The sequence below is a fragment of the Mycobacterium mantenii genome (genome assembly GCF_010731775.1).
GTDB classification, from domain to species: domain Bacteria; phylum Actinomycetota; class Actinomycetes; order Mycobacteriales; family Mycobacteriaceae; genus Mycobacterium; species Mycobacterium mantenii.
In genome coordinates this window covers 1,255,664-1,368,974 of the sequence record NZ_AP022590.1, presented here as the reverse complement: position 1 = coordinate 1,368,974, position 113,311 = coordinate 1,255,664, and the positions used below count along the sequence as shown (strand labels likewise).

Here is a 113,311-nt window from a genome sequence, read left to right as displayed (position 1 = left end):
GCCGAGCCGCTGGTGGCGGAGTTCGCCGATGCGCTGCAGCGCCTGGGTGCCGAGGTGCAGACCGGGGTGTTCGGCGCGAACATGCAGGTCGAGTTGGTGAACGACGGGCCGGTCACGGTGTTTTTGGAACTCTGATGCCGCCCCGCAGGTACCGTGGAAATGTCGGCCGTTCACGGCCGATGTCTACGGGAGGGGCAACCATGAGCACCACACCGGAATTCGGGTCGCTCCGCTCCGACGACGACCACTGGGACATCGTCAGCAGCGTGGGGTATACCGCGTTGCTCGTGGCGGGATGGCGGGCGCTGCATGCAGTGAGCCCGCAGCCATTGGTGCGTGACGAATACGCGAAGGTGTTCATCGCCGCCTCGCAGGACCCGTATCTGGCGGGGGTCCTTGCCAATCCGGGTACCTCCGACGACGAGCTGGCCTTCCCGCGCTTGTACGGGGTCCAGACCCGGTTCTTCGACGACTTCTTCGACGCCGCCGGCGCGGCGGGCATCCGTCAGGCGGTAATCGTTGCCGCCGGCCTGGACTCCCGGGCGTATCGGCTCGAATGGCCGGAAGGCACAAGGGTCTTCGAAGTCGATCTGCCCAAGGTCCTCGAATTCAAGGCCCGGGTTCTCGACGACCACGGCGCGACCCCGAAGGCCCGCCGCATCGCGGTCGCCGCCGACCTGCGCACCGACTGGTCGCGGCCGTTGGAAGCGGCCGGCTTTGACGTGGAGAGTCCGAGCGCCTGGTCGGTGGAGGGACTACTGCCCTACCTGACCGACGAGGCGCAACACGCGCTGTTCACCCGGATCAGCGGGCTCAGTGCACCGGGCAGCCGGATCGCCATCGGCGCACTGGGCTCCCGGCTGGACCACGACCAGCTCAACGCGTTGGAGACGAACCACCCGGGGGTCAATGTGTCCGGCAATGTGGACTTCTCGGCCCTGACCTACGAACCCCAGTCGGACCCCGCGGAGTGGCTGACGGCCCACGGATGGACCGTCGAACCCGTCCGCAACACCCTCGATCTGCAGGCCGGTTACGGCATGACCCCGCCGGAGGTTGACGTGAAGATCGACAGTTTCATGCGGTCCCAATACATCACGGCGACGCGGTGAGGCGGTGGTCGGCATGGCTACGTCCGCGTCGAAGCCCACCCCGAAGGCCACGAGGGTCACCAACCTCTCCCCCGCCGAGGCCATCGCGGAATCCGTGCCAGTACTCCCGGGCCGCGAATCGGCGCATTCTTTGATCTAGACGGCACGCTGGTCGACGGCTTTACCGCGGTCGTGCACGTCGGCGATCGAATCAGGCGTCGGCAAGCCGGAATTGGCGAACTGCTCGGGGTGTTCGATGCGGCGCTGCGATGTCGGTTCGGGCGCTTGGAGTTTGAGCGCCTCATCGTGCGGGCGGCGGGCTATCTGCGCGGCCAGTCGATCAATGACCTCGACGAACTGGGTGAGCGGTTGTTCGTCGAGCGGGTCGCCTCACGGCTCTACGCCCACATGCACGAGATCGTGCAGGCCCATCAACAGTGCGGACACACCGTCGTGCTGAGTTCCTCGGCGCTGTCCATCCAGACCCTGCCCGTGGCCCGCTTTCTCGGCATCGCCAGTGAACCCGCGTTCCGGGCTCGCGGCCGTGGCGGCCGTGCACGGCTGGCCGGTGATGTGCCTGGTGTCGGGACGCCGCCGGCCGGTGCGGACGCTGCGCCATCTGGCCAGGCATGTCCGCCGCGAGAAGGACTAGGGCTTCAGCAGGATCTTCACGTCGTCGCCCGAGCGTGACTCCGCGGTGGCGTAGCCCTTGGCCGCTTCGTCCAACGGCATTGTGGTGGTGAAGATGCCGTCGACGTCGAGTCGGCCCGACTGTAGCAGCGGTATCAATTCCGGCCAGGTGCGCTGCACCGGTGCCGTCGTCATGCGCAACGTGATGCTGCGAATCAGGCAGCCCAGGGCGTTGAGGGGAAACGGATTCATGTCGTGCACACCCACAACCGAGACGGTGCCGCCGCGCCGGACGGCGTTGAGCGCATCGGTCAGGGAGGCGTCCGTGGCAACGGCGTCGATCACCGCGTCGGCGCCGCGGCCACCGGTAGCGGCGAGGATGGCATCGAGCGCCGGGGCTTTAAGCGGCGTCGCGCCCCACCGGGCGGCGCGCTCCAGCCGGCCATCGACCTGGTCGACCGCGAAAACCGTTGCCGCGCCCTGAAAAAACGCGCTGCGCAGCGAGCACAGGCCAACCGCGCCCAGGCCGATCACCGCCACCGTGCCGCCGAAGGGGATATCGGCCCGCTGCGCCGCAGCCCAGCCGGTGGCGAGGTTGTCGGTGAGGAGCAGTGCCTGCTCGGTGCTGATCCCCTCGGGCATCTTCAGCAGCTGAAAATTCGCGGCGGGCACCGCGAGCAGATCGGCCTGCGCACCGCCGAGCACACCGCCACCGAAGATCTGAAAGCCGGAGTGACACATGACCGGATCGCGGGTGGCGCAGCCCGCGCACGCGCCGCATCCGGTTACCGACGACACCATGACCTGGTCGCCGACCTTGACGTCGCGCACCTCTGGCCCGGCCTCCACGACCGTGCCGATTGCTTCGTGGCCGAGCGCAATCGGGTCGGGCATCGGAAAATCGGCCTCGTAGAAGTGCAGGTCGGATCCGCAGATACCGGCGGCGGTCACCTCCACGATCGCTCCGTCGGGCCCGGGCAGGGCTGGATCCGGGCGGGTGTCGACCCTGATGCTGCGGGGGCCATCGACGACTACGGTGCGCATATCGGCGGGCTCACTTTCTTTATTGCGCTCAATTTGTCTGTCGCGCTCACTCTTTCGTCCGCACTAGAAATTGTGACCAATCGGGCTCGCGCACCGCCGACCAGTATTCGTTGAGACGCCATGGGCTCACGGTGTGGATCTCGCCGTCGGCATTCTTGAAGTACGAGTGCTTGACGGCCGGATGCGACCACACCATCTTCTTGATTTGCGTCTGCGTTCGCCGGTGCCAGTCGGTGGCGGCTTGGGGTTTCGGTTCGATGGAATGCACGGTGGGTTCGGCCAGTCGAGCCAGACACTGGTCGACGTAGCGCATCTGCAGTTCGGACTGGAAGATCAGGCTGCCGCCGTGGGCCAGGTGGGTTCCCGGCCCGTAGACGATGAAGAAGTTCGGGAATTCCGGGACGGTGATCCCGAGGTAGGCATACGGCCGGCTCCCCCACATCTCATGCAGGTCAGTGCCGTTGCGGCCGGTGACTTTCAACGGCCACAGCACGTCGATGTGTCGAAAGCCGGTGGCGTACACGATGACATCGACTTCATGAGTCAGGCCGTCAGCGGTGACGATGCCGTGCGGGGTGATCTTGGCGATCGCCGTGCGCACCAATTCGACGTTGTCGCGCTGCAGCGTTCGCAGCCAGCTGCCGTTGTCCTGCAGGGTGCGTTTGCCGCACGCGGGATAGTCCGGCAGCACCTTGGCCAACAACTCGGGGTCTTCGCTGACCTGGCTGGTGATCCATTGCGAAAACATCATGTGCGCGGCGGCGTTGATGTCACTGACGGCGTGATCTTGGTCGGCGTAACCCGGGTCGCCTTCGGCCGCGTCCAAGCCCTTGTCCGAGCCGGGCCAGAGCACCAGGAAGCGGTACCATCTGCCGTAGAACGGGAGATGGCGCATCGCCCAGCGCACGCCGTCGCCGACCTCGTCGTGATACATGGGGTTGGGGAACATCCACTGCGCTGTGCGCTGGAACACGGTGAGGTGCTCGACGTCTTCGGCGATCGCCGGAGCGATCTGGAAGCCGCTGGCTCCGGCGCCGACGAGCGCGACCCGCTTGCCCTTCAAGTCGACCGAGTGATCCCAGGCCGCAGAGTGAAACGACGGTCCCTCGAAGGTGTCCGCTCCGTCGAAGGCGGGAATGTTGGGACGGTTCAGCTGTCCCACCGCGGTGATGAGCGCACGTGCGCGCGCGGTTGTCGTCTGTCCGTCGGCCGAGCGCAGCGAAACGCTCCACGTGCCGTCGTCGTCGTCGTTCCATTCGGCCGCGAGAACCTCGGTCCGCCAGCGCACATGCTCGGCCAGCCCGTGGTTGTCGATGACCTTGGTGAAATAGTCCTGCAGCTCGTATTGCTCGGCGAAGAAATGGGTCCAGTCGTTGTTGGGTTCGAAGCTGTAGCAATAGAAGTGGTTCGCCACATCCACCCGTGCACCGGGATAGCTGTTCTCCCACCATGTTCCGCCGGGTCCTGCGTTCTTCTCGACGATGGTGAACGGGATGTTGGCCTGCTTGAGGCGAACGCCGGCGAGGATGCCGGACTCGCCGCATCCGACGACCAAAACCGGAAGCTCGGCGGTGTGCTCGGCCGGCAGCGGGGCGGGGCGCCGGGGGTCGGTGCCGTCGAGGTCGAGCTCCTCGGAAACCAGCGACAGATAGTCGTCGGGAACGTGCTCGCAAGCCGCCCAATCCAGCATTTCCCTGATGAGTTCGGCGCTCAGTGGCTGCGGTTCAGGGCAACCGCGGTCCCGATACTCGGCGATCACCGACACGCCCTCGGCGCGGGCCCGGGCCTTGTCCTCTTCCGACATGAACCCCTGGACCTCGTTGAGGAAGATTCCCATCTGCTTGTAGTCGCGGATGAAGCGGGGGTCGCCGGTGATATGGACGAGCGAGAGCAACAGCGTGGGGACGCTGACATCCTCTAGCGCGGCGGCGATCTCGGGCGTGGACGTGGTGAAGGGATCGCCGGCGTAGCGGCTGCGCATCAAGCCGATCCTCTCGATGGTTTGGAAGCCAATTACGCTACGCATAGTTTCGTAATTGGCAGCACTACGCTACCCGGTGGCTCGGCACGGGATCAAGGGATCCAGCGCTATGGCTCGTCGTCTTCGCCCTCGTCGTCTTCGTCGCGAAGAATCTTCTCGGGGTGGTGGAAGGTGTTGGTGCGGGGTTGGCCGCGGTCTAGGTGTGGCGGTGGGATCCATTCGGTGTCGCCGTTGGCGCGTTTTCGGGTGGTCCAGCCCTTGTCGAGGAGCCGGTGGTGGGGTCCGCAGGCCAGGGTGAGTTGGTCGATGTCGGTGCGGTACGTCGTGGCCCACTCTTGGACGTGGTGGACCTCGCAGTAGTAGCCGGCGACGTCGCAGCCCGGTGCGGTGCATCCGCGGTCCTTGGCGTACAGGACAATTCGTTGCCCGGGTGAGGCCAGGCGTTTGGTGTGGTAGAGCGCCAGCGGCTTGCCCTTGTCGAAGATCGCCAGATAGTGATGCGCGTGGCGGGCCAGCCGGATGACGTCGGACATCGGTAGCAGGGTGCCCCCGCCGGTCAACCCGGTGCCGGTGGTGCGTTCGAGGTCGGCGAGCGTGGTGGTCACGACGATCGACGCCGGTAGCCCGTTGTGCTGCCCCAACTGTTTGCTGGCCAGCATCGCGCGCAGCGCGGCGTTGAGCCCGTCGTGATGGCGTTGGGCGGCACTGCGGGTGTCGCGGCGCACCGCCTCCTCGGACGGGGCGCCGTCCACGGCCGGGGTGTCGTCGTCGGGGTTGCACATGCCCGGGGCGGCCAGCTTGGCCAGCACCGCCTCCCAACTGGCCCTGGCTTCCGGCGTCAGCCATCCACTCAGCCGCGACATGCCGTCGGCCTGCTGGGTGCCCAGCACCAGCCCGCGCACCCGCGCGCGATCTTCGTCGGTGTAGCTGCCATCGGGATGGAGACAATCCATCAGGCGCCGGGCCAGCTTGGCGAACTGCTCGGGCCCAAACTCGCCGGCCTTGGCCGCCAGATGCTGCTCGGCGTGCACGCAGGTCTCGACGTCGACCGACTCGGGGGGCAGCTGGTGAAAAAACCGCCGGATCACCGCCACATGATCGGCCCCGATCGCCCCGTCACGCTGGGCCGCCGCCGTCGCCGGCAATACCGGCGCCAACGGCGCACCGCTCAACGCCCGCCGCGGCCCCAGATCGGCCGCCTCAGCGATGCGCCGGCCGGCCTCGGCCCGGCTGATATGCAGCCGATCGGCCAACACCCAGGACAACTTGCCACCCAACTCCGTCGAATCCGACTGCTCGCCAACCTGATTGATCAGTTGGTGGCTGGGCACTTGAAGGCGACGCGCCAGCGTTTCGAGGCGTTCTAATTTCCGCAACCGCTCGGGGGTGGTCAATGCGTCGAACGACAATGCGCAGACCCGGTCCATGGCGGCTTCGAGGGCATCGAACACCGCATCGACCTCTTCACGGGTGCTCGAACGCATGTTCGAATGCTATCGCGGGCCACCGACAAGGCACGCTCCAGTGAAACCACTGAAACGAAAGTGGTACAGGTGGTTTCGGCCGACATGTCGGGTCGGCGCTCGCCGGCGCCAGGCCGCCTCTTGCGTCACCGAGAACCCTCTTGCGTCACCGAGAACAATGGGTCCAAGCGGCGGCGCGCTGCGGCACGGCGTCCGGGACGGATCAGAGGTGGGTGAGTGCCATGGTCTCGTTGCTCACGGCCTGCGGTGGGTTCTTGTTCGCCGTCTTGTGGATGGACTTGATCTTCGACATCCAAGTCTTTCGCCACCGAAAGGCCACGACCGAACTGCCCGAGGCCGTGCTCGCGTCCATCGCGGCCTACTACCACCGCGCCACCACCACATCGCGGCCGATGAACCGCCTGATCGCGCTCGTCATGCTCACGTTGCTGGGAACGCTTGTGCTGCAGGCCGCGCGCGGACACGACCCCGGCTGGCTGCTGGTGACCTCGGCCCCGATCGCCGGCGTCCCGACCATGCTGGCGTTGACACACACCGTCCCAGATGCGATCCAACTCGGGCGCCGCACGGACAGCCCATCCGAGCAGACGCGCCTGGCGCGATCGATCTGCCGCGACCATTTGCTGTGCGCCGCCTGCATACTCGCGTTTCTCATCCTGTGGGTGGCGAACAGCACCGCGATCTGACGTGCACGACGGGCCGTAGTCCTAAGGCGCAGGTGAGGGCCCGGTAGCCACGTCAGTGAGCTACGTACTAAACTAGAACACGTTCCAATTCGGCGAGCTCCCAGGAGTTGTAATGCACACCCCTATCTGCGACGAACTCGGAATCGAGTTCCCGATTTTCGCCTTTACCCACTGCCGCGACGTGGTCGTGGCGGTCAGCAAGGCCGGGGGGTTCGGCGTGCTCGGGGCGGTCGGCTTCACGCCCGAGCAGCTGGAGATCGAACTGAAGTGGATTGACGAGAACATCGGCGACCACTCCTACGGCGTCGACATCGTCATCCCGAACAAGTACGAGGGCATGGACTCCCACCTGTCGGCGGAGGAGCTGGCCGAGACGCTGCGCAAAATGGTGCCGCAGGAGCACCTCGACTTCGGCAAGAAGATCCTCGCCGACCACGGTGTGCCGGTCGAGGACAGCGACGGCGACACCCTGCAGCTCCTCGGTTGGACCGAGGCGACGGCCACGCCGCAGGTCGAGGTGGCGCTCAAGCACCCGAAGGTGAAGATGATCGCGAACGCGCTGGGCACCCCGCCGGCCGAGATGATCAAGCACATCCACGAGGCCGGGCTCAAAGTGGCGGCGCTGTGTGGCTCGCCTTCGCAGGCTCGCAAGCACGCCGACGCGGGCGTGGACATCATCATCGCCCAGGGTGGTGAAGCCGGCGGGCACTGCGGCGAGGTGGGCTCGATCGTGCTGTGGCCGCAGGTCGTCAAGGAGGTCGCCCCGGTTCCGGTGCTCGCCGCCGGTGGCATCGGCAGTGGTGAGCAGATCGCGGCCGCGCTGGCGCTCGGCGCGCAGGGCGCGTGGACCGGATCGCAGTGGTTGATGGTCGAGGAGTCCTCGAACACCCCGGTCCAGCAAGAGGCCTACGTCAAGGCCGGCAGCCGCGACACCGTCCGCAGCCGCTCGTTCACCGGCAAGCCCGCCCGGATGCTGCGCAACGACTGGACCGAGGCATGGGAGGCGCCCGACAACCCGAAGCCGCTCGGAATGCCGTTGCAGTACATGGTGTCCGGGATGGCCGTGCGGGCCACCAACAGGTACCCGAACGAATCCGTCGACGTGGCGTTCAACCCGGTCGGTCAGGTGGTCGGACAGTTCACCAAGGTAGAGAAGACGTCAACGGTCATCGAGCGCTGGGTGCAGGAGTACCTGGAAGCCACCAATCGGCTGGACGAGCTCAACGAGGCTGCCTCCGCCTGACGCGGAGGCGTCGCGCCTAGACGTCGTCGACTTCGTCGCGGCCGGTGAACACTTCCTTCGTCCGGTCCACCGCGTAGGTGCCGATGTCGATCGAATTCTCGACGATGCCGCTGACCCCGCCCTTGAGGTCGCCGCGGATGATGTCGCTGGCGTGTTCGACGATGTCCGAAGCCTTTTCGACGGCGTTGCTCGCGATGTCCTTGACTGCGTCCACGGCGTCTTTGGGGTTGACCGCCACCGGAGTCTCCTAACGTTTGCGGGACCTGAAAAAGAACTTGGATATGACTCTAGAGGGTCAGTAGTTGACCAGGGAGCGCCAGTAGTCTTCGGGAATCTCGGCCCCGGAGCGCATTATTCGTGCCAGCCCGATGGCCATGGCGATGCCCAGCAGTCCCAGCCACAACCCGGCCAGGGCGATGGCGCCCCACAGCACGGCGGTGACCGCGGGCCAAGGCGAGAGCACGGCGAGCACCGGCGCGAAGAAAAATCCGGTCCCGATATACCAGGCCGACCCGGCGCGATCGGAGGCCAGCACGAAGCGCAGCCATCGTGGAATCGGATTCTGGACCTGCCGGTGTTCGCGCATCACCGTTACCCCGAGGGCGGGAAGAACCCTGCGCCGGTGAACCATCCTTCTTGCCAGCCTTGAGCTCCCAGGCAGAGCATCGGCAGTCCGCGATCCGACTGTGCCGCGGACTGCGGGCCGGGGCATTTCGCGCCGGCCTGCTGGACCCCATACAGCGGATACGACATCACCCAGTAGCCGGTGGTCGCCGCCGGGAACTGGTTGGGCGGCGGGAAATGACAGGCCTCGGCCTGGCCGCTTGGCCCCCGTCCGAAGATGAAGCTTTCGTAGTTGTCGCACGGCGCGCCCAGCGAAGCCTGATAGTTCATCCCCGGTACGTCGCCGTCGTAGCCCGCCGACGCGCACGGCGCCAAGCCGATCGTGATGCCCGCTATCGAAGCGGCGCTGAGCAGTTCCCGAATCATGTTCTACCCCGCCTTTCGTCGCCGGTGACCTGCACCAAAGCATATCGGTCGGACCGTCAGCCACAAGACTGTTCCGCCGGGCGACCACGATCGCCGGCGCAGACCCGCCGCGCGGTGAAAAACCCCCGGTGAGGAACACGTTCCAATTCGCATCCGGTGATCTTGCGTCAATGCTTCCCAACCATGGTGCAGCAGTGGTTTCCTTGCACAAGGACGACTAGACCACTTCGTCATCGAGGAGCGGGCCATGCCAACCGTCGAGCCAACCGTGAAGTCGGTCCCCAATCTGCCTCCCGGATTCGACTTCACCGATCCGGACATCCACGCCGAGCGACTCCCGGTGGAAGAGCTGGCCGAGCTGCGCCGGACCGCGCCGATCTGGTGGAACGAACAGCCGAACGGGGTGGGCGGATTCGACGACGGTGGTTTCTGGGTGGTGTCCAAGCACAAGGACGTCAAAGAGATTTCGCGGCGCAGTGATGTGTTCTCCAGCCTGCAGAACACCGCCCTGCCCCGCTACAAAGAGGGCACGGTGGCCGAGCAGCGCGAGACGGGCAAGTTCGTGCTGCTAAACATGGACGCCCCGCAGCACACCCATCTGCGCAAGATCATTTCCCGCGGTTTCACCCCCCGCGCCGTCGAGCGGTTGCGTGACGACCTGAACGAGCGCGCCCGACAGATCGTCGCGGCCGCGGCGGCCGAGGGCTCCGGCGACTTCGTCCAGCAGGTGTCGTGCGAACTCCCGCTACAGGCCATCGCCGGATTGCTGGGTGTGCCTCAGGAAGACCGGATGAAGCTCTTCCACTGGTCGAACGAAATGGTGGGCGACCAGGATCCCGAATTCGCGCGCAACGACGCGATGGGCGCCTCGGTCGAACTAATCACCTACGCCATGCAGATGGCCGGCGACCGGGCGCAGAATCCCGGGGAAGACATCGTCACCAAGTTGATCGAGGCCGACGTCGACGGGCACAAGCTCTCCGACGACGAATTCGGATTCTTTGTCATCCTGCTGGCCGTGGCCGGCAACGAGACAACCCGCAACTCCATCACGCAGGGCATGATGGCCTTCACCGAGTTCCCCGATCAGTGGGAGCTGTACAAGCGGGAGCGTCCCGTCACCACGGCCGACGAGATCGTCCGGTGGGCCACCCCGGTCACCTCGTTCCAGCGGACCGCCCTGGTGGACTACGAACTGTCCGGCGTTCAAATCAAAAAGGGCCAACGCGTCGTAATGGTCTACCGCTCAGCCAATTTCGACGAGGACGTGTTCGACGATCCGTTTACCTTCAACATTCTGCGTGATCCCAACCCCCACGTGGGGTTTGGTGGCACCGGCGCACACTATTGCATCGGAGCCAACCTGGCGCGGATGACCATCGACCTGATGTTCAATGCGATCGCCGACGCCATGCCCGGTCTGGAATCGGTCAGCAAGCCCGAACGGCTCCGGTCGGGCTGGCTCAACGGGATCAAGCACTGGCAGGTCGACTACCACACCGACGGTGCCCAGGAATGTCCTGTCGCGCATCAGGCACAGGGGTGACAAGCTAGGGACATGCCCACTCATCGAGCCGTCCATGTCCCGTCCGCAGGTGCAGCTTTGGAGCTGGTCGACACCGAAACCACCCCACCGGGTCGCGATGAGGTACGACTGACGGTCGCCGCGTGCGGCATCTGCGGCACTGACGCGCACTTCGTCACCGGCGGATTCCCCGGCATGTCGTGGCCACTGACCCCGGGGCACGAAATCGCCGGCACGATCGCCGAAATCGGGGACGTACAGGATTTCGCCATCGGTGATCGCGTAGCGGTCGGATGGTTCGGCGGATGCTGCTACCGCTGCGACCAATGCCGCAAGGGCCTGTTCATTCACTGCGAGAACGGCAAGGTGCCCAGTTGGCAGTATCCCGGCGGATACGCGGAGTCGGTGACCGTGCCGGTCAGCGCGCTGGCTCGCATACCGGCCGAGCTTTCCGACGCCGAGGCTGCTCCGATGGGCTGCGCGGGCGTGACCACCTACAACGCCTTGCGGCACACCAAAGCGGTGCCCGGCGATCGGGTGGCGATCCTCGGTGTCGGCGGCCTCGGCCACCTCGGGGTGCAGTTCGCACGGGCAATGGGCTTTGAGACCATCGCCATCAACCGCGGTACCGGCAAAGCCGACGATGCCCAAAAATTGGGCGCCCACCATTACATCGACTCCACAGCCAACGACCCGGCAGAAGCGTTGCAGGCCTTGGGTGGTGCGGCGGTCGTCCTGGCCACCGCGGGCAATTCGAAGGCCATGGCTGCCACGGTCGGCGGCATCCTCCCCCAAGGTGAATTGGTCACCATCGGGGTCACACCCGAGCCGTTGCCGATCAGCCCGTTACAGCTGATAACGCCGGGCATCAGCATCGTCGGCCATCCCTCCGGGACTGCGAAGGATGTCGAGGACGCAATGCATTTCGCGGTCTTGTCCGGTGTGCGGGCGTGGATCGAGGAGATGCCGCTGTCGCAAGCCGCGGAGGGCTATGCGGCGCTGGAAGAGGGACGGGCGCATTACCGCACCGTTTTGACCATGTGACACAGGGCGATCCGTGACTTCCGACAAAGGTTCGCTGTGGACCATCGATCCGGCCGACGGTGAATTGTTGCTGCGCACCGGTGTTACCGGCAGGGCCGCGCGGATGGGCCATCGTCTCACCATCGCGATGACGCGCTGGCGCGCCACCGTCAGGTGGGCCGACTCCCAACCGGTCAGCGCCGAGCTTGCGGTCGAGACCGATTCGTTGGAAGTGCTGCGCGGTGACGGCGGCGTCAAAGGGCTGTCCGGGACCGAGAAGACATTGGCTCGTTCCAACGCCCTGAAGTCATTGGATGCCAGCCGGTTTCCCGAGATTCGTTACACCGCAGACGTCATCGAGAAGACCAAGGACGGATACCGCTTGACCGGCACGCTGGAGATCCGGGGAGCGTCGCACAACCACGTGATCGACTTGCGCACTGAAGATCTCGGGGACTCATGGCGGATGTCCGTCGAATGCACCGTCCGCCAATCCGATTACGGCATCAAACCGTATTCGCTACTGATGGGCTCGGTCCAGGTCACCGACGACGTGTCATTGTCTTTCTCCGCGGTCCACCCAAAGGACAACTGAGCGCAAATCAGGGCTGCGGGTCAGTCGCAGCCCGCGGGGCTGAATCGACGGCCGGATCGCCGGTGTCACCCGGGATGTGCTCCAGCACCCGGGTCAGGTAAGGCTGTCGGCCATCGACGACGGACTGCCGTTCGCCATCGGCGCCCGGTTGCTCCTCCGGAGCGCTCGGCTCCGAAATCGGTTCCCCGGCGGGCGGTTTGGCCTGCGGGGCAGGCGGCTTGATCTGGGGGGCCGCCGGAACCGGCGCGACGGCCGCGACCTCGACGATCTGGGGCGCCGGCGGCCGCGTGGCGTGCCTCGGCGCGGCGTGCGCGCTGGCCGGACCGACGTGGATGCCCACCGCGAGCGACACCGAGCCGACGAAGGTGACGGCACCGGCCGCCAACGCGGTCATCGCTCCGGCGTAGGACAGCTGCCGCTTCTGAGTGCGCGCCGGAATGGGCTCGCTGATGTGCTCCACCAGCCGCTCGTCGGTGAATTCGGTGCTGCGAGCCGCGGACAACGCCGCGCCACGCGCGATCGTCACCTGGGCCATCGATTGCACGAACACCGGCACCGGCAAAGTCTTTTCGAGCTCCCAGGAGAGACCGTCGATATCGCTGTGTCCGCCTACCACGACGACCCCGCCCGGCTGCCATCCGTTGCGCTCGAACATACCGGTGAGCCAGCGGGTGAGGCCGTCGAAGCCGCCCCGCACGTGCTTGGTCGCCGTCTGGGTCTCACCGTCGTGCGTGTCGACCATGACGACGGTCGTCCAGTCCTGGTCGAGAATGCAGACCGCGGTCTGCTCGTAACCGATGACGGGCGCGATGGCCTGAGCCAACGTCTCGATGGCCTTTAGATACCGGACCGGCACGACGTTGTCGAATCCTGCGTCGGTCAACGCCTCCAGCACCAGCGCAGCCTGTGCGGATGCCCCGTCGTTCCAGGTCACTCCGATGACGCGCAGACGTTGATCGCTCGCGGCCGCCGTCGTGTCGACCCGCAACACCTCGTCTACTACTTGCTCGGCGGTATTCACGGCGCGCACGCCGTGGCCTGCGCGCAGCGCCAGCTCCTGGTGATCCAGGATGGTGCCGTCCGCGCCGTGTCCTTCAGCGAGGACCCAACCAACAGTGGTCGGTGTCACGGATAGGCCAAGAACCGTATCCAAATCTATGCCCCAATCGGTCCCGCGCTTCCGACACCCTCAGCCGCACCGACGCGCACCATGAAGCCGCAGGCGCGGTGATTCGTGAGAGCCGGAACAGACCCGGGATAGCGTGGTCTTCATCGGCTTGCTCCGAGAGAGCCTACGCGCTCGGTGCAAGTCCGGCTGCCCCGGTCACGTATCACCCTGGAATCGCCAGATGAGAAGGGCGGCGCGGGGAAACCGCGGCGAGGCTGGCGGCGGGTTCGCCTCTTGAGCCCGGCCCGGTGCCAGTCGCAGTGGCGACCGAAGCGGCCCACGGCGCGGAGCGATTTAGGCGCCGGCTCTTCGGCAACAAAACCCACATTATTAATCGGCCCCGAAAATAATTGGCGGCGTCGCGGGGCGGCGATGACGCCGCCAAACGGTCAAACACGCGACACGCGCCTGGCCGGTGGCGATCTCGCCGAATCCGGTACGGACCTCTTTTTCGGGACGGCTTCTTTTTCGGGACGGCTTCTGCAACGCGGTGTATCGCGAGCCCTCGGGGCTCGGCCCTGAAAGGCCCTGCTGCTGGCCTTTTCCAGCCCGAGGGGTTGGGCTGCCGTGCAGCGGGTACCGGACCTGTCGCCGCCTGGTTGTGCCGGGTGGCGAATTTACAAAGTCCAAAAGCGATGCCAAACCGAGACGCGTTCGCGTCCCAATCGACATTTGCCGGACTCACACGGTAAATTCCTATGAGACCACGATCACACTGACCACAGCGACAAGGGGCAGGTATGACAGATCTGAGCGAGAAGGTCCGGGCCTGGGGGCGCCGGCTTTTGGTCGGCACAGCGGCGGCAGCCACACTGCCAGGCCTGATCGGTCTTGCCGGAGGCGCGCCAACCGCGAATGCATTTTCGCGTCCGGGCCTGCCCGTCGAGTACCTGCAGGTGCCGTCCGCGGGAATGGGCCGCAACATCAAGATCCAGTTCCAGAGCGGCGGCAACGGTTCTCCCGCGGTGTATCTGCTGGACGGTTTGCGGGCCCAAGACGACTACAACGGCTGGGACATCAACACCCCGGCGTTCGAGTGGTACTACCAGTCGGGCCTGTCGATCGTCATGCCGGTCGGTGGGCAATCCAGCTTCTACAGCGACTGGTACAACCAGGCCTGCGGCAAGGCCGGCTGCTCGACCTACAAGTGGGAGACCTTCCTGACCAGCGAGCTGCCGCAGTACCTGCAGTCCAACAAGAATGTGAAGCCCAACGGAAGCGCGGCGGTCGGCATCTCGATGGCCGGTTCCTCCGCCTTGATCCTGGCCGCCTACCACCCGGGCCAGTTCATCTACGCCGGCTCGCTGTCGGCCTTGATGGACCCGTCCCAGGGCATGGGGCCGAGCCTGATCGGTCTGGCCATGGGCGACGCGGGTGGTTACAAGGCCAACGACATGTGGGGGCCGTCGAGCGACCCGGCGTGGGCGCGGAACGACCCGACCATCCAGATCCCGAAGCTGGTCGGCAACAACACCCGGCTGTGGGTGTACTGCGGTAACGGCACGCCCTCCGAGCTTGGTGGGGCCAACATGCCGGCCGAATTCCTGGAGAACTTCGTGCGCAGTAGCAACCTGAAGTTCCAAGACGCCTACAACGCGGCCGGCGGCCACAACGCGGTGTGGAACTTCAACGCCAACGGAACACACAGCTGGGAGTACTGGGGAGCCCAGCTCAACGCCATGAAGCCCGACCTGCAGGGCACGCTGGGTGCTTCCCCGGGCGGCGGCGGATAACCCCTCAACCGCTCGCGGTCACTACTGCGCCTGACGACTCCGTCAGGCGCAGTAGTGCGTCAAGGGGTCGATGGCCCGGCGTTTCGACCGTCGGCCACAATCACGCCAGAATCGTCGTCATGCACCGAAAGGTCCACTTGCCCCGCCCAGCCGTGGCCGTGCGCTGTGGCGTCCTGATCGGCAGCCTGGCGATGCTCGTGGCGCCGGCTCGAGCCGACACCGCGAGCCCGCTGACCCCCTTGGTCGACGCGGCCGCGCAGCGGCTGCAGATCGCCGAGCCGGTCGCCGCCTACAAGTGGAACACGCACGGCGCCATCGAAGACCCGGCCCGCGTCCAGCAAGAGCTGACCAGACTGGGCGACGACGCCGTAGCCGAACACATCGACCGCGATTACGTGACCCGGGTTTTCGGTGACCAGATCGCTGCCACCGAGGCGATCGAATACAGCCGATTCGCCGGCTGGAAGCTGAACCGGGCAAGCGCTCCAGCGGACTCGCCGGACCTGTCGGCGTCGCGATCAGCGATCGACGCGCTCAACCAGATGATGCTGACTCAAATCTTGGCCGACTGGGACCTGTTGCACTCGCCGGAATGTGCCGCGCAGCTCCAGGCCGCCACGGGCAGCGTCATCCAGGGCCGTCAGCTCGACAACCTGTACCAACAGGCCCTGTCATCGGCGACGCAGTCATATTGCCAGCGATAATTTAATTTTTCCTCACCAATTTCTAACCGTCTCATTCGACTTGCCAATAAGGCGATTTCCGCAGATAGATGGCATATCTCGCGCCATTTTCGAATAGGTAACGCTTTGGCTACGCGAGCCGAAATGCTGGACATGAAATATCTCTGCAAGCTTCTCGTCAAGTCCGTAGTGGTCGGCGGGTTCGTTGCAGCGTCGATGGCTTGGTCCGCAGGTGTGGTGAGCGCAGACGTCGCTCCCAACTGGGACGCGATTGCTCAATGCGAATCCGGTGGCAACTGGCACGCCAACACCGGGAACGGCGAATACGGTGGGCTCCAATTCAAACCGGGCACCTGGGCCCGCTACGGCGGTGTCGGCAACCCGGCGGCAGCATCGAGGGAACAGCAAATCGCCGTGGCCAACCGGGTTTTCGCCGAACAGGGTGTGGAGGCCTGGCCGAAGTGCGGCGCGCAATCGGGCCTTCCGATCGGTTGGTACTCGCACCCGGCGCAGGGCATCAAGCAGATCATCAACGGCTTGATCCAGGCGGCCGTCCCGCACTGATGAAACGCACCTGCGGTCTATGACCCGGCGCCCGGCTGTGTTTGGATCAGCCCATGGAAGGTTCGGCGACTGTTCATATGGCGGCGCCTGCGGCCAAGATCTGGGATCTGATCGCAGACGTCCGCAACACCGGAAAGTTTTCCCCTGAAGTTTTTGAAGCCGAGTGGCTTGGCGACGCGACCGGCCCGGCTCTCGGTGCGAAATTCCGCGGTCATGTCCGGCGCAACGAGATGGGCCCGGTGTATTGGACGACGTGCAAGGTCACCGCGTGCGAACCGGGCCGCGAATTCGGCTTTACGGTGCTGCTCGGGGACCGGGCGGTCAACAACTGGCATTACCGCCTGGCGCCCAGCGGCAGCGGGACCGACGTCACCGAGTCGTTCCGGCTCAACCCCGCCCCATGGCTCGGCGTCTACTGGTTGTTCGGCGGCTTTCTGCGCAAGCGCCGCAACATCCGGGACATGACCAAGACGCTCAACCGCATCAAAGACGTGGTCGAGGCGGGCTGACGCAAGTGAAATCCGTCTTCATCACCGGTGCGGGCAGCGGCATGGGCCGCGAGGGAGCAAAGCTGTTCCACACCAAGGGTTGGCGGGTGGGGGCGGTTGATCGCAACCCGGACGGCCTGGCGGCGCTGAGCGAAGAACTCGGTGCTGATCGGCTGTGGACCCGCGCCGTCGATGTGACGGACAAGGCGGAGCTGGACAGCGCGCTCGCCGATTTCTGCGCGGGCAACAGCGGTGGCGGACTCGACATGATGTGGAACAACGCCGGCATCGGCGAATCCGGCTGGTTCGAGGACGTGCCCTATGACGCCGCGATGCGCGTCGTCGACGTGAACTTCAAAGCGGTACTGACCGGCGCATACGCTTCGCTGCCCTATCTCAGGAAGACCCCGGGCAGTCTGATGTTCTCGACGTCGTCGTCGTCCGGGACCTATGGCATGCCCCGCCTGGCCGTCTACTCCTCGACCAAGCACGCGGTCAAAGGTCTGACCGAGGCGCTGAGTGTGGAATGGCAGCGACACGGTGTGCGCGTCGCCGACGTGCTGCCGGGTCTGATCGACACCGCCATCCTCACGACGACGACCAATCACTCCGACGACGGCGGCGCGCCCATGACGGCTGAGCAACTGCGGGCCACCGCACCCAAGAAGGGCTTGTTCCGTTTGATGCCGGCAAGCAGCGTGGCCGACACCGCGTGGCAGGCCTACCACAATCAGAAGCGGTTGCATTGGTATGTGCCCAAGAGCATTCGCTTGATTGATCTGTTCAAAGGGCTGAGTCCGGAATTCGTGCGACGCAGCATCGTCAAGTCCCTACCCGCGCTAGCGCCGAAGCGGCAGTAAGGAGGTCGGCTGGTGCAAAATCGCTTACTCACAGTCGCTTTGGTCCTGGCGGCGGTTGTCGTCAGCGTCGCGGGGTGTAGCGCGGCGCAGACGACTCCTCGTCGAGCCGCCCGTCTGACCATCGACGGCACCACTCACACGACGAGTCCCCCGGCGTGCCGGCAGGACCAGATGTATAGGACCATCGACGTCCCGGACCGCGACGGCGGGGTCGAAGCCGTGGTGCTGCTCAGCGGTTACCGGGTGATGCCGCAGTGGGTGAAGATTCGCAATGTCGACGGATTCACCGGCAGCTTCTGGCAGGGCGGGGTCGGAGACGCGCACGTCGATCTCACCAACGACGCGTACACGATCACGGGCAGCGCGTACGGCATCAACAGCAGCAACCCCAACAAAGTGGTGACCACCGACTTCAAGATCGTCGCCGAGTGCTGACTCTGCAGGTGGTCGGGGCCTAGGCTCGACACGACATCTGAGCGAGGGAGGGGCCGGTGAAGGAGCGATTGCACTGGTTCGCGATGCACGGCTTCATCCGCGGCGCCGCGGCGCTCGGAGTCCGGCGGGGCGAGGTCCAGGCCAGGCTGATCGCCGATCCGGCGGTCGCCGCCGACCCGGTGGGCTATTACGACGAAGTCCGCGCCCAGGGCAGGCTGGTGAAAGGCCGGGTCGCCTACCTGACGGCGGACCACGCGCTCGCCCATGAGCTGCTGCGGTCCGACGACTTCCGGGTGTTGGTCTTCGGATCGAATCTGCCGGCGCCGTTGCGATGGCTGGAACGCCGTACCCGTGACGACCTTCTGCATCCGTTGCGTGCTCCGTCGTTATTGGCCGTCGAGCCGCCCGACCACACCCGCTACCGCAAGACGGTGTCGGCGGTGTTCACCCCCAGGGCCGTGGCCGCGCTGCGAGATCGCGTCGAACAGACCGCGGCCGAGCTGTTGGATCGGCTGGCCGCCGAATCGGGTGTGGTGGACATCGTTGGGAGGTATTGCTCCCAACTTCCGGTCTCGATCATCAGCGACATCCTCGGTGTGCCTGAGTCGGAACGGCGCCGTGTCCTGGAATTCGGTGAACTGGCCGCACCGAGTCTGGACATCGGATTGCCGTGGCGGCAATACCGCAGCGTGCAGGACGGGATCGCCGGCTTCAGCTCCTGGCTTGGCGAGCATTTGCAGCAGTTGCGGCGCTCCCCCAGCGACAATTTGATGAGCCAGCTCATTCAGACCGCCGAAAGCGGCTCTGCCGAAACGTATCTCAACGAGAAAGAGCTTCAGGCGATCGCCGGACTGGTGCTGGCCGCCGGGTTCGAGACCACCGTGAACCTGCTCGGCAATGGGATCCGCATGCTGCTGGACGCACCCCAGCACCTCGACACTTTGCGACGACGTCCCGAGTTGTGGCCCAACGCCGTCGAAGAGATCCTGCGGGTGGAGTCGCCGGTGCAGCTAACCGCGCGGCTAGCGCTCAACGATGTCGAGCTCGCCGGCCGGAGGCTGCAGCGTGGCGACTTGGTGCTGGTGTATCTGGCCGCCGCGAACCGGGATCCGGCCGTGTTCCCCGACCCGCATCGCTTCGACATCGAAAGAGAAAACGCCGGAAGGCATCTCGCGTTCTCGGGTGGCCGGCACTTCTGCCTGGGCGCGGCCCTTGCCCGCGCCGAGGGCGAAGTCGGATTGCGCACGTTTTTCGATCGCTTCCCCGAGGTCCGCGCGGCGGGCGCCGGAAGCAGGCGCGAAACCCGGGTGCTGCGCGGATGGTCGTCCTTGCCGGTGGCGCTGGGGCCGGCCTGGTCGATGGCAGCCGTCGAAAGCTAGCGGTTCACGTCCGCGAGTATTGCCCAACTTATTGACACCTGAGCGGCAACAGGGTTTATTTGCCGCTATGACAGAGGTGTCTATGATTGCGGTCGACGACGTCGTGCGTGGGTTGTGGCAGGCCCTTTCGCAGCGGGATTGGGAAGCGATCAAGACCTTCCTGTCCGATGACTGCCTCTATGTCGACATGCCCGTTCCGGCCTTGTCGGCGCGCGGCCCGGAGGACATCGTCAAACGCCTGAAGATGGGCCTCGAACAGTTGGCCGGTTACGAGAACCACACCGGCGTGCTGGTGTCCAACGGCTCCGAGGTGCTCTACGAGCACTCCGAGACATGGACATTCGCCACGGGCGAGCAGGGGGTGCTGCGGTTCGTGACGGTCCACAAAGTCGTCGACGGCAAGATCACGGTCTGGAAGGACTACTGGGACATGAACAGCCTGGTGGCCTTCGCTCCCCCGAACCACTTCGAGGGCTTGGCAAATGGGGACACTAGCTGGGTGTTCGACGCCTCAGCGCTGGTCTGACAGGGCTTTTTGAAGCATCCCGGGTTTCATGCACCCTCGGGGTTCTGTGAGCCGGCCGGTTGGTCGGTCACGTGTTGGGAATAGTACTGGGCTTCGGCTTCGGCGGGTGGGACTCGGCCGAGGCGGTGCATGAGGCGCTGCTGGTTGTACTTATGCGGGTGATCGTGTCAAGGGCGGCGGTCACGACGCGGTGGTGTCGAGGCGGTTGAGGAGGCCATCGAAGACCTTCTGACGGCCGACCTGGCCCTTGCGAGCGGCATCGTCACGCTGGCGTTGCAGGGTGGGCCGGAACTCGATGGTGGTGACGAAGAAGCTGCAGGATTCGCAGATCGATTCGAAGTGGCAGTCCATCTCGACTGGGCGTGCGCAGTAGCCGTTGCCCAGCATGCGGCGGTGCATCTCGGTGCGGAGCTTGCGCATTTCGCAGCCTTCGTCATCGCTGGCGAGCTGGTGGGGTTGGCCGTAGAGTGCTTCTACCTTCTCGGTGACGGCGAAGTACTCCTCGGCGACGGTCTTGTCGGCGATTCGCGCGTAAATCATTGTCATGGCTAAGGTTTTGTGTCCGAGCAGAGCTGCGATCGCGTCGAGGCTCATGCCACGGTTCACCGCTTGGGTAGCCAAGGTGTGACGCAGCTGATGGGCGGTGACGTTGTCGATGCCGGCTGTTTCGGAAGCGCGACGCAACGCGGCGGTGATGCGGTGGGAGCTGATCGGTCGATTGTGTTCGAGCAAAAGGCGATCGGTGCGCAGACCGCTGGGTCGGTGATGGCTGATCCAGTCGTCGAGCAGGTCCTTCAGCTGTGGGTGCAAGGGGATATAGCGGTCGTTGTGCAGCTTGCCGATCGGGATCCGTAGCCAGTAGGCGGATCCGATCTGCACGACCGCGTCCACAGTCAGGGCGAGCAGTTCGCTGCGGCGGATTCCGGTGCGGGCCAACAATTCGATGATCAACCGGGACAACGGGTCCGGGTCCGCACGCGCGGAGCGCAACAGCTTCGTCGCGGCGGCGTCGTCGAGGAAGCGTGGCAGCGGCTTGTCGATGATGGGCAAGTCCCCGGGAAACATCAGCGGCCGGATCGGCGAGTTCGGGTAGCCCCACTCGGCGGTACGGGTGAGAAAGCAGTGCAGGTTGATCAGGGCGTTCTTGATGCTGACCCGGTTAAGCGGTTTGCCCGTGCTCGGTGTGGGATGCGTCGACAACCATCGTTTGAACGCCTCGATGTGCGTGCGCTCAAGATCAGCACAGGACGCCACATCGGGATAGGTGTGCGCGAGCCAGGTGCCGAACTGGCGCAGGTCGTGTTCGATGCTCTTGACGGTGCTCGGGCGCAGACTCAACGTGACTTGCTCCACATAGCGGCGGGCGGTAGCCGCGAAACCCGGTGTGACGGCTGCCCATCCGGTCACCGAGACGGGTTGCCGCGCTGGCGGCGGGCGCAGCGTGGGGATCCGGCCGGCATGGAAGAGCGTCAGCCGCAAACGGTGAAAGACCGCGGCCACGTTCTGGCCCGCGGTGGGCTTGCCCCGGCGGGCGTAGGCGGTGGTCATCGCGACGCGGGCGGCGTCGAAATGTTCGCCGGTGATCGCGCCCGGTGACACACCGGTGATCGCGGTGATCTTCGCCAAGATGTTCCACTGCGCCGCAGAGTCCCTTGCCGAGACACCGATCCGGGAACAACTTTCGCTGAACCAGTGATAGTCGGTGGCGCAGAACTGGCGTGCCGGGAGTCCTGGCCGCAGATCGGTTTGGCTAAGCAGTTCGGCATCCACAGTGATGCGGCTGGTGACCATCAACCACGAGGTGAACGAGGGTGCTTTGGCGACCGCGTCAATCTGCTGCTCGGCGGTGAGGCCACCCCATCCGCCGGCCCGGCGGATCTTGGCCTGGCACGTTTGCGCAGCCTGAACTGTAGATCGGCCGGTCTTGCGCCCGGCAGCCCGCATCGCGGCCAGGTAGTCCTCGATGAGCGAGGCGTCATCTGCGGCCACCGACTGTTGTGGTGCGGGTATCACGGTGCCTGCATCGCTTGTGCGTCGATCGCCTCGACCGCGCGCCGGTATTCGCCGGCGAGCCAGTCGTTGGCCAAATGCAGGTAGATGCGGGTGGATTCGATCGAGCGGTGCCCGGCCTGGGCCTGGATCGCCTCCAGCGCCATCCCGGCCTCACGCAGCCGGGTGAAACAGGTGTGCCGCAGTTGATGACAGGTCAGATGCTCGATGCCGGCGCGACCTCGGGCACCGGCGACGATCTCGTCCAAGCCGGCCGCGCTGAGCGCCCGACCCCGACGTTGGCCCTTCAGCACGACGAACACATGATCGGTCGACGCGGTGGCCGGGCGCTCCAGATCCAGGTAGCTGGCCAGGGTAGCGAAAAAGCGCGGTGACACCGGCACGATCCGCTGATGTCCGCCCTTACCGTCGGCGATGAACAACCGCTTCTCGCCAGGATGCACATCGCGCAGCCGCAGCCCGAGCACCTCGCACCGACGCAAGCCGCCGAGCAGCATCGCCTGTACCATCGCCCGATCCCGGTGGGTGCGCAGCGCCCGCATCAAGGCGTCGGCCTCATCCGGGTCGATCACCCGCGGCAGGGTGCGCGGAGTGCGGATCAACGGCACCCCACGCACCGCGCGGCTCGGAGTCCGCGTCGACAACCCTTGCGGCACCGGATTTCTCGCGACAACACCACGAACGATCAGATACTCAAACAGCCCGGTGACCGAGGCCAGCCGCCGCTTGATCGTGCGCGCCGACAGCCCCGCCTCACCGTCCTCAATCCGCACCACCTCCGCGCCACGGCGGGGCTGACGCTGCTCCCGGATGAATGACAACACGTCCTCGCCGACGACGTCTTCGGGCGACTTGCCCACTACCGAGAAGAACACCTTCAGGTCGAACGCTGAGGCCAGCACCGTGTTCGGTCGCGCCCGGGCGGCAACCATCTGGAGGTACTCGTCGAGCAGCCGATGCCCCAACTGCGGAACCCCCCCGTCGGGCGGTCGAACCAGGCACGGCATGAACATGGCAACCTCCCGCCCACAGCATCCGCGCCAGCCCCGCAGCACCACGAAAGACACGCCGAGGATTACCCGCATATCCAAACCAGGCGACGTAGTCGGCGGTGATGTACTCGACGTCACCGACCGTGGTGAGCGGCCCGCGACGGAACGGGGAATCAGGCCGGATGCACTCAGTCTTGTAGAGTCCGATCGTGGTCTCGGCCAGAGCATTGTCATAGGCATCGCCGACACTGCCGACCGAGGGTCGGATGCCCGAAAGGGCAAGTGTTTCACCGAATCTCACGCTGGTGTACTGCGATCCTGCGTCGCTGTGGTGGATGGCGTCCTCGATCGGGTGACCCTGACGCGACCGCAATGCGACGGCCTGACGGATCGCCGATTCGACGAACTGGGTCTGCTTGGAGGCGCAGGCCTCCCATCCCACGATCGCCCCGGCGTAGGCGTCGATGACGAATGCGACGTAGACGAACACCCCCGTGACGAGCTTGACGTAGGTGAAGTCCGCAACGAGCAGCTGGTTGGGTGCGCCCACCCCGAACTGGCGATCCACCAGATCCGGTGGCCTCACCGCCGCCGGGTCGGCGATCGTGGTGCGCACGGCCTTCTGGCGGCGTACGCCCTGCCACCCGTTTCGGCGCATCAGGCGTTCCACCGTGGACTTCGCCACCGGGATGCCTTTGCGCTGCAGATGTGCCCACATCTTCACCGACCCGTACAGCGACTCGGGCTTGCGCCGGCCGTGCTCATCGGGTTCGTAGTAGCCGGCCAAGACCTCGCTGATGGTGGCGTCCCACAGGGCTCGCTTCGACGGTGCCCGCTTGACCCAGGCGTAGAAGGTGCGTGGGGCGATCGGCACACCGTGCTCGGTGAGCACGCGGCAGATCGGAGCGACCCCGAAGCGGTGCCTGTGTTTGGCGATGAACTCGCAGACCGAACTGGTCAGCGGCGGTTGCGCGGGTCGCTCTCCCGCACGAAGAAAGACGTTGCCGCCTTGAGGATTTCGATCGTCTGCTCGAGCTCGGCGTTGCGCCGCTTGAGGGCGCGGATCTCAGCGGCCGCCGCCGAGGAGACACCGTCACGATCACCGTCGTCGACCTGCTGCTGACGGATCCAACTACGCAGCGTCTCGGCCGTCATCCCCAACCGCTTGGACACCGCCGTGATCGCCGCCCACTCACTTGGGTAGTCAGCACGGTGCTCCAACACCAGACGGACCGCCTTGGCCCGCGTCTGCGGGTCGTACTTGCTCGGCATGACATGCACCTTCCCAAGGAAGGAGGTGCGCATCAAACGCGGGATGGTTCATTTCGCGGGAGGGCGCAGGCCCTGATCGGCAACGGAAGGCGTCCGTTCGATGCGCGGTGCCGTGGAACGCCGGCATGATCACCCCTCATAGACCATTTCGGCGATTCCTCGGCACAGACCGCGAAAAGGCTTAGCTACATCTGCTGCGGATACGGCACGCAGTCACCAGAACTGGCGGTGTAGCAACCGCCACTGGGTGACGCGTAGGTCGATGGCGCCATGGCGGCGCCGGCAATGACGACGGCTGCGGCGAACAACGCAGCACGGGACAACACCTGCCCAAACCTCCCTTTTCCATCATCAATTTGGTGACGTTGCCCGATTCGTCGATCGAAGCTTAGGCGCCCGACCGATTAACTACATGCGAAATCGTGAAATTCTTCGGGTGGTGAGTTCACCCGAGGTCGTAGATGCGGGCGGCGTTCTCCCGGGCGATCAGGTCGACCACCCGGATAGCGTCTGGCTCGCTCCAGTCGTCACGGTCCACAAATTCGCGCAGCAACCGCTCGACGCCCCTGCGCCACAAGACCGTACCGAGGAAGTGCAATTCCGCCGGACCGAAACCGTCCGACGAATAGAGGATTTTGGAAAAGGGCGCCATCTCCAGCAATCGGGCAAGGAACGCCCGTGACCGGGCCCCCAAATGGTTGACGCTCAATCCGCCGTCGACGTAGACGTTGTTGAACGCCTGGGCAAGATAACCCGCCTCGCGCTCATAGGGATAACAGTGCAACAGCACGATCGGGATGTCCGCAGTACCCCGCAGAAAGTCAAGCAGGAGAAGCGGATTGGCTTTGTGCAGATCGCAGTCACGGTCGCCGAACCCGACGTGGAATTGCAGCGGTTTGCCCAGCCGCAGCGCCTGGTGCAACCCGAACCGCAACAGGACCCTGTCCTGCAACCGCGTCCCGCCGCCCTCACGCCAGCGGGCCGCCGCTTCGGCGACCTCCGTCGTCGACGGTTCGCTCAGGTCGCCGTCGAACCCGCCACGGTAGGCCAGAATCGATTTGGTGCCGACCGCGCCGGCCGCGCGCCGGCGCAGCAAGTCCCCGAACGCCGTCGCATAGTCACCCGGCAGCTGCGCGGCCTGCTCGGCCACCTCCTCGAGGCGAACGACCTCGTGCACTCGGTTGCCGGACAGCCGAGCCATATCCGCGACTCCGGCGACACCAGTGCCGCCGATCCCGGTGTCCACCAACCAGTCGCTCACCCCGGCGGCCGTCAAGAACAGCCGGTTCAGGTCGTTTTCGTCAAACTGGCGGCGACGCTCCCAGTAGGCCTGCGGATCGGCGTGTTTCGGCAGCCCCAGGACGGGGGCGCAATGCGCGCGGACCGCGAACCCCAGTTGTGAGTCGAAACCCGAATGGGTGATGGGTTCGCTGTTGGCCTCGTTGAGCGCGTTCTCGAATCGCTGCCGGTCTCCGGGCGCCGACCAGCAGCCGTGGACATGCTGATCGATCAGCGCCACTTCGCCGATGTGTTGGGCCAGGTCGCGGGTGTCGGAGACCATAGAGTGCCGTCACAGGCTCCAGGCCATGCGGAATTTGTCCGCCATTCCGCCGGGGTCCAGGTTGCCGTAGCGCTCCTGTTCCAGGCGGCGAACCGCGACCACCATGTCGACCGCCGGATCGCCCAGAATGCGGCGCATCGTCTCTGAACCATCAAGCGCCGCAATCGCTTCGGCCTGGTCGTCGGTCAGCAACACGATACCGTCGCGCTCGCGGTCGGAATCGGACAGCGCCGACGGGTCGATCGTGATCTCCGGCGGCAGCGTCGCCTGGCACTTGATTCCGTCCAGCGCCAGGCCGAGGATGGCCGCCGAGGCCAGGTATGGGTTCGCCGACGGATCGACGATTTTCACCTCGACGTTGCCGCCGCGCGGACTCCCGGGCCCGCCGGTGACGAAACGCACCGCAGCCTCCCGATTTTCGGTGCCCCAGCACGCATAGGCGCCGGCCCAGTTGCCGGGCCGCATCCGCAAGCCGGAGACGATCGACCCGCACAGTACGCCTTGGGCTTCCGGGAGACCGCGAACCACGCCCGCTATCGCGCTCTCCCCCGCCGCCGTCATGCCCCGGGCTCCGGCACCGTCGGAGAACAAGGGACCTTCCGGTGTCGTCAGCGAAAAGTGTTGGTGAGCACCGGATCCCACGCCGTCGGCGAAGGGTGCGGGCGACAAGCTGATGCGCAGCCCGTAGCGGCGCGCCGCGCGGCCGATGACGAGCCGCATCAGCATCAGCTGATCGGCCGCGGCCACCGGGGGCTGGGGTGACAGTGAGATTTCGAACTGGTTGGCGCCATACTCGGAGTGGAACTGTTCGATCGCGATGCCGGCCGTCGTCGCCGAGCCGATCACGTCGCGCACGAAAGCTTCGTGCTCCAGCACGCCGGCCAGGCCGTACTGCGCCCACAACGTCGACGGCAGCCGCCCGCCGTCGGGGCCGACCAGAAGGAATTCGATCTCGTGCCCGATCGAAGCCTCGATGCCGGCTTCGGTGAGCGTGTCCTCGATCCGCCCCAACGTTCCCCGGCTGCAGGCGGGAACCGGCGTGCCGTCCTGGTCGAAAAACGAGGCGGGCGCCCACGCGAGACCGTCAGCGACGATGCGCAACGCGGACAGATCGATGCGAAGGCGTTGATCCCCCACTACGCCCACATCCGGGGTGAAGGCGATGCCGGTCTGGTCGATGGCGAACGCGTGCCAGGACGGGCTGGCCCCCAGGCCGGGATCCGCGAATGTGTTGGTCCGCCGGATCGGAACGGTCTTGGCCAGGGTGAGCCCGGCGGGATTGACGACGGTGCCGATGACCGTGTCGACGCCCTCGGCCTCCAGCTGGGCAATCGTCGCGGCGGCAAGCGGTGTGCCGGTCATGGCAGCCATTCTGCAGGCTCGAGCTGCCCCGGTACGGCAAACGGCCTCAGCGGCACCGTCAGTTCTGCCGGCCGACGAGTTCGGTGACGAACCGGTCGAGGAAGCCATCCACTGGCGCTTGACCCACCGGCCGGATGACGAATTTCGTCAATCCCGCCTCGATGTAGGCATCGAGTTGTCGGTGCAGCTGATCCCACCCGGCGGCGATCAGCTCGCCGGGGTCACGGTCGGGGCGGCGCCGCCGTACCGCCACGGCCAACTCGGTGGGCAACTCCCCCTCGGCCCCGTCCAGCACCGCCAACGAGATGCCGAAGTGGTCGGGCTCGATGCTGCGGCCGGCCTGCGCGGCGGCCCGTTCGATCGCTTCGCGCCCGGCCCGCGCCTCCGCCGGGGTGAGGAAGCTACCCAGCCAGCCGTCGCCCAGCGCGCCGATGCGTCGAAATGCCGCCGGCGCCGAACCCCCCACCCAGATGTCCAGTGGCGGTGTAGGTCTGGGGGCGACGGCCACGTCCGTGACGCTGAAGTATCGGCCGGTGAACGATGCCGACTCCTCGATCAGTGCCGCGCGCAGCAGCCGCAGCGACTCGTCGAACACCGCCGCGCGCTCACCGTCGGGGACCGCGAACAGCTCGCGTTCGGCCGGTATCGCCGAGCGCAGGCCGAAGACGGGCAGGACCCGCTTGGGCGCGATGGCTGCCAAGGACGCCAACTGTTTGGCTACCAGCACCGGATGCCGCCCGGGAAGCACGGCCACCGACGTGCCCACTTTCAACCGGTTCGTGCGCGCGAGCGCATACGCCATGCCGACCACGGGATCGACCGCCGGGGAATACACGAGTTCGGAAAACCACAGCGAGTCCGCACCGTTGGCCTCGAGATGATCGACGATTGGGGCAAGTTGGTCCGGCGCGGTGTCGGCACCCAACCCGACGCCGAAGCGAATCTTCACCGGCGCCTCCCTCTGAGTTCTCTCACCCACACCGCAACATCACCGCACCGCCATTTGTGCCCGCGGCGCGCGACACCGCCAGCTGCCCGGATCGGCGAGCGGGAGGCTAGCCGCGGCTGGGGATGGTCAGCTTGCAGGCCTGACCGATGTCCAGGGTCCGCAGCACTCGACCCATGCCGACCCACAGCGCGCAGGACAGCGCCAGGTCGGCGAGCAACTCGTCGGAGAAGTGTTCGGCGCACCGGCTCCAGAAGTCTTCGTCGTCGCGCAGGGCGGTGTGCTCGGTGGCGAAGCGGTCGGCGAACTCGGCGGCCAGCCGCTCCTGTTCGCTGTAGCCGGGCCAGGTGCGCCATTCGTGGACGTGCTCGTACAACTCCTCGTCGACGCCCGCGGCGGGCCCGTCCTCATCGCGGGTGTTGACGCAGACGACGCATTCGTTGCGGTGGGCGATCACGGCGCGGGCCAGTTCGCGCGTGCGTAGTGGCAGTCGGTTCTTGGTGTAGACCGCCTGGCTGAAGCCGCCCAGCGCGCCGCCGATGTCGGGAGACTTCGCAAACCAGCCGGCCAGGTCGTCGTCAGCAAATGTTCCGATTCGGCTCATGGCGTGATGGTACGCCCGCGCCACCACCCGGATCGGGCATGTCGGCCAATGCGCATCGGCAATCGGCTAGCGAGCGGCCGCCGGGATTGCCAAGGTTGGCTGCTCGTCATGCCAATCACGTTGGGCCAGAACTCGATGCGCGACGCGATCCAGCGCGGCCTCGACGGTGCGGCGGTCCGGGCGGCCCTCGAAGCCCGGTGACCGGGCGAGCTTGTCGACGAGCCAGGCCAACAGCAGGGAGTGCACGTAGGCGACCTGTTGCCCCCCGGCCGGGGTGAGCCACATCTGCTCGCCGTCGCGCTGCGCGTAACCGTTGGCCACCAGCCGCGCGAAGGTGGGCTCGAGCACCTCGAACGGGATCCGGAGGTAGTCGGCCATGTCGGTGAGCCGGGCAGTCCCGTACATCTGCGTGTAGCGATTGATCCGCAAGACCCCCCACAGTCCGGCAACGTCGAGCCGGCAATCGGGTCGCATCGCGATGCTGCGCAAGCGCATACCGGTTTCGCCGCGCAACATCCGTGCGATCGCGTTCTCCAGCATCTGGTCGGGTGTCTCGGTGGTCGGCATCCCGAATGCATCGCCGAGATCGACTGTGCTGTCGTGGATATCGCGGAGCGGTATTTCGCGCAGGAACAACGCCAGCACAAAGCCGACCACGGCGACCGGCGCCGCCCAGAAGAACACCTGGGTGAGCGACTCGGCGTAGGCCGCCACTATGGGCGCGGCCACGTCGTGCGGCTGCCGGTGCAGGGCCCCCGGCGAACTCACCGCGCTGGGCGGCGCGCCGCTGGCCGCTAGCGCCGGGCCGATTCGGCGGTTGAGGAAGTTCACGAACAGCGAGCCGAAAATGGCTGCGCCGAACGAACTTCCGATGGTGCGGAAGAATGTCACGCCCGATGTGGCAACACCGAGGTCTTCGAAGTTCGAGGTGTTCTGCACGATGAGGATCAGCACCTGCATGGACAATCCGATGCCGGCGCCCAGGATCACCAGGTACAGCGACTGGATCAAGGCGGACGTGGACGGCTGCATCCGCGACATCAGCAAGAACGCCAGGGCCATCAGGGCGGTGCCGGCCACCGGGAAGATCTTGTAGCGGCCGGTCCGGCCGACGATGGTGCCGCTGCCGGTCGAGGTGACCAGCATGCCGAGCACCATGGGCAGGGTGCGCAGACCCGAAGTGGTTGCCGAAACGCCGTTGACGTATTGCATATAGGTCGGCAGGAAGGTCATGGCGCCCAGCATCGCGAAGCCCACCACGAAGGACAGCACGCAGCACACGGTGAACACCGGGCTGGCGAACAGCCGAATCGGCAGGATCGGCTCGGCGGCGCGACGTTCCACCGCCACAAAAACGCCGAGTGCCACCGCGGCGCCGACGAACAGGCCGATGATCACCGGCGATCCCCACGGGTACAGGGTGCCGCCCCAACTGGTCGCCAGCGTCAGGCCCGCGGCGCCGAGGCCCACGAACGTTATCCCGGCGTAGTCGATCGCCGGTTTGGCGGACGCGGTGAGTGCGGGAATCGCTGCCGCGGCAACGAAGATCACAACGACCGAGATCGGCACGTTGACCCAGAAGGCCCACCGCCAGCTCAGGTAGTCGGTGAAGTAGCCGCCGAGCAGCGGACCGATGACGGTGGTGACGCCGAAGACCGCCCCGAGGATGCCCTGGTATCGGCCCCGTTCCCGCAGGGGAACGACCTCGCCGATCAGCGCGCTGGCCGTGACGGTGATCGCGCCACCGCCGATCCCTTGCAGGGCCCGCGCCCCCACCAGCATGGCCATCGACTGGGCCAGGCCGCACAGTATCGAGCCGACGACGAAAAAGATTACGGCGGTCTGGAATACGCGTTTGCGGCCGAACACGTCGCCCAGCTTGCCGACCAGCGCCGTGACGATGGTCGACGCGAGCAGATAGCTGGTGACGACCCAGGACTGATGGCCGGCGTCGCCCAGGTTGGCGACGATGGTCGGTAGTGCGGTCGCAACGATCGTCTGGTCCAGCGCTGCGAGCAGCATGCCGAGCACGATCGCGATGAAGATCAGGTTGCGTCGTTGCGGGCTGATCAGCTCGCCACTGGATGCGGCACCGGAGGCTGGCCGAGTTTGGGTCGCTGCCCTCGAGCTCGTCATACCCCCCGGACGTTACCTTCCGGCCGGGTCAGCTGGGGGGCCGCGACACGCACTGCGCCGAGTACAGCTCCACGCCCAGCTTGTCCATCAGCTCCAGCTGGGTCTCGAGGTAGTCGATGTGCTTTTCCTCGTCGGCCACGATCTCCTCGAAGAGGTTCGCGGTGGTGGAGTCCTGCTTCTCCCGGCACAGGATGATCGCCGGCTTGAGACGCTCCATCACCTCGTATTCGATGGCCAGGTCGGCCTCGAACTGCTCGCGCAGCGTCTGGCCGATGCGCAGCGAGAAAAGGCGCTGGTAATTCGGCAACCCGTCGAGCAGCAGGATGCGATCGGTGATCGACTCGGCGTGGCGCATCTCGTCGAAGGACTCGGCGCGGGTGTGCTCAGCTAACTCGGTGAACCCCCAGTTGTCCTGCATCTTGGAATGCAGGAAGTATTGGTTGATCGCGGTGAGCTCGCTGGTCAACTGTTCGTTGAGCAGACGCAGAACTTCCGGATCCCCTTGCATTGTCACTCCTATGGTGTGAGCGGCTGTTGAGTGCGGCCGCGGCGGCGCGCTGGGCTGGAGTGCGCGAACCTGGCCCGTAGCTGCACTTTGCCATGGCGGCTGGGAATGTTCCAGCAAGGTTTGGCTGCACTCAGTGGCTCCCGAGCGCGGTAAGTCGCGCCTTGGTTAGGTTAGACTCCACTAACGAACTTAGGTTAGACTCCACTAAATACGCGACATGTGTATTCGGCCTCCCCGGCCGCGGTGCCCGATGACTCGGAACGCCAGAGCCGGACGAATCGCAGACGCGTGATCGAGCTTTCGACGACGAAGACGCCGAGTGCAGGAGGTGCGCTGATGTACGTGTGCCTTTGCGTTGGGGCCACCAACCAAACCGTGTGCGACGTCGTCGCACAGGGCGCCTCGACCTCCAAGGAAATCGCCGCCGCGTGCGGGGCCGGCGGTGATTGCGGTCGCTGCCGGCGCACGTTGCGGGCCATTCTCGCCGCCTCGGCGAAGCTCGAAACGGCCCAGTCGGTCTAGGGGCCGCTTCAGCGTTTGTTGAAGTCGGCCAGGGCCGCCGCATTGGCTTGTGCGCCCATGAGTTCGGCGAAGTGTGCGTTTTCGCGGGCGGTGGCCGCCGCGATCTCGGGACGAACGGGTTCCATCATCGTGTGCTTGACGGCCATCAGGCTCGAGATCGGGCGCGAGGCAAGGACTTCGGCGTGCTGACGGGCCTGCGCCAACAGCTCGTCCGGCTCGCAGACCCGCCACACCAGGCCCATCCGCAATGCCTCTTCGGCACCCACCCATTCCGACGACATCAGCAGCCAAGCCGCGTTCTGCCGGCCCACCAGTTGGGGCAGGAGGTACGACGAAGCCGCCTCGGGCGCCACGCCCAGGCTGGTGAACGGGCACTTCAGGCGGGCCGTCGACGACATGAACGCCAGATCGGCGTAACCCAGGATCGTGGCGCCGATCCCCACGCCCACGCCGTTCACCGCGCAGATCAGCGGCTTGGGAAACGCGCTGAGCGCATTGATCAGCCCGATGAAGCCGTGCTTTCCCGGGGTGAAGTCGGGGCCGGTGATACGAGCCTGCATCTCGGCGAGGTCGGTACCGGCGCTGAAGCCACGACCCGCGCCGGTCAGCAACACGACCGCGACCTCGGGATCCTCGGCGGCCGCCAGCAGCGCCTCGGCCGTGGCGTCGTAGAGGGCTTCGTTGAACGCGTTGAGCGCCTCCGGCCGGTTCAGCGTGAGGGTGCGTACCCGTTTCTCGTCATCGATCTGCAGCGTCACGCCAGCAGCCTAACCAGCTCAGCCGTTGCTGTAGACGCGGGTTGGGGCGATCAGCACCACGGCGCGACCCTCGGAAGCCATCACCCGGTCGTACTCGTCCCAGTCGTCGTGGGTGCCGCCCGCGGCGGTGAACACGTCGCGCAGCAACAGCCGCAACTGATCGGCGTCCGCCAGCCATGGCTGGGTGTCGTCGGGGCCGACCAGCTCCGCATGACCCTCGACGGTCGCCCACTGCCATCCGTTGCGGAAGGTGATGGCCAGCTGCGGGCGGGCGCGCAGGTTGGCCAGCTTGACCCGGCCGTAGGTGGTAAAGCCCAGCACCGGTTGACGATTCGCCGGATGCGGCAACAGGCCCACATTGACCAGCGAAGCCTGCACCGTTGCGTCAGCGCGGACGGTGGATACCACCGCCAGACCATTTTCCGCCGCGGCCAGGGCCACGGCGTCGCTCAGTGTCGTCATTTGAGTACCTCATTGATTGAACGGCGTGGCGAAGACGTACCGGCTGGTCGGGACGGTGTCGATGTTCTCGTTGGCGCCAAAGGCGCTGGTGCTGGCGACCATTCGGCCCAACCGGTCCTGCAGGTCGTTGTCATCGGCGGCTCCGAAGAAAGCGTGGAGGTCGGTGATGGCCTCAGCAGGGAACAACTCCTCGACGATGCCCGCGATTCCCGGAGCGTCCGGGGTGAGGGACCGCACCACCCAGTTCTGCGTGTAGCCGAACGTCGACTGCGTTTCGATGGCGACCGACGTGTGGTCACGCTGCCAACGGTCCAGCCAGGTCGCCTGGTCCATACCGTCGGGCCGGCGCAGCAGTGCGATGTTGGCCAAACCTGTTGTGCGAGTGCCGGGTTCGGATGGCGGGGCGATGATCGGGACCGACTCGGTCACCAGGTACGCGGCGAGCCGTTCGCATTCCTGGCCGAGGAATTTGAGTGCCGCCGCGGTTTGGTCGCCGTAGCATTGCTGGGTCCACATGCTCACCACCGCGGCCACGGGTGGGTCCAAGGTCGTCAATGTCATCAGCGAGTGGCGCACGGCGCTGTCACGAACGTTCAGCTGTAACCCGGCGACGCCCAGTTGCAGCAGTGCGTCGGCGACATGACCCCGTTGCCGGGCGCACCACGCGTCATTCGGCTCGGCATGCATCAGCACTGCGATGACCTTCTCCATACGCAGAACTTACCGTCGCCGCTGAGCTATTTGACCAGCCGTACCTGGTGCTGCTTGCTGATCAGCGTGCCGATGAGCCCGGCCAGCCGGCGATAGGATTCATCGCGCCCGCTCGATGAGCGGAAAACCAAACCGATCCGGCGTCCCGGTCGGGGCGCGGCGAACTGCGCGAGGCCCAGCCGGCTTCTCGACGCCTCGACCGGCACCGCGCTCTGTGGAATGAGCGTCACGCCCAAACCGCCGGTCACGCATTGCACCGCGGTTGCCAGTGACGCCGCCCGGGTATCGGCGAGCTCCGCGCGCACGCCCGCCTTATGGCAGACGTCGAGCGCTTGATCGCGCAGGCAGTGCCCCTCGTCCAGCAACAGCAGCGGCAGATCCGCCAGCGCCGTCGCCGGCACGCGCCGTCTGCCCGCCAGCGGATGCGCGGGCGGCAGGGCGAGCACGAAATCTTCGTCGTAGATGGGAATCGCGGTGACACCTGCGCCTTCGGCGGGCAGCGCGATCAAGGCCGCGTCTAATGCACCTTCCCGCAAGACGGCCAGCAAACGTTCGGTCTGGTCTTCGGTCACCCGCAACGTCAACTCCGGCAGCCGCTCGGCGACCCCGGCCAGCACGGTCGGCAGCACATAGGGCGCCACCGTGGGAATCAGCCCCAGCCGCATACCGGCGCGCAGCGGGTCCGACGAGCCGGCGGCGGCGGCGCTGAAGGCGTCCGCCGCCTCGACCACCGCCTGAGCACGCGACAGCAGCTGGGTGCCCTCCGTTGTCAAGAAGACTCGCCGGGTGGAGCGCTCGACCAGCTGGGTGCCCAGGCCGGCTTCCAGCGCCGCCAGCGCCTGCGACAAAGTCGACTGGCTTACACCGAGACCCGTTGCAGCACTGCTGAATTGACGCTTCTCGGCGACCGCGACGAACGCGCGCAGGCCGGCGATCGTCGGCTGATAACTCTTATCGGGCATGCCTATAAGTCTAGTGGGAAATATCACCTTTACTTCAACAAGAGTACGAGGCAGCATGGTGGAGACATCTAATCTTGAGTAAATCCAGATAAGGAGCGATATGCCTCTGCTGACCATCGGCGACCAGTTCCCCGCCTACGAGCTCACTGCGTTGATCGCAGGCGATCTGTCCAAGGTCGACGCCAAGCAGCCTGGGGACTACTTCACCACGATCACCAACGAGGACCATGCCGGCAAGTGGCGGGTGGTGTTCTTCTGGCCGAAGGACTTCACCTTCGTGTGCCCGACCGAGATCGCCGCGTTCGGAAAGCTCAACGACGAATTCGCCGACCGCGACGCGCAGGTTCTGGGCGTCTCGATCGACAGCGAGTTCGTGCACTTCAACTGGCGCGCCCAGCACGAGGACTTGAAGAAGCTGCCGTTCCCGATGCTTTCGGACATCAAGCGGGAGCTGAGCCTGGGCACCGGTGTGCTCAACGCCGATGGCGTGGCCGACCGGGCGACCTTCCTCGTCGACCCGAACAACGAGATCCAATTCGTGTCGGTCACCGCGGGTTCGGTGGGCCGCAACGTCGAAGAGGTGCTGCGGGTCCTCGACGCGCTGCAGTCCGACGAGTTGTGCGCCTGCAACTGGCGCAAGGGTGACCCGACACTGGACGCCACCGAGCTGCTCAAGCAGTCGGCCTGATCGCATAGGGTCTCATTAGGAGGCGAAGTGAGCGTAGAAAATCTCAAGGAAGCGCTGCCCGAGTACGCCAAGGATCTCAAGCTCAACCTGGGCTCGATCACACGCACGACCGAGCTCAACGAGGAGCAACTGTGGGGCACCCTGCTGGCCAGCGCCGCAGCGACCCGGAACACGCAGGTGCTCAATGAGATTGGGGCCGAGGCGGCCGACATCCTGTCCGCCGAGGCATACAACGCGGCGTTGGGAGCCGCATCGATCATGGGCATGAACAACGTGTTCTACCGTGGCCGCGGCTTCCTCGACGGCAAGTACGACGACCTGCGCGCGGGATTGCGGATGAACATCATCGCCAATCCCGGCGTGGAGAAGGTGAACTTCGAGCTGTGGTCCTTCGCGGTGTCGTCGATCAACGGCTGCCCGGACTGCGTGGCCGCCCACGAGCACACGCTGCGCGAGGCCGGTGTCAGCCGGGAAACCATCCAGGAGGCGTTGAAGGCCGCGGCGATCATTTCCGGTGTGGCACAAGCGATCGTCGCCTCCCAGACGCTGGCAGCCGTCGGCTGACCGCGCCGTCGTGACCAGTGCCGTGACGGGACCCGCCTGGGTCCAGCACGCGATCTGGTGGCAGGTCTATCCCCTGGGGTTCGTGGGGGCATTCCCCGCGCCGCAGTCAGGCGAGCCGCCGCAGCCGAGCGAACACCGGTTGCGGCGGCTCGTCGACTGGTTGGACCATGCCATCGAGCTTGGGGCCTCGGGTATTGCGCTGGGGCCCGTCTTCGCCTCGCGCACACACGGTTACGACACCACCGACCACTACCGCATCGATCCCCGGCTGGGTGACGATGCCGATTTCGACCACCTGGTCGCCGAGGCGCATCGGCGCGGCCTGCGCGTGCTCCTCGACGGGGTGTTCAATCACGTCGGGGAGGACTTCGCCCGCCTTCGCGCTGCGGCCGACGGCGATGACGTGGCCTCCCGCTGGTTTCGCGGCCGGCGCGGCCGCTTCCACACCTTTGAGGGCCACTCCGGACTGATCACCCTCAACCACGACAACCCCGAAGTGGCCGACTACACCGTCGACGTCATGACGCACTGGCTGGGCCGCGGCGCCGACGGCTGGCGCCTCGATGCGGCGTACGCCGTGCCGCAACACTTCTGGGCGTCGACCCTGCCGAGGGTCCGCGAGCGCCACCCGGACGCCTGGTTCGTCGGCGAACTCATCCACGGCGATTACGCCGCGGTCGTGCGGGCCGCGACCTTCGACTCGGCCACGCAATACGAGCTGTGGAAGGCGATCTGGAGCAGCATCAACGACCGCAACTTCTTCGAACTCGATTGGGCGCTGCAGCGCCACAACGAGTTTCTGGCCGAATTCGCGCCGCTGACGTTCATCGGCAACCACGACGTCACCCGCATCGCCAGCCGGCTGGAAAACCCCGAACACGTGGCCCACGCGCTGGTGCTGTTGCTCACCGCCGGCGGGGTGCCCAGCGTGTACGCCGGCGACGAGCTGGGGTTCCGGGGCGTCAAGGAAGAGAGGTACGGCGGCGATGACGCGGTGCGTCCCGAATTCAGCTCTCCCCCATTGCAATTGGACGATGACGGCGTCGAGATCTGGCGGTTGCACCAGTATCTGATCGGGCTGCGTCGCCGCTACCCCTGGCTGCACGCGGCGTCCGTCACCGCACGGCTGCTGGAGAACCGGCACTACGTCTATGAGACGCGCAACGGTGACGACGCCCTGCTGGTGGTGCTCAATATCGACGACCAGCCGCTGCGTGTGTCGCTGCCGGAGCTGGGCACGTCCCGCGCAGAGGTTGTCGGCGGATCGGCGGCCCCGCCGCAGGAGGTGGTGGACGCGTTAGTCGTGGAACCGCACGGCTGGCGGATTTTAAGCCCGGCCTAGGCGTTCCAGAGTCAGCGAGTCTTGGCGGCCGTCGTAGTACTTGTCGAGTACCGCGACGAAGTCCTCGTTGTCGTCGGTGGCGCGGGCGAACAGCGTCATCGACGAGCGCAGCTTGAGGTCGTCCGGGGAGCCGAAAATCTGCCCGACCGATCGCCCCTGCACCGCGCTGACCAGCCGGGCGCACTCGCGCAAGCGCGGCCCGAGCAGCTCATGCCGCAGGTATGCGCGGGCCTCGTCGAGCGACGAGATGCCGTAGTGCAGCGCGGTCGGGCTGCCGCCCAGGCCGCGCAGCTGCGGGAAGACAAACCACATCCAGTGACTGCGTTTTCGTCCCGAGCGCAGCTCGTCGACCACGTCGCCGTACACCGGTGCCTGCGCGTCGACGAACCGCTCGAGGTCGAAGGGGTCGCTCGCCGGTGCCATGTGACTACGGTTGCACACATGGCGGTCCAACGACGAGTGCCCAAGGTGCGCGATCTCGCGCCGCTGATTCAGTTCAAGCGACCGCGGTTGGACGCGACCAGGCGCCGGCTCGAGTCCGCCTACACGATCCAGGATCTGCGAAAAATCGCCAAGCGCCGCACCCCGAGGGCGGCGTTCGATTACACCGACGGCGCCGCCGAGGACGAGCTTTCCCTCGAGCGCGCTCGACAAGCCTTCCGCGACATCGAGTTTCACCCGACGATCCTGCGCGACGTGAGCAACGTCAACGCCGGCTGGAACGTGCTGGGCCAGCCGGTCGTGCTGCCGTTCGGAATCGCGCCCACCGGATTCACCCGCTTGATGCACACCGAGGGCGAGATCGCCGGCGCGCAGGCGGCGGCCCGGGCAGGGATCCCCTTTTCACTGTCCACACTGGGCACCTGTGCGATCGAGGATCTGGTGACCGCCGTTCCCCAGGGCCGAAAGTGGTTCCAGCTCTACATGTGGCGCGATCGCGAGCGCTCGATGGCGCTGGTGCGGCGCGCCGCCGATGCGGGTTTCGACACGCTGCTGGCCACCGTCGACGTTCCCGTCTCCGGTGCCCGGCTGCGGGATAACCGCAACGGCATGACGATCCCGCCGACGCTGACGCTGCGCACCGTGCTGGACGCCGTGCCGCACCCGAAGTGGTGGTTCGACCTGCTGACCACCGAGCCGCTGGCGTTCGCCTCGCTGGATCGCTGGCCGGGCACCGTCGCCGAGTATTTGAGCACGATGTTCGATCCCAGCCTCACCTTCGACGACCTGGAGTGGATCAAGGAGCAATGGCCCGGAAAGCTTGTCGTGAAAGGGATTCAGACGCTCGAGGACGCGCGTTCCGTCGTCGACCGCGGCGTCGACGGCATCGTGCTGTCCAATCACGGCGGGCGTCAGCTGGACCGGGCCCCGGTGCCGTTTCACCTGCTGCCGACGGTCGCGCGTGAGCTTGGGAAAGACACCGAGATCTTGGTGGACACGGGCATCATGTCGGGCGCCGACATCGTCGCCGCGATCGCGCTGGGGGCCCGCTGCACGCTGGTCGGGCGGGCCTACCTGTACGGGCTGATGGCCGGCGGCGAGGCGGGGGTGTGCCGCTCGATCGACATCCTCCGGGACGGGATTCTGCGGACCATGGCGCTACTCGGCGTCACCTGCCTGGAAGAGCTGTCGCCCCGGCACGTGACGCAACTCAAGCGGCTGGGGCCCGTTCAGCCTCCGGCGTGACGCCGGCGTCACACTCGCCGTCCAGTGTGACGATGGCGTCACGCTCGCGGCGAACACAGGCGCGAAGGGAACAAACCGGCGCCCGGCTGGGTTAAGCGCATCAGACTCAAGTTTTGGAGGATTTGATGGCTGAAGCCAAGTCGGTGCCGGTGCTGTTTGTCACTGACACCATCGTGTTGCCCGGAATGGTGGTGCCGATCGCGCTGGACGACGCCGCCCGCGCGGCGATCGACGCCGCTCAGGCGAGCGAATCCGGGCAGCTGCTGATCGCCCCCCGGCTCGAGGACCGGTATCCCTCCCACGGCGTGATCGCAAAAATCCTGCAGGTCGGACGCATTGCCGGCGGCGGGACGGCCGCGGTGGTGCGCGGTGAGCGCAGGGCGCAGATCGGGGCGGGAGCGTCCGGGCCGGGTGCTGCGCTGTGGGTCGAGGTGACCGAGGTCCCCGAGGCCGAGACGACCGACGAAATCAAGGCGCTCGCGGTGGAGTACAAAAAGCTCCTGCTGGCCATGCTGCAACGGCGAGAAGCCTGGGAGATCATCGACTACGTCAACAGGCTGACCGATCCGTCGGCCCTGGCGGACACCTCGGGCTACGCGTCCTATGTGACCAACGCGCAGAAGCGGCAACTGCTGGAGACCGTCGACGTCGCCGAACGGCTGCGCGTGCTGATCGATTGGACCAGCGAGCACCTCGCCGAGGTCGAGGTGAGCGACAAGATCGCCGAAGACGTGCGCGAGGGCATGGAGAAGACGCAGAAAGAATTCCTGCTGCGCCAACAGCTCGCCGCCATCCGCAAGGAGCTGGGCGAGTTGGGACCGGATGGTCCCGAAGACACGGCCTACCGCGCCCGCGTCGAGGCGGCCGAGCTGCCCGAAAAAGTGCGCGAGGCCGCGCTGCGCGAGGTCGGCAAGCTGGAACGCTCCAGCGACCAGAGCCCGGAAAGCGGCTGGATCCGAACCTGGCTGGACACCGTGCTCGACCTGCCCTGGAACGTCAAGAGCGAGGACTCGACGGACCTGAAGGCCGCGCGGGAAATCCTGGACGCCGACCACCACGGGCTGGACGACGTCAAGGACCGCATTGTCGAATACCTGGCCGTGCGGGCGCGTCGTGCCCAGCGTGGGCTGCAGGTGGTCGGCGGCCGCGGCTCCGGCGCGGTGATGGTGCTGGCCGGTCCCCCCGGCGTCGGCAAGACGTCGCTGGGCGAGAGCGTGGCCAGGGCGTTGGGCCGCAAGTTCGTCCGCGTCGCCCTGGGCGGCGTGCGCGACGAGGCCGAGATTCGTGGGCATCGGCGCACCTACGTGGGCGCGTTGCCGGGCCGGATCGTGCGCGCGATCGGCGAGGCGGGGTCGATGAATCCCGTCGTGCTACTGGACGAAATCGACAAGGTCGGTTCCGACTATCGCGGCGACCCGAGCGCGGCGCTGCTCGAGGTGCTCGACCCCGCACAGAACCACACGTTCCGCGACCACTACCTGGACCTGGACCTGGACCTGTCCGACGTGGTGTTCCTGGCCACCGCCAACGTCATCGAGAACATCCCGTCGGCCCTGCTGGACCGGATGGAGTTGGTGCAGATCGACGGCTACGCCGAGGACGACAAGGTCGCCATCGCCCGGGACTACCTGCTGCCCCGGCAGCGGGAGCGAGCGGCGCTGACCGAGGACGAGGTCGCGGTGACCGACGCCGCGTTGCGCAAGATCGCCGCCGACTACACCCGCGAGCCGGGTGTGCGGCAGTTCGAACGGCTGCTGGCCAAGGCGCTGCGCAAGGCGACCACCAAGCTGGCCGAGGATCCGGCGCAGCTGACCATCGACGAGCCGGATCTGGTTGATTACCTGGGCCGTCCGCGGTTCATGCCGGAGTCGGCGGAACGCACGGCGGTGCCGGGCGTGGCCACCGGGCTGGCTGTCACAGGTCTCGGCGGCGACGTGCTGTACATCGAGGCCGGCGCCACCGACGGCGAGCCGGGCCTGCAGTTGACCGGGCAGCTGGGTGACGTGATGAAGGAGTCGGCGCAGATCGCGCTGTCCTACGTGCGCTCACACGCCGCTGAGCTGGGCATTGATACTAAGAAAGACCCCACGGCGCTGGACCGGCGCATCCACGTGCACGTGCCGGCCGGTGCGGTGCCCAAGGACGGCCCGTCGGCCGGGGTCACCATGGTGACCGCGCTGGTGTCGATGGCGACCGGACGTCAGGTCCGCTCGGACGTCGGCATGACCGGCGAGGTCACGCTGAACGGCCGGGTGCTGCCCATCGGTGGCGTCAAGCAGAAGCTGTTGGCGGCCCAACGTGCAGGATTGTCAACTGTTTTCATCCCCGCGCGCAACGAGCCGGATCTCGACGACGTGCCGGCCGAGGTGCTCGAGGCGCTGGATGTGCGGCCCATGACCGACGTCGCCGAGATCGTGTCCCAGGCGCTGGAACCGGCGCCCGAGGCCGCCACGGTGGCCGCCTAACCCGCCACGCTGGGATAACGCTCGCCGCCCAGCGTCACGCTAGTGTGTCGCTGGGCGTTGGCGTTGAATGGAGCCCGTGAGTCTCAAACGGGAAATAGTCCATCGCGTTCAGCGGCTGCTGGTCAATCCGGTGGGTCGTCAGTTGCCAACGACCAGGCTGGAAACCACCGGACGCAAGAGCGGACAGCCGCGGCGCACCGCGGTGGGCGGGCGCGTCGTGGACAACCAGTTCTGGATGGTCTCCGAACACGGTGACCATTCGGACTACGTCCGCAACATCAAAGCCAATCCGGCCGTGCGGGTGCGGGTCGGTGGGCAGTGGCGAAACGGGACCGCCCATCTGCTGCCCGACGACGACGCGGTGCAACGGCTGGGCAAGCTGCCGCGACTGAACAGCGCGGTGGTACGGCTGATGGGCAGCGACCTGCTGACCGTCCGTGTCGATCTGGACTGACGCCCTTTCATGGCCTACGACGAGGATCTAGCCAACCGGATCCGCGAACTCCTCGGCGCTGAGCCGGGTCTCGAGGAGAAACGCATGTTCGGCGGTCTGGCGTTTCTGATCAACGGCAACATGTCGGTGGCCGTCAGCGGCCAGGGCGGGCTGCTGGTGCGGGTGGCGCCGGACGATCTCGACACGATGCTGCGGCGCGCGCACGTCCACCCCATGGTGATGGGTGGCCGAGATGTTCGCGGCTGGCTACGGGTTGACGACACCGGCCTGCGAACCGAACGACAGTTGAAGGGTTGGGTCACCCACGGCGTGGGTGACGCGCGAGGCCTGCCACCCAAATAGCGTGCGGTTTGCTCGCGCAGGGCTGGGGTACGCGATTGCCTATGGACAAGCAGGTGCGACGACTGCTCGACGTCGCCGGTAGGACCTATGCGGCGCAGGCACACATCACGATGAGCGACAAGCCGATGCCGCTGTTTCAGCTCCTGGTGCTGTGCATGCTCGCCAGCAAGCCGATCGACGCCGACATCGCCATGGCCGCCGCGCGGGAACTGTTCAAAGCGGGCCTGCGGACACCGAAAGCCGTGCAGGCGGCGGACCGGAAGACCATGATCGAAGCGTTCGGGCGAGCGCACTACGTGCGCTACGACGAAAGCTCGGCGACCCGGCTCGCCGATATGGCCGACCGCGTTCGTGACGAGTACTCCGGCGATCTGCGCCAATTGGCCGAGCGCTGTGGGCATGACGTGGGCGCGGCTAAACGGATGCTGAAGGCGTTCAACGGAATCGGCGATACCGGTGCCGACATCTACCTGCGCGAAGTCCAAGACGTGTGGACCTGGGTGCGTCCGTACTTCGACGACCGAACCATCGGAACCGCCAGGAAACTTGGTTTGCCCGCCGATCCGGCGAAGCTGGGATCACTTGCGCCGCAGGATAATGCGCGGCTGGCCGCCGCCCTGGTCAGGGCGTCGCTGGACGACGATGTGCGGCAGCGGGTGACCGGCTGAGCGAGTCGTGACCATACGCATCGGCACCTCGGGGTGGTCGTACAACCACTGGGTCAATGTGCTGTACCCGGCCGGAACGCCGTCGGGGCGCCGGCTCGCCCGCTACGTCGAGGTGTTCGACACCGTCGAACTGAATGGGAGTTTTTACCGGTGGCCGCAGGATTCGACCTTCACGGGTTGGCGCCGGCAGTTGCCGGAGGGTTTCACCATGTCGGTCAAGGCGCATCGCGGATTGACGCACTACCGTCGGCTGGCCTCGCCCGAGCCGTGGATCGAGCGGTTCGAACGTTGTTGGCGTCTGCTGGGTGATCGGCACGGCGTACTACTGGTGCAATTGCATCCCGGCCAGCAGCGCGACGATGCGCGCCTGGATTCGTTCCTGGCGCTGATGCCCGGGGCGATCCGGGTGGCCGTCGAATTGCGTCACCCGTCCTGGAATGACCCCGCCGTGTTCGAATTGCTGGAACGCCACCGCGCCGCCTATGTGGTGATGAGCGGCCTGGGGCTGGAGTGCATACCCCGGGCGACGACCGACTTCGTGTACATCCGGATGCACGGCCCGGATCCCGAAGCGAACTACGCCGGTTCCTATTCCGACGACGACTTACGGCGCTGGGCCGATCGCATCGCCGAGTGGGCCCGCGACGGGAGGGACGTGTGGATGTATTTCAACAACGACCTGGGTGGCCATGCGGTCCGTAATGCGCTGGCATTGCGCGAGCTTTTGAGTTAGGCGCTCACGAGTAGGCTGGAATTCTTCGAAAGAACGGGGGCGCCCATCATGGCCGACTCGACCAGCTTCGTCATCGTCGGCGGCGGGCTCGCGGCAGCCAAAGCCGTAGAAGCATTGCGAGACAACAACTTCGATGGGCACATCACGGTGTTCGCCGACGAGCAGCAGCTGCCCTACGAGCGGCCCCCACTGTCGAAGGAGTATCTGGCCGGGAAGAAGTCGCTGGCCGATTTCACCGTGCAGAACGCCGACTGGTACCGGGACAACGAGGTCGACTTGCGGATCAACACGAGGGCGTCCGCCCTGGACTCCGCGGGCCACACGGTGGGACTGTCCGACGGCACCACCGTCGGTTACGACAAGCTGCTGCTGGCGACCGGCTCGGCCGCGCGGCGCCCGCCGATACCGGGCTCGGACTCCGGCGGGGTGCATTATCTGCGCACCTATGAAGACGCGGTGGCACTGAATTCCGCTCTGAGCGAAGGTACTTCGTTGGCCGTCGTGGGCGCCGGCTGGATCGGGCTGGAAGTGGCCGCCGGCGCCCGTCAGCGCGGCGTCGACGTCACTGTGGTCGAGGCGGCCGAACAACCGCTGATGGCGGCCCTGGGAGAAACCGTCGGCGAAGTGTTCGCCACCTTGCATCGCGAGCACGGGGTGGATTTGCGGCTCGAGACACAGGTCGAGGAGATCACCCGGGCCGACGGAGCGCACGGTTCTGCCACCGGTTTGCGGACCCGCGACGGGGCGACGATCGCGGCCGACGCCGTGCTGGTGGCCGTCGGCGCCAAGCCGAACACCGAACTCGCCGAACAGGCCGGGCTGTCCATGGGTGAGGGCGGTGTGCTGGTCGATGCCTCGTTGCGCACCAGCGACCCCGACATCTATGCCGTCGGCGACATCGCCGCGGCCGAACACCCGCTCTTCGGCACCCGGATCCGCACCGAGCACTGGGCCAATGCGCTCAAGCAACCCGCGGTCGCGGTGGCGGGGATGCTCGGCAGGCCAGGCGAATACGCCGAGCTTCCCTATTTCTTCACCGACCAATACGACCTTGGCATGGAATACGCCGGGCACGCGGCCGGCTTCGCGCGCGTGGTGTTCCGCGGCGATGTCGCCGGCCGCGAATTCGTCGCGTTCTGGCTCGACGGCGATGACCGGGTGCTGGCCGGCATGAACGTCAATGTCTGGGATGTGCTCGACGACGTCAAAACACTGATCCGGTCCCGGGCCCCGGTCGACGTCGACAAGCTGGGCGATCCACAGTCACCGCTGGCCGATCTGCGCGGGTGATCGTCAGCCGGCGGTGCGCTGGGTGTCGGAGTCATCAGCGCTGCGCCGGACCGGAGCCCATGTGCCGTCGATGACGTCGGGCGGGCATTGCACCTGCAACCGCTCCCGTTCGGTGCGCCGCCGTTTGATCCGCAGCCGCGCATCGCCCGGAAGGGTGACCAGTTCGTTGCAGGTCAAGTAGTACATGTCGTCGACGTCGTCGATCAGGTCCGCCTCCAATCGCAGAGAACCCAAGGCGCGCAACGTCATCCGAAGCTCATGCGTGAACCGCATCGTGCTGTCGTAGGCAAGCTCCCGCGACCCGCGGGCGTTGGCGGCGGACCGATCGTTCGTCGTCACCGGCAGGGTGGATTGTGCCGAGGCGGCTGCGCCCGCGGTCAGCAACATGGTCGGGTCGTCGGCGAATGTCGTGCTGGCCAGCTCCGCCTCCCCCGGGCCTCGATGCCCGATTCGCGCCACGGCGGCATCCACGGCGGCCGCGGTGTCCGGCGACAACGCGCGAATGCTGGCGAGGTTGCCCTCCTCGGCCAGGGCGCACAACGGCGGGTCGGCGCGCAGCGCCGCCGCCAACTCGGCGATCTCCGCGGCGACGAGGTCGCTGTCGGCGATCATGCCCACCCCGGCCACGCTGCGGCCGGCGTGGCCGCGCACCGGGGCCGCGGCGCTGACGCCGGCGTCGATCAGCCAGAGCGCGTTGAGGATCCACCCCTGATGTATGCGGTCGCGTAACAGCCGGAGCCGGACTTCCAGTGCGGCCTCCGGCAGCAATGCCAGCTGGCTCGCGTCGAGGTGCTCCGCGATAGCGGCGGCACCGTAGGCCCGGGTGTCGGCCCGCAGATGGCGCAGCAGGGCCACCGACCGTCCCGTGGCAACCGCCTTGGCGACAGAGCCGAGCGGCCCGCCCGCCAGGGCCGGCTCGCCGAGCGGCAGCGGATCCCCGATGTGGGGCTGGCCGACCAGGGCGTTGCGGACGAGGGCGTCCTGGTCCCAACCGGGCAGCTGGGCGGCGGCCACCATGTTGACCGAAACCCCGACGTAGGGACGATGGCCGAACACCGCGATGGCCCTGCTGCCCCATTCCTCGTCGACCGCGCCGCCGAGCGCGAGCAGCTGGCCCAACACGCGGCTGGCAGTGCGCAGTCCGCTCAGTTGCACGTCCAGCGTTATCGGGGTGAGCGGTCCGGGCAGTGCCTCGTTGAGGGCGGAGCCGCTGAAGACCGGGAACCGCGGATCGATCTGGTCGTCGAATTCGCCCTCGATGCCTTCGGGCGCGGCGCTGTGCGCGCCGTTCGCCGCCCGCCGGCCGTGTGGCAGCACCTCGACCGGCAAGGCGAGCCGTCCGCCGTGGTTGATCGCGCCTGCGGTGTCGATTCGGCGGCCAACCAGTCCACGAGCGGTGTCGCCGACCGCGTCAAGCGCGTGCCAGCCGAAGTTGAAGGACCAATCCTCTTGTGCCGCAGTGAGATTCATCTCAGGGATGAGCTGCGACCAGCTGCGCACCCGGTGCAGCCGGAACCGCGGGTCGGTGGCTCGCAACATCCGCCACGCGGTGATCAGGTTGATGGTGTCCGGGCTGGCGAGGTCCACGACACCCGTGCGGTCGGTGTTCAGCGCCAACACCAAAAAGCGCATCAGATCGTCGAGATGCAGCACCCGCATGGGCTGAGCCGAAACCTTGGCGCGCACCAGGGTGGCGACGGTACGGCACACCATCCAGTCAAGCTGGCGACCGACCGGTGGTGCGATCCGGACGACCACGCTGGGCCCCCAACTCGAGGACACCAGGTCTTCGGCCGGTCGATAGAGCTCGGCCCGGCCGGCGGCCTGCGACACGAACAGCAGCCGGCAACCGGCGCGGGCGGCCGCGTCGGTCACCCGGGCAAGGCCTTCCATGTCCGCGCTGCCGGGGGCGGACGGGTCGATGGGGGCCAGGTGGATCACCGCATCGGCTTCGTCGGTCAGTTCCCGCAGCACCCGGTCGTTCAGCGATACGCAAACAAAGTCGACGTTGCGGTCGAGGCACGGATGCGGGAGCTCAGCAATCCCCGTGACTGTGTGCCCAGCAGCGATGAGCTGCCCAGCGACCAGGCGCCCGAGTGCGCCGGTGGCGTCGGTAACCAGGATGTGCACCTGGGCTCACCTCCCCCAACCCTCAGCACTCAACAATAGGCAAGCGGACCTGGGCTACGCGACCGTTTGCCCGCTTAAGGCCCGGCGACCTGCTGCGACGCCGCCGGCCGCGGCTATTGCAGCGTCGCGCTGCCGTCCGCGGCGACGGCAACCTTGGCGCCACCGATATCTTCGCGCACCGATGCCTGCGCCGCGGCGCGGTCGGTGACCACGGCAAGCGCGCGCGACCCGTCGGGCGTACGCACGGCCAGAAACGCCTTTTCCGGCTGGCCGTCGCGGTCGAACGGCGTCGTCCAGGCTTCGACGGTGCCGACGCCTTCCCACTCCACCACCGCGTCCGTCGTCGGCTCCCGGTCGACGGCCGGTTGCGAGTCTTCCCAGCGGAATTCGGCCGGCGGCTCGGTGCTGTACACCCCGAAGCTGTGTTTGGTCAGGTAGCCGCCGTTGGCGGTGATCAGGCCGCGCCGGCCCGGATTCGCCACCAGCAACTCCGCCATGGTGGCGATCGAATGCATTACGTAGTTGCTCCACGGTCCGCCGGCGAATGTCAGCCCGCCGGTCACCGTCAGCGGGCGGACGGGATCGTCGACGCTCAACCCCAACTCGGCGGCAGCCACCTGGACCGCGGAGGGAAAGCACGAGTACAGATCGACGTAATCGACGTCGTCGATGCCCAGGCCGGCCAGTTCCAGCGCCCGCGCACCGGCGATCCGGATCGCCGCCGAGCGGTGCAGTTCGTGACGCTCGGCAATGGATGGTGTGTCGTGCGCGTCGGTGCCCGCGTGCGGGAAAACCCACCGCTCGGCCGGGATCTTCAGCCGCGTCGCCTCCCCAACCGAAGTCAGGACCAGCGCCGCGCCCTGGTCGACCATGTTGTTGGAGTTCATCAGCTTGGTGTACGGCCAACTGATCATTCGGTTGTTCGGGCCCGCCCGGCGAATGTCATCAGCGCTCGACGGCTTGCGGATCCAGGCGTGCGGGTTGTCGACCGCCACGGCGTTGAACCGGGCCCACAGCGCTCCGATGCGGTCGAGGTGGTCATCGATCGACTCGCCGTTCGCGACCCGAAGCGCCTCCTCGAACATCGGGTAGACGTAGGCCGGCCGGTCGAGGGAGATCCTGATTTCGGCCTCACCGGCCATCGGCACGTCGTCGCCGCTGACTTCGGCCATCGGCACCGAGGGGTCCTGCTCGGTCCAGACCAGCTTGCCGCCCTTGGCCCGCAGTCCCCGCCTGGTGCGCCAGGTTTCGGCGCCGGCCAGCAGCACCACTTTGGCCCGGCCCCGCTGGATGTCCAGGCAGGCCTGGTTGACCAGCGACTGCGGCACGTTGCCGCCGACCGGGCTGTACAGCGTGCCGAAATCGGAGGCACCGATTCGCTCGCCGAGCAACAGGCCCGGGTCGCGATAGTGGGCGGACAGGATGTTCACGACCCGGACGGAATCCACGGCCCCGATCACGGTGGCGTCGGCTGCACGCTCGGCCGCAGCCACCATCAAATCCATCGGCTCCACCGACCGGGTTCCGGGGTCGATCTCGTCGCGATGGTTGACCTGGCCATAGCCGATCAACACCGGGGTCCTGGGGTCGACGGTCATAGGGACGAATTTAGCGTGGCTATGAATCCGGCCCGGTGGGCGGGCCTCGCCCGCGCGGGCGGCCGCGAGCGTACCCCAGCGTGGCGCCGGGCGGCCTCGGTCACGCCAGCGTGACACTGAGCGCGGATGAGATCTGCCTCGACCGCTAAGCGTTGTCGACCGGGCCGGACAGGACGCCGTCGTCGATCAGCCGCCGGATGTCCGCGGGGTTCATTCCCAGCAGGTCTCGGCAGATCTCCACGGTGTGCTGGCCGGGCATCGGGGCCGGGGCCTGCCGGGCCGGCGGGATGTGCCGAAACGGCGCCGGGCCGGTCTCGGCGGGCAGCGGATTGTCGATTAGCGGATGCACCATGGGGCTGTACACGTGGCGGGCGTTCAGCTGCGGGTCCTCGAGCACGTCCGGCGAGCGGCTCATCGGCCCGGCCGGCACTCCGGCCGCCTGCAGCAGTTCGGCCGCCCGCAGCGGGGTGCGGGTACGGGTCCAGACGGAAACCAGCTCCATCAGTTCGCCGCGATGGGCCAGGCGCGCTTCGCCGGTGGCGAAGCGGGGATCGTCTGCCCATCCCGCATGGTCGAAAATCGAAGTGGCACGGCGCCATTCATCATCGGTTCGGATCGAGATGACGCACCACTCGTCGTCACCCGCACACGGGTAGACCGCATGCAGGCTGGTGTCCTCGCGAATCTGCGCGACGCCCGCGGCCAGCGCGGCCTCGGTGACGTACAGCGTGTCGAGCTGGTTGACCACGACTTCGGCCTGCGAGACGTGGACGTGGGCTCCCCGGCCGGCCCGGCCGCGGTGGATCAGCGCGGCCAGCGCCCCGATCGCCGTGACCCGCCCCACCACGTGATCGGGAAAGACCGTGGTCGCGTCGTAGAAGCCGTGCCTGCCCGTGCCGGCTTCGTCCTGCGCACCGTCCGAGGTCCAGAGGCTGGTGACCCCGGTCGTGGCGCGGACCAACGGGCCGTAGCCCAGCCGAGCGCTCCACGGCCCCGAGTCGCCGAACGCGCTGCTCTCGGCCAGCACGATCCGCGGGTTGATGGCGCACAGCTCATCGTAGGAAAACCCCAGTGCGGCAAGGGTTCCCGGCTTGAAGTTGGCGAAAACCGCATCGGCCTGGGCCACCAGGCGACCGAAGATCTTCTTGCCCTCGGCGCTGCGCAGATCCAGCCCCAATCCGCGGTTGTTGCGGTGTGTCCAGGCGAACGACTCGCTCATGGCATCGCCAATCCTGGCCTGCCGCAATCCGTCTGGGTAATCGACACTTTCGACTTTGATGACGTCGGCGCCCAGGTCGCCGAACAGCCGGCTCAGTTCACCACCGGCGACGATGATGCCCAGATCCAGAATCCGCAGCCCGGCGAAGGGATAGTCGCCCAGCCGGCCCGATGACGACGGCACCACCGACGGATTGCCCCGCCAACACGGTTCGTCCTGCCCCGCGGCGGGCACCGGGGTGCGAAAGCCCGCGCGGCGGCCGTCGACGACGAAATACCCCGTCGGCACGCTGGTGCGCACGCCGGGGACGAGTTCGGCCTCGGTGATGGCGCCCACCGCCTGAAAGTGTTCGGAACCCAGGATCCGTGCGGGCGTCAGCACCGCGGCGATCGGCACCCCGTTTGCCTGCCCGGCGGCCACCAGATCCTTCATAGTCTGTCCGGCAAACAACTCCCGGATCAGCTCGCTGATCTGCGGCCATGCCGCGAACCGCGCGCCGATCGCGTCGTATTTCTCGTCCTGAAAGTCCTGCGGTTCCCCCAGCCAGCGCCGCAGGCCGCGCCACTGCCGCGGCGCCATCACACACAACCGGACGTAACCGTCCTGGCACGCATAGATCGGGTACGCGTCCTGGTTCTTCGGCCGGCCACGCCACCGCCCGCTGCGGCGGACACCGGCGGCGGCCTGGCCGTGCGCACCGAACGCGGGATCGAGGGCCATCACAACGGCGTCGAACCAGGAAAAGTCGATGTAGTCACCTGTGCCACAACGCAATCGATTGTAGTACGCCGCAAGCACCGCCCACGCGGCCTGAACGGCGGCGGTTGCCGACGCGATACCGTCCGGCGGCAACACGGGGGTGCCGCTGGTGGGGCCGGACCGCGACAGCGCACCACACATCGCGTACAACACCGGATCGGTGGCACGCCAGGACGACCGCGAGCCCGTCGCCCCGAAATCGGTGATCGACAGCACCACCAGGTGCGGGTAGCGGGCCGCCAGCTCCTCACCGGAGGTCCCGAACATCGCCCCGCGCTCGTCGGCGCCGGTGTCCACGACGATGTCGGCCTCCGCGGCCAGGTCCAGGAAGCGCGCGCAGTCCTCGTCGTCGAACGGGTCGAGCACCGCACTGCGCTTGTTGGCGTTGTGCACGGCGAACGAAATGCTCGCTCCGCGTAGCGTGGGCAGCGCATCGCGTCCCAGGCAGCCGCCCGGCGGCTCCACCTTGAGGACGTCGGCACCCAGGTCGGCGAACAGCCGGGTGACCGCGTCGGCGACGCCGCTGGACAAGTCGAGGACGCGCACGGCGTCGAGCAACCCGTCGGCCATCTGCACACCGTACCTGGCTGGTCAGGCCGCTGCGCGACGGCCGTTCCCGACGCCGATCGACCGCGGTGACGGCCAAAGTGCCGGGTGGACAAGCTGATTCGGTGCACGCGGCATCGATTCCGGCGCAACGCTGTGTCGAAGATCCACGCCGGCGCGGCGTCGGCTATCGTCACAGGCCGACCGCCAGGCCTTACCCGTCGTCTCATGGAGGCATCACCTATGACCGCGCACCTGAGCTACGTCGAGGCCGTGGTGGTCGGCGCGTTCCAAGGCGTCACCGAGTTGTTCCCGGTCTCCAGCCTGGGGCACGCGGTGCTGGTGCCGGCGCTGGTCGGCGGGCGGTGGGCCCAGGATCTCAGCGTCTCCGCCCCCAAATCGCCCTACCTCGCGTTCATCGTGGGCCTGCACGTGGCCACCGCCGCGGCCCTGCTGGTGTTCTTCTGGCGGGACTGGGTGCGCATTGTGACGGGGTTCTTCTCGTCGCTGGGCCACCGGCGGATCCAGACGCCCGATGAACGGCTGGCATGGCTAATCGTCGTGGGCACGATTCCGGTGGGTCTGGCCGGGCTGGCCCTGGAACAGCTGTTCCGCACCACACTCGGCAAGCCCGTGCCCGCGGCGGCCTTCTTGTTGCTCAACGGCATCGCGCTCTACGCGGGCGAAGTGCTCCGCCGGCGCATCGCGCCCGCCCCGGATGAGCCCGCGGTGGCCGGCGAGGAGCCCGAACACGGCGACGAGGCCTCGGACCGTCGGCTCGCCCAACTCCCCCTGGCTCGCGGCGTGGTGATCGGTGCGGCGCAAATCCTGGCCCTGCTCCCCGGCATCAGCCGCTCGGGGATCACCATCGTGGCCGGCCTGTGGCGGGGCCTGTCGCACGAAGACGCCGCCCGGTTCTCCTTCTTGCTCGCGACGCCGATCATCCTGGCCGCCGGCGTGTACAAGATCCCGGAGCTCTTCGGTCCGCTGGGCGAGGGAATCGGCGGCCAGGTGCTGGCCGGCAGCGTCGCCTCGTTCGTCTGCGCCTATCTCGCCGTGCGGTTCCTGACGCGCTACTTCCAAACCCGCACCCTGACGCCCTTCGCGATCTATTGCGCCCTGGCCGGCGGCGCCAGCCTGGTCTGGTTTGCCCTGAGCTGAACCGGTTGGCCGTAGCCGGGGCTTGTTGCGCGGGCCGGCTTCGAGTGCTGTGCTTAGCCGGTTGTCTAGTTGACACCCGTCAAGAATCTGGAGGGGACCGGACATGGCAGACACGGCTTCGATCGGCCTCAAGGGTAGGGGCCGGCTAAAAGGCAAGGTCATCGTGATCACCGGTGGCGCCCGGGGAATCGGGCTGGCCACCGCGACCGCGCTGCACAACTTGGGCGCCAAGGTCGCCATCGGCGACGTCGACGAGGTCCGGGTGAAGGAGTCGGGCGCCGACCTGGGCCTCGACGTCTACGGCAAGCTCGACGTCACCGATCCGCACTCGTTCTCCGATTTCCTGGACGAGGTCGAGCGTCAGCTCGGCCCGATCGACGTGCTGATCAACAACGCCGGCATCATGCCCGTCGGCCGCATCGTCGACGAGCCGGACGCCGTCACCCGGCGGATCCTGGACATCAACGTCTACGGCGTCATGCTGGGCAGCAAGCTGGCCGCCCAGCGCATGGTCCCCCGCGGCCAGGGGCACGTCATCAACGTCGCCTCGCTGGCCGGCGAGCTCTACATCGTCGGCCTGGCCACCTACTGCGCCAGCAAGCACGCGGTGGTCGCGTTCACCGACTCGGCCCGGCTCGAGTACCGGTCGTCCGGGGTGAAGTTCTCCACGGTGTTGCCGACGTTCGTCAACACCGAGCTGGTCGCCGGGACGCCGGGGATGAAGGGGTTCCGGAACGCGGAGCCCACCGAGATCGCCGACGCGATCGTCAACCTGGTAGCCCACCCCAAGCCCCGGGTGCGGATCACCAAGGCGGCGGGCGCGATGGTGGTGTCCCAGAAATTCTGGCCGCGCCGAATCGCCGAGGGACTCAACCGGATGCTCGGCGGCGATCACGTCTTCACCGACGACGTCGACGTCGCGAAGCGCCGGGCGTACGAGGCCCGAGCCCGCGGCGAAGAGTAATCACGCACGAGCGTTGTTCACCGATGGCGCGGACAATCGGGCGAGTGAGCCTCGAAACCCGAACCCCCACGCCCGCGCCCGCGCCCACGCAGTCTCCGCTCTCCGACGACGAACTAGCTCTCCTCGACAAGTACTGGCGCGCCGCCAATTATTTGTCGGTCGGGCAGATCTATCTGCTGGACAATCCGCTGCTCAACGAGCCGCTGTCCGCCGAGCACGTCAAACCGCGGTTGCTGGGGCACTGGGGCACCACGCCCGGACTCAACCTCATCTATGCGCACCTGAACCGGATCATCCGCAACCGGGACGCCGACGTCATCTACGTGACCGGGCCGGGGCACGGCGGCCCCGGATTGGTCGCCAACGCCTACCTGGAAGGCACTTACAGCGAGGTGTACACCGGCATCGAAGAGGACACCGAGGGGCTGCGCAAGCTGTTCCGGCAGTTCTCCTTCCCCGGCGGCATCCCCAGCCACGTCGCGGCCCAGACACCGGGATCCATTCACGAGGGCGGTGAGCTCGGCTACGCGCTGGTGCACGCCTACGGCGCGGCCCTCGACAATCCCTACCTGGTGGTGGCGTGCGTCGTCGGTGACGGCGAGGCCGAAACCGGGCCGTTGGCCACCAGTTGGCACTCCAACAAGTTCCTCAATCCGGTGACCGACGGCGCGGTGCTGCCCATCCTGGCGCTCAACGGCTACAAGATCGCCAACCCCACTGTGCTGGCCCGCATCCCGCAGCAGGAGCTGGAATCGCTGCTGCGCGGCTACGGCTACCGGCCGATCACGGTCGCCGGCGACGATCCGGCCGACGTGCACCAGCAACTGGCGGCCGCACTCGACGACGCTTTCGACGACATCGCCGGCATCCAGAGCGCGGCACGCGGCGGCGATCAGGGGCAGCGCCCCGTGTGGCCCATGATCGTGCTGCGCACGCCCAAGGGCTGGACCGGGCCCAAGGTGGTCGACGGCAAGAAGGTCGAGGGCACGTGGCGTTCGCATCAGGTGCCGCTGTCCGAGACGCACAACAATCCCGAACACCGCGCCCAGCTCGAAGAATGGCTGCGCAGCTACGGACCCGAGCAGCTTTTCGACGACAACGGCAGGCTGCGCGACGAATTGCGGGCGCTGGCGCCCGTCGGGGATCGGCGGATGAGCGCCAATCCGCACGCCAACGGCGGGTTGCTGCTGCACGATCTCGACCTGCCGGACTTCCGCGACTACGCCGTGGCGGTCGAGCGGCCGGCGGCCGGCACGCATGAGGCCACCCGGGTGCTGGGCACGTTCCTGCGCGACGTGATCGCCCGCAACCGCGACCGGTTCCGGCTCATGGGACCCGACGAGACGGCCTCCAACCGGCTCGACGCCGTCTTCGGGTCGACCGACAAGGTGTGGCTGTCGGAGGTCGAACCCGACGACGAGCACCTCGCGCCCAATGGCCGTGTGATGGAGGTGCTCTCCGAACACCTGTGCCAGGGCTGGCTGGAAGGCTACTTGCTGACCGGGCGGCACGGCCTGTTCAACTGCTACGAAGCCTTCGTGCACATTGTCGACTCGATGCTTAACCAGCACGCGAAATGGCTTGCCACCAGCCGCGAACTGCCATGGCGCCGGCCGATCGCGTCGCTCAACTACCTGCTCAGCTCGCACGTCTGGCGCCAAGACCACAACGGCGCGTCGCACCAGGACCCCGGCTTCATCGACCTGGTCGCCAACAAGCGGGCCGAATTGACCCGGGTGTACCTGCCGCCGGACGGCAACACGCTGCTGTCGGTGGCCGACCATTGCCTGCGCAGCCGGGACTACATCAACGTCATCGTCGCCGGCAAGCAGCCCGCGCTGGCCTACCTGGACATGGACCAGGCCATCGCGCATTGTGCGCGCGGCCTGGGCATCTGGCCTTGGGCGAGCACGGCCGCCGACGAGCCCGACGTGGTGCTGGCCTGCGCCGGCGACATCCCCACCCTGGAGACGCTGGCCGCCGCCGACATTCTGCGCCGCGAACTGCCGGAGCTGGCGGTGCGGGTGGTCAACGTCGTCGACCTGATGCGGCTGCAGCCGGAGTCCGAGCACCCGCACGGCCTGCCCGAGCGGGAGTTCGACGCTCTGTTCACCCGCGACAAGCCGGTCATCTTCGCCTACCACGGCTATCCGTGGCTGATTCACCGGCTCACCTACCGGCGCACCAATCACCCGCACATCCACGTGCGCGGGTTCAAGGAGCGCGGCACCACGACCACGCCGTTCGACATGGTGATGCTCAACGATCTGGACCGCTTCCACCTGGTGATGGACGTCATCGACCGGGTCGACGGGCTGGCCAGCCGTGCCGCCATGTTGCGCCAGCGCATGGTCGACGCCCGCCTCGCCGCGCGGATCTACACGCGCGAGCATGGCGAGGACGACCCGCAGATCGCCGGCTGGACCTGGGAGTCGAGCGAGCAGAACGAACGCAGTGAGTGATGGGAGCGAGACGACCCATCAGGCTGGGAGTCGAGCGAGCAGAACGAACGCAGTGAGTGATGGGAGCGAGACGACCCATCAGGCTGGGAGTCGAGCGAGCAGAACGAACGCAGTGAGTGATGGGAGCGAGACGACCCATCAGGCTGGGAGTCGAGCGAGTGATTTGACGCCGAGATTGCCGTCATGGCTGCGCTTCGGGCGCTAATCGAAACCATGACGGCCATCTCGTTGAACTGTCGCGGCCGCCTGGCGCCGGTAGGCTGGACGGATGTTTGACGCCACCGGGACAGCCGACACTCACCCGGTGGTGGCGCAGCTTTCGGCGCTGCACAGTTTCCGGATCAACCTCGACATCGCCGTCGTCGTGGTGGTGCTGGCGCTGACCAATCTGGTCGCGCACTTCACCACGCCGTGGGCGAGCGTCGCCACCGTGCCGGCCGCGGCCGTCGGGTTGGTCATCTTGATGCGCTGCCGCGGCTTGGGCTGGGCGGACCTCGGCCTGGGCCGCGAGCACTGGAAGCCCGGCCTGGGCTACGCGCTGGCTGCCGTGGCCGTCGTGGCGGCGGTGATCGCGGTGGGTGTGCTGCTGCCGGCGACCCGGCCGATGTTCATGAACAACCGCTACGCCACGATCTCGGGGGCGATGATCGCCTCGATGGTCGTCATCCCGTTGCAGACCGTCATCCCCGAGGAACTGGCCTTCCGGGGCGTCCTGCACGGCGCGCTGCACCGGGCCTGGGGCTTTCGCGGCGTCGCGCTGGCGGGTTCGCTGTTGTTCGGGCTGTGGCACATCGCGACGTCGCTCGGGCTGACCAGCAGCAACGTCGGCCTCACCCGGCTGTTCGGCGGCGGGATCTTAGGCATGATGGTCGGGGTGACCGGGGCGGTGCTGGCGACAGGGGCCGCCGGATTCGTCTTCAGCTGGCTGCGCCGGCGCAGCGGCAGCCTGATCGCGCCGATCGCGTTGCACTGGTCATTGAACGGGCTCGGCGCGCTGGCCGCCGCGCTGGTTTGGCATCTGTCCGCCTGACGCCGATCAGACGAGCAGCACCGCCGCACCGGCGATGCGGCCCGCGCTCAGATCTGCCAACGCCCGATCCGCTTGTCCGAGCGGATATTCCGGTGTGGTCACCTCGATGTGGTGCTTGCCGGCGAGGTCGAGGAAGGCCCGTGCGTCGGCCCGGGTGTTGGACGTGACCGATCGGATTTGTCGCTCCTGGAACAGGTGGCGCTGGTAATTCAGGGGCGGGATATCGGACAGGTGGATCCCGGCGATCGCCAGGGTGCCGCCGCGGTCCAGCGCTTCCAACGCGGGCAGCACCAACTCACCCACCGGGGCGAACAGGATCGCGGCATCCAGCGGCACCGGCGGCGGATCGGCGGCGCCCTGTGCCGACGCCGCGCCCAGCTCCAGCGCCAGTTCCCGCGCCTGGGATCCGCGGGTCATCACGTGTACCTCGGCGCCTTGCGCCAGCGCCACCTGCGCGGTGATGTGCGCGCTGCCGCCGAACCCGTACAAACCCAGGCGCCCCCCGGGCGGCAGCTCGGCCCGCAGCAGCGAGCGGTAGCCGATGATGCCCGCACACAACAATGGGGCCAGCTCGCTGTCGCTGTAGCCGTTCGGCAGTGGGTGCGCGAAAGCGGCCGGGACGGTGGCGAATTCGGCGTAGCCGCCGTCGGCGTCCCAGCCGGTGTAGCGGGAGTGGGGGCACAGGTTCTCGTCGCCGCGACGGCAATACGTACACACGCCGCAGGTGTGGCGCAGCCAGGCGATGCCTACCCGGTCACCGACCCGAAACTCGCCGCCGGCCTCCGCCCCCATTTCGATGACCTCGCCGACCACCTCATGCCCCGGAGTGACGTGGTCGCGGTGAACTGGCAAATCGCCTTCGGTGACGTGCAGGTCGGTGCGGCAGACGCCGCACGCTCGCACGGCTACCAGCAGTTCGGACGGTCCCGGGCGCGGTATCTCGGTGGTGACCTGCTCTAGCGGGTCGGTGTTCATCGGCCCGGGTCGACGGACCCGCCAGGCCCGCATTGCCGTGGTGGTCACCGGTGGAGGCATCAATCCATCATGCCGCTAACCACCACGGCTGCAACGGGTTAAGTGACCTAGGTGCGGCGGACCATGCCGACGACCCAGAGCAGGATGAGCGCTCCGAGCAACGCGGTGAGGAAGGTGAAGATGATGCCACCACCCGCGGTGTTGACGAAGAAGCTCAGGATGAAGCCTCCGATCAGCGCGCCGACGACGCCGATCACGATGTCCATCAGGATGCCGGCCCCGCTACCACGGATGATCCTGCTGGCGAGCGCGCCGGCCAGACCGCCGATGATGATGTAGCCGATGATGCCGACGCTGGTGAACGTCGTGGAACGGGCAAGGTATTCGGTAGCTGCCATGACGGTCATGAAGAGTCTCCTTGCAATCGCTGGCAAAGCCCAGCTATTTGCTGGGCCGTCCTTTCGGTATACCCAGTTTGGGTCACGAAATGAGTGCCGAATTGGAGACGGTTGACCAGTCGGTTTCAGCCGCGACCGTGCCGATCGGGCGGCGCGGTCAGGCCGAGAACGTCTGCTGCGGTGTGGGTGTCGGCGTCGGACTGACCTCGGAGGCCGGCGCACCACCCGGAACCGGCGCCGGCGCGCCCGGCGGGGCGGGAGCCGCGGGAGCCGGTGCGGGAGCGCCCGGCGCCGCCGGGGCTGCGGGAGCGGCCGGCGCCCCCGGAGCCGATGGCGGAGCGGCCGGCGGTGTCCACGCCTGGATCGACTCGGTCAGCGCCTTGGCCGCGACCCGGTCCACCGGGTCGTTGGAAGTTCCGAGCCACACCACGAACCAGCGCTGGGCGGTCCCGCCGTTGGCCGCACCGATGACGCCCGTCCAGATCTGGCCGTTCGGCTTGGACGCATCGCTGAACTTGACCTCGTAATACGACGCGCTGCCGGTGCTCCCGTTGCTGCCGTTGAGGGGCGTGCTGTCCTGGTTGATGCGGGTGCCGGGATAGGGCATGAAGAACTCGCCCATGTCCGACCCCAGTCGTACCGCGGCCTTGGCATTGTTGGCTTCCGCACTGGCGTAAAGCTTCTGGTCCAGGCGGCCCATCACGATGCGGGTGTCGTTGGCCACCGCGGGTGGCTGGTCGGGCATCGGCGGCGGGCCGGTGACCTTGCTCAGCAGCGCCGAGCCGTAGTCGAGGTGCGAGGCGTCGGACTCCACCCAGCCGCCGGGCAGGACGTAACTGAATCCCCCGACCGCGTTGGTGATCCGCCCGGCGTTCGGGTCAGCCGCCGGTGGCGGCGGCGCGTTCGGGTCGACCGGAGGCGGCGGTGCGGCGTTGGGGTTGGCCGGAGGCGGCGGTGGCGCCGCGTTGGGATCACCCGGCGCCGGTTGCGCATTCGGCGCCGGCGCGGCCGGCGGCGCGTTGGTCGCCGGCGCGCCGGGCGGGGCCGCGGCCGTGCTCGGCGGGACCGGGGTCGGCACCTCGGGATCGGCGCTGGAAGTTGCCGGCAACGCAATGGCGACTGCGCTGGCACCGGTCACCGTGGTGATCGCCAGCGTCGTCCACAGCCCTTTACGACGGGTCGAGGTCGGATCCACCTGCTCCATGGCGACGAACCTACCGTGTTACCGCTGTGACGCAAGGGTGTAGTGCGGACTAGTGCAGCGCGGATTTACCGATGTTGCCAATGCGCAATCTTCTCGAGCCCCGCGCTCGCCGCCGAGCGGCTCAGCGCGCGGCTCGATGCAGTGTCACCTCGTGGGCCTTGATGGAGAACCACACTCGATCGCCGGGCACCAATTGCAGCTCCGAAGCGGCGTCGACGGTGATCTCTGCGGCGAGGCCCGGGGCACCGTCGGGTTGCTGCTCGCCGCGCACCAATACAGCCCGCCCGTGGACGTCGATCTCGGCCACGGTGACCTCGACGGTGTTGCGGGGGCTGCCGTGCGGCCGCTCGCGATACACGGCCACCGCCGTCGGCGGGAACACCGCGATCACACGTTGGTCGGGCGAAAACGATTCGCCGCTCTGCGGTGGGGCCGCATACCAGCGGTCACCGGAGTCAGCGTGCAGCGAGCCGTCGCGATCGACGGTGCCGTTCACCAGGTTGATGCCCGCGATGCGGGCCGCGAAATGACTGCGTGGGGCGGTGAGAACCTCGGGCACCGGGCCGATTTCGGCGATCTGGCCGGACTCGAGCACCAGGACGCGGTCGGCCAGGGTGAACACGTCCAGCAGGTCGTGGGTGACCATCACCGCCGCGCAGCCGATGCGGGTGATGACCGTGCGCAGCACCGCCCGGATCGCGGCGGCCGCGGCGACGTCGAGGCCGGCCAGCGGTTCGTCGAGCAGCAGCACGTCGGGTTCGGCCGCCAGCGCCCGGGCGATCGCGACGCGCTGTGCTTGGCCGCCGGACAGCTGTCGCGGTTTCCGGTCGGCAAAGCCCTCGGCATCCACCTCGCGCAGCCAGCGCAGCGCCGTCGCTGTGCGGCTGGCGCGACCCGAACGCAACCGCGTGCGCCGACTTTGCGGTCCGAACGCCACATTCGCGGCAACGCTCATGTGCGGGAACAGCAGCGCGTCTTGCATCAGTAGCCCGACCCTACGGTCGTGTGTCGCCACGTTGATACCGGCCGCGGTGTCCGTCAAGGCCCGGTCCCCCAGCCGCACCACCCCGCGGTCGGGACGGAGTAGCCCCGCGATGACATGCAGGACGGTCGATTTGCCGGCGCCGTTGGGCCCGAGCACCGCGAGCACCTCACCCGCGGACACGGTGAACTCCACGTCCACGTTGCGGTCCGCGACGACCGCGCGCAGCTGCAATTCACTCATGGTTACCTGGTGTCGGCCCCGGTCAGGCGGCGGGTACCCAGTCCCAGCACCACCAGGGCCGCCACCACCACCAGCAGGATCGACAGCGCCACAGCGGCATTGGCGTCGGTCACCCGTTGCAGGTAGATCTCCAGCGGCAGCGTGCGGGTCACCCCCTGCCGGGATCCGGCGAACGTCAGCGTCGCGCCGAACTCACCCAGCGAGCGGGCGAAGGCCAGCACCGCGCCCGACACCACGCCCGGCAGCAGCAGCGGCAGGGTGACGCGCCACCAGACGACGCTGGGGCGCGCCCCCAGCGTCGAGGCGACCACCTCGAAATCGGCCCCCGCGGAACGTGCGGCGCCCTCGAGCGCAATCACCAGGAACGGCAACGAGACGAAAGTCTGTGCCAGCACCACGGCGGTGGTGCTGAACGCGATGCTGACGCCGGCGGCTTCCAGGTACCGGCCGAGCAACCCGAGCCGGCCGAACGCGTACAGCAGCGCGATGCCGCCCACCACCGGCGGCAGCACCAGGGGCAGCAGGATCAGGGGCCGGAGCAACCGGATCACGTGCGCCGTGCTGCGCGCGAGCACCAGCGCCATCGGCACCCCCAGCGCCACGCACAGCACCGTGCTGGCGGCGGCGGTCTTGAGGCTCAGAAACAACGCCGTCCTCGACGACGAGCTGGTGATCAGCGACCAGAAATGCGGCCAGTCGACCTTGACCGCAATGGCCAGCAGCGGCAGCACCACGAAGACGGCTCCCACCGCCGCGGGGAGATACACCCAGCGGGGCAGATCCGTGCGACGCTCGCCGATACGTACACCCCCTAACCACGGTCGGGCGATAGACATCGCCTCAACCTAGCGCTGCGCCGGTGGCCAATCGGCTAGCACGCGGTGGTTTCCGCCGATGTGCGGGTTCGGGGCGCGTTTGTTGTGAGATTCTGCAGGGGTGTCAGCGCCTTCGGGTGTCGTGACGTTCCTGTTCACCGACGTTGAGGGTTCGACGCGTCGGTGGGAGGTCGACGCGGACGGGATCGGGTCGCCCTCGCCGCTCACGACGACGCGTTGCGCGAGGCGGTCGAGGTCTGCGGTTCAACCGACGAGGCGATGGTGACGGCCAACGGCCTCATCGATGCCGCCGAAGCGATCGGCAATCCGTGGGTGCTTGCGTACGCACTTTTCGCGTGGGGGTACGCCTTCCGTGACACAAATCCAGACAGCGCGCTGGATGCCTTGCGCCGCGTGGTGCCCATCGCGCAGGACAGCGGCAACCGTTTCTATGAGACACAATTCTCGTACTGGCTGTGCGTACTTGAAGCCGAGCACGGGGACCCGATCGCGACGTTGGATTCCCTCGCCGTCGCCATCCGGAACAACCACGAGACGGGCAACGTCGGCATGTTGCATAACCCGCTGGCCATCCTGGCCGTTGTTCTGGAGAGCCTCGGACGCTACGAACCAGCGGCCACCATCGCCGGTTTCGCTGCGGTCAATCCCATGGCCCCAACGACCTTGCCCGAGCTCGGCGCAGCCATTACCCACCTCCGCGAGGTTCTCGGCGACCAAACCTGTGGATCGCTCGCCCGCAAGGCTGAGACGATGACCATCGCCGAGCTGGTGATGTACGCATACGACCAAATCGACCGGGCCCGAACAGAACTCGAACGCCAAGGCTGAGTGCCACCGCAGGAGCTGGTGGCGGCTCAGCGGTGATGCGGCGTCAACTGCCCGACGGTCAAGGTTTCGCGAAGCCGGCCTGGGCCAGAATTTGCTGCCCGGCCGGTGAGGTCACCAGGTCGACAAACTTCTGCGCCTGCGCGGCGAGCGGGGCCTTCTTCAGCACGCCGATCGGATAGACGTTCACCGCGTTGGCGGCCTCCGGGAAGTTCACGGTCGTCACCTTGTTTCCCGCGCTGTGGGCGTCGGTGACGTACACCAGCCCGGCGTCCGCCTGCCCGGTCGTAACCTTGTTGAGGACATCCGTCACGCTCTGTTCCTCACTCACCGGGTTCAGTCGCACGCCGGTGCCGTCTTCGACGCGTCCGGTGGCCGCCCCGCACGGCACCGGCTGCTGGCAGGTCACCACGTTGAGGCCGGGCCTGGCCAGGTCGGCGAAGGATCCGATCTTCTTGGGGTTTCCCGGCGCGGTGACGATGACCAACGTGTTCGAGGCGAAATTCGTCGGGTTGCCATTGAGCAAGCCGGCCTTGCTCACCGTGTCCATCTGGGCTGTGTCGGCCGAGGCGAAGACGTCGGCCGTCGCGCCCTGCGTCAACTGGGTCGCCAGGTCGGACGAGCCGGCAAATTCAAATTCGACGCCGAAACCCGGATTCTGGGTCTTGAACTGCTGGCCGATCTGCGTGAATGACGGCTTGAGCGACGCCGCGGCGAAGACGATGACCTTGCCGGACGCCGCCGACGCCTGCGAGGACGGTGACTTCGAGCTGCACCCGATCAGGCCCGCCATCAGCACCAGAGAAACCGCAGCGGCCAGGATCCCGATCCGACGCATGGATGCACCCTAGCCCGCCGATGATGCGGTTCGCGCGGCCGCCAAATCGCCGCAAGAAAGTGGCGGCCGAATAGTTACGCAAATGATCCGCGCGTCGCCCCTGGGAAAGTTTCGCCGACTAGCTACTGTCCAGTAACATATGTGGGAATCGTTGCCATACGCGCGTCAACACGAGGAGGTCATGGCAGTGGAGGTGCTGGTTACCGGCGGAGACACGGAGCTTGGGCGCTCGGTAGCCGAGGGCTTCCGCGATGACGGCCACAAAGTGACCCTGGTGGGCGCACGCAAGAGCGATCTGGAGATCGCCGCCAAGGAGCTCGAGGTCGAGGCGATCGTGTGCGACACCACCGACCCGGCCAGCCTGGAAGAGGCCCGTCCGCTGTTCCCGCATCACCTGGACACCATCGTCAACGTGCCGGCACCCGTCTGGGACGCCGGCGACCCGCGCACCTACTCGATCGCCGACACGGCCAACGCCTGGCGCAATGCCCTTGACGCGACGGTGCTTTCGGCGGTGTTGACCGTGCAGGCCATGGGTGACCACCTGCGCTCGGGCGGCTCCATCATCAGCCTGGTGCCCGAGAACCCGCCGGCCGGCAGCGCCGACGCCGCCATCAAGGCCGCGCTGTCGAATTGGACCGCGGGCCAGGCAGGCATTTTCGGAACCCGCGGAATCACCGTCAACGTCGTGGCGAGTGGACGCAGCGCCGAGGCCGGCTACGACGGACTGTCCCGAACCTCGACGCCGGTGGCCACCGAGGCGGCCCGGTTGGCGTTGTTCCTGACCAGCTCGGCGGCTCGCCACATCACCGGCCAGACGTTGCACGTGAGCCACGGTGCGCTGGCTCGTTTCGCCTGAGGCGTAACGAGCGCGCGTCGCGCACCCTTCTCCCCGGCGGGGCGGATCGCTACGGTTAACTCTCGTGGCAATTCGACTCGGTCTGCAGATTCCCAACTTTTCCTACGGCACCGGGGTTGAGCAACTCTTCCCCACCGTCATCGCCCAAGCCCGCGAGGCCGAATCCGCCGGATTCGACTCGGTTTTGGTGATGGACCACTTCTACCAACTGCCGATGTTGGGCTCGCCCGACCAGCCGATGCTGGAGGCCTATACCGCCCTGGGGGCGCTGGCCACCGCCACCGAGCGGGTGCAGCTGGGCACCTTGGTGACCGGCAATACGTATCGGAACCCCACGCTGCTCGCGAAGACGATCACCACGCTGGATGTGGTGAGCCAGGGCCGGGCGATTCTGGGCATCGGTACCGGATGGTTCCAGCTCGAGCACGACCAGTTGGGCTTCGAATTCGGCACCTTCACCGACAGGTTCAACCGGCTAGACGAGGCCTTGGAGATCATCCTGCCGATGATCAAGGGCGAGCGGGCCACCTTCTCGGGCAAGTGGTACAAGACCAATGAGGCGTTCGCCAATCCCCGCTTCCGGGACCACATTCCGCTGATGATCGGCGGCAGCGGTGAGAAGAAGACAATCCCGCTCGCCGCGCGGCATTTCGACCACCTCAACGTGATCGCGGGTTTCGACGAGCTGCCGCGCAAGTTGGACGCCGTGCGCAGGTCCTGCGAGGAGGTGGGCCGCGACCCCGCCACCCTGGAAACCAGCACGCTGACCACGGTGATGATCGACGAGAACGCGAACCTCGACCAGATTCCCGCCGAGATGACGCAGCGCATGGTGGTCGGGACGGCCGACTCAGTCGCCGATCAGATCAAAGCCAAGGTCATCGACGCGGGCATCGACGGCGTGATCATCAACCTCCCCTTCTACACACCCGGCGTCGTCGAGGCGGCCGGCGAAGCGCTGCGTCCGCTCGTGGGACTGTAGGCCTTTCGACAACCCGACGCGCCGCTCGGCGGAACATGACGAGTATCACGTCGCACGACCAGCCGTGATACGGGCGATGTGTTTGATTACACATGTTGCGAGTTAGGTTTGCGGGTATCCGCCTGACTAGCGTTGTGGCTAGTTGCAGTCGCGCGTCCAGAAGCCCCCGTCAGGAGCAGCGGAAACATGAGCCCCCAGCCAGGTAACACAGCTGGACCGGAGCGCCGTCACCAGGTCGTCATCATCGGCTCCGGTTTCGGCGGACTCAACGCGGCAAAGAAACTCAAGCACGCCAACGTCGACATCAAACTGATCGCCCGTACCACGCATCACCTCTTCCAGCCGTTGCTGTATCAGGTGGCGACGGGCATTGTGTCCGAAGGCGATATCGCACCACCCACCCGTGTCGTCCTGCGCAGGCAGCGCAACGTTCAGGTGTTGCTCGGTGACGTCACCCATATCGATCTCGAGGGCAAGTTCGTGGTGTCCGACCTGCTCGGGCACACCTACGACACCCCGTACGACAGCCTGATCATCGCCGCCGGCGCCGGCCAATCATATTTCGGCAACGACCATTTCGCCGAATTCGCACCGGGCATGAAGTCGATCGACGACGCGCTCGAGGTGCGTGGCCGGATCTTGAGCGCTTTCGAACAGGCCGAGCGGTCGCGGGATCCGGAACGGCGGGCTAAGTTGCTGACGTTCACCGTGATCGGCGCCGGCCCGACCGGCGTCGAAATGGCCGGGCAGATAGCCGAATTGGCGACGTACACGCTCAAGGGCTCCTTCCGGCACATCGACTCGACGAAGGCCCGGGTGATCCTGCTCGATGCCGCCCCCGCCGTGCTGCCGCCCTTCGGCGACAAGCTGGGCCGGCGCGCGGCGGCCCGCCTGGAAAAGATGGGCGTGGAGATCCAGCTGGGTGCGATGGTCACCGATGTCGACCGCAACGGCATCACCGTCAAGGATTCCGACGGCACCATCCGGCGCATCGAATCGGCCTGCAAGGTGTGGTCGGCCGGTGTGTCGGCCAGCCCGCTGGGCCGCGACCTCGCCGACCAGTCGTCCGTCGAACTGGACCGGGCCGGCCGAGTCAAGGTGCTGCCCGACCTGTCCGTTCCCGGGCACCCAAACGTGTTCGTCATCGGCGACCTGGCCGCCGTCGAAGGCGTGCCGGGAGTGGCGCAGGGCGCGATTCAGGGCGCCAAGTACGTCGCCAGCACGATCAAGGCCGAACTCGGCGGCGCCAACCCGGCCGAACGCGAGCCGTTTCAGTACTTCGACAAGGGCTCCATGGCGACGGTGTCGCGGTTTTCCGCGGTGGCCAAGATCGGCCCGGTCGAGTTCAGCGGCCTGTTCGCCTGGTTCGCGTGGCTGGTGCTGCACCTGGTCTACCTGGTCGGGTTCAAGACCAAGATCAGCACGCTGCTGTCCTGGACGGTGACGTTCCTGAGCACCCGGCGCGGCCAGCTCACCATCACCGAGCAGCAGGCCTTCGCCCGGACCAGGCTCGAACAGTTGGCGGTGGTCGCGGCGGAAACCAAACGACCGGCGGCTCGGAAGGCCAGCTAGCCGGTCAGCCGGTCGGCTTGCCATGTACTGAGCATCCCGCCGTCGGCCAACATCAGCACGGTAGCCCCTGGGTCTATCGGGGCGTCTTCGAATGAAGTTGCCGGATAGCGTAATTCGTTGATCGCAGCGCGTGGTGAGCCGATGGCGTCGTCGGCCAGCGATCCGGCACCCAACTCCACTCGGTGCCGCAGCAGCGGGCGTCCATCGCGGTCGGCGTGCAGCGATCCCGACCAGAATCCTTCGCCCTCGTCGTGCCTGCCGATCTGCACGCGTTCACGGAAGCGCACCCTGGCATCGTCACGCAGTGCCACGGTCCCGCTCGACATGTGCCGCGCATTGGCGGCGACCACTGTGGGCTCGAGATCGATGTCAAGGCTGCCGGCGATATCTATGTGCCAATGTGTTTGGGAAGTAGGGGTTTTCGGGCCCGGCAACACAACGCTGGCGGCGGCGCTGCGGAGCCGCAGCCGGCCGCCGGGCTCAACGATGATCCGGATGGCGATGGTGTCGCCTCCTAGGGGTGTGGCGGCCGCCGACACCAAATGAACAGTGTCGGGCGCGGTGCACCGGGCCGCCAACGCGCCGCCGCCTTGCACCCGCGGCAGCCGGTCGGGGTACGCGACCACGAGCACGTCGGAATGCATTACCGCTCCGCCGCCTCGCTCAACCGCGCTCGCACCCAGGCCAATACCTCTGTCGCGGCTGGGTTTTCACTCAGCGACTGAAACACTGTCGGGCGACCATCACGGACCGCGGTCGCGTCGTCAGCCATCACCTGCAGATCGGCACCCACCAGGGGTGCGAGGTCAGTCTTGTTGACTACCAGCAGATCCGAGTAGGTCACCCCGGGACCACCCTTGCGCGGAACCTTATCTCCGCCGGCCACGTCGATGACGAAGATCTGCACATCTACCAGACCCGACGAGAAGGTCGCCGTCAGGTTGTCGCCGCCGGATTCGACCAAGATCAGGTCCAACGGGACGTGCGCGGCGATCAGGTCGTCAATCGCGTCCAGATTCGCGGTGATGTCGTCGCGGATGGCGGTATGTGGGCACCCGCCGGTCTGAACGGCCGCGATCCGCTCATCGGGTAACACCGCGTGCCGGCGCAGGAAGTCGGCGTCCTCGGTGGTGTAGATGTCGTTGGTCAGCACGGCTAGGGAGAGCTCGTCGCGCAGCTGCCGGCACAGCGCGGCCACCAAAGCGGTCTTACCGGAGCCGACGGGGCCGCCGACGCCGATGCGTAGTGGCTCCCCCGGCTGTCGGACCCGTTTCGGCCGCTCGACCTGTGGATGTGGGTGGCTGTGTGAATGTGTTGGCATTTCGTGTCTTTCAGCAGACGGGTGGAAGCGATCCGCGCGTGGGCGCGTTCACAGGCAGCGTATCGACCGCATTTTGGCCAAGTGGGTCAGGTGCTCGTGCGGCCGCTTTGGCGGTTGCCAGGAAAGTCACAGCTGTCTGCTGGCTACGCCCAAGTTGCAGACGAAGGTCGAGAAGGTACTTTGTATGGCGGCGCGCCGAAACGGCCGCCCGGACGAGTTCGCCGTACCCGGAGAGCGACAAGACGGTGACCGCGGGATGCCTGGCGTGCCGGTCAACCGAAAACGGTCTGCGAACTTCTCCTCCGTTTAGTTTCGGTCGTCGGGGCATCCTCCGCCGTGAATTGAAACTCGACGAGAGGATCTTGAATGTTCAACCCGTTCGCCGGCCAGGCCGATATCCCCAACCGTGAGGGTGCGTGGGCCCAGCAGGCCGAAGCCGAGCTGCCCACGCGCCGTCACCGCGAAGAGATCGACCGCTGCATCAGCCACGGGCTGGAAGCCGCCCCCACCATCAACGACCGCACCCTGTCGACCTTCGCCCGCGGTGAACTGCCGCATTTTGCCGGGGAACGCGGGACATTCCTCAAGGCCCCGTTCTTGGAGGACGTGAACGACGTTGCGGACGCCGAGGTGGCCGTCTTCGGGGCGCCTCTGGACGCGGGCACCACCTACCGCCCCGGGACCCGGTTCGGACCGATGGGAATCCGCCGCTCCACCAACCTGTTCGGCACGTACTGCTACGAACTGGGTGTCGACCTCCGCGAACAGCTCAACATCGTCGACATCGGCGACGTGGTCACGATTCCCGCGAACATCGAGAAGTCCTTCGACCAGATCAGCTCGGCCATGGCCCACGTGGTCTCCAAGGGCGTCTTCCCGGTTGTCCTCGGCGGCGACCACTCGATCGGCTTCCCGACCGTGCGGGGCCTGGCCCCATACCTGGACGGGAACGTGGGCATCATCCACTTCGACCGCCACGTCGACACCCAGGAGACCGACCTCGACGAGCGGATGCACACCACGCCGTGGTTCCACGCCACCAACATCAAGAACGCACCGGCCACCAACCTGGTGCAGATCGGCATCGGCGGATGGCAGGCGCCCCGGGCCGGCGTCCAAGTGGGCCGGCAGCGCGGGAGCACGGTCATCACGGTGGGCGACGTCGAGCGCGTGGGAATCGAAAAGGTCGCTGAAATCGCGCTCGAGACCGCGTGGAAGGACGCCAAGGCCGTGTACTTGTCGTTCGACATCGATGTCATCGACGCCGGGTTTGTGCCTGGCACCGGCTGGCCGGAGCCCGGCGGGTTGCTGCCGCGCGAAGCGCTCAACCTGATCCGGATGATCTCCGAACCCGGGTTGAACGGCATCGAGGTGGTGGAGTGCTCTCCGCCCTACGACTGGGCGGAGCAAACCGCGCTGATGAGCAGCCGGGTCATCCTGGACAGCCTGGCTGTCATGGTGCGGGCGGGCAAGCTCGGGAAGAAACCGGCCGCGCTCAAGCGGCACGCCTGGGGACCGTTCGCCGACTAGGGTCTCGGCTGCAGGCCCGCCTATGTCGGGAGGCGGGCCGCAGCCGGGGTGATCGGATAGCGCCTCGACGCGCCTCCCGGCCACCTCAGCCCGCGGTGCACACACCGCGGGACAACTGAAATATGTTTGCTTACGGGGTTCAAAGCGAATTGCCTGCCCTGTCTATCCCGCCGCGACTCCGCAGCCGCACCCAGCCAGCGGCGGGCGGTGGCCCCGACGCGCGATGCGCGCCGTTGGGTAGTTGTGCGGCGGCAGCCGGCTACCGCCGGTACGCGGCGCTGGCTGTGTTCGGCAATATGATGAACCGCTGTGCGAGAATATATTTCGTCGCAAGCAGCATTGCGTGCCGGACGGTGGCGGCAAGGGATCTTCGACCGTAGAATCGTTGCCTCCGCCCCAGGCCGGACGGCGAGGGTCGCCGGCGCACCGCATCGCACCAATCCGCCGACTTGCGCCTCACCCGCGCCTCGCTAGGGCCTTACAGTTAATTCCCAGCAATTAACCATGGTAATTACAGAAGCGCTCGTGGACATTGCTATATGTGCAGCAACGCCGGCGTCCGAGCGTCGTTCTGCACGGGCGTGCGGTCAGCCCGGCTTTGGGGCGTCGCACCAATCGCGCGCAGGCCATCGCGCGCGAAGCTGAGCGCCGAGCCACCTCCCGATGCGGGCCGGATGCGGGTGGTTTGACGCCTGGGCTGCTCAATACGGGGGAAATGTAGTGGATTATGCGGCGCTCCCGCCCGAGGTCAACTCCGGGCGGATGTACGCGGGCGCGGGGGTCGGCTCCATGGTCGCGGCTTCCGCCGCCTGGGATGCGTTGGCTGCGGAGCTGAACTCGGCGGCGGCCTCGTATCGGTCGGTGTTGTCGGAGCTGACCAGCGGGTCTTGGGTTGGTCCATCGTCCGCGGCGATGACGGCCGCGGTGGCTCCCTATGTGACGTGGATGGACACCGCCGCCGCGCAGGCTCAGCAGACTGCCGGCCAGCTTTCGTCGGCGGTGGCCGCCTACGAAGCGGCCTTCGCCGCCACGGTGCCGCCACCGCAGATCGAGGTCAACCGCGCTCTGTTGGCTTCGCTGGTGGCAACCAACGTCCTCGGGCAGAACACGCCGGCCATCGCGGCCACCGAGGCGCAGTACTCCGAGATGTGGGCCCAGGATGCCGCGGCGATGTACGGCTATGCCGGTGCCTCGGCGGCGGCAACCAGACTGACACCGTTCGCCGAACCCCAGCAGACCACAAACGAGAATGGCACCGCTCTGCAAGCCAATTCGGTCAACCAAGCCATGCAGTCGGCGACCGGTTCGAGCACCCGATCGGCGCTCAACACGGTGCCCAACACGCTGCAGAACCTCTCGGTGGGCTCGATCGTCAGCCCATCGAACCTGGATCCGGGGCTGGGTAGCCTGTTCAGTCCCAGCAGCGGGCCCACCGGCCTCAACGAGCTCACCCAGAACATCGGAAACTGGGCTTTGGTCATCAGTGGACCCCTGTTCACGGCGTCCGGAATCACGCCCCTGATGGGCGGCCTCTACGGCCTCGCATTTCCGACGGCGGCGGCCGTAGCAGGCGACGTATCGCCGGCGGACGCCGGGCTGGGCACTCTGGCGAATTCGCCGGTATCGGGAAGCCTTGGCAATGCCGGGGTTTCGGCGAACCTGGGCGAGTCGGCCACCGTCGGAAAGTTGTCGGTGCCGCAGACCTGGGCAGACTCCCCCGCCATCAGGCTCGCCGGTAGCGCGTCGCCGCTGTCGACTGCCGGGCTGGGCGGCGTGCCGCAAGCCGAAGCCGCCGCGCCCGGGGGCTTCTTCGGCGGCATCCCGCCGGTGGGCAGCGTCGTCAACGCCCCGAGGGGAGATCAGACCCGCACCCGGACCGGCTCGGGCCAGAAGGTCATGCCGGCAATGCCCGGCGAGCAGGGCGCCGACCAGAGCGCCGCGACCCGGCCCGCAGCAGCGCCGCAGAAGTCCCGCAAGCACGTCGCCAGCGCGTTGAGCGAACGAGAACGCGACGAGCTCGAGAAGCTGCGCAAGGAGATCGCCGAGGTGGCGACCGAGCGCGATGCGGCAGCGCGCCTGATCAAGGAGGCGATGCTGTGACAGCCGATTTCGCGGCATTGCCGCCCGAGGTCAATTCCGCCCGTATGTATGCGGGCGCGGGCGCGGGCTCGTTGGTGACGGCGGCGGCGGCCTGGGAGAAGCTGGCGTCCGAGTTGAGTTCGGCCGCGGCGTCGTACCAGGCGGTGGTGTCGGAACTGACGGGCGGCCCGTGGGTGGGCGCGTCGTCGGGGTCGATGGCCGCCGCGGTGGCTCCCTATGTGTCGTGGATGAACACCACGGCGGCGCAGGCGCAACAAACCGCGAGTCAGCTGGGCGCAGCCGCGGCGGCGTACGAGACGGCATTCGCGGCAACGGTGCCGCCGCCGGCGATCGAGGTCAACCGCGCGTTGTTGGCGTCGCTGGTGTCCACCAACGTCCTCGGGCAGAACACCGCGGCGATCGCGGCCACCGAGGCGCAGTACTCCCAGATGTGGGCCCAGGACGCCGCGGCGATGTACGGCTACGCCGGCGCCTCGGCCGCGGCGACGCAGTTGACGCCCTTCGCCTCGCCCCAAGACACCACCAACCAGTCCGGGACGACCAATCAGAACTCCGCGGTGATGAAGGCCATGGCTACCGGCGGCTCCAACACCACGTCATCGCTGGCGAACATTCCCAATATGCTGCAGGCCGGCTCCACGGGACCCTCGGGGACGTCGGGAACGACGGCCGGATCTGGTTCGCTGGTGGATCTTTTCAACAACTTCAGTGAGAACACCATCGGCTACCAGATCCTCTCCGAAGGTCTGAACTTCGATGCGTCCGGTGCCCTGCTGACCCTCGCCCCGCCGGTCGCCGCGGCCTGGAACCCGGTGGTCAGTTCGCTTTCGGCGCCACCGGCCGCGGCGGCGGGTCTTGCCGGAGCAGGCAGCTCTGGGTCGGCTCTGGTGAATTCGCCCGGCTCGGGTGCCGGTCTGGGCGATCCCGGCGTGTCCGCCGGCCTGGGCGAGGCGGCGTCCGTCGGCAAGTTGTCGGTCCCGTCGTCGTGGGGAACGTCCCCCGCAATTCGGCTGGCCGCAACCGCAACCGCGTTGCCGGGTGCCGGGCTCGAGGGCGTGCCGCAGGCCGGGGCGGTCGCGCCGGGCTTCTACGGCGGCATGCCCCCGATGGGTCCGGTGGCCAGCGTCGTCAACGCGCCTCGCGGCGACCAAGGTCGCATCCGGGCGGGCGCGCGCAACAAGGTGATTCCCGCAATGGCCAGCGAGACCGGCATGCACGACGACCCCGCCGGCCGATGGGTCAAGCCGACCGGCGACGCGGACGACGACGCTGCCGTCAGCGAACGCGACGAGCTGAACCAGTTGCGCAAGGCGATCGCCGACGTGACGCGACAGCGTGACGTCCTCAAGCGCACGGCCGCGAACTTGATCAAGGAGGCGACAACCAAGTAGCAGCCCTGTCGCGGATCGCTCTCGTAGAGCAAGAACCGCAATAGTCCCCTGGTTGTGAGTTGTGACATGTCGGTGAACGGGCAGCCGATGCCTTCACTCGACTTGAGAAGTGAGGAAAGAGCTTTGGCCATCAACACGACCTCTGAAACCGCAAGCAAGATCAAGGAACCCGCCCAGCCCCGGACCGACCCGAACGTCGGCGTCAACGCCACGGCCGACGACGAGGACCTTGCGCAGCTCCAAGCGCTTGGATTCAAATCGGACTTCAAGCGAGACATGAGCCCGTGGGCGAACTTCTCCCTGGGCTTCACCTACCTGTCGCCGGTGGTCGGCATCTACACGGTGTTCGCCTTCGCGCTGGCGTCCGCGGGCCCGCCGATGATCTGGAGCCTGCTGATCGCCGGCGCCGGACAGATGCTGGTCGCCTTGGTGTTCAGCGAAGTGGTGGCGCAGTTCCCGGTGGCCGGGGGCGTTTACCCATGGGCGCGACGGCTGTGGGGTCGCAAATGGGCCTGGATGACCGGATGGGTCTATATGTTCACGCTGCTGGCGCTGCTCGCGGACGCCGCCTATGGGGCGGGCCCGTACGTCGCCGACGTGTTCGGCTTCACGCCGTCCCCACACGCCACGGTCCTGTGCGCGCTCGTCATGCTGGCCCTGGCGACGGCCATCAACCTCACCGGTACCAAGATGCTGGGCTACTTCGCGATTTTCGGGTTCAGCGCCGAGTTGATCGGCGCCATCGTGGTCGGCGTCTGGCTGCTGTGCACCCAGCGCCACCACAACCTCGGCGTGCTGTTCCACAGCTTCGGTGCCGAGGGCAAGCACAGCTACATGTACGCGTTCCTGGCTGCCAGTTTGATTGCGCTGTACCAGTTCTTCGGCTTCGAAGCCTGTGGCGACGTCGCCGAGGAGGTCCGCAACCCCGGTGTGCAGATTCCAAAAGCCATGCGCCGCACCATCTACGTCGGCGGCTCGGCGGCCACCTTCGTCTGCCTGAGCCTGATCCTGTCGGTCACCGACTTCGGCGCGGTGATCAGCGGCAAGGACGCCGACCCGATCGATACCATCCTGAAGACGGCGTTCGGCGGCGTCGGCGCCAAGGTTGTCCTGTGCATCGTGCTGATCTCGTTCGTGTCGTGTGCGCTCAGCCTGCAGGCCGCGGCAAGCCGCCTGATCTACTCCTACGGCCGTGACGACATGATCGTCGGCTCGAAGCTGCTGGCGCGCTTCGATCACAAACGCCACGTGCCGCCGTACTCGCTGCTGATCGCGGTGATCATTCCGGCGTTCCTGATCGTCGGCTCGCTGATCTCCAGCGACGCGCTTACCAAGTTGGTCAGCTTCGGCTCGGTGGGCGTCTACATCGCATTCCAAATGGTGGTCCTGGCCGCCCTGCGCGCACGGATCAAGGGCTGGGTGCCGACTGGGAAGTACCGGCTGGGTCGCTGGGGCGTGCCGGTGAACATCGGCGCGCTGGTCTACGGCGTCGCTGCCATCGTCAACTTGTCCTGGCCGCGCGACTCCCACCAGCCCTGGTACGACGACTACATCATCGTGCTGATGTCGGTCAGCATCATCGGGCTCGGCATCCTGTACCTCGTCGTGACCCGGGCGCACACCAAGAGCGACGCACCGCACGCCGACGCCATTCCAAAGCAATGAGAAGCACTGCAGCGCAGCGCTTCTCAGGAGACGAACAACGGCCGTTCGCGTTCAGCGTGACGCTGGGCCAGGGTATCGAGCAACGGGTCTGACAGGTCGGCGAGCCCGGCGATCGCCCGCGCCGCGGTGCGTTCGCAAGCATCCGCCAGCCGGAACGTCAGCGCCGCCACGTCGGCCGGGTCCAACGCGAGCAGCCGTTGGGCCGCGGTCGCCGAGCCCGTCATCGTGGTGTACACGATGGCCAGCGCGCTCTGCTCGGGATCCAGGCCGCTCACTGCGCCGACGCGTCCGGCAACGAGGGCGAGGTGTGGCTGCGAGCCCAGATCGTCCCAGCGGTCGTTCGGCCACACCCGACGCGCCAGCCTCGCCAACCCGCGGCCCTGGCTGCGCGACGCCAACCGTGCCGCCGGGGCGGGGGTGCGGGCATCGGTTTCCCGATCGGCCTCGTCGACATCGAGCTCACCGCGATGAACCGCCGCGGCGATCGAGGCGGCGACCAGCCCGTGGCTACGGATTCTGCGGTGCAAAAACGCTTCTAGCGTGTCCAGGTCGGTCACCAGACCGCTGGTGACCGCCTCTTCCACACCACCGGAATGCACGTGGGAACCGGCCGGCAGTCGTGAATCGGCCAGCGTGAGCAGCGTCGCCAGTGCAGACATATGTTTCAGAACAAGAAATAGCGTTGCGCCATAGGCAATTCCGATGCCGGTTGCTCTTGCCAGACCTCACCGTCGACACGCACGGTGAAGGTGTCGGGGTCAACTTGGATGTCGGGCAGTGCATCGTTTAGCGGCAACGCCGCCTTGCCTCGCCCGGTGGTGCTTCCCACCGGCACCAATCGACGGTTGACGGCCAGGTTGTCGGCCAGGCCGGCCTCGATTGCCTGCGGCGCAACGAAATGCACCGAGGTGGCCGCTGCTGCCGCGGGCGCGGCACCGAACATCGGCCGCGGCAGCACCGGTTGGGGCGTCGGGATCGACGCATTCGCGTCGCCCATTGCCGCCCAGGCGATCATGCCGCCCTTGAGCACGGCATGCGGACGGACGCCGAAAAACTCCGGCTCCCACAGCACCAGGTCTGCCAGCTTGCCCACTTCCACCGAACCGATTTCGTGGTCGAGCCCGTGTGCGACGGCCGGGCAGATGGTGTATTTGGCGACGTAGCGGCGCACCCGCATGTTGTCGGCGGCGTGGGCACCAGAAGGGTCGCCGGGCAGCGCGCCCCGACGCCGCTTCATCACGTGCGCCGTCTGCCAGGTGCGCAGCACCACTTCCCCGATGCGGCCCATCGCCTGGGAGTCGCTCCCGATCATCGAGATCGCCCCGATGTCGTGCAGCAGGTCTTCGGCCGCCATGGTGGACGGACGAATCCGGCTCTCGGCGAACGCTAAATCCTCGGGCACCTGGGGGTTGAGGTGATGGCAGACCATCAACATGTCCAGATGCTCGTCGAGTGTGTTTACCGTGTGTGGACGGGTCGGGTTGGTCGAACTGGGCAACACATTCGGCTGACCCGCAACCCGGATGATGTCGGGTGCGTGGCCGCCGCCGGCGCCCTCGGTGTGATAGGTGTGGATCGACCGGCCGGCGATCGCCGCCAGGGTGTCTTCGACGAACCCCATCTCGTTGAGCGTGTCGGTGTGCAGCGCCACCTGCACGCCGGCGGCGTCGGCGACGGTCAGGCAGGCGTCGATGGCCGCCGGTGTGGATCCCCAGTCCTCGTGCAGCTTGAAACCCGAAGCGCCGCCGCGCAATTGCTCCCATAATCCCTCGGCGCTGACGGTGTTTCCCTTGCCCAGCAGCGCAAAATTGACCGGCCAGCCGTCGAGCGCCTCGAGCATCCGGGCCAAATGCCATGAGCCCGGGGTCACGGTGGTGGCCTTGCTTCCCTCGGCGGGGCCGGTGCCCCCGCCGAGGATCGTCGTGATGCCCGACCCGAGCGCCTCGGAGATGAGCTGCGGGCAGATCAGGTGTACGTGGCAGTCGACGGCGCCCGCGGTCACAATTCGGCCGTTGCCTCCGATGACTTCGGTGCTGGGGCCGACGACCAGGTCCGGATGCACGCCGGTCATGGTGTCGGGGTTGCCGGCCTTACCGAGCGCTACGATTCGGCCGTCACGAATACCGATGTCGGCCTTGATGATTCCCCAATGATCAATGATCACCGCTCCGGTGATCACGGTATCGGGTGCGCCCTCGGCACGGGAGGCACGTCCCTGGCCCATCGACTCGCGCAGCACCTTGCCGCCGCCGAACACCGCTTCGTCGCCGGCCAGTCCTGGTCCCCCACTGCGATCTTCGGTAATCTCGATCAGCAAAGCGGTGTCCGCCAACCTGATTCGGTCACCGGTTGTCGGGCCGAAGAGCTGAGCGTAACGCTCCCTGGACAGACTTGCCATCAGTCGTCCAGCCGTCCGGGCGGGTTCAGGCTCAACCCATGCACTTCGCGACGTCCGCGCAATCCGACCAGCTGAACACGTTGCGATACACCGGGCTCGAACCGGACGGCGGTTGCCGCCGGGATGTCCAGCCGGTAGCCGTGAGCCGCAACGCGATCGAACGACAGCGCCGAATTCGCTTGCGGAAGATGCACGTGGCTCCCGACCTGAACCGGTCGGTCGCCCGTGTTGACGATCTGCATCTCGATGCGCTGGGTGCCGGCGTTGATTTCGATATCGCCGTCGCCATACAGGATTTCGCCGGGGATCATGCTATCGGGTGGTGCACCGTGACCAATTTGGTGCCGTCCGGGAACGTCGCTTCAACCTGCACGTCGGAGAGCATCTCCGGCACCCCCTCCATCACGTCGTCACGGGTGAGTACGTCGCAGCCGCTGGCCATCAGTTCCGCAACGCTGCGCCCGTCACGCGCACCCTCGAGGATGTGGTCGGCGATGATCGCCACCGCCTCTGGATGATTCAGTCGCACGCCCCGGCCGCGGCGGCGACGTGCTAATTCCGCGGCGTAGGACAACAGCAACCGCTCTTGCTCGTGCGGCGTCAGACGCATGCCTGCGATCCTGCCATGCCCAGATGAACGGCTCGTCGCCCGATCAGCCCTCGCGAAGCTCGAGATTCTGTAGTCGCACCTGACCGCGCGCGACAACCCTGTCGTCGCTGTCGGTGATGGTGACCAACCATAGTTGCTGGCTGCGGCCGCGGTGGATCGGTTCGACTTTGCCGTACACCATGCCCGAGCCGATGGAGCGCAGGAAGTCGGTGTTGTTGTTGACGCCCACCACGTTTCCGCCGCCGCGGGTGGCCAGCCAGGTGTAGGCGGCCACGCTGGCCATGCTTTCGATCATCGAGCAGTAAACGCCGCCGTGCACCAGCCCCATCGGCTGCAACAGCTTGGGCGTGACCTCGAGCTGGGCGCGGGCCCCGTCGGGGCCCAGTTCGGTGAATTGCAAGCCGATCTCGCGGTCGAAGGGCGCGGAGAAATCCGGCGGGAGGATCGATTTCTGCGGGTCTGGCACGTCCATGTGTCTACACCATCGCCTGCGCGCACCCGCTCGCGGCGGAATCGTGGCCCTGAAAACGGCTGAGCCCCGCGCCTTCAGGGCACGGGGCTCGCCGATCGAGTAGACCGGGGGTCGCTGCAGCCCTCAGGACTCTCACACGGTCCGTTATCGCTCGACTCGATCAGCATAGGCAAGGCTGCCCTAACTTTGCAAGAGGTATTGTTTTTCTTGTCCGAGGCGGGACGCACGGCGGCCGACACAGTGGTTTGTCAGCTTTTCGTACGACCGTCGGTAGTAAGCCGGAGTACGCTTGATTCGACGCTCAGGAGATGAACGAATTATGGCCAAACTGACCCGGCTGGGGGATCTAGAACGGGCCGTGATGGACCACCTGTGGTCCACGCCCGAGCCTCAGACCGTTAGGCAGGTTCATGAGGCGTTGTCGGCACAGCGCGACCTTGCCTACACCACGATCATGACTGTGCTGCAACGGTTGGCCAAAAAGAACCTGGTCTCCCAAATTCGCGACGACCGGGCACACCGGTACGCACCGGTGCACGGTCGCGACGAACTGGTCGCCGGACTCATGGTGGACGCGCTGGCCCAGGCCGAAGATTCCGGTGGCAGGCAGGCCGCGCTGGTGCATTTCGTCGAACGTGTCGGCGCCGACGAGGCGGAGGCGCTTCGGCGCGCCCTGGCCGAACTGGAAGCCAATCAACGCAATAACTCGCCATCTGCTGGCGCAGCACCGGAGGGCTGAGGGACACTGGCAGTGTGTCCGCGTTGGCCTTCACTATCCTCGCGGTGCTACTGACCGGCCCGGTGCCGGCGATGTTGGCCCGCGCGCGCTGGCCATTGCGCGCTCCCCGCGCCGCAATGGTGCTTTGGCAAGCCGTAGCGCTGGCCGCGGTCCTGTCGGCGTTCAGCGCCGGGATCGCGATCGCGACCCGCCTGCTGATGCCCGGTCGCGACGGGCGGCCCACCACCAGCATCATCGGCGCCGCCGACCGTCTCGGCTGGCCGCTGTGGGCGGCCTACATCAGCGTGTTCGCCCTGACGGTGCTGGTCGGCGTTCGGCTGATGGCCGCGGTGATCCGGGTGGCCATAGCCAACCGGAAACGACGGGCGCATCACCGCATGGTGGTCGATCTGGTCGGCGTCGGCCACGGCGCGGCACTGTCCCAGCCCTGCGCGCGCACCCGCGACCTCCGCGTGTTGGGTGTCCCGCAACCGCTCGCCTACTGCCTGCCGGGCGTGCGCAGCCGGGTGGTGGTCAGCGAGGGAACGCTGACCACGCTCGCCGACCCCGAAGTCGAAGCCATCCTCACCCACGAGCGCGCCCATCTCCGGGCGCGGCACGACCTGGTGCTGGAGGCTTTCACCGCCGTGCACGCGGCCTTCCCGCGGCTGGTCCGCAGCGCCAACGCGCTCGGCGCGGTTCAGCTTCTCGTCGAACTCCTCGCCGACGACGCGGCGGTCCGCGCCGCGGGCCGCGCTCCCCTGGCCCGGGCGCTGGTCGCGTGCGCATCGGGGCGCGCCCCGTCGGGCGCGCTCGCGGCGAGCGGCCCCAGCACGGTGCTCAGAGTGCGCCGGCTGGGCGGACGCGGCAACAGCCCGCTGTTGGCGGCGGCCGCATACCTGGCCGCGGTGGCGGTGTTCGTGGTACCCACCGTCGCGCTGGCCGTTCCGTGGCTGACCGAGCTGGAGCGGTTGTTCAACGTCTGACGCAGCCGAGGGCCGATCACCCGGGCGCCCGACTGTTCGCTGTGCCACAGTGTCACCGAAAGCTTTTGCCGAAAAGTTCTCCAAATTGAGAGGCGAAACATGTCGGACACTCACTCGGATTCCAAGACCGGCACCGCGCAGATCGGCGTCACGGGGCTGGCCGTGATGGGTTCCAACATCGCCCGCAACTTCGCCCGGCACGGCTACACCGTGGCGCTGCACAACCGGTCGATCGCCAAAACGGATGCGCTGCTCAAAGAGCACGGCGACGAGGGCAAGTTCGTGCGTTCGGAAACCATCGCGGAATTCCTGGACGCGCTGGAGAAGCCGCGACGGGTGCTGATCATGGTCAAGGCCGGCGAACCCACCGACGCCGTCATCAACGAGCTTGCCAACGCCATGGAAGAAGGCGACATCATCATCGACGGCGGCAACGCCCTCTACACCGACACCATCCGCCGGGAGAAGTCGATCCGCGAGCGCGGCCTGCACTTCGTCGGAGCCGGCATCTCCGGCGGTGAGGAGGGCGCGCTCAACGGCCCGTCGATCATGCCCGGTGGCCCGGCCGAGTCATACAAGTCGCTGGGCCCGCTGCTCGAGGAGATCTCCGCCCACGTCGACGGGGTGCCGTGCTGCACCCACATCGGGCCCGACGGTGCCGGCCACTTCGTCAAGATGGTGCACAACGGCATCGAGTACTCCGACATGCAGCTGATCGGCGAGGCCTACCACCTGCTGCGCGACGGCCTGGGCAAGACCGCACCCGAGATCGCCGACGTGTTCGCCGAGTGGAACAAAGGCGACCTGGACAGCTTCCTGATCGAGATCACCGCGCAGGTGCTGCGCCAGACCGACGCCAAGACGGGCAAGCCGCTGGTGGACCTCATCCTCGATGAGGCCGAGCAGAAGGGCACCGGCCGCTGGACGGTGAAGTCGGCCCTGGACCTCGGTGTGCCGGTGACCGGTATCGCCGAGGCGGTGTTCGCCCGCGCCCTGTCCGGCTCGGTCGCCCAGCGCAAGGCCACCACCGGCCTGGCCTCCGGTCAGCTGGGCGAAAAGCCAAGCGACGCAGCTCAGTTCATCGACGACGTGAGCAAGGCGCTGTACGCGTCGAAGATCATCGCCTACGCACAGGGCTTCAACCAGATCCAGGCGGGCAGCGCCGAGTACGACTGGGGCATCACGCCCGGCGACATGGCGACGATCTGGCGCGGCGGCTGCATCATCCGGGCCAAGTTCCTCAACCGCATCAAGGAGGCGTTCGACGCGGACGCCGATCTGCCCTCCCTGATCGTCGCGCCCTACTTCCGCAGCGCCATCGAGGAATCCATCGACAGCTGGCGCCGGGTCGTGGTGAAGGCCACCGAACTCGGCATCCCGATCCCCGGCTTCGCCTCGGCGCTGTCCTACTACGACGCGCTGCGCACCGAACGGCTGCCGGCCGCGCTCACCCAGGGCTTGCGGGACTTCTTCGGTGCACACACCTACGGGCGCATCGATGACGACCCGGGCAAGCGCTTCCACACACTGTGGAGCGGAGACCGCACCGAGGTGCCCGCGTAACCGGGCGAGGTCAGAGAGCGTGAGGGGGGCTTGAGTTGGTGGGGCGACTGCGATGAGGTTTCTCGACGGGCACAGACCCGCATACGACTTGACCTACAGCGACGTCTTCGTGATGCCGAACCGCTCGGAGGTCGCGTCCCGCTTTGACGTCGACTTGTCCACCGGGGACGGGTCGGGCACCACGATCCCGGTCGTCGTCGCCAACATGACCGCGGTGGCGGGCCGGCGGATGGCCGAGACCGTGGCGCGGCGCGGCGGGCTGGTCATCTTGCCGCAGGACCTCCCGATCACCGCGGTGCAGCAGACGGTGGAGTTCGTCAAGAGCCGCGACCTGGTGCTCGACACCCCGGTGGTGCTCGGGCCCGACGACTCGGTGTCCGACGCCACGGCGCTGATCCACAAGCGCGCGCACGGTGTCGCCGTGGTGGCGTTCGAGGGCCGGCCGCTGGGTCTGGTGAGCGAATCGTCGTGCCTGGGCGTGGACCGTTTCACCCGCGTGCGCGACGTCGCGATGACCGACTTCGTCACCGCCCCGGTGGGAACCGAGCCGCGCAAGGTGTTCGATCTGCTCGAGCAGTCACACATCGGTGTCGCGGTCGTGACGAACGCCGACGGCACGCTGGCCGGCGTGCTGACCCGCACCGGCGCCATCCGCGCGGGCCTGTACACCCCGGCGGTCGACGCCCGGGGCCGGCTGCGGGTTGGCGCGGCCATCGGCATCAACGGCGACATCGGAGCCAGGGCGCGGTCGCTGGTCGAGGCCGGCATCGACATGCTGGTCATCGACACGGCGCACGGGCATCAGGTCAAGACGGTCGAGGCGATCCGGACGGTCGCGGCGCTGCAGCTGGGTGTGCCGCTGGCGGCGGGCAACGTCGTCTCGGCGGAGGGCACCCGCGATCTGCTGGGCGCCGGGGCGAACATCGTCAAGGTCGGCGTCGGGCCGGGCGCGATGTGCACCACCCGCATGATGACCGGTGTCGGCCGCCCGCAATTCTCCGCGGTTGTGGAATGCGCTTCGGCGGCAAGGGAATTGGGTGGACACGTGTGGGCCGACGGCGGCATCCGACACCCGCGGGACGTGGCGCTCGCGCTGGCCGCCGGGGCGTCCAACGTGATGATCGGGTCGTGGTTCGCCGGCACCTACGAGTCGCCCGGCGACCTGATGCGCGACCGCGACGACCAACCGTACAAGGAGAGCTACGGCATGGCCTCCAAGCGGGCGGTGGTCGCGCGCAGCGGGGCGGACACCGCTTTCGATCGGGCCCGCAAGGCGCTCTTCGAGGAGGGCATTTCGACGTCCCGGATGGGGCTGGATCCGGCCCGGGGCGGTGTCGAGGATCTGCTCGACCACATCACCTCGGGCGTGCGCAGCACCTGCACCTATGTCGGTGCCGCCAACCTGGAGCAGCTGTATGAACGGGTCGTGGTCGGGGTGCAGTCGACCGCGGGCTTCGCCGAGGGGCATCCGCTACCGCAGGGTTGGTGACGGGTGCGGGTAAGGCTACCGTGCCTAACTCCCCTTCTCAGGTCAGCGCCGAGGTCGACGAGACACCGCTGGGCGCATGGTGGCGCGACATGAAGCTGGCCCGGGTCGGGGGCGCACCGACGAGGTGTTGTGGGAATTGGTGGCCGCCGGAATGGCCCCCGACTACAGCGGCTACGAGGCCGTGGTCGGTGCTTCCAGCGCGTAGAGCGCCATGCGCCGGTTGGTCGTGTCGTGCTCGCCGAGAAACCTGCATCCGGCGTACTCGCATAGCCTGCGCGCCGTGGTGTTGCGGTGATCGGGGTCGAACATGACCCGGCGACACCGCGGCTCCGCCGCGAAGACGCTGGCCACGATCCGCGGCAACAGCATCGGGCCCAGGCCACGGTTCACCAGGTTCAGATCGGCGATGGCGGCGTGCAGCCCCAGGTCATAGGGCTCGGCATCATAATAGTGGGATATCAGATCCTTTGCGCCCCAATATAGTTCGAGGTAGGCGCGATCTATGCCACGGATGCTGCCGAGCAACGGCAGCGAATACGTCCCGTCCAGCTGGGCGCCCAGGTGCTGGCGCCACCGGTACGCCGGCCAGTCGTATTCCCACGCCTGGGCCAGATGCGGGCGGTTCATCCACTCGGTCACCATGTCCACGTCGTCGAGCTGCGCCACGCGCATGCCGAAGGGCGGATCCAGCGTCGGAACGGGTGGGCGGGGAATGCGTGCCACCTCGTCGGGGATGTCGAAGCGTTCCCGCGGGAGGACGTGCATGGACGGCGTCTGAGCGTCGGGCATAGTGCGCAGAGCCTACCGTAGTAAGGTTAGGCATACCGAAGTTGCCCCGGGCGGTCCGGCCGAATAAGGACCCTCCGGGAGCGGCCGGGGCGGGGTAGCGCCGTGCGGCCGCGGCCGGGCTAGCATAAGACAGCAAAGACGGAAGCAACCGCGACCGCTCTGCCACCCGGCAGCGAAAGGATCGACGTGCCGCAGGCACCCGCGCATGCCATCGGCTTGCGGGCGCACGGGCCGTCAGACGAACCGCCCGATGCGGAGCCTCCCCCGGCGCTTTTTCCGCACATCAAACCTTCCCCGTCGGCCACTGGGCGGCGTAGTTCATGAACGTCACCGTCACCGTGATCAGCGTTGTGGCGATCGCGGTGCTCATCTTCGGCAACGCCGTGTTCGTCGCCGCGGAGTTCTCGCTGACCACCCTGGACCGAAGCGCCGTCGAGGCCAACGCCCGCGGCGGTGGGCGCCGCGACCGATGGATCCGCCGCGCGCACCAACGGCTGTCGTTTCAACTGTCGGGTGCCCAGCTGGGGATCTCGGCCACGACGCTGGCGGCCGGTTACCTGACCGATCCGATGGTGAACGATTTGCCGCATCCGTGGCTGGATGCCATCGGTATCTCCGACAAGGTCGGCGACGCGATCATGGCCTTCCTGGTGCTGGTGATCGTGACGTCGGTGTCGATGGTGTTCGGCGAGCTCGTCCCCAAGTACCTGGCCGTGGCGCGGCCCCTGTCGACGGCGCGCGTCGTCGTAAGCGTGCAGGCGCTGTTCTCGCTGCTGCTCACCCCGGCGATCCGACTGACCAACGGCGCGGCGAACTGGATCGTGCGCCGGCTCGGCGTCGAACCGGCCGAAGAGCTGCGGTCGGCCCGGTCTCCGCAGGAGCTGTTGTCGCTGGTGCGTTCGTCGGCGCGCAGCGGCGCCCTGGACCCCGCCACGGCGGCGCTCGTGCGGCGCTCGCTGCAGTTCGGCACCCTGAGCGCCGAGGAGCTGATGACGCCCCGGTCCAAGATCGTGGCGCTGCAGATCGACGACACGGTCGCCGACCTGGTGACCGCGGCCGCGGAATCCGGCTTCTCCCGCTTCCCCATCGTCGACGGCGACCTCGACGAGACGGTCGGCATCGTGCACGTCAAGCAGGTGTTCGCGATCCCGCGGGCCGACCGTGCCGGCACCCGGCTGATGGCGGTGGCCCAGCCCGTCCCGAAGGTGCCGTCAACCCTGGACGGTGACGCGGTGATGGCCGAAATCCGGGCCAACAGCCTGCAAACCGCGCTGGTCGTCGACGAATACGGCGGCACCGCCGGCATGGTGACCGTCGAGGACCTGATCGAAGAGATCGTCGGCGATGTCCGCGACGAGCACGACGACGCGACTCCCGACGTGATGCCCGCCGGCTCCGGCTGGCGGGTATCGGGCCTGCTGCGTATCGACGAGGTCGCCGCCGCCACCGGCTTCCGGGCGCCCGAAGGCCCGTACGAGACCATCGGCGGGCTGGTGCTGCGCGAGATCGGTCACATTCCGGTGGCCGGTGACACGGTCAAGCTCCCCGCGCTGGACGCGGACGGCTTACTGGACGCGGTGACGCGCTGGCAGGCAACGGTCATCCGGATGGACGGTCGCCGGATCGACCTGCTCGAATTGATCGAACTGAACGGTCCCGGCGAAGGTCCCACGCCCCGGGGGCACCGATGAGCGACGCCATGGGCCTGCTGCTGGCCTGCCTGCTGATCGGGGTGAACGCGTTCTTCGTCGGGGCGGAGTTCTCGCTGATCTCGGCGCGCCGCGACCGTCTCGAGGCGCTGGCCGAGCAGGGCAGAGCGGCCGCGGTCACCGTGATCCGCGCCGGGGAGCAACTGCCGTCCATGCTGGCCGGGGCCCAGTTGGGCGTCACGGCCGCGTCCCTGCTGCTCGGGCGGATCGGCGAGTCGGCGGTCTCCAATCTGCTGCGAACGGCGCTGGGGCTGACCGGAATTCACCCCGCGCTGCTGCACACGTTGTCGTTCGCGATCGCGCTGGTGATCGTGGTGACGCTGCACGTGCTGCTGGGCGAAATGGTGCCGAAGAACATCGCCCTGGCCGGTCCGGAACGCACCGCGATGCTGCTCGTCCCGCCGTATCTGGCCTACGTGCGGGCCGCCCGGCCGTTCATCGTGTTCTACAACAAATGCGCCAACGTGGTGGTGCGGGCGTTCGGCGTCGAACCTAAGGAAGAGCTGGAAATCACAGTCTCCCCCGTCGAACTCAGCGAGATGATCGCCGAATCCGAGTCCGAGGGCTTGCTGGACCGCGAGGAGCGCACCCGGCTCACCCGGGCGCTGCAAATCCGCCACCGCGTGGTCGGTGACGTGGCGGTCCCCCTCGCCGATGTGCACGCGGTACCGGTGGTCGCGGCGGGCTCGGGCCCGACGGTCGGGGCGGTCGAGCAAGCCCTGGCCCAGACCGGTTACTCCCGCTTCCCGGTGGCGAGCGTCAGCGGCGCCTTCGTCGGATATCTGCACATCAAGGACGTGCTGACGCTCGACGACGATCCGCAGACAGTGATCGATCTGGCGATGGTGCGACCGCTGCCGCGGCTGTCCCGGTCACTGCCGCTGGCCGACGCCCTCTCCCGGATGCGCCGTAGCAACAGCCATCTGGCTTTGGTGACCGACGAAGGCGCAGCCGTGGTGGCGATGGTGGCCATGGAAGACCTGGTTGAAGACCTCGTCGGAACCATGCGCGACGCGTAGCGATACTGGCCGGCCAGGACGACTGCGCGCAGCCCGTATGATCTTTCACGGCTACCAGTCAAGAAAGTGCTGGAGGGCAGAGGACCGTAGGCGCGCGGAACATGCGTTGCTGGACACAAATCCCGGTGCTCGCCGCAGCGTCGTTCTTGGGGCTGTCAGCGTGGCCTGACCTGCGCCTGCCGGGTCAGGCGAATAACGCTCGCCACGCTGCGCTCGGTAGGCTGATGACATTGCCAATCCGGTCCGACGATGGTCCGGTGCGGCCCATGACGGAGGAGAATCATGACTGATCGCGTGTCGGCGGGGAACCTGCGCGTCGCCCGAGTGCTCTACGACTTCGTGAACAACGAGGCCTTGCCCGGCACCGACATCGACCCGGACAGTTTCTGGGCGGGCGTCGACAAGGTCGTCACGGACCTCACCCCCAAGAACCAGGATTTGCTGCTCCGCCGTGATGAGTTGCAGGCCCAGATCGACAAGTGGCACCGGCAGCGGGTTATCGAACCGCTCGACATCGAGGCCTACCGCAAGTTCCTCACCGAAATCGGTTATCTGCTGCCCGAACCCGCGGACTTCACCATCACGACCTCGGGTGTGGACGACGAGATCACCACCACCGCCGGCCCGCAGTTGGTGGTGCCGGTGCTCAACGCCCGGTTCGCGCTGAACGCCGCCAACGCCCGGTGGGGCTCGCTCTACGACGCCCTGTACGGCACCGACGTCATCTCCGAAGATGACGGTGCCGAGAAGGGCACCAGCTACAACAAGGTTCGCGGCGACAAGGTGATCGCCTACGCGCGCAAGTTCCTCGACGAGGCGGTGCCGCTGGAATCCGGGTCGTGGGCCGACGCGACCGGGCTGTCCGTCGAAGACGGGCAGCTCAAGGTCACGACCGGCGACGGCTCCGTCGGACTGGCCGACCCGAAGAAGTTCGCCGGCTACACCGGCGAGCTGGGCTCGCCCAATTGGTCTGTGCTGCTGGTCAATCACGGCCTGCACATCGAGATTCTGATCGATCCGGAATCGCCGATCGGCAAGACCGACTCCGCGGGCATCAAGGACGTGGTCCTGGAATCGGCCATCACCACGATCATGGATTTCGAGGACTCCGTGGCCGCCGTCGACGCCGACGACAAGGTGCTGGGCTACCGCAACTGGCTTGGGCTGAACAAGGGCGATCTGTCCGAAGAGGTCAACAAGGACGGCAAGACCTTCACCCGGGTGCTCAACGAGGACCGCACCTACAGCACACCCGACGGCGAGGGCGAGCTGACCCTGCCGGGCCGCAGCTTGTTGTTCGTCCGCAACGTCGGGCATCTGATGACCAACGATGCGATCGTCGACGGCGACGGCAACGAGGTCTTCGAAGGCATCATGGATGCGCTGTTCACCGGCCTGACCGCGATCCACGGCCTCAAGACCGGTGATGCGAACGGGCCGCTGGCCAACAGCCGCACCGGATCCATTTACATCGTCAAGCCCAAGATGCACGGACCCGACGAGGTCGCCTACACCTGCGAGCTGTTCAGCCGCGTCGAAGACGTCCTCGGCCTGCCCCAGGGCACGCTCAAGGTCGGCATCATGGACGAGGAACGGCGCACCACCGTCAACCTCAAGGCCTGCATCAAGGCCGCGGCCGACCGGGTCGTGTTCATCAACACCGGCTTCCTGGACCGCACCGGCGACGAGATCCACACCTCGATGGAGGCCGGCCCGATGATCCGCAAGGGTGCCATGAAGAGCACCGCGTGGATCAAGGCCTACGAGGACGCCAACGTCGACATCGGGCTGGCGGCCGGCTTCAAGGGCAAGGCTCAAATCGGCAAGGGCATGTGGGCGATGACCGAGCTGATGGCCGACATGGTCGAGCAGAAGATCGGCCAGCCGAAGGCGGGCGCGACCACCGCGTGGGTGCCCTCGCCGACGGCAGCCACCCTGCACGCGATGCACTACCACTACGTCGACGTGGCGGCCGTGCAGGAGGAGCTCGCCGGCAAGAAGCGCACCAAGATCGAGGAGTTGCTGACCATCCCGCTGGCCAAGGAGCTGGCCTGGGCTTCCGAGGAGATCCGCGAAGAGGTCGACAACAACTGCCAGTCCATCCTGGGCTACGTGGTGCGCTGGGTCGCTCAGGGCGTCGGCTGCTCGAAAGTGCCCGACATTCACAACGTGGCGCTCATGGAAGACCGTGCCACGCTGCGGATTTCGAGCCAGCTGCTGGCCAACTGGCTGCGCCACGGGGTGATCACCGAGGAGGACGTGCGGGCCAGCATGGAGCGGATGGCCCCGCTGGTCGACGAACAAAACGCCAAGGACGCGGCATACCTGCCGATGGCGCCCAACTTCGACGACAGCATCGCCTTCCTCGCCGCCCAGGATCTGATCCTGACCGGCACGCAGCAACCCAACGGTTACACCGAGCCGATCCTGCATCGCCGTCGTCGGGAAGCCAAGGCGCACGCCGCGCAGTCCAATTGAGCCTGCGCTCAATTCGGGTTGGAACGTGTCATAGTGGCGCTGACGACTAAAATCGGCGCCGAGTCAACGATGGATCGACGGAAAGGCCGCGGGCACTGCTATGGGTAGGCACAGTGCGCCCGACCCTGACGACTCCCTCGACGAACCAGCTCGCGACGACATCGCCGACGAGCCGTCTCGAGGCGAAGACGCGGGGCACCACCGGGGTGCCGGCTCCGACGAGGATGCCGACCTCTTCGCGGACGACAGTGCCTACTCCGACGAGGGTGCCTACTCGGCCGAGGGTGATCACTCCGGCGAGGAAGATCCCTACGCGGCCGGCGATGCCTTCGTAGACAGCACCGCTGACGATTACCCGGAATTCCCGTCGCGGCAGACCGCCCCGTCGAGCACGGAACCGCCCGCCTCAGCACCGTCGCTGTTCCGGGGAGGGCATCGCGGGCTCGGCGATTGGCGGGGTGGTCATCGCAGCGAGGGCGGGCGTCGCGGCATCAGCATCGGCGTGATCGTGGCGCTGGTCGCGGTCGTCGTGGTCGTCGGTTCGGTGATCCTGTGGAGCTTCTTCGGCGACGCGTTGTCCAAGCGTTCGCACACGGCCGCCAATCGCTGTGCGGGAGGACAGGAGACGGTGGCCGTGGTCGCCGACCCGTCGATCGCCGATTCCGTACAGCAACTGGCGGAAAGCTACAACAAATCGGCCGGGCCGGTCGGTGACCACTGCATGGTGGTCAGCGTCAAGCCGGCGAACTCCGATGCCGTGCTCAACGGTTTCATCGGCAAGTGGCCCGCGGAACTGGGCGGGCAGCCCGCGTTGTGGATTCCGGGCAGTTCGATTTCCGTCGCGCGACTCGCCGGGGCCACGGCGCAAAAAACCATCACCGAGAGCCACTCGCTGGTCACCTCGCCGGTGGTGCTGGCCATCCGTCCGCAACTCGCGCCGGCCCTGTCCAACCAGAACTGGGCGGGGCTGCCCGGGCTGCAGACCAACCCGAATGCGTTGGCCGGGTTGAACTTACCCGCGTGGGGCTCGCTGCGAGTGGCGCTGCCGATGAGCGGCAACGGGGACGCGTCGTTTCTGGCCGGCGAGGCGGTGGCGGCCGCGTCGGTACCGCCCGGCGCCCCCGTGACCCAGGGCACCGGCGCGGTGCGCAGCCTGTTGAGCGCACAACCTAAACTTGCCGACAACTCGCTGACCGAGGCGATGAACACGCTGCTGAAGTCCGGTGACCCCGCGACCGCGCCGGTGCACGCGGTCGTCACCACCGAACAGCAGCTCTTCCAGCGCGGCCAATCGTTGCCAGACGCCAAAGGCGCGTTGGGGTTCTGGCTTCCACCCGGGTCCTCGGCGGTCGCCGACTACCCCACTGTGCTGCTCAGCGGTTCGTGGCTCACCCGGGAGCAGGCCTCAGCGGCCAGCGAGTTCTCGCGTTTCATGCATAAGTCCGACCAGCTGGCCAAGCTGGCGAAGGCCGGCTTCCGCGTCAACGGGGTCCAACCGCCCAGCAATCCCGTCACGAATTTCCCGGCGCTGCCGGCCGCGCTGTCGGTGGGTGATGACCCGATGCGCGCTACCCTCGCCGAGGCCATGGCGAGCCCGTCGAACGGACAGGCCACCACCATCATGCTCGACCAGTCGATGCCCGGCCAGGAAGGCGGAAAGTCCCGGCTGGCCAACGTGATCGGGGCGCTGCAGGACAAGATCAAAGCCCTGCCCTCCACCGCGGTGGTCGGTCTGTGGACGTTCGACGGTCACGAGGGCCGCTCCGAGGTGGCCAGTGGGCCGCTGTCCGATCCCGTCAACGGCCAGCCGCGTTCGGCGGCCCTGGCCGGCGCGCTGGACAAGCAGTACTCGTCGGGCGGCGGTGCGGTGTCGTTCACCACGTTGCGGATGCTCTACCAGGATATGCAGACCAATTACCATGCGGGACAGACGAATTCGATTCTGTTGATCACCGCCGGGCCGCACACCGATCAGACCCTGGACGGGCCGGGGCTGCAGGACTTCATCCGCAAGAGTGCCGATCCGGCGAAACCCATCGCGGTGAATGTCATCGATTTCGGTGCCGACCCGGACCGGACCACCTGGGAGGCGGTCGCCCAGCTCAGCGGCGGCAGCTATCAGAACCTGGCGACCTCGGCGTCCCCCGACCTCGCGTCGGCGGTCAACACCTTTCTGAGCTGACGACGTCCGTCGAGACCACACGTGGGCCGTCAGGTCGGCGGCAGTCCGCGATAGATGGATCGCTTCCACCTACCGGCCTCGAGGGCTCGCGCGCCGTCCCGCGGCGGCAGAGCGGGCGGGGATTCCCCCGGCCAAGTAGCGGTTAATCGCGTGGTTGCAGCATCGATCCCGGAGGAATCCTTCGCAGTCCCTATCGAACGACGGCCCGCTGTGCCAGACTCTGTGATAGAACGCTGGATTGTTTCTATCAGGCGTCGCGGCTTCGATCGGGCCGGGCAGGGACCACCAATCGGCCACAAGGAAGGGCGGCATGATGACGGCGGCGAGTTTCGTACGGGGCAATGGATCCGGTGCGACGGGCAAACCCGATGCGGCGCACCGGGAATTGGCGGACGACGTCCGGTGGTTCGCGGGGTCTCCATTGGCCGCCGCCTTCGGTCGTCTGGCCCTCGACCAGGTGGCACACCGGGAGATCGCGGCGGCGGTCGACCACAGCGGACGATTCGCCGACAATTTCACCGATCGCGGCATCCGCAGCGCCGCGTTCACCGCCCTGGCCACCTTCGGTGACAGTTCCGACGTGCGGACGTCGCGCGCCGACCTCAAACGCTTGCATCGGGATGTGCGGGGCACCGGCAAGGACACGTTCAGCGACACCCGCTACAGCGCTTTGAACCCCGAGGTGTGGATCTGGGTCGCGGTGAGCGGGCTGAACCTGCTGTATCAGGCTTATCTGCGGGTGTGCGGTCGTCGGCTCACCGCGGCCGAAAAGGAGGTCGTCTACCAGACGCTGCGGGCGGAGTTGCAGTTCCTGGAATTGCCCAGCAAGCAGGCGAAGCTGCCGGCGACCCTGCTCGACATGCTCGAGTACTACGACGCCGTTGCCGCAAAAGACTTGGCCGACAACGACTTTCTGCAATTCGCCAATCGCAGCTTCGTCGCGCCACCGATCCCGAAGCTGTTGGTATCCAGGCAGATGCGGCCACTGCTACGACTGGTATGGCCGGTGCTGACCGCGCTGGCGTCCCGACCGGTGGTCGTCTGTTCCGCCGCGGTCGCCCATCCCATGATGCGGCGCCTGCTCGGGGTGCGGTGGGGTACCCGTGAGCAACTCGAGTTCAATGCCTATGTCGCCGCCCTGCAACTGGGCTGGCGATGGTTGCCGCGCCGGCTCACTCTGGAGCCGTTGGCCTATAACCGTTATCGGTACGAGCGGCTACGCGACCGCTACCGCTCGGTGCTCCTCGAGTCGTTCGCCGCGCCGAACCGTGCCTGATTCGGCACAATAGGTCGACGGCGGTGCCGGCCCTCGACGGGGCGGCGACATCGCACCCCGGCGGGATTGGCCGCGAACGCCGGTGAATACGCTGATAGCGCGCAGAATCGACGTGATACCCCGATCGGCTGGAGGCCAGATGGTAGATCCCGCGATGCTGCTCGGCTTGGTGCCCGACGGTCTTGCCACCCTCGATCCGACAGCCCGTGCCATCGTCACCGCGGCACGCGCCTGCTTCACCGAGCGCGGCTTCCAGGGCACCACCATGCAAGACATCGCCGACACCGCCGGCGTTGGCGTCGCCACGGTCTACCGCCGCTTCCGGCACAAACGAAACCTGGTGCGACTGACCATCATGGACGAATCCGTGCGGCTGAGCACCCTGGTGTCCGAGGTCGCTGGTCGAGCGGCGACACCGGAAGAAGGAATCGCCGACGTCTTCGCCGCCTTCGTTCACGAAGCCTCCGCGCCCAAACTGCTGACCCGAAGCATTCGCGAATCACCCGCCGCCGGAGAACTAACCGCCTTCCTGACCGATGAGAACCTGATCGCCATGACGCGCGGCTACATCGCCACTTGGCTGCGGCGATGGCAGGAACGCGGCGAGCTGGCCGCCGAGCTCGACACCGAGGTCGTCGGCGAGATGATCGGACGGCTGATCATCTCGCTGATCAAGACGCCGAAGTCGGTCATCCCCATCTACCACCAAAACAAGGCCCGCGATTTCGCCCGCCGGTATCTAGTGCCGCTGGTGCTGCCGTCGCCGGTGAATACGCCCGGCTGAGGCTCGATCGGTTGAGATCGATCGTGGGAACCGCCTAGGCGAACGCCTCCACCGGCGGGCACGCGCAGACCAGATTGCGATCGCCGTAGGCACCGTCGATGCGACGCACCGGCGGCCACACCTTGGGGCGGAACTCCTTGCCCAGCGGGTAGGCGGCCTGCTCGCGGGTGTACGGGTGGTCCCAATCGCCGATCACCAGGCACTCGGCCGTATGCGGTGCGCCCCGCAGCGGGTTGTCGTCAACGGGCCACTCCCCCGAACCCACTCGGTCGATCTCGCCGCGGATGGCGATCATCGCGTCGCAGAAGGCGTCGACTTCGGTCAGGGTCTCGCTCTCGGTGGGCTCCACCATCAGCGTGCCGGCCACCGGGAAGCTCATGGTCGGCGCGTGAAACCCGTAGTCCGCCAAGCGCTTTGCGACGTCGTCGACGGTGACACCGGTGGCCTTGGTGATGCCCCGCAGGTCCAGGATGCATTCGTGGGCGACCATGCCGTTCTCGCCGGTGTAGAGCACCGGGAAGTACTCGTCGAGGCGGCGGGCGATGTAGTTGGCCGAGGTGATTGCGGTCAGCGACGCCGCACGCAGGCCCTCGGCGCCCATCATCCTGATGTAGGCCCAGCTGATCGGCAGGATCGAGGCCGACCCGTAGGGTGCCGCCGACACAGGATGCCCCTGGGGCAACTCGGGGGCGTGCGGGTGCCCCGGCAGGAATGGCGCCAGATGCGAACGCACCGCCACCGGCCCGACGCCGGGTCCGCCGCCGCCGTGCGGGATGCAGAACGTCTTGTGCAGGTTCAGGTGGCTGACGTCACCGCCGAATTTCCCGGGCCGCGCCAACCCGACCAGCGCGTTGAGGTTGGCGCCGTCGACGTACACCTGGCCCCCGGCGTCGTGCGTGGCCGCGCAGATCTCGGCGATGTCGTGCTCGTAGACGCCATGCGTGGACGGATAGGTGATCATCAGCGTCGACAGCCGGTCGCGGTGTTCGGCGACCTTGGCGCGCAGATCATCGAGATCCACGTCGCCGTTGCTGTGGCAGGCCACCACGACGACCCGCATCCCGGCCAGGGCCGCCGATGCGGCGTTGGTGCCGTGCGCACTGGACGGGATGAGGCAGATGTCGCGGTGCGGTTCCCCCCGGCTGGCGTGATAGTCGTGGATGGCCAGCAGGCCGGCGTACTCGCCCTGTGACCCGGCGTTGGGTTGCAGCGAGACCGCGTCGTAGCCGGTGATCTGCACCAGCCAGGTCTCCAGGTCGGCGATGAGACGGCGTAGCCCGGGGGTGTCGGATGCGGGCGCGAACGGATGCTGGCGGGCGAACGCCGGCCAGGTGATGGGTTCCATCTCCGCGGCGGCGTTCAGCTTCATGGTGCAGGAGCCGAGCGGAATCATGCTGCGGTCCAACGCAATATCTTTGTCGGCCAGCGTGCGCAGGTAGCGCATCATCGCCGTCTCGGTGCGGTATTGGGTGAATGCGGGATGGGTGAGGAATTCCGATGTGCGGGTGATGATGTCGGCACCGGCACCCACCTGCCCGGTGTCTCGCAATCCGAAGGCCTCGAGCACCGCGGCGACATGGTCGTCGGTGGTGGCCTCGTCGCAGGCCACCGACACGTGGTCGTCGTCGACCTGCCACAGGTTGATGCCGTTAGCCTTTGCTGCGGCGATCACCTCGGCGGCGCGGCCCGGTACCCGCGCGAGCACGGTGTCGAAATATTTCTCGTGCACCAAGGCGTCGCCGAGGGCGGCGGCGATCGACTCGGCGTGACCGTGCACGCGGCGCGCGATCGCGGTCAGCCCCTCGGCGCCGTGGTAGCTGGCGTACATCGCGGCCATCACCGCGAGCAGCACCTGCGCGGTACAGATGTTGCTGGTCGCCTTGTCGCGGCGGATGTGCTGTTCGCGGGTCTGCAACGCCAGCCGGTAGGCCGGCGATCCGTCGGCGTCCAGCGACACGCCGACCAACCGGCCTGGCAGCTGGCGCGCGTGGGCGGCATGCACCGCCAGGTAGCCGGCGTGTGGCCCACCGAAACCCATTGGCACACCAAATCTTTGGGTGCTACCGAAGGCGACGTCGGCGCCGAGCTCACCGGGAGGGGTGATCAGGGTCATGGCGAGCAGGTCGGCCCCGATGGCGACCAGCGCGCCACGGCCGTGCGCCTGCTCCACCAGGCCCGCCCAGTCCGTGATGCGGCCGCTGGCCCCTGGCAGTTGCGCGATGACACCGAAGAAGTCGCCGTCGGGCAGCCCGTCGCGCAGGTCGGCGGTGACGATCTCGATGCCCAACGGCTTGGCCCGGGTGGCCACGATGGCCGCGGTCTGGGCGAAGACGTCGGCGTCCACCACCAGGCGAATGGCCTTTCCGCGGGCCGCGCGGTGCATCAACGTCATGGCCTCGGCCGCCGCGGTGCCCTCGTCGAGCATCGAGGCGTTGGCCACCTCGAGCCCGGTCAGGTCGGCCACCATCGTCTGGAAATTCAGCAGGGCCTCCAGCCGGCCTTGGCTGATCTCCGGCTGATACGGCGTGTAGGCGGTGTACCAGGCCGGGTTCTCCAGGATGTTGCGCAGCAATACCGGAGGCGTGAGCGTGTCGTAGTAGCCCTGCCCGATCATCGACACGGCCACCGTGTTGGTCTCGGCCAACGATCGCAGCTCGGCTAGCGCCTCGGTTTCACTGGCGGGCGGCGGCAGTTGGTCAAGTCCCGGCGCGGCGCCGCCCCCGGTGACCCGGTCCAGGATGCCGGCCGGAACGGCTTTGGCGGCCAGTTCGTCGAGGGAGTCGACACCGATGACGGCGAGCATGGCCGCGACGGCCTGGCGGTCCGGGCCGATGTGCCGAGCTGCGAAGGTGAATTGATCGGGCACTGGAACTCCTGAGTAGACGAACGAAGGCATATCGAGGCAGAGGACTAGCGGCCCTCTCCCTCTGTCTTCACCCGTTCGCCGGGCACCTGAGAGATTCGGCGCCCGAGGCTGCCCGAGCGCCTTTCCCCATCGGCGGGTGCGGACCACGCGAGTCCACGCCGCTTTCCAGAGGCATCATGATTTCGTGCGGTCCGGGTGCCTGAGAGGTTGACGGAGAGGTGTTGCTCCTTCGGCGCCCGTGGCTGGCAGCCACGGAACTCTCCCGCTCGAATGCGATGCGCGATCCAGCTTACTCGCCGCTCCGAACGCGGCGTCGTGGGTTGGTGCGGGCGCGCCGTCAGCCGATCTTGCGGTCGCGGTGCTTGCGCCGGGACGCGAGCTCGTCCTCGGGCTCGGCGATCGACTCGCCGCCGTCGGCCCGCTCGCCGGGGAAGTCCGCGATGACGCCGGTCAGCTCGCGCATGGCGCCCGAGACGGCGATGCCGAAGACACCCTGGCCGCCCTGCAGCAGGTCGACCACCTCTTCGGCCGACGTGCACTCGTAAACGGTGGTGCCGTCGGAGAACAGGGTGATGTTGGCCAGGTCTTGGACGCCACGCTGACGCAGATGGTCGACCGCGACGCGGATGTTGTGCAACGAGATCCCGGTGTCCAGCAACCGCTTGACGATCTTGAGGACCAGGATGTCCTTGAACGAGTAGAGCCGCTGGCTGCCGGAGCCCGCCGCGCTGCGGATCGACGGGACCACCAGCGAGGTGCGTGCCCAGTAGTCCAGCTGCCGATACGTGATGCCGGCGATCTGGCAGGCACTCGGACCGCGGTAGCCGACCAACTCGTCGGGCACGGAGTCGTCCGGAAAAAGTCCGGGCTGCACGGGTGCGCTGGCTACGGTGACGCTACGGTCACTGCTCGCCGGACTACCGCTCTCAGCTAGGTTGAGCTGCTCTTGGCGTGGCTGCTCGCTCACGGTGGTTCCTCTCCGCGATCGCGCTCTCGTCGTTAGCTACGTCTGAGGCTGGATTACAGCCACGTTTGCTCAGGCCCGAGTGCTAGTAGAGCTTACGCTCTCCGATAGCCGCCGCGCCTGTAGTCGCGATCAAAGTATGGCCGCCGCGGGGCCAAGTGGGCGAGCTATCCGCCCGCGTGTCGACATCACCGTGTTGTTTGAGATGCATCCGTGATGTCACCATCCAAGGCTAAACCAGCCGCACCGCCGATCCCAAGTGCTGGTAGTAGCGGCTTTGCGCTGGGGGCAAACCAAACCCCCGGGGCGGGCTGTATATCGGCGGGCTAGGTGGCCTTGAAATCGTCCGGCGACACGCTGTCGAGAAATTCCTTGAACTTCTCCACCTCGTCCTCCCGGACGGTGGTGCCGCCTTCCTCGTCGGTCTCGTCGGGGATCAGCAGACCGGCCTGGGCAAGCACGCCTTCCTCGACGTAGATGGGCACGCCGACGCGCAGCGCGATCGCCACCGAGTCCGAGGGACGGGCCGACACGGTGATGTTGCGGTCGAACACCAGGTCAGCGTAGAAAGTGCCCTCTTGCAGATCGACGATCCGCACCTCTTTCAGCGAATGCCCAAGCGCGGCAATCACATCCCTGATCAAATCGTGCGTCAACGGGCGAGGGGGCTCAACACCTTGCTGCTCGAGTGCGATGGCGGCAGCCTCCGACTGTCCGATCCAGATCGGGAGGTAACGGTCACCGTCGGTTTCGCGCAGCAACAACACCGGCTGGTTCTGCGGCTGCTCTACGCGAATGCCGACAACACGAACTTCACCCATTTGTGTCTGCCCTCCGCATTAATGGCGCCGGTCGGCTTGGTGCTCGCCAGGGACGGCGAGGTCAAAAAAAATCCGCCCTACTGCCGAAAACCAAGCTGTCGACCGAAGTCTAGTCCTCAGCGATCCAGAACGTCGCGAACGGCGGATTTGATCAACGACGTGTGCAACGTGATGGCAAGCGCCGCGACTTCGCGTGCCAAATCATCGGCACGATCGCGCGCACCGGCCTTGCCGGCTTTGACTACCGGCCCGGCAATTTGGGCGATCAGATCCGACTGGCGATCGGCCGCCGAACGGAACGCCCGCAGATGCCGCGGCTCGACACCGTAATCCGACAACGCCCGCGCGCATTGCAGGATGACGACGGCGTGCTCGTCGAAAAACCCGGCGGGCCCGGTGGTGATCACTCCGGCTTTGAGGAGCGCCGTCAGCAGCTCCTCATCGACATTCGCGCGATTCAGCAGCTCCTCGCGGCTCAACCGGACGTGGGCCGGGGCCACCGCCGAGGTGTCGGAGCCCGCGTCCGCACCGGCGCCTGCTGCCCCGGTTCCCGCCACGGACACCAGGCGGGGGACGGAATAGGACGTTCTGACGGGCGGCAGCTCACCGTCGGGTTGGGCGTCCAGTTGCGCCCTGATGACCTTCAGCGGCAAGTAGTGATCACGCTGCGCGGTAAGGATGAACCGCAACCGTGCGCAGTCGTATGCGGTGAACCTTCGATACCCCGATGCAGCCCGCTGCGGCGTCACCAATCCCTCGGCCTCCAAGAAGCGGATTTTGGAGATGGTGACATCGGGGAAGTCCGGCCTCAGCAATTCCAAGACCGCCCCGATCGACATCCCGGCCAGTGCCGAGCTATCGGGTGCGCTCACTAGCCTGAAGATCCTCCATCCTCACCCTGCTTGGGTCCGGTCAGAAACACCAAGCGGAACTTGCCGATCTGCACTTCGTCGCCGTTGCCAAGCACCGCGGAGTCCACGGGCTCACGGTTGACGTAAGTGCCGTTGAGACTACCAACGTCGACCACGCTGAATTCGTTGTTTTCCAACCTGAATTCGGCGTGCCGACGGCTGACGGTTACGTCATCGAGGAAAATGTCGCTGTCGGGGTGCCGACCGGCGGACGTGGTGGCCTGGTCCAGCAAAAAGCGCGAGCCCGCATTCGGTCCCCGCTTGACGACCAACAACGCCGAGCCCGCCGGGAGACCTTCGACTCCCGATACCGCGCTCTCAGTTCCCGCTTGCGCGGGAGCGTCCAGCTCGTTGAGGAAGTCGGCGCGGAAGACCGAAGTCGTCTCTACCGTGACTTCATCCGAATTCTGGTCGTTGTCCATGTCCGTCACGCGCTGCTCCTCACTGGCCGCTGTGGCGTTGTCTGTCCGGGCCGCTCGGCCGGCTTGTGCACCAGGTTTCGTTGCCCGGTATGCCGATTACTGCCGTTTCGTACTTTCAAGTGTCTTCACGTGTCTTTCAGCGATCTCCGAAGGTTTCAAAGGTCGATGTGTCGACGGTACCGCGCACCGGCCTGCGATGCGCCCACCACCTGACGAACCGAAACTTCGAATCCCCCCGTACCCTGACTGCACCGCTCGCTCGCCGTGCGGGGCTGCAGGGACATTAGCAATCGTCATTCGGTCAGCGTTCCGCGGTAGGCCTCAGCGTCGAGCAGCGAAGAGATGGCCGACTCCAATTCGCCGACCTCGGATACCTGCACATCCAGCAACCAGCCGGCTCCATACGGGTCGGAATTCACCAATTGCGGACTGCCGTCCAGATCGGTGTTGACCGCCGACACCTTGCCCGACACCGGGGCATACAGGTCCGACACCGATTTCGTGGATTCGACCTCACCGAACGACTCGCCCGCGGTCAGCTCGGTGCCCACGTCGGGCAGCTGAACGAACACGACATCGCCCAATGCGGACTGCGCAAAATCGGTGATGCCCACGCGTACCGTGTCATCCCCACTTCGACGAACCCATTCATGTTCGGCGGTGTAGCGCAGATCGGGCGGGATATCGCTCACGAGTGATCCTGTTCTGTTCGCGTTGCTCACTTGACCGGCTGAGCGTATTGGTGCGGTTTTGGTTGCCGCAAGGTGGTCACGTCCACCCGGTCGGCCTGCTGGACCGACATTCGCGCGCCTATGCGCTTGACGGTGTCCTGCGCGCCACCGGGAATGTTCATGGCCGCGGCAAGGGTGGGCGGATCGCCAATCGCCAGAACCGAATACGGCGGCGACAGCGTTTTGGAGTCGATGGTCAGCGACCCAGGCATACCCACGACCCACGTGTCGACACCCACGCGCACGGATTGGTGTGCGTCGTTGACTTCGATCGCCTCGGCGCCCGCGGCGCGCAACTCGTTGATCACATCGAGCATCGCCTCGGGTGAAACCCCGGGCGCGGGGTCCTCGATCGTGACGGTGACGCCGGGTCCGGTGGCGCCGACCGCCCCGACCAGGATGGCCAGCGCCGACAGCCTGGCCTTCGCGGATTCGATGGCGGCCTGGTCGTTGTTTCCGGACGCCTGCAGTGAATTCAGCGTGTTCTGTAGCTCGTTCACCTCGGTGTTGAGCGTGCCTTCGCGCTGTCGCAACGAGTCCAGCAGCACCAAAAGGTCTGCGGGGCGGGCCGTCTCCAGCGAGTCACCCGATTCGGTCTGGCGGACCTGGGTGACGATGGCGAGGCCCAGCAGCAGGCACAGCATGGCGGCCAGCGTTCCGAACGCCATCCGGGACCGACCGCCGCGCACCATCCCGGATAAACCGGTGCGGCGCACCGGTCCGATTGCCGGGCGGGGGGTTTTCGCGGAGAGTTCATGGCGGCCGCGCGGCGCAGCCTCATTCGGCGCTTCGTCGGCCCCCGGGCGAGCGGGGCCGCTTGGCCCGGCAGGTCCGGTTGGTCCGTCACCGGTTTGGCCGGCGGCTCGCTGGCCGGCGGCGCGGTCGTCCGGGTCCTGGCTCACGCTGACCTCAACTCGGTCATGCCGCTCCTCTCATCGCTTCGCTCTGCTCGTCGCCCGGCGCGCGTTATGCCCCGAACAGCCGACGGCGCAGGGCGGCGGCATTGCCGAAGATGCGGATACCCAGCACCACGATGATGGCCGTGGACAACTGCGTGCCCACACCCAATTGATCGCCGACGTAGACGATCAGGGCGGCCACGAAGACGTTGAATACGAACGAAATAACGAAGACTTTCGGGTCAAAGATCCGTTCCAGATATGCGCGTAAACCACCGAACACCGCGTCCAGCGCCGCGACCACCGCGATCGGCAGATAGGGCTGGACGACTTCTGGCACCGCGGGGTGAAAGACCAGGCCAAGCACGATGCCGATCGCCAGGGCTGCGATACCGATCATGCTTGGCTTCCCGGCCGCGTCTCGCACAGGGGAATTTGTCTGTTCAGGACTTTTCTCACTGTGGCCCAATCTGCTTGGCGAACTTGACATCCCGGATGGATCCGGCAGGCAGCGAAAGACCGTCGGCGACGTCCACCGTAACCACGACGCCGTAGGACATCTGCAGCAGCCTCAGGCGCTGCATGCCGGGGCTGTTGTCGAAGACGTCGCGCATCGAGCGCGGCGGCCCGATCGCCAACACCGTGTAGGGGCTGCTGGTCGGGTTGTTGTCGACCAGGATCGCGCCGCCGGCCTGCCGGATGGTCACATTCGGCCCGATCCGCACGCCGCCGACGGAAATGGCCTCGGCGCCGCTCGCCCACAACGAGTTGACCAGCAACTGCAAATCGCGGTCCAGGATGATCTGCCTGCTGCCGCTGACACGCTGCTTGGACACGTCGGAGAGGTTCGGGCTGGCACCGGGATCGGTCACGGTCACCTTCAGACCGGGCCCGATGACCGCCGTGCTGGCCGCGGCCAGGCTCAGCGCGTCAAGGCGTTTCAGCAGCCGCTGCCCCTCGGCGTCGTCGGCCAGGGCGTGGCGCTGCACGTCGTCGACCCGCGCCGACAGCTCGCTGCGCCGTCGGCTCAACGCGGCCGCGGAGCCCTCCGTCGACCGCACATTGCCCAGGAGCAGTTGCTGGGCGGTGCGCACCCCGGGAGCCACCGAGCGGGCCTGCGCGACCGCGGCGGCGAAGACCGTCGCGATCAGCAGCGCCGCCAACGCCTGCCAGAGCCAACCGAACACACGCTGGCGTCCGCTGCGCGGTTCGTTGGCGGCGCTGCGCTTGGCCGCCGCCGCGGCATAGCCCGGATCGAGGTGCTCGGACAGCAACGCGCGCAACAGGGACGGCACCGGGATGCGTTTGGGCCGCGACGCCACGTGCGCGCCGTGACCGGCATTGGGGTCGTAGCCGCCGAGCAGGCGGTCCACGTCAGCCATGGTCGGCCACCCTCGCCGCGGCCGACGGACGAGAACCGCGGTCGACCTTGGGCATGCGTCGCAGCACGAGAGTCATCTGCACGGCATACTGCACGAACGCCCACAGGTAGGCATACATCCCCCAGATCAGGAAGGCCCACCCACAGGCGCCGATCACGCGGCTCCACAGCGCGTCCCAAGTGCCCAGCAGCACCAGCGGAAAGCCGGACATCAACGCGAACGTCGCCGCCTTGCCGATGTAGGTCACCGGCAGCGCCGACAATCCGCGACTCCACAGCAGCGGCAGCGTCGCTGCCAACAGACCGTCGCGCGCGAGCAGGACGATGACGAACCACCACGGCACGATCCCGCTGATCGCCAGCACGATGGGCACGGCCACCATGTAGAGGCGGTCGACCGCCGGATCCAGCAGAACACCGAGCCGCGAGGACTGGTCCAGCAGCCGGGCGATCTTGCCGTCGGCCCAGTCCGAGGCGCCGCTGAACATCAGGATTGCGACCGCCCACCCGTTGGCATGCGCGACCAGCAGGGCGTAGACGAACACCGGGATCAGCGCGAGGCGGACAACGCTGAGCACGTTGGGCACCGTCAGCACCCGATTGGGCGGAAGCACCGGCTCCATGAGCCGTGACATTAGCCCGCCGACGATGCGGTCCGCAGCGCGGACCGAGCGGGAGGCAGGCAATCCGCCGAGCCCACCGACGTGTGCGCGGCTGGCCGCACATTGGGTGCCGCAGCCTCTAGCGGAAGACCCCGGGCAGGCTCAGGGTGGACAGCGTGTCGTCCGCCAGCGGGTTGTCGTTGACCATGTAAGTCCACGTCGACGTCGGCCTGGCCAGCTTGGACAGGTCCAGGCCCTGCTCCTCTTCGAGGATGTTTGCGGTTTCGAACGTCTGCTGCGCCGCCTCGACCGCGTCCGCGGCCAGCGAGGCGAACGCGTCGACGGCCAACCGGTGAAACTCGTCCAGCGGGTTCTGCCGCCCCAGCGCCCGCAGATGAATGCTCTCGCGGATGTCGGCCAGATACGCCAGATGGTCCGCCCAGCCGCGATCAAGGTGATAGAGCATGATCTGCCGGCAGATGACCTCGAGCCGTTCTTCGGAGATGCCTTCGGTCTCGGCCAGCTCCTCGTAGCGCTTGGGCGCCAGTTCGGCGAGTTCCTCACGCGCGGTTGGGTTGCGCAGCAACGTGTTACGCCGATCGACGATGATGGCGCGCTGCTGGGCGATCAGCTGGTTGTACCGCCAGGTGTTCGCGTGCACGTCCAGCATGCGGCCCTCGGCCACGCGCTGGGCGTGGTCGAGCATGCCCGCCGCCTTGGGGCTGACGATCCTGCCGTCGTCGTCGGTGTCCACCGGCAACTTGTTGTGGTCGAGGTTGGCCGCCACCACGTCGTCTTCCCAACTCGAGAAGAACACCGACGACCCCGGATCGCCCTGCCGCCCGGCACGCCCGCGCAGCTGGTTGTCCAGGCGCTGGGTGTGGTGCCGCCCGGTCCCGACGACGTGCAGCCCGCCCAGCTCGGCGACCCGGTCGTGGTCGGCTTCGTCGGAGCCACCCAGGCGGATGTCGGTGCCGCGACCGGCCATCTGGGTCGAGACGGTGACCACGCCGAACTTGCCGGCCTCGGCGATGACCTGGGCCTCCTCGGCGTCGTTCTTGGCGTTCAGCACCACCGCCGGCACGCCGCGGCGCAGCAGCCGCTCGTGCAGGTCCTCGGATTCGGCCACGTCGCGGGTGCCCACCAGCACCGGCTGCCCGGTCTCGTTCACCTCGGCGATGTGCGCCACGATCGCGTCGTTCTTGGCGGCGCCGGTGATGTACACCCGGTCCGACTCGTCTTCGCGAATGTTGGGCTTGTTCGGCGGAATCGGGGACACGCCGAGCTTGTAGAACTGGCGCAGCTGCTCGCCGGCGGCCAGCGCGGTGCCGGTCATGCCGCACACCGTCGCGTAGCGGTTGATCAGCGCCTGCACGGTGATGGTGTCGAGCACCTCACCCGTCTCGGTGGTCTCGATGCCCTCCTTGGCCTCGACCGCGGCCTGCAGGCCGTCCGGCCAGCGTTGCAGCTGCGCGATGCGCCCACGCGACGCGTTGATCAGGTGCACGGCGTCGTCGCGGACGATGTAGTGCACGTCGCGCTGCAGCAGCACGTGCGCGTGCAGCGCGACGTTCATCTCGGTCAGGGTCGTGCCGACGTGTTCCTCGGAGTACAGGTCGATCCCGCCGAGTGCCTTTTCGACCTTGCGGGCACCGACCTCGGTCAGGTGAACGTTGCGGCTGTCGGCGTCGGTGTCGTAATCGGTGCCCGCCTCCAGCTGGCCGGCCAGCTTGATGATCTCCAGCCGCGGCGTCTCCCGGTGGGTGGTTCCCGCCAACACCAGGGGCACCAGCGCCTCGTCGACCAGCACCGAGTCGGCCTCGTCGATCAGGGCCACGTCCGGGTTCGGCGATACCAGGTCGGCGACGTCGGTCACCAGCTGATCGCGGAGCACGTCGAAACCGATCTCGTTGACCGACGCGTAGGTGACGTCGCAGCCGTACGCCGTTCTGCGTTCCTCGCTGGTCGACTCGGCGGTGATCCACCCGACGGTCAACCCCATGGCCTCGATGACAGGGCCCATCCACTCCGCGTCACGACGGGCCAGGTAGTCGTTTATCGTCACCACGTGCACATGCCGTCCGGCCAGCGCGTATCCGGCCGCGGCGATCACACCGGCCAGCGTCTTGCCTTCACCGGTGGCCATCTCGATCACGTCGCCGGCCAGCATGCGCAACGCCCCCAGCAGCTGAACGTCGAACGGCCGCAACCCGGTCGTCCGCTCGCCCCCCTCCCGCGCGATGGCGAGGAACTGCGGGATGTCTTCGGACTCCGCGAGGTCGTCGAGGTTGAGCAGCCCGGCCGCTTTGCGCAGCTGCTCGTCGGTCAGACCGGCCGCCTCGTCGTCGTACTCCGACGAGTCGGTGACCTGGGTGAGCGAGCGGCTGCGGTCCTTTTCGGTGCTGGCGCCGAGCAGCTTCCAAAAGCGGCTGCTCAGCCGGCCGGGTTGAGCGCGGGTCGTCTTAGGCACAGGTCAACGGTACGCGGTGACTTCCCGGACGGGCTCAAGCCAGTCGGCGACGATGCAGGCCGCGCAGCGGCGTGAGGAGGAGCCGACTCATCAAGCCAGGTTGGACCGACGGGGATACGCGACGTCGGGGTCGGTGAGCACATTGACGACGGCGGGGAGCCCACTGGCGAAGGCACGTTCCAGCGCGGGCCGCAGCTCGCCGGGCGCGGCGACCAGTTCGCCGTGGGCGCCCAGGGCGTGGGCCACCTCGTCGTAGCGCGTCCCCGGCCGCAGCTCCGCAACCACCGAATAGCCGTACAAGGCTTCCATGGGGTGCTTTTCGAGCGCCCAGATGCCGTTGTTGCCGACCACGGACACGACCGGCACATGGTGCCGAACCAGGGTGTCCCACTCCATGCCGCTGAAGCCGAACGCGCCGTCGCCCTGCAGCAGCACCACCTGGCGATCCGGGTGGGCCAGCTTGGCGGCCAGGGCGTAGCCGGGGCCCGAACCCAGACAGCCGAAGGGGCCGCTGTCCAGCCAGCAACCCGGCTGATAGCTGTCGATCACCCGTCCGGCGTACGACCCGAAATCACCGGCGTCGATCACGACGATGGCGTCGCGGTCCAGCATGGGTGCGAGCTCCGCGTAGACCCGCATGGGGTGCAGCGGAACGCGGTCGTCGGCGAGCTCGGCCTTCTCCTTGGCGCGCGCCGCGGTCTCGGCGGTCCGCAGTTCGTCGATCCAGTCCCGGTGGTCGGCTCCCGTGGCGGGGGCCAGCGCCGCGAGAATCGTCAAGAGGTCGCCGTAGAGCTCGGCCTGCACCGGCCGCGGATGGCGTCGTTCGGGTTCGACACGGTCCGCCACGATGAGCTGGGTCTGTGCCCCGAAGACCGCGCCGAACCCGAGCCGGAAGTCCATGGGCACCCCGACGATCAGCGCAACATCGGCCTCCCCCAGGGCTTTTCCGCGAACCCGGGAGAATGCCAGCGGATGGTCGGCGGGAACCGCACCGCGGGCCATCCCGTTCATCAGCACGGGGATCTGGAGTTCCTCGGCAAGGCGTAGCAGGGCCGTCTCGCCGCGGCCCCACCAGAGGTTGGTGCCCGCCATGATCACCGGCCTCTTGGCCGAGGACAGCAGGGCGGCCGCCTGGCTCAGGGAATCGCCGTCGGGTCTGGGCCCCGCCGGCAGGTCGGCCAGCGCCCCGGGCCGGCCGTCGTCGTCGGACATGGAGAACACGTGATCCATTGGGAAGTCGACGAAACCCACCCCCGACGGCGCGCCGACCGCCGCGCGCAGCGCGTCGTCGACGAGTCGGCTGGCGTCGTCCGCCGATTGTGCGGTGGCGGCGAAGCGGGCCAGCGGCGCCACGAACGGCACATGGTCGATCTCCTGCAGAGAACCCATGCCCCAGCGCTGCGCAGGGGCCCGGCCGCCCAGCACCACCAGCGGCGACTGGTTTTGCTGGGCCGCCGCCATCGCGCTCATCCCGTTGGTGATGCCCGGACCCGCGGTCAGCGCGGCCACGCCCGGCGACCTGGTCACCTTCGACCAGCCTTCGGCGGCGAAGGTCGCGGTCTGCTCATGGCGGGTGTCGATCAGCCGGATACCCTCGTCGCGGCACCCGTCGTAAATGGAGAACAGGTGGCCGCCGGACAGGGTGAAGACGGTGTCCACACCGCTGGCCCGCAGACGCCGCGCGACGAGCCGGCCGGCGTGCAATGTTTGTGCGGGGACGGCGTCGGTAGTCATGACCGCAGCCTAACCAGATCCGTCGGGTACCTTCGCCCAAGGATTTGAAGTACAGGAGAGTCCGGCCACCTCGGCCGTAAGGAGACATCGACGATGGGCCCAAAGCCGTTCAAGCCATCGATCAACTGGTCGTCGGCACCCATCGATTCCTTGCGATGGGTCGCCATAGCGTGGGTGGTCAGCGCCATCTGCCTGTTCGGGGTGCTGCTGGCGTTCCGCTACCTCACCCCCTGGGGCCGGCAGTTCTGGCGGATCACCCGCGGCTACTTCGTCGGCGCACACAGCGTCCGGGTGTGGCTCATGCTGGGCGTGCTGCTGCTGTCGGTGCTGCTGTCGGTGCGGTTGATGGTGCTGCTCAGCTACCAGGGCAACGATCTGTACACGGCGGTGCAGAAGGCGGTGCAGGGCATCGCGGCAGGCGACGACGCGGTCAAAGCCTCAGGTATCCACGGCTTTTGGATGTCGATCGCGATTTTCAGCGTGCTGGCGGTCTTGTACGTCTTCCGGTTCATGGTGGACATCTACCTGACGCAGCGATTCATCATCGCCTGGCGCATGTGGCTGACCGCCAATCTCACCGATGACTGGCTCAGCGGCCGAGCCTATTACCGGGATCTGTTCATCGACAACACCATTGACAACCCCGACCAGCGCATCCAGCAGGACATCGACATCTTCACCGCCAACGCCGGCGGCACTCCGAACATCCCGTCGAACGGGACGGGCAGCACATTGCTGTTCGGCGCCGTCAATGCCGTTGCCTCGGTGATTTCGTTCGCCGCGATTCTGTGGAGCCTGTCCGGCAACCTGGACGTTCTGGGCATCGAGCTGCCCCGCGCGATGTTCTGGACCGTCCTGGTCTATGTCGTGATCGCCACGGTGGTGGCAATCTGGCTGGGGCATCCCCTGATCAAGCTGAGCTTCAACAACGAGAAGCTCAACGCCGCGTTCCGTTACGCCCTGGTGCGGTTGCGCGACGCCGCGGAGGCGGTGGGCTTCTACCGCGGCGAGCGGGTCGAACGCGCGCAGCTCTGGCGGCGGTTCACCCCGATCATCGACAACTACCGTAAGTTCGTTCGCCGGACGATCATCTTCAACGGCTGGAACTGGTCGGTGTCGCAGGCGATCGTGCCGTTGCCCTGGGTGATTCAGGCGCCGCGGCTGTTCGCCGGTCGGATCGACTTCGGCGACGTCGGTCAGAGTGCGACCGCGTTCGGCAACATTCAGGACTCACTGTCCTTCTTCCGTAACAACTACGACGCCTTCGCCGCGTTCAGGGCCGCGATCATCCGGTTGCACGGCTTGGTGGACGCCAACGATCAGGGCCGTGCGCTGCCAACCATTCTGGTGAAACCCAGCGAAGAGTCGACGGTCGAGCTCCGCGGCATCGAGGTGCGCACGCCGGACGGAGATCAGTTGATCGACCCGCTGGATGTCGAACTCGCGGACGGTGATTCGCTGGTGATCACCGGCCGCTCGGGTGCCGGCAAGACGACGCTGCTGCGCAGCCTGGCCGAGTTGTGGCCGTACGCCTCGGGGACCCTGTGCCGCCCGGACGCCGACAACGCGACGATGTTCTTGTCGCAGCTGCCGTATGTCCCGCTCGGCAGTCTGCGCACCGTGGTGTGCTACCCGAATTCGCCGGACAACTTCTCCGATCAGCAGCTGCGCGACGTGCTCACCAAAGTGGCCCTGGCGCCACTGATCAACCGGCTAGACGAAGACCAGGATTGGGCCAAGGTGCTGTCCCCGGGCGAGCAGCAGCGTGTCGCCTTCGCGCGCATCCTGCTCACGAAACCCAAGGCGGTGTTCCTCGACGAGGCCACCTCCGCGCTGGACGAAGGCCTGGAATTCGCGCTGTACCAATTGGTCCGGGCCGAGCTGCCCGAGTGCGTCATGGTCAGCGTGAGCCACCGTCCCACCGTCGAACAGCACCACGAGCACAAGCTCCATTTGCTCGGCGGCGGCCCGTGGCAACTGGGTCGGGTCGAAAAGGAGCCCGCGCGGGTCTAGCGCCTACGCTCCCCCGGCCCGCCGGGCCGCATGCGCTCCGGCGCGGTGTGGTGGCGCGCCTACGCTCCCCCGGCCCGCCGGGCCGCATGCGCTCCGGCGCGGCGGCCGAAGAACGACCCCTCACCCAGCTGCGTTCCGCTCGCGTAGCCCTTGCCATCCTGGGCGAGGTTCGACGCGCACGCGCCGGCGGCGTACAAACCGGGCACCACCGTGCCGTCGGCCCGTTGCACCTCGCCGTCCACCGTCACCGCAAGTCCGCCGATGGTGAATCCCGAATACATCGCCCGCCCCAGCGACAGGTCGAACACCGCCCAGGGACCGTTGTCTTGTAGCGCAAGGAATTCCGGCTGCTTGTGGAAATCGGGATCTTCGCCCGCGGCAGCTTGCTCGTTGTAACGGTCCAGCGTGGCCGCCAGGTTGCCCGCGGGAATGCCAAGTGCGGCTTCCATTTCCGCGATCGTCTCGTATCCGTCGAGGAAGCGGATCAGCGGCATGGCGGGCATCTCGGTGTGCGCCTCGTCGACGATCAGGTACGCCGTCTGGTCGGGCTGTTCCAACACGAAAGCCGAAGTGCGCGAGTGGTAGGAGTCCTCGGCGACGAAACGCTTGCCCTCTTTGTTTACGATCACGCCCGTCAGCAAAACCTCGGGTGGATAGGCAGCCGCGGTGATGAACAATTCGTCCATGTTCTTGGTCGCGCCACCCGCCGAGACGCCCATTCGGATGCCCAGCCCGTCGTCGTTGGGATTGCCCAGAATGTAGGGCGCCACCAGGCCGTGATGCTTGGTACGCCGCTGCTGGCCCAGTGCGGGGGTGTGCTCGGCGACCATCTCGGGGTTCATCGCGAATCCGCCCGCCGCGATGATGACGGACTTGGCCTTGATGGCGCCGGTCTCGGTGAAGTGTTTCCACGCGACGCCGACCACGGCGCCGTCGTCGTCGGTGACCAGGTTGGTCACCCCGGTCTCGTAGCGGATTTGCACGCCCAGGGCGTCGGCGCGTTTGAGCAGCAGGTCGACAACCATGCTCGCGCCGCCCAATTCGCCGGGCACCGGCACCGAGTGTCCGCGCGGCGCCGGCTTGGCTTGTTCGCAAAAGGGCCAGACCTTCTCGTTGCCGGTGTAGCTGAGCCCCTCGGTGCCGGGCGGGACGACCACCTTGCCCGGGTAGTAGCTGCGCTCGAACTGAAAACCCAAGTCTTCCAGCCAATTGAAGTGCTCGACGCTGCCGTCGCAGTACGCGCGGATCTTGTCGAGTTCGGGTTCGCGCGACACCGCGACCAGGTACTTGTACATCTCCTCGACGGAATCCTCTTGACCGGTCGCTTGCTGCACCGCTGTCCCGCCGCCGAGGTAAAAGTGGCCCCCCGCAAGTGAAGTGGTGCCACCTGCTGCGGCCGCGCGTTCCAGCACCAGCACCCGCGCACCGGCTGCGGCAGCGCTCACCGCGGCACACCCGCCGGCGATGCCGAACCCGATCACCACGACGTCGACGTCATCCGACCATGTGGTCACGCCATCCGCGCTGACTGTTGCCGGTATCTCCGTGCTCATTGGCGCCACTCCTTCTCATCGCTGCGCTCTGCATCGTCGCTGCGGCTCACCGCTGCTCCTGTTTGATGTAGTCGTAGAACGCCCTCATTTCGGGCGCGACGTACGCGAACTCGACATACGGCACGCCTGCCTGCGGCGCTGATAGGTACACGAACTGGATGCCGCCGGGCATCGCGCCTCGCTGCACAACCGCAGCGCCCCGCTCGGCGGCCTCGGTCACCGCCGCTTCGAGTTGCTCGGGGCTGTCGACCTCCATGCAGACGTGGTGCAGACCCGGTCCGCAATCGGACAGAAAGTCACTATAGATGTTCTCCCCGCGAACCGGTTGGATCAGCTCCAACTGCATGTCGCCGAGGTAGCTCAGCGAGATGCTGGCAACGAAGTCGGCGGGCTCGCCCCGGTAGCTGCACGCATCCGGAGCAAAGTGCACATCGGGTATGCGCACCCACTTCCGCACGCCTAACAGGCCGGTAAGAGCCGTTTCGGTGGCATTCAGGTCCGCGGTAACCCAGGCAATCTGCGTCGGCGATTCAACGGGAAGCGTCATCGTCTCGCAGAATAGTCCAGCCGCCGGGCCGCCAGAAAGTGCCCACACGACTTTGCCATGCCGTCCGCATCCGGACGGCAGAGTGCCGGGTGAACACGTTCTAATTCGGGCTGTCCGCGGCCGTGGTCCCTCACCGGTGCTGGCTCAGCACGTCCACCAGCATCCGTAGTTGGGCATCGAAGACGGCTTCCGGATCGGTCAGGGTATCGGCGCCGTATTGCCCGAACACCTCGAGGCTGATGGCCCCCAGCACCCCCGCCCACAGCAAAAAGCACTTGGCGAGGACCTGGTCGTCACCGGGGAACCCGAATTCGTGGCGAATCCGCTCGAAGTCCGATGACATCGGCTGCGGCGCAGGGTCATTCGTGAGACGGATATCGCCTGTGGCGATTCCGGCGGCCACCGCGTCGAACAGCGCCGCCACCACCCGGGTGCCCACTGCCACCGTGCGCTCGGGCGGTGCGTGATATCCGGGCACGGGACTGCCGTACAGCAGGGCCCAGCGCGCCGGGTGCGCGACGGCCCATTCCCGCGTCGCCCGCGCGATCGCGATGACATCGTCGCTCCACAGGTCCCCGACGGTTTCGCGGGCGCGCTCCACGGTGTCGGCCAGGCCGGAATAGGCGTCCACCAGCAGCAAGGTCAGCAGTTCGTCACGGCTGGACACGTAGCGGTACACCGCCGAGGACACCATGCCCAGGTCGCGGGCGATGGCCCGCACCGACAAGCCGGCCGCGCCGCGCTCCACCAGCTGGCGGCGGCCGAGTTCGATGATTCGTGCCTCGATCTGCTCCCGCGATTCCTGGCGTTTGCCCACGCGGCTAGTCTGGCACAACCGAGAACACCGCTCTTGCTTTCCGTAGCGAGTTGTGGCAGCGTGTTCCCCTCAGAGAGCACTGCTCTCTTAAATTTGACCAAGATTCGCTAAGGGGTCGCATCATGTCCACGCGATACGAGGAGCCGAACCGGGCCGCCCGGGCAGCCAACGAGGTGATCCGCTGGCTTGCCGAGGCGGGGATCAGCATCGCCGGAACCCGGGCGCTGCGCGTCCGCGGCCGCAAGACCGGAAAGCCACGCGCGGTGGTGATCAACCTGCTCACCGTGGACGGTGTGGACTACCTGGTCTCGCCGCGCGGCAACACCCAGTGGGCGCGAAATGTCCGGGCCACGGCCGTCGTGGAGGTGGGCCCACGCTGGCACCGGCGACGCGTGCGGGCCAGCGAGGTCGACGACGCGGCCAAACCCGAGTTGTTGAGGCGTTATCTGGCCAGGTGGTACTGGCAGGTCAAGGATTACGTCGGCGGGTTGACCCCGGACAGCAGCGCCGAGGAGCTCCGCGCTGTCGCGCCCACGATTCCGGTGTTCGCGCTGACCCCAGCAGACGCGGCGGGCTGACTGTCCCTAGTGCGCGTTGTCGCGCACCCCATGTCCCTAGTGCGCGTTGTCGCGCACCCCGAGGTCCTCGCGAACCTCTTGGGACGTGGCCCCCCACGACACCGCGGCCGGGAAATCACCCCAGACGCTGTTGAAGATCCCGACGAGCTGTCCCGGGCCGCCGTTGGGCGCCAGGTACACCGGGCCACCCGAGTCGCCGTTGTGACTTTGCACGCCGTGCGACATGGTGAACCAGCCGTTGTTCACGCTCTCCACCGTGCCGCAGGTTTCGCCGGTGATCACGCCGAAATGGCAGACCGGCTGCCCGGGCGCGAGCGCGAGGCCCGGGTCCGAGACCAGCGGGCGACCGCCCGGCAGGATGTTGTTCGCCATGACGCTGTTGTCCAGCACGATCGCTTCGTAATCGCTGATCACCTGGCTGGTGGACACGGTGGTCCCGCTGGGGGTGTTGTCGCGGAAGGCCGCCATCCGGCCGATCACGGTACCGCCCCGGTCCGTCACCACACCGCCCCCGCCGCGGCAGTGTCCAGCGGTGAACGCGATCTTCAGGCTAGGGTCGACGTATCCCAGCGTGCAGACGCGGTTGTCCTGGCGTATCTCCATGCCCGGATACACCACGACGTCGGCTCTGGCCGGCGCAGCCGGCAGCAAGGAGGCGAGCGCGGCGACAGTGGTCGACGCGGCGAACGTGCGCGTTGCCAGACGACGATGCACCATGAACTCCGATCCATCGGGCCGATACCGACGGGAGGGTGAGGCTACGGCGTACCCCC

At 67.0% G+C, this 113,311-nt stretch carries 105 protein-coding genes, 3 pseudogenes and 3 riboswitches (1 of these 111 only partly in view); of the genes and pseudogenes, 52 read left to right on the top strand and 56 right to left on the bottom strand.

Features of this window, described 5'->3' with window-relative positions; all coding sequences use genetic code 11:
- The 3 genes from dtd to G6N50_RS06180 all read left to right on the top strand — a co-directional run.
- Window positions 1–135, top strand: the final stretch of a protein-coding gene (gene dtd, locus G6N50_RS06190; protein WP_083092589.1) for a D-aminoacyl-tRNA deacylase. Its footprint begins 297 nt before the window's first position; 135 of the gene's 432 nt are visible here — the last part of the coding sequence; its start codon lies beyond the left edge, outside the window; its stop codon occupies window positions 133–135.
- Window positions 136–200: 65 nt separating this feature from the next.
- Window positions 201–1,112 (top strand): class I SAM-dependent methyltransferase, encoded by a 912-nt coding sequence (locus G6N50_RS06185; protein WP_083092591.1) that lies wholly within the window; start codon window positions 201–203, stop codon window positions 1,110–1,112.
- Between the two features lie 90 nt (window positions 1,113–1,202).
- Window positions 1,203–1,781, top strand: coding sequence for a haloacid dehalogenase-like hydrolase (locus G6N50_RS06180; protein ID WP_083092593.1), 579 nt, complete (start codon window positions 1,203–1,205; stop codon window positions 1,779–1,781).
- Here the strand turns inward: G6N50_RS06180 and G6N50_RS06175 are convergent.
- The 3 genes from G6N50_RS06175 to G6N50_RS06165 form a co-directional block, all read right to left on the bottom strand.
- Window positions 1,740–2,765, bottom strand: a complete 1,026-nt coding sequence (locus tag G6N50_RS06175; RefSeq protein ID WP_083092594.1) for an alcohol dehydrogenase catalytic domain-containing protein — start codon at window positions 2,763–2,765, stop codon at window positions 1,740–1,742. The two genes, G6N50_RS06180 and G6N50_RS06175, sit on opposite strands and share 42 nt — an antisense overlap.
- A 46-nt stretch (window positions 2,766–2,811) precedes the next feature.
- Window positions 2,812–4,746, bottom strand: a complete 1,935-nt coding sequence (locus tag G6N50_RS06170; RefSeq protein WP_083092596.1) for a flavin-containing monooxygenase — start codon at window positions 4,744–4,746, stop codon at window positions 2,812–2,814.
- A 107-nt stretch (window positions 4,747–4,853) separates the two neighbouring features.
- On the bottom strand, window positions 4,854–6,230 hold the full coding sequence (locus tag G6N50_RS06165) for an HNH endonuclease signature motif containing protein (RefSeq protein ID WP_163650815.1): 1,377 nt from the start codon (window positions 6,228–6,230) through the stop codon (window positions 4,854–4,856).
- 221 nt (window positions 6,231–6,451) lie between these two features.
- Between G6N50_RS06165 and G6N50_RS06160 the strand changes: the two genes are divergently transcribed.
- Window positions 6,452–6,916: a hypothetical protein gene (locus G6N50_RS06160; RefSeq protein ID WP_083100051.1), complete on the top strand. Its 465-nt coding sequence runs from the start codon at window positions 6,452–6,454 to the stop codon at window positions 6,914–6,916.
- A gap of 112 nt (window positions 6,917–7,028) precedes the next feature.
- Entirely contained in the window at window positions 7,029–8,159 is a 1,131-nt protein-coding gene (locus tag G6N50_RS06155; RefSeq protein ID WP_083100049.1) for a nitronate monooxygenase, read from the top strand.
- Between the two features lie 16 nt (window positions 8,160–8,175).
- Here G6N50_RS06155 and G6N50_RS06150 read toward each other — a convergent pair whose 3' ends face one another.
- The 3 genes from G6N50_RS06150 to G6N50_RS06140 are packed head-to-tail and all read right to left on the bottom strand — an operon-like array spanning window position 8,176 to window position 9,149.
- Window positions 8,176–8,397: an Rv1893 family protein gene (locus G6N50_RS06150; RefSeq protein ID WP_083100048.1), complete on the bottom strand. Its 222-nt coding sequence runs from the start codon at window positions 8,395–8,397 to the stop codon at window positions 8,176–8,178.
- 57 nt (window positions 8,398–8,454) lie between these two features.
- The gene (locus tag G6N50_RS06145; protein ID WP_083100054.1) at window positions 8,455–8,745 is read right to left on the bottom strand and encodes a hypothetical protein; all 291 of its coding nucleotides are present in this window, start codon (window positions 8,743–8,745) and stop codon (window positions 8,455–8,457) included.
- 5 nt (window positions 8,746–8,750) lie between these two features.
- The gene (locus G6N50_RS06140) at window positions 8,751–9,149 is read right to left on the bottom strand and encodes a hypothetical protein (RefSeq protein WP_067834784.1); all 399 of its coding nucleotides are present in this window, start codon (window positions 9,147–9,149) and stop codon (window positions 8,751–8,753) included.
- A gap of 247 nt (window positions 9,150–9,396) precedes the next feature.
- Here G6N50_RS06140 and G6N50_RS06135 point away from each other — a divergent pair, with 247 nt between their 5' ends.
- The 3 genes from G6N50_RS06135 to G6N50_RS06125 are packed head-to-tail and all read left to right on the top strand — an operon-like array spanning window position 9,397 to window position 12,292.
- Window positions 9,397–10,695 carry a cytochrome P450 gene (locus G6N50_RS06135; protein ID WP_083100046.1) on the top strand — a complete coding sequence of 433 codons (1,299 nt, stop codon included), beginning with the start codon at window positions 9,397–9,399 and terminating at the stop codon, window positions 10,693–10,695.
- Window positions 10,696–10,707: 12 nt separating this feature from the next.
- On the top strand, window positions 10,708–11,718 hold the full coding sequence (locus G6N50_RS06130) for an alcohol dehydrogenase catalytic domain-containing protein (protein WP_083100044.1): 1,011 nt from the start codon (window positions 10,708–10,710) through the stop codon (window positions 11,716–11,718).
- Window positions 11,719–11,731: 13 nt separating this feature from the next.
- Window positions 11,732–12,292 carry a YceI family protein gene (locus tag G6N50_RS06125; RefSeq protein WP_083100043.1) on the top strand — a complete coding sequence of 187 codons (561 nt, stop codon included), beginning with the start codon at window positions 11,732–11,734 and terminating at the stop codon, window positions 12,290–12,292.
- A 7-nt stretch (window positions 12,293–12,299) separates the two neighbouring features.
- Here the strand turns inward: G6N50_RS06125 and G6N50_RS06120 are convergent, their stop codons facing one another.
- Complete coding sequence (locus tag G6N50_RS06120; RefSeq protein ID WP_083100041.1) at window positions 12,300–13,445, bottom strand: DUF7159 family protein; 1,146 nt, start codon at window positions 13,443–13,445, stop codon at window positions 12,300–12,302.
- 755 nt (window positions 13,446–14,200) lie between these two features.
- On the opposite strand from G6N50_RS06120, the gene ag85B reads away from it, so the two are divergent.
- The 8 genes from ag85B to G6N50_RS06080 all read left to right on the top strand — a co-directional run bounded on the left by ag85B (window position 14,201) and on the right by G6N50_RS06080 (window position 20,128).
- The gene (gene ag85B, locus G6N50_RS06115) at window positions 14,201–15,193 is read left to right on the top strand and encodes a diacylglycerol acyltransferase/mycolyltransferase Ag85B (protein ID WP_083100040.1); all 993 of its coding nucleotides are present in this window, start codon (window positions 14,201–14,203) and stop codon (window positions 15,191–15,193) included.
- 119 nt (window positions 15,194–15,312) lie between these two features.
- The gene (locus G6N50_RS06110; protein ID WP_083100038.1) at window positions 15,313–15,897 is read left to right on the top strand and encodes a chorismate mutase; all 585 of its coding nucleotides are present in this window, start codon (window positions 15,313–15,315) and stop codon (window positions 15,895–15,897) included.
- 123 nt (window positions 15,898–16,020) lie between these two features.
- The gene (gene rpfC / locus G6N50_RS06105; protein WP_232068963.1) at window positions 16,021–16,440 is read left to right on the top strand and encodes a resuscitation-promoting factor RpfC; all 420 of its coding nucleotides are present in this window, start codon (window positions 16,021–16,023) and stop codon (window positions 16,438–16,440) included.
- Between the two features lie 35 nt (window positions 16,441–16,475).
- A complete protein-coding gene (locus G6N50_RS06100) occupies window positions 16,476–16,949 on the top strand; it encodes an SRPBCC family protein (RefSeq protein WP_179970138.1) in 474 nt (157 codons plus the stop codon).
- A gap of 5 nt (window positions 16,950–16,954) precedes the next feature.
- Window positions 16,955–17,788 (top strand): SDR family oxidoreductase, encoded by an 834-nt coding sequence (locus G6N50_RS06095; RefSeq protein WP_083100034.1) that lies wholly within the window; start codon window positions 16,955–16,957, stop codon window positions 17,786–17,788.
- Window positions 17,789–17,800: 12 nt separating this feature from the next.
- Window positions 17,801–18,223 (top strand): lipoprotein LpqH, encoded by a 423-nt coding sequence (locus G6N50_RS06090; protein WP_083100033.1) that lies wholly within the window; start codon window positions 17,801–17,803, stop codon window positions 18,221–18,223.
- Between the two features lie 56 nt (window positions 18,224–18,279).
- Window positions 18,280–19,602, top strand: a complete 1,323-nt coding sequence (locus G6N50_RS06085) for a cytochrome P450 (protein ID WP_083100031.1) — start codon at window positions 18,280–18,282, stop codon at window positions 19,600–19,602.
- A gap of 82 nt (window positions 19,603–19,684) precedes the next feature.
- The gene (locus tag G6N50_RS06080; protein ID WP_083100029.1) at window positions 19,685–20,128 is read left to right on the top strand and encodes a nuclear transport factor 2 family protein; all 444 of its coding nucleotides are present in this window, start codon (window positions 19,685–19,687) and stop codon (window positions 20,126–20,128) included.
- 26 nt (window positions 20,129–20,154) lie between these two features.
- Here the strand turns inward: G6N50_RS06080 and G6N50_RS30025 are convergent.
- The 11 genes and pseudogenes from G6N50_RS30025 to bfr all read right to left on the bottom strand — a co-directional run.
- Window positions 20,155–20,292: pseudogene (locus G6N50_RS30025) on the bottom strand (IS3-like element ISMysp3 family transposase); the annotation flags it as partial.
- A gap of 16 nt (window positions 20,293–20,308) precedes the next feature.
- On the bottom strand, window positions 20,309–22,117 hold the full coding sequence (locus G6N50_RS06075) for a tyrosine-type recombinase/integrase (RefSeq protein WP_232068893.1): 1,809 nt from the start codon (window positions 22,115–22,117) through the stop codon (window positions 20,309–20,311).
- 20 nt (window positions 22,118–22,137) lie between these two features.
- Complete coding sequence (locus G6N50_RS06070; protein ID WP_232068892.1) at window positions 22,138–22,998, bottom strand: tyrosine-type recombinase/integrase; 861 nt, start codon at window positions 22,996–22,998, stop codon at window positions 22,138–22,140.
- A 229-nt stretch (window positions 22,999–23,227) separates the two neighbouring features.
- Window positions 23,228–24,402 (bottom strand): annotated as a pseudogene (locus tag G6N50_RS06065) (IS3 family transposase); the annotation flags it as partial.
- 185 nt (window positions 24,403–24,587) lie between these two features.
- A complete protein-coding gene (locus G6N50_RS06060; protein WP_158086089.1) occupies window positions 24,588–24,728 on the bottom strand; it encodes a hypothetical protein in 141 nt (46 codons plus the stop codon).
- A gap of 119 nt (window positions 24,729–24,847) precedes the next feature.
- Window positions 24,848–25,963 (bottom strand): amidohydrolase family protein, encoded by a 1,116-nt coding sequence (locus G6N50_RS06055; RefSeq protein WP_083096627.1) that lies wholly within the window; start codon window positions 25,961–25,963, stop codon window positions 24,848–24,850.
- 9 nt (window positions 25,964–25,972) lie between these two features.
- Window positions 25,973–27,325, bottom strand: a complete 1,353-nt coding sequence (locus G6N50_RS06050; protein WP_083096645.1) for a type I glutamate--ammonia ligase — start codon at window positions 27,323–27,325, stop codon at window positions 25,973–25,975.
- Between the two features lie 58 nt (window positions 27,326–27,383).
- A complete protein-coding gene (locus G6N50_RS06045; RefSeq protein ID WP_083096625.1) occupies window positions 27,384–28,274 on the bottom strand; it encodes a TIGR03854 family LLM class F420-dependent oxidoreductase in 891 nt (296 codons plus the stop codon).
- A gap of 106 nt (window positions 28,275–28,380) precedes the next feature.
- On the bottom strand, window positions 28,381–28,875 hold the full coding sequence (locus G6N50_RS06040) for a carboxymuconolactone decarboxylase family protein (RefSeq protein ID WP_083096642.1): 495 nt from the start codon (window positions 28,873–28,875) through the stop codon (window positions 28,381–28,383).
- Between the two features lie 66 nt (window positions 28,876–28,941).
- Window positions 28,942–31,011 carry an MDR family MFS transporter gene (locus tag G6N50_RS06035; protein WP_083096622.1) on the bottom strand — a complete coding sequence of 690 codons (2,070 nt, stop codon included), beginning with the start codon at window positions 31,009–31,011 and terminating at the stop codon, window positions 28,942–28,944.
- Between the two features lie 28 nt (window positions 31,012–31,039).
- Window positions 31,040–31,519, bottom strand: a complete 480-nt coding sequence (gene bfr, locus G6N50_RS06030; protein ID WP_067834820.1) for a bacterioferritin — start codon at window positions 31,517–31,519, stop codon at window positions 31,040–31,042.
- Between the two features lie 336 nt (window positions 31,520–31,855).
- On the opposite strand from bfr, the gene G6N50_RS06025 reads away from it, so the two are divergent.
- A complete protein-coding gene (locus tag G6N50_RS06025; protein WP_083096620.1) occupies window positions 31,856–32,041 on the top strand; it encodes a (2Fe-2S)-binding protein in 186 nt (61 codons plus the stop codon).
- Window positions 32,042–32,049: 8 nt separating this feature from the next.
- Here the strand turns inward: G6N50_RS06025 and G6N50_RS06020 are convergent, their stop codons facing one another.
- The 4 genes from G6N50_RS06020 to G6N50_RS06005 are packed head-to-tail and all read right to left on the bottom strand — an operon-like array spanning window position 32,050 to window position 34,934.
- Window positions 32,050–32,799, bottom strand: a complete 750-nt coding sequence (locus tag G6N50_RS06020) for an enoyl-CoA hydratase/isomerase family protein (protein ID WP_083096617.1) — start codon at window positions 32,797–32,799, stop codon at window positions 32,050–32,052.
- Window positions 32,800–32,817: 18 nt separating this feature from the next.
- On the bottom strand, window positions 32,818–33,261 hold the full coding sequence (locus tag G6N50_RS06015) for a TIGR03618 family F420-dependent PPOX class oxidoreductase (protein ID WP_083096615.1): 444 nt from the start codon (window positions 33,259–33,261) through the stop codon (window positions 32,818–32,820).
- 9 nt (window positions 33,262–33,270) lie between these two features.
- Entirely contained in the window at window positions 33,271–33,972 is a 702-nt protein-coding gene (locus tag G6N50_RS06010) for an EthD domain-containing protein (RefSeq protein ID WP_083096613.1), read from the bottom strand.
- A 26-nt stretch (window positions 33,973–33,998) separates the two neighbouring features.
- Window positions 33,999–34,934, bottom strand: coding sequence for a hydrogen peroxide-inducible genes activator (locus G6N50_RS06005; RefSeq protein WP_083096611.1), 936 nt, complete (start codon window positions 34,932–34,934; stop codon window positions 33,999–34,001).
- 100 nt (window positions 34,935–35,034) lie between these two features.
- Between G6N50_RS06005 and G6N50_RS06000 the strand changes: the two genes are divergently transcribed.
- From G6N50_RS06000 to G6N50_RS05990, 3 genes are read left to right on the top strand one after another with little or no spacing between them, the layout of a single operon-like run.
- Window positions 35,035–35,622: a peroxiredoxin gene (locus G6N50_RS06000; protein WP_083096609.1), complete on the top strand. Its 588-nt coding sequence runs from the start codon at window positions 35,035–35,037 to the stop codon at window positions 35,620–35,622.
- 27 nt (window positions 35,623–35,649) lie between these two features.
- Window positions 35,650–36,186 carry an alkyl hydroperoxide reductase gene (locus tag G6N50_RS05995; RefSeq protein ID WP_083096606.1) on the top strand — a complete coding sequence of 179 codons (537 nt, stop codon included), beginning with the start codon at window positions 35,650–35,652 and terminating at the stop codon, window positions 36,184–36,186.
- 10 nt (window positions 36,187–36,196) lie between these two features.
- A complete protein-coding gene (locus G6N50_RS05990) occupies window positions 36,197–37,528 on the top strand; it encodes an alpha-amylase family glycosyl hydrolase (protein WP_083096604.1) in 1,332 nt (443 codons plus the stop codon).
- Here G6N50_RS05990 and G6N50_RS05985 read toward each other — a convergent pair.
- Complete coding sequence (locus G6N50_RS05985) at window positions 37,514–37,951, bottom strand: DUF1810 domain-containing protein (RefSeq protein WP_083096601.1); 438 nt, start codon at window positions 37,949–37,951, stop codon at window positions 37,514–37,516. The two genes, G6N50_RS05990 and G6N50_RS05985, sit on opposite strands and share 15 nt — an antisense overlap.
- A gap of 18 nt (window positions 37,952–37,969) precedes the next feature.
- Here G6N50_RS05985 and G6N50_RS05980 point away from each other — a divergent pair, with 18 nt between their 5' ends.
- From G6N50_RS05980 to G6N50_RS05950, 7 genes are all read left to right on the top strand, one after another.
- Entirely contained in the window at window positions 37,970–39,214 is a 1,245-nt protein-coding gene (locus tag G6N50_RS05980; RefSeq protein WP_083096599.1) for an alpha-hydroxy acid oxidase, read from the top strand.
- A gap of 125 nt (window positions 39,215–39,339) precedes the next feature.
- Window positions 39,340–41,679 (top strand): endopeptidase La, encoded by a 2,340-nt coding sequence (lon, locus tag G6N50_RS05975; protein ID WP_179970096.1) that lies wholly within the window; start codon window positions 39,340–39,342, stop codon window positions 41,677–41,679.
- 67 nt (window positions 41,680–41,746) lie between these two features.
- A complete protein-coding gene (locus G6N50_RS05970) occupies window positions 41,747–42,133 on the top strand; it encodes a nitroreductase family deazaflavin-dependent oxidoreductase (RefSeq protein WP_083096595.1) in 387 nt (128 codons plus the stop codon).
- 9 nt (window positions 42,134–42,142) lie between these two features.
- The gene (locus G6N50_RS05965; protein WP_083096593.1) at window positions 42,143–42,475 is read left to right on the top strand and encodes a TfoX/Sxy family protein; all 333 of its coding nucleotides are present in this window, start codon (window positions 42,143–42,145) and stop codon (window positions 42,473–42,475) included.
- Window positions 42,476–42,516: 41 nt separating this feature from the next.
- Window positions 42,517–43,143 (top strand): endonuclease, encoded by a 627-nt coding sequence (locus G6N50_RS05960; RefSeq protein ID WP_083096592.1) that lies wholly within the window; start codon window positions 42,517–42,519, stop codon window positions 43,141–43,143.
- A 7-nt stretch (window positions 43,144–43,150) separates the two neighbouring features.
- Window positions 43,151–43,876, top strand: coding sequence for a DUF72 domain-containing protein (locus G6N50_RS05955; protein ID WP_083096591.1), 726 nt, complete (start codon window positions 43,151–43,153; stop codon window positions 43,874–43,876).
- Window positions 43,877–43,924: 48 nt separating this feature from the next.
- Window positions 43,925–45,166: an NAD(P)/FAD-dependent oxidoreductase gene (locus tag G6N50_RS05950; RefSeq protein WP_083096590.1), complete on the top strand. Its 1,242-nt coding sequence runs from the start codon at window positions 43,925–43,927 to the stop codon at window positions 45,164–45,166.
- Window positions 45,167–45,169: 3 nt separating this feature from the next.
- Here G6N50_RS05950 and G6N50_RS05945 read toward each other — a convergent pair whose 3' ends face one another.
- The 3 genes from G6N50_RS05945 to G6N50_RS05935 form a co-directional block, all read right to left on the bottom strand.
- Window positions 45,170–47,296, bottom strand: a complete 2,127-nt coding sequence (locus G6N50_RS05945; RefSeq protein ID WP_083096588.1) for an NAD-dependent epimerase/dehydratase family protein — start codon at window positions 47,294–47,296, stop codon at window positions 45,170–45,172.
- Window positions 47,297–47,409: 113 nt separating this feature from the next.
- Window positions 47,410–48,894: an acetyl-CoA acetyltransferase gene (locus tag G6N50_RS05940; RefSeq protein ID WP_083096586.1), complete on the bottom strand. Its 1,485-nt coding sequence runs from the start codon at window positions 48,892–48,894 to the stop codon at window positions 47,410–47,412.
- A gap of 145 nt (window positions 48,895–49,039) precedes the next feature.
- Entirely contained in the window at window positions 49,040–51,448 is a 2,409-nt protein-coding gene (locus tag G6N50_RS05935; protein ID WP_083096584.1) for a CaiB/BaiF CoA-transferase family protein, read from the bottom strand.
- A 213-nt stretch (window positions 51,449–51,661) separates the two neighbouring features.
- Here G6N50_RS05935 and G6N50_RS05930 point away from each other — a divergent pair, with 213 nt between their 5' ends.
- The 4 genes from G6N50_RS05930 to G6N50_RS05915 all read left to right on the top strand — a co-directional run bounded on the left by G6N50_RS05930 (window position 51,662) and on the right by G6N50_RS05915 (window position 57,035).
- On the top strand, window positions 51,662–52,579 hold the full coding sequence (locus G6N50_RS05930) for an undecaprenyl-diphosphate phosphatase (protein WP_083096582.1): 918 nt from the start codon (window positions 51,662–51,664) through the stop codon (window positions 52,577–52,579).
- A 103-nt stretch (window positions 52,580–52,682) separates the two neighbouring features.
- A complete protein-coding gene (locus G6N50_RS05925; RefSeq protein ID WP_083096580.1) occupies window positions 52,683–53,543 on the top strand; it encodes an SDR family oxidoreductase in 861 nt (286 codons plus the stop codon).
- 44 nt (window positions 53,544–53,587) lie between these two features.
- Window positions 53,588–56,005, top strand: coding sequence for a phosphoketolase family protein (locus G6N50_RS05920; RefSeq protein WP_083096578.1), 2,418 nt, complete (start codon window positions 53,588–53,590; stop codon window positions 56,003–56,005).
- Window positions 56,006–56,273: 268 nt separating this feature from the next.
- Complete coding sequence (locus G6N50_RS05915; protein ID WP_083096576.1) at window positions 56,274–57,035, top strand: CPBP family intramembrane glutamic endopeptidase; 762 nt, start codon at window positions 56,274–56,276, stop codon at window positions 57,033–57,035.
- Window positions 57,036–57,041: 6 nt separating this feature from the next.
- Here the strand turns inward: G6N50_RS05915 and G6N50_RS05910 are convergent, their stop codons facing one another.
- From G6N50_RS05910 to G6N50_RS05890, 5 genes are all read right to left on the bottom strand, one after another.
- The gene (locus G6N50_RS05910) at window positions 57,042–58,070 is read right to left on the bottom strand and encodes a zinc-binding alcohol dehydrogenase family protein (protein WP_083096575.1); all 1,029 of its coding nucleotides are present in this window, start codon (window positions 58,068–58,070) and stop codon (window positions 57,042–57,044) included.
- Window positions 58,071–58,117: 47 nt separating this feature from the next.
- Window positions 58,118–58,417, bottom strand: coding sequence for a GlsB/YeaQ/YmgE family stress response membrane protein (locus tag G6N50_RS05905; protein ID WP_083096573.1), 300 nt, complete (start codon window positions 58,415–58,417; stop codon window positions 58,118–58,120).
- Window positions 58,418–58,565: 148 nt separating this feature from the next.
- A complete protein-coding gene (locus tag G6N50_RS05900; protein ID WP_083096572.1) occupies window positions 58,566–59,612 on the bottom strand; it encodes an alanine and proline-rich secreted protein Apa in 1,047 nt (348 codons plus the stop codon).
- A gap of 121 nt (window positions 59,613–59,733) precedes the next feature.
- On the bottom strand, window positions 59,734–60,837 hold the full coding sequence (locus G6N50_RS05895; protein ID WP_083096570.1) for a sulfate/molybdate ABC transporter ATP-binding protein: 1,104 nt from the start codon (window positions 60,835–60,837) through the stop codon (window positions 59,734–59,736).
- 2 nt (window positions 60,838–60,839) lie between these two features.
- Complete coding sequence (locus G6N50_RS05890) at window positions 60,840–61,673, bottom strand: ABC transporter permease (protein WP_142275620.1); 834 nt, start codon at window positions 61,671–61,673, stop codon at window positions 60,840–60,842.
- A gap of 216 nt (window positions 61,674–61,889) precedes the next feature.
- Between G6N50_RS05890 and G6N50_RS05885 the strand changes: the two genes are divergently transcribed.
- Complete coding sequence (locus G6N50_RS05885; RefSeq protein ID WP_142275619.1) at window positions 61,890–62,501, top strand: hypothetical protein; 612 nt, start codon at window positions 61,890–61,892, stop codon at window positions 62,499–62,501.
- A 58-nt stretch (window positions 62,502–62,559) separates the two neighbouring features.
- Here the strand turns inward: G6N50_RS05885 and modA are convergent, their stop codons facing one another.
- A complete protein-coding gene (gene modA / locus G6N50_RS05880; protein WP_083096565.1) occupies window positions 62,560–63,336 on the bottom strand; it encodes a molybdate ABC transporter substrate-binding protein in 777 nt (258 codons plus the stop codon).
- A 181-nt stretch (window positions 63,337–63,517) separates the two neighbouring features.
- Between modA and G6N50_RS05875 the strand changes: the two genes are divergently transcribed.
- The 3 genes from G6N50_RS05875 to G6N50_RS05865 all read left to right on the top strand — a co-directional run bounded on the left by G6N50_RS05875 (window position 63,518) and on the right by G6N50_RS05865 (window position 66,749).
- A complete protein-coding gene (locus tag G6N50_RS05875; RefSeq protein ID WP_083096639.1) occupies window positions 63,518–64,195 on the top strand; it encodes an SDR family oxidoreductase in 678 nt (225 codons plus the stop codon).
- Window positions 64,196–64,259: 64 nt separating this feature from the next.
- Window positions 64,260–65,177: an LLM class F420-dependent oxidoreductase gene (locus G6N50_RS05870; protein ID WP_083096563.1), complete on the top strand. Its 918-nt coding sequence runs from the start codon at window positions 64,260–64,262 to the stop codon at window positions 65,175–65,177.
- A 186-nt stretch (window positions 65,178–65,363) separates the two neighbouring features.
- Entirely contained in the window at window positions 65,364–66,749 is a 1,386-nt protein-coding gene (locus tag G6N50_RS05865; RefSeq protein WP_083096561.1) for an NAD(P)/FAD-dependent oxidoreductase, read from the top strand.
- Here G6N50_RS05865 and G6N50_RS05860 read toward each other — a convergent pair.
- Window positions 66,746–67,393, bottom strand: a complete 648-nt coding sequence (locus G6N50_RS05860; RefSeq protein ID WP_083096560.1) for an urease accessory protein UreD — start codon at window positions 67,391–67,393, stop codon at window positions 66,746–66,748. The two genes, G6N50_RS05865 and G6N50_RS05860, sit on opposite strands and share 4 nt — an antisense overlap.
- Window positions 67,393–68,070 carry an urease accessory protein UreG gene (gene ureG / locus G6N50_RS05855; RefSeq protein ID WP_083096558.1) on the bottom strand — a complete coding sequence of 226 codons (678 nt, stop codon included), beginning with the start codon at window positions 68,068–68,070 and terminating at the stop codon, window positions 67,393–67,395. Before ureG ends, G6N50_RS05860 begins: the two co-directional genes overlap by 1 nt.
- Before the next feature lie 189 nt (window positions 68,071–68,259).
- Window positions 68,260–68,322, top strand: a riboswitch (guanidine-III (ykkC-III) riboswitch).
- 114 nt (window positions 68,323–68,436) lie between these two features.
- Between ureG and G6N50_RS05850 the strand changes: the two genes are divergently transcribed.
- The 4 genes from G6N50_RS05850 (at window position 68,437) to G6N50_RS05835 (ending at window position 74,756) form a co-directional block, all read left to right on the top strand.
- Window positions 68,437–69,600 (top strand): agmatinase family protein, encoded by a 1,164-nt coding sequence (locus tag G6N50_RS05850; RefSeq protein ID WP_083096556.1) that lies wholly within the window; start codon window positions 68,437–68,439, stop codon window positions 69,598–69,600.
- 720 nt (window positions 69,601–70,320) lie between these two features.
- Window positions 70,321–71,700 carry a PPE family protein gene (locus tag G6N50_RS05845; RefSeq protein WP_083096554.1) on the top strand — a complete coding sequence of 460 codons (1,380 nt, stop codon included), beginning with the start codon at window positions 70,321–70,323 and terminating at the stop codon, window positions 71,698–71,700.
- A gap of 44 nt (window positions 71,701–71,744) precedes the next feature.
- The gene (locus G6N50_RS29700; RefSeq protein ID WP_276053412.1) at window positions 71,745–73,091 is read left to right on the top strand and encodes a PPE family protein; all 1,347 of its coding nucleotides are present in this window, start codon (window positions 71,745–71,747) and stop codon (window positions 73,089–73,091) included.
- Between the two features lie 123 nt (window positions 73,092–73,214).
- Complete coding sequence (locus tag G6N50_RS05835) at window positions 73,215–74,756, top strand: APC family permease (RefSeq protein ID WP_232068891.1); 1,542 nt, start codon at window positions 73,215–73,217, stop codon at window positions 74,754–74,756.
- Between the two features lie 23 nt (window positions 74,757–74,779).
- On the opposite strand, the gene G6N50_RS05830 is transcribed toward G6N50_RS05835, so the two are convergent.
- From G6N50_RS05830 to G6N50_RS05810, 5 genes are read right to left on the bottom strand one after another with little or no spacing between them, the layout of a single operon-like run.
- Window positions 74,780–75,415: an urease accessory protein UreF gene (locus G6N50_RS05830; protein WP_083096551.1), complete on the bottom strand. Its 636-nt coding sequence runs from the start codon at window positions 75,413–75,415 to the stop codon at window positions 74,780–74,782.
- 5 nt (window positions 75,416–75,420) lie between these two features.
- Complete coding sequence (locus G6N50_RS05825; RefSeq protein ID WP_083096550.1) at window positions 75,421–77,154, bottom strand: urease subunit alpha; 1,734 nt, start codon at window positions 77,152–77,154, stop codon at window positions 75,421–75,423.
- The gene (locus tag G6N50_RS05820) at window positions 77,154–77,465 is read right to left on the bottom strand and encodes an urease subunit beta (protein ID WP_083096548.1); all 312 of its coding nucleotides are present in this window, start codon (window positions 77,463–77,465) and stop codon (window positions 77,154–77,156) included. The genes G6N50_RS05825 and G6N50_RS05820 overlap by 1 nt, the downstream gene beginning before the upstream one ends.
- The gene (locus tag G6N50_RS05815) at window positions 77,462–77,764 is read right to left on the bottom strand and encodes an urease subunit gamma (RefSeq protein WP_083096546.1); all 303 of its coding nucleotides are present in this window, start codon (window positions 77,762–77,764) and stop codon (window positions 77,462–77,464) included. The genes G6N50_RS05820 and G6N50_RS05815 overlap by 4 nt, the downstream gene beginning before the upstream one ends.
- A gap of 43 nt (window positions 77,765–77,807) precedes the next feature.
- On the bottom strand, window positions 77,808–78,236 hold the full coding sequence (locus tag G6N50_RS05810; RefSeq protein WP_276053398.1) for a PaaI family thioesterase: 429 nt from the start codon (window positions 78,234–78,236) through the stop codon (window positions 77,808–77,810).
- A gap of 319 nt (window positions 78,237–78,555) precedes the next feature.
- Here G6N50_RS05810 and G6N50_RS05805 point away from each other — a divergent pair, with 319 nt between their 5' ends.
- From G6N50_RS05805 to G6N50_RS05785, 5 genes and pseudogenes are all read left to right on the top strand, one after another.
- Window positions 78,556–78,975: a BlaI/MecI/CopY family transcriptional regulator gene (locus tag G6N50_RS05805; protein WP_007771350.1), complete on the top strand. Its 420-nt coding sequence runs from the start codon at window positions 78,556–78,558 to the stop codon at window positions 78,973–78,975.
- Between the two features lie 14 nt (window positions 78,976–78,989).
- On the top strand, window positions 78,990–79,940 hold the full coding sequence (locus G6N50_RS05800; RefSeq protein ID WP_083096544.1) for a M56 family metallopeptidase: 951 nt from the start codon (window positions 78,990–78,992) through the stop codon (window positions 79,938–79,940).
- Between the two features lie 99 nt (window positions 79,941–80,039).
- Window positions 80,040–81,503 carry an NADP-dependent phosphogluconate dehydrogenase gene (gene gndA / locus G6N50_RS05795; protein WP_083096542.1) on the top strand — a complete coding sequence of 488 codons (1,464 nt, stop codon included), beginning with the start codon at window positions 80,040–80,042 and terminating at the stop codon, window positions 81,501–81,503.
- A gap of 52 nt (window positions 81,504–81,555) precedes the next feature.
- Entirely contained in the window at window positions 81,556–82,992 is a 1,437-nt protein-coding gene (locus G6N50_RS05790; RefSeq protein ID WP_083096540.1) for a GuaB1 family IMP dehydrogenase-related protein, read from the top strand.
- Window positions 82,993–83,045: 53 nt separating this feature from the next.
- Window positions 83,046–83,197, top strand: a pseudogene (locus G6N50_RS05785) (acyl-CoA dehydrogenase); the annotation flags it as partial.
- Here G6N50_RS05785 and G6N50_RS05780 read toward each other — a convergent pair.
- Window positions 83,164–83,781 carry a GNAT family N-acetyltransferase gene (locus G6N50_RS05780; protein ID WP_083096538.1) on the bottom strand — a complete coding sequence of 206 codons (618 nt, stop codon included), beginning with the start codon at window positions 83,779–83,781 and terminating at the stop codon, window positions 83,164–83,166. The pseudogene G6N50_RS05785 and the gene G6N50_RS05780 overlap by 34 nt on opposite strands.
- 320 nt (window positions 83,782–84,101) lie before the next feature.
- Here G6N50_RS05780 and G6N50_RS05775 point away from each other — a divergent pair, with 320 nt between their 5' ends.
- The 6 genes from G6N50_RS05775 (at window position 84,102) to G6N50_RS05750 (ending at window position 93,229) form a co-directional block, all read left to right on the top strand.
- A complete protein-coding gene (locus tag G6N50_RS05775; RefSeq protein ID WP_083096535.1) occupies window positions 84,102–85,472 on the top strand; it encodes a hemolysin family protein in 1,371 nt (456 codons plus the stop codon).
- The gene (locus G6N50_RS05770) at window positions 85,469–86,509 is read left to right on the top strand and encodes a hemolysin family protein (protein WP_083096533.1); all 1,041 of its coding nucleotides are present in this window, start codon (window positions 85,469–85,471) and stop codon (window positions 86,507–86,509) included. The genes G6N50_RS05775 and G6N50_RS05770 overlap by 4 nt, the downstream gene beginning before the upstream one ends.
- Before the next feature lie 282 nt (window positions 86,510–86,791).
- Window positions 86,792–88,987, top strand: a complete 2,196-nt coding sequence (locus G6N50_RS05765; RefSeq protein ID WP_083096531.1) for a malate synthase G — start codon at window positions 86,792–86,794, stop codon at window positions 88,985–88,987.
- A gap of 100 nt (window positions 88,988–89,087) precedes the next feature.
- Entirely contained in the window at window positions 89,088–91,169 is a 2,082-nt protein-coding gene (locus tag G6N50_RS05760; RefSeq protein WP_083096530.1) for a substrate-binding domain-containing protein, read from the top strand.
- Window positions 91,170–91,479: 310 nt separating this feature from the next.
- Window positions 91,480–92,445, top strand: coding sequence for an oxygenase MpaB family protein (locus G6N50_RS05755; RefSeq protein ID WP_372509928.1), 966 nt, complete (start codon window positions 91,480–91,482; stop codon window positions 92,443–92,445).
- Between the two features lie 139 nt (window positions 92,446–92,584).
- A complete protein-coding gene (locus G6N50_RS05750) occupies window positions 92,585–93,229 on the top strand; it encodes a TetR/AcrR family transcriptional regulator (RefSeq protein WP_083096528.1) in 645 nt (214 codons plus the stop codon).
- A 34-nt stretch (window positions 93,230–93,263) separates the two neighbouring features.
- Here G6N50_RS05750 and gcvP read toward each other — a convergent pair whose 3' ends face one another.
- From gcvP to G6N50_RS05690, 12 genes are all read right to left on the bottom strand, one after another.
- Window positions 93,264–96,095 (bottom strand): aminomethyl-transferring glycine dehydrogenase, encoded by a 2,832-nt coding sequence (gene gcvP / locus G6N50_RS05745; protein WP_083096525.1) that lies wholly within the window; start codon window positions 96,093–96,095, stop codon window positions 93,264–93,266.
- A 51-nt stretch (window positions 96,096–96,146) separates the two neighbouring features.
- Window positions 96,147–96,272, bottom strand: a riboswitch (glycine riboswitch).
- A riboswitch (glycine riboswitch) is annotated at window positions 96,273–96,370 on the bottom strand. It lies immediately after the preceding riboswitch.
- Window positions 96,371–96,432: 62 nt separating this feature from the next.
- The gene (locus tag G6N50_RS05740; protein WP_083096523.1) at window positions 96,433–97,062 is read right to left on the bottom strand and encodes a MerR family transcriptional regulator; all 630 of its coding nucleotides are present in this window, start codon (window positions 97,060–97,062) and stop codon (window positions 96,433–96,435) included.
- A 323-nt stretch (window positions 97,063–97,385) separates the two neighbouring features.
- Window positions 97,386–97,880, bottom strand: coding sequence for a bifunctional nuclease family protein (locus G6N50_RS05735; protein ID WP_067834921.1), 495 nt, complete (start codon window positions 97,878–97,880; stop codon window positions 97,386–97,388).
- A 116-nt stretch (window positions 97,881–97,996) separates the two neighbouring features.
- Complete coding sequence (gene ftsR, locus G6N50_RS05730; protein ID WP_083096521.1) at window positions 97,997–98,752, bottom strand: transcriptional regulator FtsR; 756 nt, start codon at window positions 98,750–98,752, stop codon at window positions 97,997–97,999.
- Window positions 98,752–99,213 (bottom strand): glycogen accumulation regulator GarA, encoded by a 462-nt coding sequence (gene garA / locus G6N50_RS05725; protein WP_276053409.1) that lies wholly within the window; start codon window positions 99,211–99,213, stop codon window positions 98,752–98,754. The genes ftsR and garA overlap by 1 nt, the downstream gene beginning before the upstream one ends.
- A gap of 293 nt (window positions 99,214–99,506) precedes the next feature.
- Complete coding sequence (gcvH, locus tag G6N50_RS05720; RefSeq protein WP_083096518.1) at window positions 99,507–99,905, bottom strand: glycine cleavage system protein GcvH; 399 nt, start codon at window positions 99,903–99,905, stop codon at window positions 99,507–99,509.
- 26 nt (window positions 99,906–99,931) lie between these two features.
- Window positions 99,932–100,669 carry a DUF881 domain-containing protein gene (locus tag G6N50_RS05715; RefSeq protein ID WP_232069055.1) on the bottom strand — a complete coding sequence of 246 codons (738 nt, stop codon included), beginning with the start codon at window positions 100,667–100,669 and terminating at the stop codon, window positions 99,932–99,934.
- A 241-nt stretch (window positions 100,670–100,910) separates the two neighbouring features.
- Window positions 100,911–101,243: a small basic family protein gene (locus G6N50_RS05710; protein WP_007170008.1), complete on the bottom strand. Its 333-nt coding sequence runs from the start codon at window positions 101,241–101,243 to the stop codon at window positions 100,911–100,913.
- 55 nt (window positions 101,244–101,298) lie between these two features.
- The gene (locus tag G6N50_RS05705) at window positions 101,299–102,225 is read right to left on the bottom strand and encodes a DUF881 domain-containing protein (RefSeq protein ID WP_083096514.1); all 927 of its coding nucleotides are present in this window, start codon (window positions 102,223–102,225) and stop codon (window positions 101,299–101,301) included.
- Window positions 102,218–102,847, bottom strand: coding sequence for a CDP-alcohol phosphatidyltransferase family protein (locus G6N50_RS05700; RefSeq protein WP_083096512.1), 630 nt, complete (start codon window positions 102,845–102,847; stop codon window positions 102,218–102,220). Before G6N50_RS05700 ends, G6N50_RS05705 begins: the two co-directional genes overlap by 8 nt.
- A gap of 118 nt (window positions 102,848–102,965) precedes the next feature.
- A complete protein-coding gene (gene secA2, locus G6N50_RS05695) occupies window positions 102,966–105,296 on the bottom strand; it encodes an accessory Sec system translocase SecA2 (protein WP_083096510.1) in 2,331 nt (776 codons plus the stop codon).
- Between the two features lie 90 nt (window positions 105,297–105,386).
- A complete protein-coding gene (locus tag G6N50_RS05690) occupies window positions 105,387–107,030 on the bottom strand; it encodes an acetolactate synthase (protein ID WP_083096508.1) in 1,644 nt (547 codons plus the stop codon).
- A 93-nt stretch (window positions 107,031–107,123) separates the two neighbouring features.
- Here G6N50_RS05690 and G6N50_RS05685 point away from each other — a divergent pair, with 93 nt between their 5' ends.
- Window positions 107,124–109,043, top strand: coding sequence for an ABC transporter ATP-binding protein/permease (locus G6N50_RS05685; RefSeq protein WP_083096506.1), 1,920 nt, complete (start codon window positions 107,124–107,126; stop codon window positions 109,041–109,043).
- A gap of 59 nt (window positions 109,044–109,102) precedes the next feature.
- On the opposite strand, the gene G6N50_RS05680 is transcribed toward G6N50_RS05685, so the two are convergent.
- The 3 genes from G6N50_RS05680 to G6N50_RS05670 form a co-directional block, all read right to left on the bottom strand.
- A complete protein-coding gene (locus tag G6N50_RS05680; RefSeq protein WP_083096504.1) occupies window positions 109,103–110,596 on the bottom strand; it encodes an FAD-binding protein in 1,494 nt (497 codons plus the stop codon).
- Window positions 110,597–110,642: 46 nt separating this feature from the next.
- Window positions 110,643–111,143, bottom strand: a complete 501-nt coding sequence (locus G6N50_RS05675) for a VOC family protein (RefSeq protein ID WP_083096501.1) — start codon at window positions 111,141–111,143, stop codon at window positions 110,643–110,645.
- Between the two features lie 130 nt (window positions 111,144–111,273).
- A complete protein-coding gene (locus tag G6N50_RS05670) occupies window positions 111,274–111,960 on the bottom strand; it encodes a TetR/AcrR family transcriptional regulator (RefSeq protein WP_197748056.1) in 687 nt (228 codons plus the stop codon).
- 122 nt (window positions 111,961–112,082) lie between these two features.
- Between G6N50_RS05670 and G6N50_RS05665 the strand changes: the two genes are divergently transcribed.
- A complete protein-coding gene (locus G6N50_RS05665) occupies window positions 112,083–112,538 on the top strand; it encodes a nitroreductase family deazaflavin-dependent oxidoreductase (RefSeq protein WP_083096496.1) in 456 nt (151 codons plus the stop codon).
- Window positions 112,539–112,574: 36 nt separating this feature from the next.
- Here G6N50_RS05665 and G6N50_RS05660 read toward each other — a convergent pair whose 3' ends face one another.
- Complete coding sequence (locus G6N50_RS05660; RefSeq protein ID WP_083096494.1) at window positions 112,575–113,255, bottom strand: Rv1815 family serine proteinase; 681 nt, start codon at window positions 113,253–113,255, stop codon at window positions 112,575–112,577.
- Between the last annotated feature and the right edge of the window lie 56 nt (window positions 113,256–113,311).

What these genes read in the sequence shown, in the direction of transcription:
- G6N50_RS06185 (WP_083092591.1), top strand. Translation starts at nt 201, where the DNA reads ATGAGCACCACACCGGAATTCGGGTCGCTCCGCTCCGACGACGACCAC.
- G6N50_RS06175 (WP_083092594.1), bottom strand. Translation starts at nt 2,765, where the DNA reads ATGCGCACCGTAGTCGTCGATGGCCCCCGCAGCATCAGGGTCGACACC.
- G6N50_RS06170 (WP_083092596.1), bottom strand. Translation starts at nt 4,746, where the DNA reads ATGCGCAGCCGCTACGCCGGCGATCCCTTCACCACGTCCACGCCCGAG.
- G6N50_RS06165 (WP_163650815.1), bottom strand. Translation starts at nt 6,230, where the DNA reads ATGCGTTCGAGCACCCGTGAAGAGGTCGATGCGGTGTTCGATGCCCTC.
- G6N50_RS06160 (WP_083100051.1), top strand. Translation starts at nt 6,452, where the DNA reads ATGGTCTCGTTGCTCACGGCCTGCGGTGGGTTCTTGTTCGCCGTCTTG.
- G6N50_RS06155 (WP_083100049.1), top strand. Translation starts at nt 7,029, where the DNA reads ATGCACACCCCTATCTGCGACGAACTCGGAATCGAGTTCCCGATTTTC.
- G6N50_RS06145 (WP_083100054.1), bottom strand. Translation starts at nt 8,745, where the DNA reads ATGCGCGAACACCGGCAGGTCCAGAATCCGATTCCACGATGGCTGCGC.
- G6N50_RS06140 (WP_067834784.1), bottom strand. Translation starts at nt 9,149, where the DNA reads ATGATTCGGGAACTGCTCAGCGCCGCTTCGATAGCGGGCATCACGATC.
- G6N50_RS06135 (WP_083100046.1), top strand. Translation starts at nt 9,397, where the DNA reads ATGCCAACCGTCGAGCCAACCGTGAAGTCGGTCCCCAATCTGCCTCCC.
- G6N50_RS06130 (WP_083100044.1), top strand. Translation starts at nt 10,708, where the DNA reads ATGCCCACTCATCGAGCCGTCCATGTCCCGTCCGCAGGTGCAGCTTTG.
- ag85B (WP_083100040.1), top strand. Translation starts at nt 14,201, where the DNA reads ATGACAGATCTGAGCGAGAAGGTCCGGGCCTGGGGGCGCCGGCTTTTG.
- G6N50_RS06110 (WP_083100038.1), top strand. Translation starts at nt 15,313, where the DNA reads ATGCACCGAAAGGTCCACTTGCCCCGCCCAGCCGTGGCCGTGCGCTGT.
- rpfC (WP_232068963.1), top strand. Translation starts at nt 16,021, where the DNA reads ATGCTGGACATGAAATATCTCTGCAAGCTTCTCGTCAAGTCCGTAGTG.
- G6N50_RS06080 (WP_083100029.1), top strand. Translation starts at nt 19,685, where the DNA reads ATGATTGCGGTCGACGACGTCGTGCGTGGGTTGTGGCAGGCCCTTTCG.
- G6N50_RS06055 (WP_083096627.1), bottom strand. Translation starts at nt 25,963, where the DNA reads ATGGTCTCCGACACCCGCGACCTGGCCCAACACATCGGCGAAGTGGCG.
- G6N50_RS06050 (WP_083096645.1), bottom strand. Translation starts at nt 27,325, where the DNA reads ATGACCGGCACACCGCTTGCCGCCGCGACGATTGCCCAGCTGGAGGCC.
- G6N50_RS06040 (WP_083096642.1), bottom strand. Translation starts at nt 28,875, where the DNA reads ATGAGCCGAATCGGAACATTTGCTGACGACGACCTGGCCGGCTGGTTT.
- G6N50_RS06035 (WP_083096622.1), bottom strand. Translation starts at nt 31,011, where the DNA reads ATGACGAGCTCGAGGGCAGCGACCCAAACTCGGCCAGCCTCCGGTGCC.
- bfr (WP_067834820.1), bottom strand. Translation starts at nt 31,519, where the DNA reads ATGCAAGGGGATCCGGAAGTTCTGCGTCTGCTCAACGAACAGTTGACC.
- G6N50_RS06025 (WP_083096620.1), top strand. Translation starts at nt 31,856, where the DNA reads ATGTACGTGTGCCTTTGCGTTGGGGCCACCAACCAAACCGTGTGCGAC.
- G6N50_RS06015 (WP_083096615.1), bottom strand. Translation starts at nt 33,261, where the DNA reads ATGACGACACTGAGCGACGCCGTGGCCCTGGCCGCGGCGGAAAATGGT.
- G6N50_RS06010 (WP_083096613.1), bottom strand. Translation starts at nt 33,972, where the DNA reads ATGGAGAAGGTCATCGCAGTGCTGATGCATGCCGAGCCGAATGACGCG.
- G6N50_RS06005 (WP_083096611.1), bottom strand. Translation starts at nt 34,934, where the DNA reads ATGCCCGATAAGAGTTATCAGCCGACGATCGCCGGCCTGCGCGCGTTC.
- G6N50_RS06000 (WP_083096609.1), top strand. Translation starts at nt 35,035, where the DNA reads ATGCCTCTGCTGACCATCGGCGACCAGTTCCCCGCCTACGAGCTCACT.
- G6N50_RS05985 (WP_083096601.1), bottom strand. Translation starts at nt 37,951, where the DNA reads ATGGCACCGGCGAGCGACCCCTTCGACCTCGAGCGGTTCGTCGACGCG.
- G6N50_RS05980 (WP_083096599.1), top strand. Translation starts at nt 37,970, where the DNA reads ATGGCGGTCCAACGACGAGTGCCCAAGGTGCGCGATCTCGCGCCGCTG.
- lon (WP_179970096.1), top strand. Translation starts at nt 39,340, where the DNA reads ATGGCTGAAGCCAAGTCGGTGCCGGTGCTGTTTGTCACTGACACCATC.
- G6N50_RS05970 (WP_083096595.1), top strand. Translation starts at nt 41,747, where the DNA reads ATGGAGCCCGTGAGTCTCAAACGGGAAATAGTCCATCGCGTTCAGCGG.
- G6N50_RS05965 (WP_083096593.1), top strand. Translation starts at nt 42,143, where the DNA reads ATGGCCTACGACGAGGATCTAGCCAACCGGATCCGCGAACTCCTCGGC.
- G6N50_RS05960 (WP_083096592.1), top strand. Translation starts at nt 42,517, where the DNA reads ATGGACAAGCAGGTGCGACGACTGCTCGACGTCGCCGGTAGGACCTAT.
- G6N50_RS05950 (WP_083096590.1), top strand. Translation starts at nt 43,925, where the DNA reads ATGGCCGACTCGACCAGCTTCGTCATCGTCGGCGGCGGGCTCGCGGCA.
- G6N50_RS05940 (WP_083096586.1), bottom strand. Translation starts at nt 48,894, where the DNA reads ATGACCGTCGACCCCAGGACCCCGGTGTTGATCGGCTATGGCCAGGTC.
- G6N50_RS05930 (WP_083096582.1), top strand. Translation starts at nt 51,662, where the DNA reads ATGACCGCGCACCTGAGCTACGTCGAGGCCGTGGTGGTCGGCGCGTTC.
- G6N50_RS05925 (WP_083096580.1), top strand. Translation starts at nt 52,683, where the DNA reads ATGGCAGACACGGCTTCGATCGGCCTCAAGGGTAGGGGCCGGCTAAAA.
- G6N50_RS05915 (WP_083096576.1), top strand. Translation starts at nt 56,274, where the DNA reads ATGTTTGACGCCACCGGGACAGCCGACACTCACCCGGTGGTGGCGCAG.
- G6N50_RS05910 (WP_083096575.1), bottom strand. Translation starts at nt 58,070, where the DNA reads ATGCCTCCACCGGTGACCACCACGGCAATGCGGGCCTGGCGGGTCCGT.
- G6N50_RS05905 (WP_083096573.1), bottom strand. Translation starts at nt 58,417, where the DNA reads ATGACCGTCATGGCAGCTACCGAATACCTTGCCCGTTCCACGACGTTC.
- G6N50_RS05900 (WP_083096572.1), bottom strand. Translation starts at nt 59,612, where the DNA reads ATGGAGCAGGTGGATCCGACCTCGACCCGTCGTAAAGGGCTGTGGACG.
- G6N50_RS05895 (WP_083096570.1), bottom strand. Translation starts at nt 60,837, where the DNA reads ATGAGTGAATTGCAGCTGCGCGCGGTCGTCGCGGACCGCAACGTGGAC.
- G6N50_RS05890 (WP_142275620.1), bottom strand. Translation starts at nt 61,673, where the DNA reads ATGTCTATCGCCCGACCGTGGTTAGGGGGTGTACGTATCGGCGAGCGT.
- modA (WP_083096565.1), bottom strand. Translation starts at nt 63,336, where the DNA reads ATGCGTCGGATCGGGATCCTGGCCGCTGCGGTTTCTCTGGTGCTGATG.
- G6N50_RS05875 (WP_083096639.1), top strand. Translation starts at nt 63,518, where the DNA reads ATGGCAGTGGAGGTGCTGGTTACCGGCGGAGACACGGAGCTTGGGCGC.
- G6N50_RS05865 (WP_083096561.1), top strand. Translation starts at nt 65,364, where the DNA reads ATGAGCCCCCAGCCAGGTAACACAGCTGGACCGGAGCGCCGTCACCAG.
- G6N50_RS05860 (WP_083096560.1), bottom strand. Translation starts at nt 67,393, where the DNA reads ATGCATTCCGACGTGCTCGTGGTCGCGTACCCCGACCGGCTGCCGCGG.
- ureG (WP_083096558.1), bottom strand. Translation starts at nt 68,070, where the DNA reads ATGCCAACACATTCACACAGCCACCCACATCCACAGGTCGAGCGGCCG.
- G6N50_RS05850 (WP_083096556.1), top strand. Translation starts at nt 68,437, where the DNA reads ATGTTCAACCCGTTCGCCGGCCAGGCCGATATCCCCAACCGTGAGGGT.
- G6N50_RS29700 (WP_276053412.1), top strand. Translation starts at nt 71,745, where the DNA reads ATGTATGCGGGCGCGGGCGCGGGCTCGTTGGTGACGGCGGCGGCGGCC.
- G6N50_RS05830 (WP_083096551.1), bottom strand. Translation starts at nt 75,415, where the DNA reads ATGTCTGCACTGGCGACGCTGCTCACGCTGGCCGATTCACGACTGCCG.
- G6N50_RS05825 (WP_083096550.1), bottom strand. Translation starts at nt 77,154, where the DNA reads ATGGCAAGTCTGTCCAGGGAGCGTTACGCTCAGCTCTTCGGCCCGACA.
- G6N50_RS05820 (WP_083096548.1), bottom strand. Translation starts at nt 77,465, where the DNA reads ATGATCCCCGGCGAAATCCTGTATGGCGACGGCGATATCGAAATCAAC.
- G6N50_RS05815 (WP_083096546.1), bottom strand. Translation starts at nt 77,764, where the DNA reads ATGCGTCTGACGCCGCACGAGCAAGAGCGGTTGCTGTTGTCCTACGCC.
- G6N50_RS05810 (WP_276053398.1), bottom strand. Translation starts at nt 78,236, where the DNA reads ATGGACGTGCCAGACCCGCAGAAATCGATCCTCCCGCCGGATTTCTCC.
- G6N50_RS05805 (WP_007771350.1), top strand. Translation starts at nt 78,556, where the DNA reads ATGGCCAAACTGACCCGGCTGGGGGATCTAGAACGGGCCGTGATGGAC.
- gndA (WP_083096542.1), top strand. Translation starts at nt 80,040, where the DNA reads ATGTCGGACACTCACTCGGATTCCAAGACCGGCACCGCGCAGATCGGC.
- G6N50_RS05790 (WP_083096540.1), top strand. Translation starts at nt 81,556, where the DNA reads ATGAGGTTTCTCGACGGGCACAGACCCGCATACGACTTGACCTACAGC.
- G6N50_RS05780 (WP_083096538.1), bottom strand. Translation starts at nt 83,781, where the DNA reads ATGCCCGACGCTCAGACGCCGTCCATGCACGTCCTCCCGCGGGAACGC.
- G6N50_RS05775 (WP_083096535.1), top strand. Translation starts at nt 84,102, where the DNA reads ATGAACGTCACCGTCACCGTGATCAGCGTTGTGGCGATCGCGGTGCTC.
- G6N50_RS05770 (WP_083096533.1), top strand. Translation starts at nt 85,469, where the DNA reads ATGAGCGACGCCATGGGCCTGCTGCTGGCCTGCCTGCTGATCGGGGTG.
- G6N50_RS05765 (WP_083096531.1), top strand. Translation starts at nt 86,792, where the DNA reads ATGACTGATCGCGTGTCGGCGGGGAACCTGCGCGTCGCCCGAGTGCTC.
- G6N50_RS05760 (WP_083096530.1), top strand. Translation starts at nt 89,088, where the DNA reads ATGGGTAGGCACAGTGCGCCCGACCCTGACGACTCCCTCGACGAACCA.
- G6N50_RS05755 (WP_372509928.1), top strand. Translation starts at nt 91,480, where the DNA reads ATGATGACGGCGGCGAGTTTCGTACGGGGCAATGGATCCGGTGCGACG.
- G6N50_RS05750 (WP_083096528.1), top strand. Translation starts at nt 92,585, where the DNA reads ATGGTAGATCCCGCGATGCTGCTCGGCTTGGTGCCCGACGGTCTTGCC.
- G6N50_RS05735 (WP_067834921.1), bottom strand. Translation starts at nt 97,880, where the DNA reads ATGGGTGAAGTTCGTGTTGTCGGCATTCGCGTAGAGCAGCCGCAGAAC.
- garA (WP_276053409.1), bottom strand. Translation starts at nt 99,213, where the DNA reads ATGGACAACGACCAGAATTCGGATGAAGTCACGGTAGAGACGACTTCG.
- G6N50_RS05710 (WP_007170008.1), bottom strand. Translation starts at nt 101,243, where the DNA reads ATGATCGGTATCGCAGCCCTGGCGATCGGCATCGTGCTTGGCCTGGTC.
- G6N50_RS05705 (WP_083096514.1), bottom strand. Translation starts at nt 102,225, where the DNA reads ATGGCTGACGTGGACCGCCTGCTCGGCGGCTACGACCCCAATGCCGGT.
- G6N50_RS05700 (WP_083096512.1), bottom strand. Translation starts at nt 102,847, where the DNA reads ATGGAGCCGGTGCTTCCGCCCAATCGGGTGCTGACGGTGCCCAACGTG.
- G6N50_RS05690 (WP_083096508.1), bottom strand. Translation starts at nt 107,030, where the DNA reads ATGACTACCGACGCCGTCCCCGCACAAACATTGCACGCCGGCCGGCTC.
- G6N50_RS05685 (WP_083096506.1), top strand. Translation starts at nt 107,124, where the DNA reads ATGGGCCCAAAGCCGTTCAAGCCATCGATCAACTGGTCGTCGGCACCC.
- G6N50_RS05680 (WP_083096504.1), bottom strand. Translation starts at nt 110,596, where the DNA reads ATGAGCACGGAGATACCGGCAACAGTCAGCGCGGATGGCGTGACCACA.
- G6N50_RS05675 (WP_083096501.1), bottom strand. Translation starts at nt 111,143, where the DNA reads ATGACGCTTCCCGTTGAATCGCCGACGCAGATTGCCTGGGTTACCGCG.
- G6N50_RS05665 (WP_083096496.1), top strand. Translation starts at nt 112,083, where the DNA reads ATGTCCACGCGATACGAGGAGCCGAACCGGGCCGCCCGGGCAGCCAAC.
- G6N50_RS05660 (WP_083096494.1), bottom strand. Translation starts at nt 113,255, where the DNA reads ATGGTGCATCGTCGTCTGGCAACGCGCACGTTCGCCGCGTCGACCACT.